General features: G+C 72.3%; 108 protein-coding genes, 4 tRNA genes and 2 pseudogenes (1 of these 114 cut by a window edge). 45 read left to right on the top strand and 69 right to left on the bottom strand.

Translation table 11 applies throughout. The features are described from left to right. Nucleotides 1–174 carry the 5' portion of a class I SAM-dependent DNA methyltransferase gene (locus tag ACQXVK_RS07560; protein WP_430853179.1) on the bottom strand. 456 nt of this gene lie to the left of the window's left edge, so only the first 174 of its 630 coding nucleotides appear in the window; it begins with the start codon at nt 172–174; its stop codon lies beyond the left edge, outside the window. A 44-nt stretch (nt 175–218) separates the two neighbouring features. Here ACQXVK_RS07560 and ACQXVK_RS07555 point away from each other — a divergent pair, with 44 nt between their 5' ends. The 3 genes from ACQXVK_RS07555 (at nt 219) to ACQXVK_RS07545 (ending at nt 2,999) form a co-directional block, all read left to right on the top strand. Next, the gene (locus tag ACQXVK_RS07555; RefSeq protein WP_430853178.1) at nt 219–899 is read left to right on the top strand and encodes an HAD family hydrolase; all 681 of its coding nucleotides are present in this window, start codon (nt 219–221) and stop codon (nt 897–899) included. A 48-nt stretch (nt 900–947) separates the two neighbouring features. Further along, on the top strand, nt 948–1,772 hold the full coding sequence (locus ACQXVK_RS07550) for an ornithine carbamoyltransferase (protein WP_430853177.1): 825 nt from the start codon (nt 948–950) through the stop codon (nt 1,770–1,772). Between the two features lie 90 nt (nt 1,773–1,862). Next, the gene (locus ACQXVK_RS07545; protein WP_430853176.1) at nt 1,863–2,999 is read left to right on the top strand and encodes an MFS transporter; all 1,137 of its coding nucleotides are present in this window, start codon (nt 1,863–1,865) and stop codon (nt 2,997–2,999) included. A gap of 258 nt (nt 3,000–3,257) precedes the next feature. Here the strand turns inward: ACQXVK_RS07545 and ACQXVK_RS07540 are convergent, their stop codons facing one another. Beyond that, nucleotides 3,258–3,764: a DUF4396 domain-containing protein gene (locus ACQXVK_RS07540; protein ID WP_430853175.1), complete on the bottom strand. Its 507-nt coding sequence runs from the start codon at nt 3,762–3,764 to the stop codon at nt 3,258–3,260. Nucleotides 3,765–3,973: 209 nt separating this feature from the next. Here ACQXVK_RS07540 and ACQXVK_RS07535 point away from each other — a divergent pair, with 209 nt between their 5' ends. Next, nucleotides 3,974–4,492, top strand: coding sequence for a VanZ family protein (locus ACQXVK_RS07535; protein ID WP_430853174.1), 519 nt, complete (start codon nt 3,974–3,976; stop codon nt 4,490–4,492). Between the two features lie 246 nt (nt 4,493–4,738). Here ACQXVK_RS07535 and ACQXVK_RS07530 read toward each other — a convergent pair whose 3' ends face one another. The 5 genes and pseudogenes from ACQXVK_RS07530 to ACQXVK_RS07510 form a co-directional block, all read right to left on the bottom strand. Further along, entirely contained in the window at nt 4,739–5,026 is a 288-nt protein-coding gene (locus ACQXVK_RS07530; RefSeq protein ID WP_416394149.1) for an antibiotic biosynthesis monooxygenase family protein, read from the bottom strand. A gap of 105 nt (nt 5,027–5,131) precedes the next feature. Then, a pseudogene (locus ACQXVK_RS07525) lies at nt 5,132–5,914 on the bottom strand (cation diffusion facilitator family transporter); the annotation flags it as partial. Nucleotides 5,915–6,081: 167 nt separating this feature from the next. After that, nucleotides 6,082–6,444: an ArsR/SmtB family transcription factor gene (locus ACQXVK_RS07520; RefSeq protein ID WP_402262766.1), complete on the bottom strand. Its 363-nt coding sequence runs from the start codon at nt 6,442–6,444 to the stop codon at nt 6,082–6,084. Between the two features lie 77 nt (nt 6,445–6,521). Next, nucleotides 6,522–7,637 (bottom strand): sensor histidine kinase, encoded by a 1,116-nt coding sequence (locus tag ACQXVK_RS07515; RefSeq protein WP_430853433.1) that lies wholly within the window; start codon nt 7,635–7,637, stop codon nt 6,522–6,524. Next, complete coding sequence (locus tag ACQXVK_RS07510; RefSeq protein WP_031261092.1) at nt 7,637–8,302, bottom strand: response regulator transcription factor; 666 nt, start codon at nt 8,300–8,302, stop codon at nt 7,637–7,639. Before ACQXVK_RS07510 ends, ACQXVK_RS07515 begins: the two co-directional genes overlap by 1 nt. A 109-nt stretch (nt 8,303–8,411) precedes the next feature. Here ACQXVK_RS07510 and ACQXVK_RS07505 point away from each other — a divergent pair. Next, nucleotides 8,412–9,410 (top strand): annotated as a pseudogene (locus ACQXVK_RS07505) (acyltransferase family protein); the annotation flags it as partial. Between the two features lie 69 nt (nt 9,411–9,479). On the opposite strand, the gene ACQXVK_RS07500 reads toward ACQXVK_RS07505, so the two are convergent. Next, entirely contained in the window at nt 9,480–10,232 is a 753-nt protein-coding gene (locus ACQXVK_RS07500; RefSeq protein ID WP_430853432.1) for a helix-turn-helix transcriptional regulator, read from the bottom strand. 202 nt (nt 10,233–10,434) lie between these two features. Between ACQXVK_RS07500 and ACQXVK_RS07495 the strand changes: the two genes are divergently transcribed. Then, nucleotides 10,435–11,217, top strand: a complete 783-nt coding sequence (locus tag ACQXVK_RS07495; RefSeq protein WP_430853173.1) for an MBL fold metallo-hydrolase — start codon at nt 10,435–10,437, stop codon at nt 11,215–11,217. Nucleotides 11,218–11,382: 165 nt separating this feature from the next. Here the strand turns inward: ACQXVK_RS07495 and ACQXVK_RS07490 are convergent. From ACQXVK_RS07490 to ACQXVK_RS07480, 3 genes are all read right to left on the bottom strand, one after another. Then, a tRNA-Val gene (locus ACQXVK_RS07490) sits at nt 11,383–11,457 on the bottom strand. Nucleotides 11,458–11,472: 15 nt separating this feature from the next. Beyond that, nucleotides 11,473–11,546 (bottom strand) — tRNA-Cys (locus ACQXVK_RS07485). Nucleotides 11,547–11,628: 82 nt separating this feature from the next. Next, nucleotides 11,629–11,700: transfer RNA gene (locus tag ACQXVK_RS07480), tRNA-Gly, on the bottom strand. A gap of 204 nt (nt 11,701–11,904) precedes the next feature. Between ACQXVK_RS07480 and ACQXVK_RS07475 the strand changes: the two genes are divergently transcribed. From ACQXVK_RS07475 to ACQXVK_RS07450, 6 genes are all read left to right on the top strand, one after another. After that, nucleotides 11,905–11,977: transfer RNA gene (locus tag ACQXVK_RS07475), tRNA-Val, on the top strand. 123 nt (nt 11,978–12,100) lie between these two features. Further along, on the top strand, nt 12,101–13,663 hold the full coding sequence (locus tag ACQXVK_RS07470; RefSeq protein WP_430853172.1) for a DUF3375 domain-containing protein: 1,563 nt from the start codon (nt 12,101–12,103) through the stop codon (nt 13,661–13,663). Continuing rightward, nucleotides 13,660–14,454 carry a DUF4194 domain-containing protein gene (locus ACQXVK_RS07465; RefSeq protein ID WP_022905539.1) on the top strand — a complete coding sequence of 265 codons (795 nt, stop codon included), beginning with the start codon at nt 13,660–13,662 and terminating at the stop codon, nt 14,452–14,454. Before ACQXVK_RS07470 ends, ACQXVK_RS07465 begins: the two co-directional genes overlap by 4 nt. Next, nucleotides 14,451–17,831 (top strand): ATP-binding protein, encoded by a 3,381-nt coding sequence (locus tag ACQXVK_RS07460; RefSeq protein ID WP_430853171.1) that lies wholly within the window; start codon nt 14,451–14,453, stop codon nt 17,829–17,831. The genes ACQXVK_RS07465 and ACQXVK_RS07460 overlap by 4 nt, the downstream gene beginning before the upstream one ends. 292 nt (nt 17,832–18,123) lie before the next feature. Next, a complete protein-coding gene (locus ACQXVK_RS07455) occupies nt 18,124–19,029 on the top strand; it encodes a glycoside hydrolase family 16 protein (RefSeq protein ID WP_430853170.1) in 906 nt (301 codons plus the stop codon). A gap of 112 nt (nt 19,030–19,141) precedes the next feature. Further along, nucleotides 19,142–19,432: a hypothetical protein gene (locus ACQXVK_RS07450; protein ID WP_430853169.1), complete on the top strand. Its 291-nt coding sequence runs from the start codon at nt 19,142–19,144 to the stop codon at nt 19,430–19,432. Between the two features lie 146 nt (nt 19,433–19,578). On the opposite strand, the gene ACQXVK_RS07445 is transcribed toward ACQXVK_RS07450, so the two are convergent. After that, nucleotides 19,579–21,033: a peptide MFS transporter gene (locus ACQXVK_RS07445; protein WP_430853168.1), complete on the bottom strand. Its 1,455-nt coding sequence runs from the start codon at nt 21,031–21,033 to the stop codon at nt 19,579–19,581. Between the two features lie 214 nt (nt 21,034–21,247). Between ACQXVK_RS07445 and ACQXVK_RS07440 the strand changes: the two genes are divergently transcribed. After that, complete coding sequence (locus ACQXVK_RS07440; RefSeq protein ID WP_430853167.1) at nt 21,248–23,338, top strand: acyl-CoA dehydrogenase; 2,091 nt, start codon at nt 21,248–21,250, stop codon at nt 23,336–23,338. 180 nt (nt 23,339–23,518) lie between these two features. Here the strand turns inward: ACQXVK_RS07440 and csrA are convergent, their stop codons facing one another. The 13 genes from csrA to ACQXVK_RS07375 all read right to left on the bottom strand — a co-directional run bounded on the left by csrA (nt 23,519) and on the right by ACQXVK_RS07375 (nt 34,127). Continuing rightward, nucleotides 23,519–23,779 (bottom strand): carbon storage regulator CsrA, encoded by a 261-nt coding sequence (gene csrA, locus ACQXVK_RS07435; protein ID WP_430853166.1) that lies wholly within the window; start codon nt 23,777–23,779, stop codon nt 23,519–23,521. Nucleotides 23,780–23,783: 4 nt separating this feature from the next. Continuing rightward, nucleotides 23,784–24,746 carry a hypothetical protein gene (locus tag ACQXVK_RS07430; protein WP_430853165.1) on the bottom strand — a complete coding sequence of 321 codons (963 nt, stop codon included), beginning with the start codon at nt 24,744–24,746 and terminating at the stop codon, nt 23,784–23,786. After that, on the bottom strand, nt 24,721–26,775 hold the full coding sequence (locus tag ACQXVK_RS07425) for a flagellar biosynthesis protein FlhA (protein ID WP_430853164.1): 2,055 nt from the start codon (nt 26,773–26,775) through the stop codon (nt 24,721–24,723). The genes ACQXVK_RS07430 and ACQXVK_RS07425 overlap by 26 nt, the downstream gene beginning before the upstream one ends. Next, entirely contained in the window at nt 26,772–27,983 is a 1,212-nt protein-coding gene (locus ACQXVK_RS07420; protein ID WP_430853163.1) for an EscU/YscU/HrcU family type III secretion system export apparatus switch protein, read from the bottom strand. The genes ACQXVK_RS07425 and ACQXVK_RS07420 overlap by 4 nt, the downstream gene beginning before the upstream one ends. Before the next feature lie 4 nt (nt 27,984–27,987). Further along, a complete protein-coding gene (locus ACQXVK_RS07415; RefSeq protein ID WP_430853162.1) occupies nt 27,988–28,746 on the bottom strand; it encodes a flagellar biosynthetic protein FliR in 759 nt (252 codons plus the stop codon). Next, the gene (gene fliQ / locus ACQXVK_RS07410) at nt 28,746–29,021 is read right to left on the bottom strand and encodes a flagellar biosynthesis protein FliQ (RefSeq protein ID WP_022907977.1); all 276 of its coding nucleotides are present in this window, start codon (nt 29,019–29,021) and stop codon (nt 28,746–28,748) included. The genes ACQXVK_RS07415 and fliQ overlap by 1 nt, the downstream gene beginning before the upstream one ends. Then, entirely contained in the window at nt 29,021–29,842 is an 822-nt protein-coding gene (gene fliP / locus ACQXVK_RS07405) for a flagellar type III secretion system pore protein FliP (RefSeq protein WP_022907978.1), read from the bottom strand. Before fliP ends, fliQ begins: the two co-directional genes overlap by 1 nt. Next, the gene (locus tag ACQXVK_RS07400) at nt 29,839–30,369 is read right to left on the bottom strand and encodes a FliO/MopB family protein (RefSeq protein ID WP_430853161.1); all 531 of its coding nucleotides are present in this window, start codon (nt 30,367–30,369) and stop codon (nt 29,839–29,841) included. Before ACQXVK_RS07400 ends, fliP begins: the two co-directional genes overlap by 4 nt. An 8-nt stretch (nt 30,370–30,377) precedes the next feature. Then, a complete protein-coding gene (gene fliN / locus ACQXVK_RS07395) occupies nt 30,378–31,094 on the bottom strand; it encodes a flagellar motor switch protein FliN (RefSeq protein WP_402262726.1) in 717 nt (238 codons plus the stop codon). Then, nucleotides 31,091–31,969 (bottom strand): flagellar motor switch protein FliM, encoded by an 879-nt coding sequence (locus ACQXVK_RS07390; protein ID WP_022907981.1) that lies wholly within the window; start codon nt 31,967–31,969, stop codon nt 31,091–31,093. Before ACQXVK_RS07390 ends, fliN begins: the two co-directional genes overlap by 4 nt. 88 nt (nt 31,970–32,057) lie before the next feature. After that, the gene (locus ACQXVK_RS07385) at nt 32,058–32,987 is read right to left on the bottom strand and encodes an OmpA/MotB family protein (protein ID WP_022907982.1); all 930 of its coding nucleotides are present in this window, start codon (nt 32,985–32,987) and stop codon (nt 32,058–32,060) included. 2 nt (nt 32,988–32,989) lie between these two features. Next, nucleotides 32,990–33,820 carry a motility protein A gene (locus ACQXVK_RS07380; protein ID WP_402262722.1) on the bottom strand — a complete coding sequence of 277 codons (831 nt, stop codon included), beginning with the start codon at nt 33,818–33,820 and terminating at the stop codon, nt 32,990–32,992. Nucleotide 33,821: 1 nt separating this feature from the next. Next, a complete protein-coding gene (locus tag ACQXVK_RS07375) occupies nt 33,822–34,127 on the bottom strand; it encodes a flagellar FlbD family protein (RefSeq protein WP_402262719.1) in 306 nt (101 codons plus the stop codon). Nucleotides 34,128–34,363: 236 nt separating this feature from the next. On the opposite strand from ACQXVK_RS07375, the gene ACQXVK_RS07370 reads away from it, so the two are divergent. The 5 genes from ACQXVK_RS07370 to ACQXVK_RS07350 all read left to right on the top strand — a co-directional run bounded on the left by ACQXVK_RS07370 (nt 34,364) and on the right by ACQXVK_RS07350 (nt 38,997). Next, the gene (locus ACQXVK_RS07370) at nt 34,364–35,221 is read left to right on the top strand and encodes a DUF4397 domain-containing protein (RefSeq protein ID WP_430853160.1); all 858 of its coding nucleotides are present in this window, start codon (nt 34,364–34,366) and stop codon (nt 35,219–35,221) included. 50 nt (nt 35,222–35,271) lie between these two features. Then, entirely contained in the window at nt 35,272–35,877 is a 606-nt protein-coding gene (locus tag ACQXVK_RS07365; RefSeq protein WP_430853159.1) for a sortase domain-containing protein, read from the top strand. Nucleotides 35,878–35,930: 53 nt separating this feature from the next. Next, entirely contained in the window at nt 35,931–36,476 is a 546-nt protein-coding gene (locus tag ACQXVK_RS07360; protein WP_416394168.1) for an RNA polymerase sigma factor, read from the top strand. After that, nucleotides 36,473–37,294 carry an anti-sigma factor gene (locus tag ACQXVK_RS07355; RefSeq protein ID WP_430853158.1) on the top strand — a complete coding sequence of 274 codons (822 nt, stop codon included), beginning with the start codon at nt 36,473–36,475 and terminating at the stop codon, nt 37,292–37,294. Before ACQXVK_RS07360 ends, ACQXVK_RS07355 begins: the two co-directional genes overlap by 4 nt. Before the next feature lie 134 nt (nt 37,295–37,428). Continuing rightward, the gene (locus ACQXVK_RS07350) at nt 37,429–38,997 is read left to right on the top strand and encodes a helix-turn-helix domain-containing protein (RefSeq protein WP_402262706.1); all 1,569 of its coding nucleotides are present in this window, start codon (nt 37,429–37,431) and stop codon (nt 38,995–38,997) included. A gap of 83 nt (nt 38,998–39,080) precedes the next feature. On the opposite strand, the gene ACQXVK_RS07345 is transcribed toward ACQXVK_RS07350, so the two are convergent. Together ACQXVK_RS07345 and ACQXVK_RS07340 are read right to left on the bottom strand one after the other, a co-directional pair. Next, nucleotides 39,081–39,842: an SDR family oxidoreductase gene (locus tag ACQXVK_RS07345; protein ID WP_430853157.1), complete on the bottom strand. Its 762-nt coding sequence runs from the start codon at nt 39,840–39,842 to the stop codon at nt 39,081–39,083. A 40-nt stretch (nt 39,843–39,882) separates the two neighbouring features. Then, nucleotides 39,883–41,307 (bottom strand): hypothetical protein, encoded by a 1,425-nt coding sequence (locus ACQXVK_RS07340; protein ID WP_430853156.1) that lies wholly within the window; start codon nt 41,305–41,307, stop codon nt 39,883–39,885. A 103-nt stretch (nt 41,308–41,410) separates the two neighbouring features. On the opposite strand from ACQXVK_RS07340, the gene ACQXVK_RS07335 reads away from it, so the two are divergent. From ACQXVK_RS07335 to ACQXVK_RS07325, 3 genes are all read left to right on the top strand, one after another. Next, a complete protein-coding gene (locus ACQXVK_RS07335; RefSeq protein WP_430853155.1) occupies nt 41,411–42,991 on the top strand; it encodes a Na+/H+ antiporter in 1,581 nt (526 codons plus the stop codon). Nucleotides 42,992–43,059: 68 nt separating this feature from the next. Next, complete coding sequence (locus ACQXVK_RS07330; RefSeq protein WP_430853154.1) at nt 43,060–43,677, top strand: DedA family protein; 618 nt, start codon at nt 43,060–43,062, stop codon at nt 43,675–43,677. A gap of 35 nt (nt 43,678–43,712) precedes the next feature. Further along, nucleotides 43,713–44,540 (top strand): COG4705 family protein, encoded by an 828-nt coding sequence (locus ACQXVK_RS07325; RefSeq protein WP_022905524.1) that lies wholly within the window; start codon nt 43,713–43,715, stop codon nt 44,538–44,540. Here ACQXVK_RS07325 and ACQXVK_RS07320 read toward each other — a convergent pair. Beyond that, nucleotides 44,485–45,507 (bottom strand): sensor histidine kinase, encoded by a 1,023-nt coding sequence (locus ACQXVK_RS07320; RefSeq protein ID WP_430853153.1) that lies wholly within the window; start codon nt 45,505–45,507, stop codon nt 44,485–44,487. The genes ACQXVK_RS07325 and ACQXVK_RS07320 overlap by 56 nt on opposite strands. After that, nucleotides 45,504–46,166, bottom strand: a complete 663-nt coding sequence (locus tag ACQXVK_RS07315; RefSeq protein ID WP_022905526.1) for a response regulator transcription factor — start codon at nt 46,164–46,166, stop codon at nt 45,504–45,506. Before ACQXVK_RS07315 ends, ACQXVK_RS07320 begins: the two co-directional genes overlap by 4 nt. A 70-nt stretch (nt 46,167–46,236) precedes the next feature. Between ACQXVK_RS07315 and ACQXVK_RS07310 the strand changes: the two genes are divergently transcribed. Both ACQXVK_RS07310 and ACQXVK_RS07305 read left to right on the top strand, forming a co-directional pair. Continuing rightward, the gene (locus ACQXVK_RS07310; RefSeq protein ID WP_430853152.1) at nt 46,237–46,986 is read left to right on the top strand and encodes an ABC transporter permease; all 750 of its coding nucleotides are present in this window, start codon (nt 46,237–46,239) and stop codon (nt 46,984–46,986) included. Between the two features lie 47 nt (nt 46,987–47,033). Continuing rightward, nucleotides 47,034–47,795: a COG4705 family protein gene (locus ACQXVK_RS07305; RefSeq protein ID WP_430853151.1), complete on the top strand. Its 762-nt coding sequence runs from the start codon at nt 47,034–47,036 to the stop codon at nt 47,793–47,795. Between the two features lie 93 nt (nt 47,796–47,888). Here ACQXVK_RS07305 and ACQXVK_RS07300 read toward each other — a convergent pair whose 3' ends face one another. The 3 genes from ACQXVK_RS07300 to ACQXVK_RS07290 all read right to left on the bottom strand — a co-directional run bounded on the left by ACQXVK_RS07300 (nt 47,889) and on the right by ACQXVK_RS07290 (nt 50,929). Continuing rightward, nucleotides 47,889–48,428 (bottom strand): DoxX family protein, encoded by a 540-nt coding sequence (locus ACQXVK_RS07300; RefSeq protein ID WP_430853150.1) that lies wholly within the window; start codon nt 48,426–48,428, stop codon nt 47,889–47,891. A 115-nt stretch (nt 48,429–48,543) separates the two neighbouring features. Next, a complete protein-coding gene (gene aqpZ / locus ACQXVK_RS07295) occupies nt 48,544–49,317 on the bottom strand; it encodes an aquaporin Z (protein ID WP_402262685.1) in 774 nt (257 codons plus the stop codon). 1,378 nt (nt 49,318–50,695) lie between these two features. Then, entirely contained in the window at nt 50,696–50,929 is a 234-nt protein-coding gene (locus ACQXVK_RS07290; protein WP_022905533.1) for a hypothetical protein, read from the bottom strand. Between the two features lie 143 nt (nt 50,930–51,072). Here ACQXVK_RS07290 and ACQXVK_RS07285 point away from each other — a divergent pair, with 143 nt between their 5' ends. From ACQXVK_RS07285 to ACQXVK_RS07275, 3 genes are read left to right on the top strand one after another with little or no spacing between them, the layout of a single operon-like run. Then, nucleotides 51,073–51,630 (top strand): RNA polymerase sigma factor, encoded by a 558-nt coding sequence (locus tag ACQXVK_RS07285; RefSeq protein ID WP_031261095.1) that lies wholly within the window; start codon nt 51,073–51,075, stop codon nt 51,628–51,630. After that, on the top strand, nt 51,627–52,208 hold the full coding sequence (locus ACQXVK_RS07280; RefSeq protein WP_031261097.1) for an Asp23/Gls24 family envelope stress response protein: 582 nt from the start codon (nt 51,627–51,629) through the stop codon (nt 52,206–52,208). Before ACQXVK_RS07285 ends, ACQXVK_RS07280 begins: the two co-directional genes overlap by 4 nt. 9 nt (nt 52,209–52,217) lie before the next feature. Next, complete coding sequence (locus tag ACQXVK_RS07275; RefSeq protein WP_402262678.1) at nt 52,218–52,607, top strand: hypothetical protein; 390 nt, start codon at nt 52,218–52,220, stop codon at nt 52,605–52,607. 109 nt (nt 52,608–52,716) lie between these two features. Here ACQXVK_RS07275 and katG read toward each other — a convergent pair whose 3' ends face one another. The 7 genes from katG to ACQXVK_RS07240 all read right to left on the bottom strand — a co-directional run bounded on the left by katG (nt 52,717) and on the right by ACQXVK_RS07240 (nt 60,980). Beyond that, nucleotides 52,717–55,008 carry a catalase/peroxidase HPI gene (gene katG / locus ACQXVK_RS07270; RefSeq protein ID WP_430853149.1) on the bottom strand — a complete coding sequence of 764 codons (2,292 nt, stop codon included), beginning with the start codon at nt 55,006–55,008 and terminating at the stop codon, nt 52,717–52,719. A 131-nt stretch (nt 55,009–55,139) separates the two neighbouring features. Continuing rightward, on the bottom strand, nt 55,140–55,988 hold the full coding sequence (locus ACQXVK_RS07265; protein ID WP_430853148.1) for an FAD:protein FMN transferase: 849 nt from the start codon (nt 55,986–55,988) through the stop codon (nt 55,140–55,142). After that, nucleotides 55,985–56,560, bottom strand: a complete 576-nt coding sequence (locus tag ACQXVK_RS07260) for an FMN-binding protein (RefSeq protein ID WP_430853147.1) — start codon at nt 56,558–56,560, stop codon at nt 55,985–55,987. The genes ACQXVK_RS07265 and ACQXVK_RS07260 overlap by 4 nt, the downstream gene beginning before the upstream one ends. Beyond that, nucleotides 56,557–58,023 carry a ferredoxin reductase family protein gene (locus tag ACQXVK_RS07255; protein ID WP_430853146.1) on the bottom strand — a complete coding sequence of 489 codons (1,467 nt, stop codon included), beginning with the start codon at nt 58,021–58,023 and terminating at the stop codon, nt 56,557–56,559. Before ACQXVK_RS07255 ends, ACQXVK_RS07260 begins: the two co-directional genes overlap by 4 nt. 191 nt (nt 58,024–58,214) lie before the next feature. Then, complete coding sequence (locus ACQXVK_RS07250) at nt 58,215–59,579, bottom strand: sensor histidine kinase (RefSeq protein ID WP_430853145.1); 1,365 nt, start codon at nt 59,577–59,579, stop codon at nt 58,215–58,217. After that, complete coding sequence (locus tag ACQXVK_RS07245; RefSeq protein WP_430853144.1) at nt 59,576–60,259, bottom strand: response regulator transcription factor; 684 nt, start codon at nt 60,257–60,259, stop codon at nt 59,576–59,578. Before ACQXVK_RS07245 ends, ACQXVK_RS07250 begins: the two co-directional genes overlap by 4 nt. A gap of 1 nt (nt 60,260) precedes the next feature. Then, nucleotides 60,261–60,980 (bottom strand): VIT1/CCC1 transporter family protein, encoded by a 720-nt coding sequence (locus ACQXVK_RS07240; protein ID WP_402262658.1) that lies wholly within the window; start codon nt 60,978–60,980, stop codon nt 60,261–60,263. 157 nt (nt 60,981–61,137) lie between these two features. Between ACQXVK_RS07240 and ACQXVK_RS07235 the strand changes: the two genes are divergently transcribed. Both ACQXVK_RS07235 and ACQXVK_RS07230 read left to right on the top strand, forming a co-directional pair. Further along, nucleotides 61,138–61,602 carry a DUF2231 domain-containing protein gene (locus tag ACQXVK_RS07235; RefSeq protein ID WP_430853143.1) on the top strand — a complete coding sequence of 155 codons (465 nt, stop codon included), beginning with the start codon at nt 61,138–61,140 and terminating at the stop codon, nt 61,600–61,602. Between the two features lie 202 nt (nt 61,603–61,804). Next, the gene (locus tag ACQXVK_RS07230; RefSeq protein WP_430853142.1) at nt 61,805–63,838 is read left to right on the top strand and encodes a GMC oxidoreductase; all 2,034 of its coding nucleotides are present in this window, start codon (nt 61,805–61,807) and stop codon (nt 63,836–63,838) included. A 280-nt stretch (nt 63,839–64,118) separates the two neighbouring features. Here the strand turns inward: ACQXVK_RS07230 and ACQXVK_RS07225 are convergent, their stop codons facing one another. From ACQXVK_RS07225 to ACQXVK_RS07145, 17 genes are all read right to left on the bottom strand, one after another. After that, nucleotides 64,119–65,294 (bottom strand): flagellar hook protein FlgE, encoded by a 1,176-nt coding sequence (locus ACQXVK_RS07225; protein WP_402262607.1) that lies wholly within the window; start codon nt 65,292–65,294, stop codon nt 64,119–64,121. A gap of 49 nt (nt 65,295–65,343) precedes the next feature. Then, complete coding sequence (locus ACQXVK_RS07220) at nt 65,344–65,778, bottom strand: flagellar hook assembly protein FlgD (RefSeq protein WP_430853141.1); 435 nt, start codon at nt 65,776–65,778, stop codon at nt 65,344–65,346. Between the two features lie 40 nt (nt 65,779–65,818). Beyond that, on the bottom strand, nt 65,819–67,423 hold the full coding sequence (locus tag ACQXVK_RS07215) for a flagellar hook-length control protein FliK (RefSeq protein WP_430853140.1): 1,605 nt from the start codon (nt 67,421–67,423) through the stop codon (nt 65,819–65,821). Next, nucleotides 67,420–68,130: a C40 family peptidase gene (locus ACQXVK_RS07210; RefSeq protein ID WP_430853139.1), complete on the bottom strand. Its 711-nt coding sequence runs from the start codon at nt 68,128–68,130 to the stop codon at nt 67,420–67,422. The genes ACQXVK_RS07215 and ACQXVK_RS07210 overlap by 4 nt, the downstream gene beginning before the upstream one ends. After that, nucleotides 68,127–68,558, bottom strand: a complete 432-nt coding sequence (locus tag ACQXVK_RS07205; protein ID WP_402262594.1) for a flagellar FliJ family protein — start codon at nt 68,556–68,558, stop codon at nt 68,127–68,129. The genes ACQXVK_RS07210 and ACQXVK_RS07205 overlap by 4 nt, the downstream gene beginning before the upstream one ends. Further along, nucleotides 68,558–69,910 carry a FliI/YscN family ATPase gene (locus tag ACQXVK_RS07200; protein WP_430853138.1) on the bottom strand — a complete coding sequence of 451 codons (1,353 nt, stop codon included), beginning with the start codon at nt 69,908–69,910 and terminating at the stop codon, nt 68,558–68,560. Before ACQXVK_RS07200 ends, ACQXVK_RS07205 begins: the two co-directional genes overlap by 1 nt. Beyond that, entirely contained in the window at nt 69,907–70,548 is a 642-nt protein-coding gene (locus ACQXVK_RS07195) for a hypothetical protein (protein WP_430853137.1), read from the bottom strand. Before ACQXVK_RS07195 ends, ACQXVK_RS07200 begins: the two co-directional genes overlap by 4 nt. Continuing rightward, nucleotides 70,541–71,590: a flagellar motor switch protein FliG gene (gene fliG / locus ACQXVK_RS07190; protein ID WP_416395084.1), complete on the bottom strand. Its 1,050-nt coding sequence runs from the start codon at nt 71,588–71,590 to the stop codon at nt 70,541–70,543. Before fliG ends, ACQXVK_RS07195 begins: the two co-directional genes overlap by 8 nt. Beyond that, nucleotides 71,587–73,248, bottom strand: a complete 1,662-nt coding sequence (gene fliF / locus ACQXVK_RS07185; RefSeq protein ID WP_416395086.1) for a flagellar basal-body MS-ring/collar protein FliF — start codon at nt 73,246–73,248, stop codon at nt 71,587–71,589. Before fliF ends, fliG begins: the two co-directional genes overlap by 4 nt. Beyond that, nucleotides 73,248–73,601: a flagellar hook-basal body complex protein FliE gene (gene fliE / locus ACQXVK_RS07180; RefSeq protein ID WP_430853136.1), complete on the bottom strand. Its 354-nt coding sequence runs from the start codon at nt 73,599–73,601 to the stop codon at nt 73,248–73,250. The genes fliF and fliE overlap by 1 nt, the downstream gene beginning before the upstream one ends. Continuing rightward, nucleotides 73,601–73,996: a flagellar basal body rod protein FlgC gene (locus ACQXVK_RS07175; protein ID WP_022907321.1), complete on the bottom strand. Its 396-nt coding sequence runs from the start codon at nt 73,994–73,996 to the stop codon at nt 73,601–73,603. Before ACQXVK_RS07175 ends, fliE begins: the two co-directional genes overlap by 1 nt. After that, nucleotides 73,993–74,337, bottom strand: coding sequence for a flagellar basal body rod protein FlgB (locus ACQXVK_RS07170; RefSeq protein ID WP_022907320.1), 345 nt, complete (start codon nt 74,335–74,337; stop codon nt 73,993–73,995). The genes ACQXVK_RS07175 and ACQXVK_RS07170 overlap by 4 nt, the downstream gene beginning before the upstream one ends. 590 nt (nt 74,338–74,927) lie before the next feature. Beyond that, a complete protein-coding gene (locus tag ACQXVK_RS07165) occupies nt 74,928–75,212 on the bottom strand; it encodes a hypothetical protein (RefSeq protein WP_430853135.1) in 285 nt (94 codons plus the stop codon). Beyond that, a complete protein-coding gene (fliS, locus tag ACQXVK_RS07160; RefSeq protein WP_430853134.1) occupies nt 75,202–75,678 on the bottom strand; it encodes a flagellar export chaperone FliS in 477 nt (158 codons plus the stop codon). Before fliS ends, ACQXVK_RS07165 begins: the two co-directional genes overlap by 11 nt. 10 nt (nt 75,679–75,688) lie before the next feature. Continuing rightward, nucleotides 75,689–77,086 (bottom strand): flagellar filament capping protein FliD, encoded by a 1,398-nt coding sequence (gene fliD / locus ACQXVK_RS07155; RefSeq protein ID WP_430853133.1) that lies wholly within the window; start codon nt 77,084–77,086, stop codon nt 75,689–75,691. A 90-nt stretch (nt 77,087–77,176) separates the two neighbouring features. Beyond that, the gene (locus ACQXVK_RS07150; protein ID WP_402262565.1) at nt 77,177–78,016 is read right to left on the bottom strand and encodes a flagellin; all 840 of its coding nucleotides are present in this window, start codon (nt 78,014–78,016) and stop codon (nt 77,177–77,179) included. 129 nt (nt 78,017–78,145) lie between these two features. Beyond that, a complete protein-coding gene (locus ACQXVK_RS07145; RefSeq protein ID WP_430853132.1) occupies nt 78,146–78,973 on the bottom strand; it encodes a sigma-70 family RNA polymerase sigma factor in 828 nt (275 codons plus the stop codon). 420 nt (nt 78,974–79,393) lie between these two features. Between ACQXVK_RS07145 and ACQXVK_RS07140 the strand changes: the two genes are divergently transcribed. From ACQXVK_RS07140 to ACQXVK_RS07120, 5 genes are all read left to right on the top strand, one after another. Next, nucleotides 79,394–79,879: a flagellar protein FlgN gene (locus ACQXVK_RS07140; protein ID WP_430853131.1), complete on the top strand. Its 486-nt coding sequence runs from the start codon at nt 79,394–79,396 to the stop codon at nt 79,877–79,879. 4 nt (nt 79,880–79,883) lie between these two features. Next, complete coding sequence (gene flgK / locus ACQXVK_RS07135) at nt 79,884–81,305, top strand: flagellar hook-associated protein FlgK (protein ID WP_430853130.1); 1,422 nt, start codon at nt 79,884–79,886, stop codon at nt 81,303–81,305. 2 nt (nt 81,306–81,307) lie between these two features. Further along, on the top strand, nt 81,308–82,189 hold the full coding sequence (flgL, locus tag ACQXVK_RS07130) for a flagellar hook-associated protein FlgL (protein WP_022908040.1): 882 nt from the start codon (nt 81,308–81,310) through the stop codon (nt 82,187–82,189). Further along, nucleotides 82,186–82,566, top strand: a complete 381-nt coding sequence (gene fliW, locus ACQXVK_RS07125; protein WP_022908041.1) for a flagellar assembly protein FliW — start codon at nt 82,186–82,188, stop codon at nt 82,564–82,566. The genes flgL and fliW overlap by 4 nt, the downstream gene beginning before the upstream one ends. Nucleotides 82,567–83,222: 656 nt before the next feature. Beyond that, nucleotides 83,223–83,780 carry a hypothetical protein gene (locus ACQXVK_RS07120; protein ID WP_402262550.1) on the top strand — a complete coding sequence of 186 codons (558 nt, stop codon included), beginning with the start codon at nt 83,223–83,225 and terminating at the stop codon, nt 83,778–83,780. A gap of 28 nt (nt 83,781–83,808) precedes the next feature. On the opposite strand, the gene ACQXVK_RS07115 is transcribed toward ACQXVK_RS07120, so the two are convergent. Further along, a complete protein-coding gene (locus ACQXVK_RS07115) occupies nt 83,809–84,420 on the bottom strand; it encodes a hypothetical protein (RefSeq protein ID WP_430853129.1) in 612 nt (203 codons plus the stop codon). Between the two features lie 39 nt (nt 84,421–84,459). Here ACQXVK_RS07115 and ACQXVK_RS07110 point away from each other — a divergent pair, with 39 nt between their 5' ends. After that, nucleotides 84,460–85,398 carry a hypothetical protein gene (locus tag ACQXVK_RS07110; protein ID WP_430853128.1) on the top strand — a complete coding sequence of 313 codons (939 nt, stop codon included), beginning with the start codon at nt 84,460–84,462 and terminating at the stop codon, nt 85,396–85,398. Between the two features lie 169 nt (nt 85,399–85,567). On the opposite strand, the gene ACQXVK_RS07105 is transcribed toward ACQXVK_RS07110, so the two are convergent. Beyond that, nucleotides 85,568–86,536 (bottom strand): beta-ketoacyl-ACP synthase 3, encoded by a 969-nt coding sequence (locus tag ACQXVK_RS07105; protein ID WP_430853127.1) that lies wholly within the window; start codon nt 86,534–86,536, stop codon nt 85,568–85,570. 120 nt (nt 86,537–86,656) lie between these two features. Between ACQXVK_RS07105 and ACQXVK_RS07100 the strand changes: the two genes are divergently transcribed. Then, nucleotides 86,657–87,628 (top strand): aldo/keto reductase, encoded by a 972-nt coding sequence (locus ACQXVK_RS07100; protein ID WP_022908046.1) that lies wholly within the window; start codon nt 86,657–86,659, stop codon nt 87,626–87,628. Between the two features lie 126 nt (nt 87,629–87,754). Here the strand turns inward: ACQXVK_RS07100 and ACQXVK_RS07095 are convergent, their stop codons facing one another. The 3 genes from ACQXVK_RS07095 to zapE form a co-directional block, all read right to left on the bottom strand. Beyond that, nucleotides 87,755–88,411 (bottom strand): tyrosine-protein phosphatase, encoded by a 657-nt coding sequence (locus tag ACQXVK_RS07095; RefSeq protein ID WP_430853126.1) that lies wholly within the window; start codon nt 88,409–88,411, stop codon nt 87,755–87,757. Between the two features lie 387 nt (nt 88,412–88,798). Next, nucleotides 88,799–90,073, bottom strand: coding sequence for an ammonium transporter (locus ACQXVK_RS07090; protein ID WP_022908048.1), 1,275 nt, complete (start codon nt 90,071–90,073; stop codon nt 88,799–88,801). A gap of 271 nt (nt 90,074–90,344) precedes the next feature. Then, nucleotides 90,345–91,307, bottom strand: a complete 963-nt coding sequence (zapE, locus tag ACQXVK_RS07085; protein WP_430853431.1) for a cell division protein ZapE — start codon at nt 91,305–91,307, stop codon at nt 90,345–90,347. Between the two features lie 199 nt (nt 91,308–91,506). Between zapE and ACQXVK_RS07080 the strand changes: the two genes are divergently transcribed. Together ACQXVK_RS07080 and ACQXVK_RS07075 are read left to right on the top strand one after the other, a co-directional pair. Then, nucleotides 91,507–92,412 carry a sulfurtransferase gene (locus ACQXVK_RS07080; RefSeq protein ID WP_430853125.1) on the top strand — a complete coding sequence of 302 codons (906 nt, stop codon included), beginning with the start codon at nt 91,507–91,509 and terminating at the stop codon, nt 92,410–92,412. Next, nucleotides 92,409–92,861: a SufE family protein gene (locus ACQXVK_RS07075; protein ID WP_022908051.1), complete on the top strand. Its 453-nt coding sequence runs from the start codon at nt 92,409–92,411 to the stop codon at nt 92,859–92,861. The genes ACQXVK_RS07080 and ACQXVK_RS07075 overlap by 4 nt, the downstream gene beginning before the upstream one ends. 22 nt (nt 92,862–92,883) lie before the next feature. Here the strand turns inward: ACQXVK_RS07075 and ACQXVK_RS07070 are convergent, their stop codons facing one another. Further along, complete coding sequence (locus tag ACQXVK_RS07070) at nt 92,884–94,107, bottom strand: alpha/beta hydrolase family protein (RefSeq protein ID WP_430853124.1); 1,224 nt, start codon at nt 94,105–94,107, stop codon at nt 92,884–92,886. Between the two features lie 23 nt (nt 94,108–94,130). On the opposite strand from ACQXVK_RS07070, the gene ACQXVK_RS07065 reads away from it, so the two are divergent. The 5 genes from ACQXVK_RS07065 (at nt 94,131) to ACQXVK_RS07045 (ending at nt 100,036) form a co-directional block, all read left to right on the top strand. Then, on the top strand, nt 94,131–94,715 hold the full coding sequence (locus tag ACQXVK_RS07065; protein ID WP_022908053.1) for a DUF3000 domain-containing protein: 585 nt from the start codon (nt 94,131–94,133) through the stop codon (nt 94,713–94,715). Next, nucleotides 94,708–96,111, top strand: a complete 1,404-nt coding sequence (locus ACQXVK_RS07060) for an HRDC domain-containing protein (RefSeq protein WP_430853123.1) — start codon at nt 94,708–94,710, stop codon at nt 96,109–96,111. The genes ACQXVK_RS07065 and ACQXVK_RS07060 overlap by 8 nt, the downstream gene beginning before the upstream one ends. A 126-nt stretch (nt 96,112–96,237) precedes the next feature. After that, the gene (locus tag ACQXVK_RS07055; RefSeq protein ID WP_430853122.1) at nt 96,238–97,449 is read left to right on the top strand and encodes a thiolase family protein; all 1,212 of its coding nucleotides are present in this window, start codon (nt 96,238–96,240) and stop codon (nt 97,447–97,449) included. A gap of 2 nt (nt 97,450–97,451) precedes the next feature. Next, nucleotides 97,452–99,590 (top strand): 3-hydroxyacyl-CoA dehydrogenase NAD-binding domain-containing protein, encoded by a 2,139-nt coding sequence (locus tag ACQXVK_RS07050; protein ID WP_430853121.1) that lies wholly within the window; start codon nt 97,452–97,454, stop codon nt 99,588–99,590. Nucleotides 99,591–99,682: 92 nt separating this feature from the next. Beyond that, the gene (locus ACQXVK_RS07045; protein ID WP_430853120.1) at nt 99,683–100,036 is read left to right on the top strand and encodes a hypothetical protein; all 354 of its coding nucleotides are present in this window, start codon (nt 99,683–99,685) and stop codon (nt 100,034–100,036) included. A 132-nt stretch (nt 100,037–100,168) separates the two neighbouring features. Here ACQXVK_RS07045 and dxs read toward each other — a convergent pair whose 3' ends face one another. From dxs to dut, 5 genes are all read right to left on the bottom strand, one after another. After that, on the bottom strand, nt 100,169–102,115 hold the full coding sequence (gene dxs / locus ACQXVK_RS07040; RefSeq protein WP_430853119.1) for a 1-deoxy-D-xylulose-5-phosphate synthase: 1,947 nt from the start codon (nt 102,113–102,115) through the stop codon (nt 100,169–100,171). A gap of 109 nt (nt 102,116–102,224) precedes the next feature. Continuing rightward, nucleotides 102,225–105,041, bottom strand: a complete 2,817-nt coding sequence (gene acnA / locus ACQXVK_RS07035) for an aconitate hydratase AcnA (RefSeq protein WP_402262519.1) — start codon at nt 105,039–105,041, stop codon at nt 102,225–102,227. 129 nt (nt 105,042–105,170) lie between these two features. After that, the gene (locus ACQXVK_RS07030) at nt 105,171–105,923 is read right to left on the bottom strand and encodes a DUF3159 domain-containing protein (protein WP_022908063.1); all 753 of its coding nucleotides are present in this window, start codon (nt 105,921–105,923) and stop codon (nt 105,171–105,173) included. A 31-nt stretch (nt 105,924–105,954) separates the two neighbouring features. Continuing rightward, the gene (locus tag ACQXVK_RS07025; RefSeq protein WP_022908064.1) at nt 105,955–106,677 is read right to left on the bottom strand and encodes a DUF3710 domain-containing protein; all 723 of its coding nucleotides are present in this window, start codon (nt 106,675–106,677) and stop codon (nt 105,955–105,957) included. Next, the gene (dut, locus tag ACQXVK_RS07020; protein WP_022908065.1) at nt 106,674–107,165 is read right to left on the bottom strand and encodes a dUTP diphosphatase; all 492 of its coding nucleotides are present in this window, start codon (nt 107,163–107,165) and stop codon (nt 106,674–106,676) included. The genes ACQXVK_RS07025 and dut overlap by 4 nt, the downstream gene beginning before the upstream one ends. A 65-nt stretch (nt 107,166–107,230) precedes the next feature. Between dut and ACQXVK_RS07015 the strand changes: the two genes are divergently transcribed. Further along, the gene (locus ACQXVK_RS07015) at nt 107,231–107,662 is read left to right on the top strand and encodes a DUF3093 domain-containing protein (RefSeq protein WP_022908066.1); all 432 of its coding nucleotides are present in this window, start codon (nt 107,231–107,233) and stop codon (nt 107,660–107,662) included. Between the two features lie 304 nt (nt 107,663–107,966). On the opposite strand, the gene ACQXVK_RS07010 is transcribed toward ACQXVK_RS07015, so the two are convergent. After that, entirely contained in the window at nt 107,967–108,266 is a 300-nt protein-coding gene (locus ACQXVK_RS07010; protein WP_031263038.1) for a DUF4193 domain-containing protein, read from the bottom strand. 265 nt (nt 108,267–108,531) lie between these two features. Here ACQXVK_RS07010 and sepH point away from each other — a divergent pair, with 265 nt between their 5' ends. Beyond that, nucleotides 108,532–109,557, top strand: a complete 1,026-nt coding sequence (gene sepH, locus ACQXVK_RS07005; protein WP_402262510.1) for a septation protein SepH — start codon at nt 108,532–108,534, stop codon at nt 109,555–109,557. A 47-nt stretch (nt 109,558–109,604) separates the two neighbouring features. Here sepH and ACQXVK_RS07000 read toward each other — a convergent pair whose 3' ends face one another. Next, complete coding sequence (locus ACQXVK_RS07000; protein ID WP_430853118.1) at nt 109,605–110,756, bottom strand: alkaline phosphatase family protein; 1,152 nt, start codon at nt 110,754–110,756, stop codon at nt 109,605–109,607. A gap of 26 nt (nt 110,757–110,782) precedes the next feature. Here ACQXVK_RS07000 and ACQXVK_RS06995 point away from each other — a divergent pair, with 26 nt between their 5' ends. After that, nucleotides 110,783–113,269, top strand: a complete 2,487-nt coding sequence (locus ACQXVK_RS06995) for a DNA gyrase/topoisomerase IV subunit A (RefSeq protein ID WP_430853117.1) — start codon at nt 110,783–110,785, stop codon at nt 113,267–113,269. The last annotated feature ends 120 nt before the right edge of the window (nt 113,270–113,389 follow it).

Here is a 113,389-nt window from a genome sequence, read left to right as displayed (position 1 = left end):
ACTCCAGTGCCCGGGCCCGCACCCGGCGTCGAGCACGGGGCCGTCGACGGTCGCGGCCCACGCCCGCACGAGCGCTTCGTCGGACGGGTGCACGGACGCCATCGAGCCGAGGAGCTCCGCGTACTCCGCAGCGCGACGCCCGTAGGCCGCCGTCACGTCGTCCGTCCTGTCCATCCCGGCCATCGTACGGTCGGCCGGAGCCGCCGTACCCTTGCCACGTGCGCGCGCCCCGAGCGGTCGGCTTCGACCTCGACGACACCCTCTTCGACCATCGTGGCGCCGCGCGGGCCGGTGCCGCCGCGTTCCTCGCCGGACTCGGCGTCACCGTCACCCCGTCCGTCCTCGACGCGTGGTCGGACGCGGAGGACACGCAGTTCGAGCGCTGGCGCTCCGGCGAGATCGGCTTCCAGGAGCAGCGGCGCGAACGGCTCCGGACCGTCCTGCCCCCGCTCGGGATCGCGCTGCCCCGGGACGACCGTGGGGTCGACATCGTGTTCGAGCAGTACCTCGGCGCCTACCGAGCCGCCTGGCGGGCCTTCCCGGACGTCCTGCCGCTCCTCGGGGAGCTCCGCTCCCGGGGGCACCGTCTCGGCCTCCTGACGAACGGCACCACCGCCCAGCAGTCCGAGAAGCTGCGGGTGACGGGTCTCGACACCGCCTTCGACGTGGTGTGCACCTCGGAGCGCATCGGTGTCCAGAAGCCCGACGCGCGCGCCTTCCACGTGCTCGCCGACGAACTGGGCGTTCCCGCGACGGCGTGCCTCTTCGTCGGCGACGACCCCGTGCGGGACGTCGCCGGGGCCCGGTCGGTGGGGATGCGCGCGGTCCTCGTCGACCGACGGACCGGTGATCCGAGTGGTCTCCGCGCCCGGGTGCTGACGGCACTCGGCGAGGCCTGAACGGCAGCACCGACCCGCTCCGACCCGACCGTTCCCTACGCTGGTGGGATGCGCTCCCTCACCCGGCTCGACGACTGGACGGTGGACGACGTCGCCGAGGTCTTCGCCCTCGCGGACGCCTACCGCGACGGCCGGGGACCGACGACCGACGGTTCGGCCGTGATGTTCTTCCCCGCGACGAGCCTGCGCACCCGGGTGACCTTCGAGCGGGGTGCCGCGGCGATGGGCCTCCAGCCGATCGTCTTCCCGGACACGACGCTCGACAAGCCCGAGGCCCTGGCCGACGTCGCCGGCTACCTGGCCTCGTGGGCGGACGTCCTCGTCGTCCGCCACCACGACCTCGCCGTGGTCGAGGGCCTGGCCGACGCCGGCGTGCTCCCCGTGGTGAACGCCATGACCGACGAGAACCACCCGTGCGAGGTCCTGTCGGACCTGTACGCGCTCCGGAGCTCGGGCGCGGACCTCGGCACCCTGCGCTTCCTGTTCGTGGGAGCGGACGGGAACATCTCCAGGGCCTGGCAGGAGGCCGCACGCGTGCTGCGGCTCGACCTCGTGCAGTGCTGTCCGGACGGCCTCGCGACCCCCGGAGCGGTGTGGACCGACGACCTCGCGACCGCGATCCGGACGGCGGACGTCGTGCTCACGGACGGCCCCGGGCGGCATGCCGAGGCACTCGAAGCCTTCCGGATCACGGCGGCCCTCCTCGACACCGCGCCGGCCGGCGTCCGCCTCGCACCGTGCCCGCCGTTCGTCCGCGGTCGCGAGGTCAGCGACGACGCGGTGGCGTACCCGGCGTTCGTCGGGCACGCCTTCAAGGCGTCCCTGCTCCCGGTGCAGCAGGCCGTCATGGCGCACTGCACCGGACTCGGCTGACCCGACCGACGGGCGTCACCCGCGCCTCCGGGCCCCGTCCACCGAGCGCGCCCGGTTGCCCGCGCGACAGCGGTCTGCGAGCGTTGGCGCATGGGCGACGACGTTACCACGCTGCGCCGCGTCCCTGGGTTCCGCCCCTACTGGACCGCCGCGACCGTGTCGGCGTTCGGATCGGCCGTCAGCGCGGTCGCGATCCCGGTTCTCGTGGTGACGGTCCTCGACGCCACGCCCGTCGAGGTCGGCCTGGTGAACGCTGCCCAGTTCGTCCCCTACGCGCTCTTCGGCCTGCTCATCGGCGCGTCCGTCGACCGTGTCCCGCGGAAGCCGCTGCTCGTCTGGGCGAGCATCCTCCGCGGCGTCTGCCTCGGGACGATCCCGCTCCTCTGGTGGGCGGGGCTCCTCGACCTCTGGGTGACGGCTGCGGTGCTGTTCCTCTTCGGTGTCGCGTCCGTCGCGGGGTTCGCCGCCACCCAGTCACTGCTCCCCCGGATCGTGCCGCGCCCGCTCCTCACGGCGGCGAACGCGCGCGTGGACCAGAGCGACGCAGCGGCCCAGACGGTGGGTCCGGCGCTCGGCGGCGTACTCGTCAGCATCGTGACCGCACCGGTCGCGATCGCCCTCGACGCGATCAGCTACCTCGTCGACGCCGTCCTCGTCGCCCGGATCCGGGTCGTCGAGGAGATCGCGGTCAGGCGGCCGGGTTCGAAGCTGCGGAGTGACATCGCCGACGGCCTGCGCTGGACCTACGGCCACGCGACGCTCGCCCCGCTGGCGCTCTCCACACACCTCTGGTTCCTCGCCAACGCCGCCGCGCTCACCGTCTTCGCGACCTTCGCGCTGCGCACCCTGGCCCTGCCCGCGGCCGTGTACGGCGGCATCATCGCCGTCGGCGGCGTCGCGACGCTCCTCGGCGCCACCGCGGCGCCCTGGCTCGGGACCCGCTTCGGTGCCGTACGGACGATCATCGCCGCACGAGCCGCCTACCCGGTGGCCTGGGCCGCGGTCACCCTCGCGGCCGTGGCTGCGACGACGGGCCCGGCGACCGTCGCGGTCCTGTTCGTCGCCTTCGTGGTGCACGGCGCGGCCGCGGGGTGCGAGAACGCGAACGAGATGAGCCTCCGCCAGAGCGTCACGCCGGATGCGCTCCTCGGTCGCACGAACGGCACGGTGCGGAGTGCGAACCGGACCTCGCGGCCGTCGGAGCGATCGGCGGCGGTGCCGTCATGACCGTCGCCGGAGACGGCGTCGCCCTGGCCGCGGTGACCGTCGTCTTCGTCGCCGCCGTCCTCGTCGCGGCGTGCTCGCCCCTGCGGACGGCCGGCGCCCGGTAGCGGATCCCGCTCCGCGGGGCCGGCGGACGGTCATCGCGTGTGGCGCGAGCGGCCGTCGGACGGGAGGCACGGTGCCAGCTGGCACCGCGCCTCCCGTCCTCCGTAGGTCCGGTCCGACGGCCGACCCACGACCGTCAGCGTGGGCGCCGGCTGCTCAGTGGTGGGCGTGGACGACGGCGTGGCCGTGCCCGCGGCTCATCATCCAGCGGTTGACCGGCGTCGTCACGACGAAGGCGAGCGCGAGGGAGAGTGCCAGTGCACCCCAGAAGAGCCACTGGTCGAGCTGTGCGTCCATGGCGCCCGGGATCGCGACGACGACGGTGTTGTCGATGACCTCCATGACGGCGATGGAGACGGTGTCCGCAGCGAGCGCGACCGTGAACGCGGCCGCCAGGGTCAAGCCGGACCGGATGACGCCGCGCATCGTGAGGGCGTAGCCGAAGACGAAGGCGAGGGCGATCGACAGGACGATCGTGCCCGCGTTGTTGAAGCCGGCGGCGGTGCCGATGACCATGCCGAGGACCTCGCCGATCGCGCAGCCGGTGAGGCAGTGCAGCGTCGCCTGTGCCGCCATCGCCCAGGTGGTCGAACCGGGTCGGGATGCCCTGCCGTGGCCGGCCCGCTCGTGCTCGCTCGTCCGGTGGTGCTCGTGCGTGTCCATGCTGCTCCGATCTGACGTGGCTGGCGCCGACGACCCTCGTACACCCCCCGGGGGTACCATGTGGTGCAACGCAAGCGTGCCCTCGGTGTTCCCGATCCGGACACGATCCACACATCGGACCGTCCTGTCCGGCCGCGACCCACGAACGGATCGGACCGCGTGGGATGCGTACGGCGCTCGACATCGCGCGGAGGTGCGAGGATCACTCCGTGATCACGACCTTCCTCGTCAACCACGCGGCCGCCGTGCGTGTCCTCTTCTGGGTGGCTCTGATCGCGTTCGCGGCCCTCGGCTGGTTCGTGTACCGCCGCGGAACACGGTGGCTGCTCACCACGCTCACCGTCGTCAGCGTCGTCGGAGCGGTGGCACTCACGATGACGCCCGACGGCACCGGCGGGAACGGAACCTTCTGCACTGTGCAGTTCTCGGTCCCGTTCCGAGGGATCGACACGCTCGCGAACGTGGCACTCCTGTTCCCCGTGACGCTCTTCGCCGGGCTGCGCACCACTCGTCCGGTCTGGGCGGTGGCCGCGGCGTCGGGGTTCTCCGCTGCCGTCGAACTGCTGCAGGCGCTCGTCCCGTCCCTCGGGAGAGCGTGCGACACCAACGACTGGTTCATGAACACCGTCGGGGCAGTGCTCGCCGGGCTGGTCGCACTCGGCATCATCGCGATCGATCGCCGGGCACCGCGCGGACCCGAGCAGTCGCCGCGGCAGTCGGTCCCCTGACCGCCTCGCTCGCGCGACCGCGAGCAGGGTGCATCGAAGCTGTGCCCGGACCACGGGGCCGGGTCTGGCGAACGCCGGAAGGTGCCCGGTGCGCACGTGCTCGACGCCGCACGCGAGACGATCCGTGGCGACGCGCCACTGTCGACGACGGGATCGGTCCACCCCCACCCGAGCAGGCTCTCGAGCGGGACACCGAGGAGCACTGCGCACGCGAGGATCGACCGTCACCCGTGCACCGAGCTCGGATCAGAGGATGACGGTCTCGAACTCGAGGAGCTCGGCACCGGTCGCGACGGGGCTGCTCCCGCCGTGGTGCGCGCCCGCCTGACCGGTGCGCCACGCCTGGTAGGAGTCCTCGTCCGTCCAGGTCGAGACGACGAAGTACCGCGTGCCACCGGCGGTGGGCCGGAGGAGCTCGAAGCGCTCGAAGCCGGGCTGCTGCTCGACGTCGTGGGCCCGTCCGACGAAGCGGGCTTCGAGGTCGGCGCCCCTGCCCTCGGGGACGGTGATGGCGTTGATCTTCACGACGGACATGGCGGGTTCCTCTCGATGGTGGTCAGTGCTCGTGCGGGTGGACGACGGGGTGACGGTGAAGGCATCGACGTTGCCCATCGCCTCGTGCACGTGCTCCGCGGCGTGCTCGGCGATGTGCTCGGCGTCGTGCAGCGAGGCGGCGGCGACCTCGACGGTGGCGGAACCGGTCAGCCGGTGCCCGACCCACCGGAGCCGGAGATCGCGCACCACCTCGACCCCGCTCGTGTGCTCGAGCGCCTGCTCGGCGCGGGTGACGAGAGTCGGGTCGATCGCGTCCATGAGCCGGGCGCCGACGGACCGAACGGTCCCCCACAGCAGGACCATGATCGACACCGAGATGAGCAGCCCGATGATCGGGTCCGCGATCGGGAAGCCGAGCATCACGCCGACGGCACCGAGGACGACCGACAGGGACGTGAACCCGTCGAGGCGAGCGTGCACGCCGTCCGCGACCAGTGCGGCGGAGCCGATCCGCTGGCCGACGCGGATGCGGTAGATCGCGACCGCCTCGTTCCCGGAGAAGCCGATCAGGCCGGCGGCGACGAGCAGCCAGGGGTTCTCGATCGGTCGAGGGGTGATGAACCGGTCGATGGCCTGCCACCCGGCGACGACGGCCGACAGCGCGACGACGAACACGATGAACATGCCCGCGAGGTCCTCCGCCCGGCCGTACCCGTACGTGTAGCGGCGGTTTGCCACGCGACGACCGAGGATGAACGCGATCCACAGCGGCACGGCGGTCAGGGCGTCCGCGAAGTTGTGGACGGTGTCCGCGAGCAGCGCGATGGACCCCGTGAACGCGACGATCACCGCCTGCAGGACCGTGGTGCCCAACAGGATGAACAGGCTGGTCTTCAGCGCGCGGACGCCGGCGGTGCTGGCCTCCATCGCGTCGTCGATCGAGTCCGCTGCGTCGTGCGTGTGCGGCACGAACAGGTCGTACAGGAACCCCTGCACACCACCGTGCGGATGCGAGTGCCCGTGCGCACCGTGATCGTGCTGATGGCCGTGGTCGCCGTGGTCGTGGTGATCGCTGTGCGTGTGGGTGTGTGCCGTCACGTGGACTCCTGCCCCCGATGGTGGTGCGGCGCCTGGCCGACGACGTGCTCCGCCTGCTTCACCGCGTCGATCACCAGCTCCGACGCGTGCTCGTCCGTCAACCGGTAGAACACCGTGGTGCCCTCGCGACGGGTCGACACCATCCGTGCCAGGCGGAGCTTCGCCAGGTGCTGGGACACCCCGGCCGGGCTCTTGTCGACGACATCGGCGATGTGGTTGACGCTCATCTCCTCGGCGTTCCGCAGCGCGAGGATGATCTTCACCCGGGTGGCGTCCGCGAGCATCGCGAACACCTCGACCGCGAGTTCGACGTACTCGGACTCCGGGCTGAGTCCGCAGGGCTGCTTGTCTACGTGCACACGCAGATACTACACAAGGCCACGGCCGTCGTCACCGACCGGGCCGACCCCGCTCGGTGACCCGCCGGACGGCCCGATCAGGGCGACCCGGTCGAGGTGGACCGCACCTGGGCGAGCAGGCCACCAGCGGGACGGGCGGCCAGCACCAGCTCGGCGCCGTGCACGCGGGCGATCGTCGTGACGATCGCGAGTCCCAGACCGGCGCCCTCGGCATCGGTGCGCACCCGGGTGACCCGTCGGCGGAACGGCTCCGCCAGCAGCGCGACGTCGGCATCGTCGATCGCATCGCCCTCGTTCTCCACCGCGAGGAGCGGGCCCGCGGCGTCCGGCGTCCCCGACACCCGCACCGTCGACCCGGGCGTCGCGTACCGGACGGCGTTGTCGACGAGGTTGCGCACGAGCTGCCCGAAGAGCACCCGGCCGCCGTCGACCTCGAGCGCCGGGTCGACGACGTTCAACAAGGCGACACGGCGAGCCCGCATCGGCACCTGCAGGCCCTCGACGGCGTCGTCGACCAGTGCGTGCACCGTGAACCGCTCCGGGTCGGCCGGACGGTCGGCGCGCGCCAGGGTCAGCAGGGCCGCCGTCGTCTCGTTCATCCGGTCGTTGGTCGCGACGATCCGGGAGAGCGCCCGCTGGATGACCGGGTCGTCGGTCTGGCGCTGGGCGAGCTGCGCGATCGCACGGACGGTGGCGAGTGGGTTCCGGAGCTCGTGGGAGGCGTTCGCGGCGAAGCGGCTCCGTGCTGCGACGCCGGCTTCGAGCCGGTCGAGGAGCGCGTTGAGCGCGATCGCCACGGCTCGGGTCTCGTCCTGCGCGGCCGCGACGGGGACCCGCGCCCGCAGGTCGTCGACGTCGAGTCCGTCGGCGGTGGCGATCACGTCGTGGAGCGGCCGCACCGTGCGCCGGGCGATGAGCCAGCTCACGACGCCACCCAGGACGGTCAACGGCACGAGGACGACGACGGAGCAGAACCAGAACAGCGTGAGGACGTCCTGCCGCCCGTGCACCGTGAAGACGTCGTGCGTCGTGCCGTAGGGGAACGGCCCCGCGGTGATCGTGAACCCGGGAATGATCGTGAGGATCCAGACGACGACGAGGAGCACCGCGATCCCGCCCACCAGGACCGCCGCGGTGCCGAGCAGCGTCATCCGGAACCGGATCCCGCTCGGTCGCCGCAGCCGCTCCCGCATCACGACGTGACCCGAGCGATCCGGTACCCGACCCCTGGGACCGTCTCGATCCGGTCGGCTCCGACCTTCTTGCGGAGTGTCGACACGGTCACCCGCACGGCGTTGGTGAACGGATCGGCGTGCTCGTCCCAGGCCTTCTCGAGCAGTCGCTCGGCGCTGACCACGCCGCCGCCCGCGCGCATGAGGACCTCGAGGACGGCGAACTCCTTGCGGGACAGGTGCAGGACACGGCCGTCGCGGAAGACCTCGCGGTGGAACGGGTCCAGCGTGAGGCCGGCGCGGTGCAGGGTCGGCGGGACGACCGCGGAGGGTCGGCGGTGCAGCGCCGTGACGCGGGCGGTGAGTTCCGCCAGGTCGAACGGTTTCCCGAGGTAGTCGTCCGCGCCGACGGCGAGCCCGGACACCCGGTCCCCGACCGTGGTCGCCGCGGTGAGCATGAGGACGCGCGGCGGCTCCGGCATCGCGACCAGCGCGCGGCACACGTCGTCACCGTGCACGAGGGGCAGGTCACGATCGAGCACGACGACGTCGTACGCGTGCACGTCGACGGCCTCCAGCGCCGCGGCACCGTCACGGACCAGGTCGACGCTGAGCCCGACCAGCTGCAGTCCGGTCTGCACGGCGTCCCCGAGGAACGGCTCGTCCTCGACCACCAACACGCGCACCATGTCAGAACCCTTCGTCGTGTCGGAGCAGGATACGGGCGCCGGGGTAAGGCGAACGTAAGGGGTCGGACGGACGCGCTCGCAACACCGGCTCCGGTGGACTCGCGGCATGTCCGTCACCCTCACACCGCGCGCGCTGCCCTCCCTGACCGGGTTGCGGTGGTGCGCAGCCCTCGCCGTCTGGGCCTACCACCTGCGGAACGTCGGCTTCTTCTCCGGCCGGTCCGAGGAGCTCCTCTCCCGCGTCGTCGGCGGTGGCGACACCGGGGTGTCGCTCTTCTTCGTCCTGTCCGGGTTCGTGCTGGCCTGGTCCCACCGCGACGAGACGAGCCCACAACGGTTCTGGTGGGCGCGCATCGCTCGGATCGCCCCACTGCACCTCACCGCGCTCGCCCTCGCGGTCGCCGTGGTGGCCCCCGCCGTCCCGGAGATCGTGAGTCCGTCGCGGGGCTCGGTCGTCGCGAACGCCCTGCTCATCAGCGCGTGGCGGCCCGACTGGTGGCAGGCCGGGAACCCGGTGAGCTGGTCCCTGGTCTGCGAAGCCGCGTTCTACGCCACCTTCCCGCTGCTCACCCTGGTCCTCCGGCGCGTGTCGACGACGGCGCTGGCGGTCGTCGCGGTCGCGGCGGTCGTGGCCACCTTCGCTGAGCCGTTGCTCGGCCTGCACGCGGTCCAGGCCGTGCTCCCGATCCCGGTCGACGCGGGGCACTCGCCGATCGCACGGTTCCCGGAGTTCCTCCTCGGCGTCGCGGTCGCACGACTGATGCGGACCGGAGCGTGGCGTGGCGCACCGCTCGCGCTGGCGGTCCCGCTCGCGGCCGTCGGGTACGCGGCTACGACCGCCGAACCCTCGAGCCCGTGGCACCTCAGCGGCTTCACGGTCGTCGGGTACGGGCTGCTCGTGACGGCGCTGGCCCGCATCGACCTGTCGGGCCGCCGGAGTCCGCTCGCCAGCGCGCCGATGCGCTGGTTCGGGGAGCTCTCGTTCGCCTTCTACCTCGTGCACCTGCTCGTGTTGCAGTGGCTCCCGACCGTCCTCCCCGCCGACCCCAGCGGCCGCGCGGCGGTGCTGCACGCGCTGCTCGCCCTCGTGGTCGCGACGGCGCTCGCCGCAGGGCTCCACCACGGAGTGGAGCTCCCCGCCCGGGCAGTGCTCCTCGGGAGACACCAGCGCCGGTCAGCGCCGTACGGGCGGCCGACGGTCCGTCCGGAACCGCGTCGCGCTGATCCCGGTCGTCCGCTGGAAGAACCGGCTGAAGTTCGTCGCTTCGGTGAACCCGAGACGCTCCGCGATCCGCGCGACCGGGAGGTCGGTGTACCCGAGCAGGCGCTGCGCCTCGAGCGCGATCCGCCGGTCGATCAGCTGCTTCGGACTCGTGCCGTTCGCCTGGGCCACGGCGCGGGAGATCGTCCGGATGCTGTGCCCGAGGACCTGCGCGTACTCGGCGACGGTGTGCAGCTCGGTGAACCGCCGTTCCACCTCCCTGCGGAACCGGGCCGCGACCGGGTCCTCCACCCCGTCGTCGGCGGCCGCTGCCGCGCCGCGCTCGAGCAGGACGAGGACCGCACGGAGCAGCAGCTGCAGCACCATCCGGGACGGGACCTCGCGGTCGTGCTCGCGCGCGAGCTCGCCGGCGACCGCACGGATCGCGGCGGCGGCTTCCGGGTCCGCGACGGACACCGGCTGGCGCACGCCGATCGCGTCGGCGGCCGGCAGGCTCGCCAGGAACTCGTCGGCGACGAGCAGGTGGAGTCCGTCGAGGTCGCCGTCCTCGAACCGCTGCACCTGCCCAGGTCGCACCCACAGCACCCGGTCACGATCGAGCGGGAAGTCCTCGAAGTCGACCTCTCGCCGGCCGGCGCCCTCGGCGACGACCGTGAGGACGTGGAAGTCGACCCGGTGCTGCCGTCCGTCGGCGCCGAAGCGCATGCGACGCCGCAGGGAGCGGATCCCGACGACCTCGATGCCCGGCACGACGGTCGTCCCGAACGCCAGCTGCTGCATCTGCCCCACACCGACCACCTGTCCCGGATTGATCCGAACGAGTCCACCAGTGCCCTCGATGCCGGAACTCCGTGAGGAGAGTATCGATCCGTGGCCGCGAGCAGCAAGCGGCCGGAGAGAAGGAATCATGAACGGAACCGTCACCGTCCTGGACAAGGGCGAGGTCCGCATCCACAGCTACATGGCGCCCGAGAAGAGCGTCAACGTCACGTCGCAGATCATCGAGACCCCGGAGCGGCTGATCGTCGTGGACGGGCAGTTCCTCGCACCGTTCGCCGACGAGGCCGCCGAGTACGCCCGGTCACTCGGGAAGCCGATCGACCGACTGGTCATCACCCACGGACACCCGGACCACTACGCGGCGGCGGCCCGGTGGGGTGCCCCGCTCGTGTCGCTGCCCGAGGTCCGCGACGCGATCCTCGCCCGCGGCGACGTCCACCTGCCGACCGGCGGCCTGGTCCCGGTGGCCGACGTCACGCCGGACGGGTCCGTGCGGGTCGGCGAGGAGGTCGTCGACGGTGTCCTCCTGACCTTCGAGCACGTCGTCGGCGGCGAGGCGCACGACCAGCTCCTGATCGCGCTGCCCGACCACGGCGTCCTGATCGCCCAGGACCTCGTCTACCACGACGTGCACCTGTACTTCGGCGAGCGGGACATCGACGGGTGGCAGCGAGCCGTGTCGCTCCTCGCGCAGGCGGAGGGGTACGACACGGTCCTCGCCGGTCACGGGCTGCCCACCACCCCGGCGGTCTTCGGCGAACTGGAGCGCTACCTCGCCGACGCCGCGGAGCTGCTCGGTGACGACGGCGCGGCCTACAAGGCGGCCATCACGAAGCGCTACCCGGAGTACGGCGGACAGTTCGTCATCGACATCGCCAACCGGTCCCTGTTCCCCGGGGCAGCAGGCTGATCCACGAGCTGACCACCGGACGGGAGGCGCGGTGCGGGCCCGCACCGCGCCTCCCGTCCGCTCGGTGGTCACCCCACCGCGGCAGCGCGAATCGGGCGCGCGGCGCCTGGATCCTCGCGGTGCCCAGAAACCACGAAAGCCCCCGGTTTCCCGGGGGCTCTCTGCTGGTGGGCGATACTGGGATCGAACCAGTGACCTCTTCCGTGTCAGGGAAGCGCGCTACCGCTGCGCCAATCGCCCAGAGGAGTGTGGAACTGGAGGTGGGGACGGGATTCGAACCCGCGTGGACGGCTTTGCAGGCCGCTGCCTAGCCTCTCGGCCACCCCACCATCGAGGTTCACGTCTCCGTGAGTACCCGAACGGTGGGATACCCTCTGGTGAGTCGTGGTCTTCCGGAGAAGACCACACTCGAGCGGATGACGAGATTCGAACTCGCGACCCTCACCTTGGCAAGGTGATGCGCTACCACTGCGCCACATCCGCATTTGTCCGACCCGCTGTCGCGGCGACGACGTAAACTCTATACGAACCCGAGGGCATCCACCAAAATCCTCCTCGTTCACCGGGCGTGTCCCCCGTGTTCATGCGGATCGGGCCGGGTCGAGCCCCGACGCCACACCCGGGACGCGCGCCGTGTTCGGTGCACGCCCCGGCATCCGCTACTATCGACTGGCACGCACAGTGCAGGGGCGATTGGCGCAGTTGGTAGCGCGCTTCGTTCACACCGAAGAGGTCATCAGTTCGAGTCTGGTATCGCCCACCCACCCGCAAGAGCCCGACGCAGCAGCGTCGGGCTCTTCGCATCTCCCCCGCCGACGACCCGCGGACCACGCGACGGGGACGACACCGCAGACCACGCAGCAGAGCAAGGACGAAGGGGCGCATGACCGACGTCGACCTCGAGTTCGCCCGGGTCCGGGCGGTCCTCGACCGTCCGACCCTGCGGCTGATGTCCCGCCCGACGAGCGCCGTCGTGCTCGCGGTCTTCCGGACCGTGTTCGACCGCGACGTGCAGTACGTCCCCGCGGACCGCATGCACCTGCAGGTCGAGGAGCACGTCGCGCGCCTGCAGGCCGCTGGCGCGCGCACGCCCGCGAACGAGGCCCGCTCGGTAGCCCCGGATGCGGGCATGGTGTCCGAGCAGGGCGAACCGGACGCCCGACCGAACGGCCGCGCGCTCTGCCGTGAGTGGGTGGCCGCGCAGTGGCTCGTCCGGTCGAACTCCCCCGACGGCGACGAGCAGTACTCCCTGACGAGCCACGCGCTCGAGGCCCTGTCCCTCGTCGACGCCCTCTCGTCCGACCGCGCACTCATCAGCGAGAGCCGGCTCGCGATGATCGTCGACGCCGTGCACCGTTGGGCGGCCCGCGCCGAGCCGGACCCCGCGGTCCAGGTCCGCCGGATCGACGCGCAGATCGCCGAGCTGCAGGCCGAGCGCGACCGGCTCGAGCACGGCGAGGTCGACACCGTGGACGACACCCGGATGCGCGACGGCTACACGAACATCTCCGACCTGATCCGGCAGCTGCCGAGCGACTTCAAGCGCGTCGAGGAAGCGGTGGCGGCGATGCACCGGTCGATCGTCGAGGACTTCCGGCAAGAGGTCCGGCCGATCGGCGAGATCCTCGACGACTACCTCGCGCGGACGGACAACCTCATGGAGGCAACGCCCGAGGGCCGCGCGTTCGAGGGTGCCTTCGAGCTGCTCCGCGACGACGCGCTGCTGCTCCGGCTCCGCGACGACATCCAGACGATCCTCGCCCACCCGTTCGCGGACGGTCTCGGGGCGGCGGAGCGCCGGGCGTTCCGGAACACGGTGGTCATCCTCCGGCAGGGCATCGAGGACGTCCTCGCCCAGCGCCGGCAGCTCACGGCCACGCTGCGCGACCAGATCGTGGCGCACGACGTCGCCCGCGACCGCGAGCTCGACGCCGTCCTCCGCTCGGTCGAGCGCGGCCTGGCGACGTGGATGGACCAGGGATCGGCACGTGACCGCCTGCCGCTCGGCCTGCTGCCGGCGACGGCCGAGGTCGGCACGCTTCGCGAACGGTTCTACGACCCGGACGCCGAGTCGGTCCCACCCGCGATCGAGGAGCCGGACGACGACGTCTTCGAGGAGCTCGACGTCGAGACCCTGCGCCGACACGGTGGCCCCTTGCTCACCGAGCTGCGCGCGGCGCTCCGCTCGGCCTCGGCCGACTCCAGCGTGGACGCCTTCCACGGGCTGCCGCCGGAACAGCGGCGCCCGGTCGAGCTCTTCGGCCTCGCCCACCTGCTCACCGGCCACGACGACTTCGAGTCCGCAGCGCACCTCGCCGAGCACCGGACGGTCCGCCCGGACGGCCGCTCGGTCACCTTCCACATGCCGACGGCAGCGCTCACCGACGAGCGGCGCGGCCCGGACCCGGACACGACGAACGACGAACACGCACAGGAGGCGCGGTGAGCGACACGACACCGGCACCCGTCGACGAGACGGTCCCCTACGACGACCCCGCAGCCGTCCAGCAGGACGACGAACGGGACGAGACGAGCTTCGCCCTCTTCGAGGGCGACGAGGGCCGTCTCGACGACCGGCAGCGCCGCGCCCTCGTGGCGCTGCTCCGCAGCCCCTACGTGAGTGCACGCACCCACACCGACGAGTGGCGCGCGGTGCTCGACGCGGAGCACCAGCTCCGGTCGCGGCTCAACGACCTGTTCCTCGAACTGCACGTGGACCGCGACCGCGAGGTGGCGTGGAAGCGCCAGGCCCGCTCCGAGAGCCAGCGCCGCGGGTTCCCGACGCTGCTCCGCGACGTCCCGTACACGCGCGAGGAGACGATCGTCCTCGTCTACCTGCGGATGCGGCTGCGCGCCGACACCCGTCCCGGTCCGGACCAGGTCGTCGTCGACCGCTCCGAGATCCTCGGCCACGTCGCCGGGTTCCGTCCCGCGACGGCGACCGACCGCACCCGTGACGAGGGCCGCGTGGCGAAGGCCGTCGAACGCCTCGTGACCGCCCGGATCCTGCTCAAGACCAGCGACCCGGACCGGTTCCGGATCGCCAGCGTGGTCGAGGTGCTGCTCCCGCTGGAGCGGCTGCGCGACCTGGACACGTGGTTGGCGAACACGGCGCTCCGGACCACCACCGCGCACGCCGACGCGACCACCCCGGACGGCGAGCCGACCGACGGGGACGACCCGTCCCTCCCGGCAGACGAGACCGACACCGACGACGAAGGCGAGACGGACGCATGACCGACACCGCGACCGACTCCTTCGGCATCCCCGCCCTGTTCGACACGGTCGCGCAGTGGCGCGCCGAGTCCATGCAGGTCGTGAACTGGGGCGGGTTCCACGGCCACCGCCAGGTCGAGCTCTCCGGCACCGCCACGCTCATCTCGGGCGCGTCCGGCACCGGCAAGTCGACGCTGATGGACGCGTACCTCGCCGTCATGATGCCGTCGGACGTGCCGTTCAACGGCGCGTCGAACGACGCGACCACCGGGCGCGCGCGGAGCGCCGACCAGCGCAACCTGCTCACGTACCTGCGGGGCAAGGTGGACACCCGTCGCGACCCCGAGTCCGGGAGCCTGCGCGACGTCAACCTGCGCGGTGACGACCAGACCACCTGGGGCGCCGTCGCGGTGACGTTCCGGAACGACGACGAGCGGCGGTTCACGGTGCTGCGCACGTACATCGTGCCGAAGCGTGCGCGCGGGGTCGGCGACATCCAGATGACCATGGCGACGGTCGACGACACGTTCGACCTGCGCCGGCTCGAGGAGTTCGTCCCGTCGCGGTTCCACCACCTCGAGCTGACCGGACGCGTGCCGGGGCTCGTCATCCGCGACACCTACCAGGAGCTCGCGTACACGCTGCAGACCCGGCTCGGGATCGGCGACTCCGGCGGTGGCAACCGGGCGATGCGCCTGCTCGCACGGATCCAGGCCGGCCAGCACCTGCCGACCGTCGACGCGCTCTACAAGTCGCTCGTGCTCGAGACCCCGGGCACGTACGAGGCGGCCGACCGTGCCCTCGCCCACTTCTCCGCCCTCGACGAGGCGTACGAGGCGATGGACACCGAGGAGCGCAAGGTCCGCATCCTCTCCCCCATAACGGAGCTGCACGCCGAGATCGCCCGGTCGAAGGCGGCGGCCGAGGCCCTGGACGGCATCGCACCCGGCGCCGAGGTCTCGCCCTTCGCGCACTGGACGGCGTCGCGCAAGCGGTCGCTGCTCGACGCCGAGGTCGACCGCAACGGGCGGGAGCGCACGGCGGCGCGCGCCGAGGTCGCCGCCGCCGAGGCCCGGCACGCCGCGGTCGAGATCGAACTCCGCGACGCCGAGGCCCGGCTCCGCGACCAGGGCGGCAACGCCCTCGCGCAGCTCGAGGACCGCATCGACCGCCGGACCCGCGAGCGGGACGCCGTCGTCCGGTCCCGGGCGACGTTCGACGAGCGGACCGCCGTGCTCGGCACGACGGTCGACTCGGAACGGGCCTTCACCGCTGCCCAGCGGACCGCCCACGACTTCCTCGGGACCTACGCCGCCGAGCGCTCGGACCTCGACGACCGTCGCGACGCCCTGACGCGCGAGGAGTACCCGCTCCTCGACCGCGAGCGGACCCTACGGCAGGAGCGCCAGTCGCTCGAGCACCGTCAGGGCGCGATGCCGCTCCCGATGCACGAGGCTCGGCTGGCCATGGCCCGCGCGGCCGGCATCGACCCGTCCGAGTTGCCCTTCGTCGCCGAACTCCTCGACGTGCTCCCCGGCGAGGAGCGCTGGCGCACCGCGATCGAGTCCGTCCTGGCGCCCGTCGCCCGGACGCTGCTCGTCGACCAGGACCGCCTCGCCGACTTCAGCGAGGCGATCGACGCACTCCGCCTGCCCGTGCGCGTGCAGTTCGAGGGCGTGCCGACCGGGCCGCACATCGACGTCGACGGCGACCCGTCCATGGTGTCCGGCAAGCTCGCCATCAAGCCCTCGCCGTTCAGCACCCGGGTGCGGGAGCGGATCGAGTCCGACCGCACCGACGCCCGGTGCGTCGCCGATGCCTCGGAACTCGGCGGTGGCGGCCGTCGTGTGACCGAGTCCGGCCAGCTCCGTGACGGTCGGCGTGGCGCACACGGCGACCGGCGCCAGGCGAACGTCATCGGCTTCACGAACGAGGCCAGGGTCGCCTCGGTCGAGCAGGAACTCGCCGCGATCGCCCAGGACCTCGCCACGCTCGAGGCCCGCCGCACCGACGTCGCGCAGGACATCACCGCCCTGGACGTCCTGCGCCAGGCGCACCAGCACGTCGTGGACGTCACGTGGGAGGCGATCGACGTCGCCGGCCTCGAGGACTCGCTCGCCCGGCTCGACCAGGAACGCCAGGCGCTCCTCGCCGCCGACGACGGCCTCCGCACCCTGCGCACGGCCGTCGGTCGGCTCCGCGCCGCCCTCGACGAGGCGTCGGACCGTCGCGCCGCCGCCCGCCAGTCGGTCGCCCGGCTCGAGGAGCGGCACGCCGTGCTCGTGGACGGTCAGGACGCCGCGGCCGAGATCCTGTCGCGCTTCGAGGACACCCCGCAGTCGCTGCCCGACGTCGAACAGGCCCGACTGCTCGAGGAGACGTTCGCCGAGGTCGGTGCACCGGACGGGGTCGACGGCTTCGACGACGCCACCCGCCGCCTGAAGCGCCGCCTCGAGGAACGGCTGTCACAGGCGCTCGACGGTGCGGCCTCGGCCTCGACGGCGTTGACGCTGACGTTCCAGCGCTACCAGGACGCCTGGCCGGACCCCAACCTCGGGACGGGCGTCGCGTCCTACCCCGACTACCGGGCCATCCTCGACCAGATCGTCGCGACCGGGCTGCACTCCCGGCGCAGCGAGTGGCGTCGACGGCTGTCGCAGTGGAGCGGCGAGGACCTCGTCCCCCTCGCCGGCGCCTTCGACCGTGCCGTCGTCGAGATCGAGGAGCGACTCGAGCCCGTCAACGAGATCCTGCGCGAGCTGCCGTTCGGTGCCAACCGCGACCGGCTCAAGATCCAGATCCGCCGGGTCACCCGAGAAGAGGTGACGGCCTTCCGCCGCGAACTCCGGGCGCTGTCGGCGTCGGTCGACACCGAGTTGACCGACGACGTGCTGGAGACCCGGTTCCGCCGGCTCCGGCGCTTCATGGCCGTCATCCGTCCGGACCCGTCCGTCCCGCGCGGTGGCCGGACCACCCAGCGCGACGCCGTGCTCGACGTCCGCCGGCACATGGAGATCACGGCCGTCCGGTACGACACGTCCGGCGACGACCTCGGCGTGTACTCGTCGCTCGGGGACAAGTCGGGCGGTGAGACGCAGGAGCTCGTGGCGTTCATCGTCGGCGCGGCACTCCGGTACCAGCTCGGCGACGAGACCCGACCGCGGCCCCGGTTCGCGCCGGTGTTCCTCGACGAGGCGTTCATCAAGGCCGACTCGGAGTTCGCCGGCCGGGCCGTCACCGCGTGGCTGCGCCTCGGGTTCCAGCTCGTCGTCAGTGCGCCGCTCGACAAGGTGACCGCCCTCGAGCCCTCGATGGAGCGGCTCCTGTCGATGCGGAAGCACCCGGACACCGGGCACTCCTCGATCACCGAGATCGCCCGCGTGGCGTCGGACGCCTAGGCGCGTCCGTCCCGCCCGCGGGCCGGGGTCGCGGGCCGCGGGGTTCGCGGGCCGCCGAGGTCGCGGGGTTCGCGGTCCGCCGAGGTCGCGGGCTGCCGAGGTCGCACGAACTGCCGCCCGCGCCGGCCCCGGCGGCACCTCGTGCGACCGTGACGGTGGGCGCGCGGCATGTCGTGCGACCGGGTCGGACCTCGCCACCACCCCCGGACTGGGGTCCCGCCAGCAGCAGGATGGCGGACATCCCTTGACTACGATCGCCAGGAGCTCCACCGACTCCAGCAAGGACCGTACCGTGACCATTCGCACACGCACCGCAGGCGCGATCGTCACCGGGCTCCTCGTCGTGGGCACGCTCGCTGCGTGTGTCCCGTCCTCGACGGCGCCGGGGTCGACAACGGCGTCGGCCACCGCAACTGCGACCCCGCCGGCCACGCCCACGTCGACGCCGACGCCGACGCCCACCCCGACGCCGACGCCCACCCCGGACACGACCCCGCTCCCCGTCGGCGACGTCACCTCGAACGGCCGGACGTGGCACCAGACGTACGCCGAGGACTTCACGAAGCCCGCCGCGCTCGGCCAGGTCGCCGCCGTCTACCCCGGCATGGGCTTCTACGACGGATTCCAGGACACCAGCGGACTCGGGACGTACGCCCCCACCAAGGTGCTCTCCGTCGCGGACGGCAACCTCGACTTCGACTTCCACGCCGAGGACGGCCGACCCCTCGTCGCGGCCGTCATGCCGGACGGGTACGCCCCGCACACCACCGTCCGCGTGAGCATCCGCTACAAGACCTCGGTCACGGCCGGGTACAAGTTCGTCGGCATGCTGTGGCCGTCCTCCGACCAGTGGAACGACGGCGAGATCGACTGGCCCGAGTCACTCACGCTCGGGGCATCGCCGCGCCCCGCGTCCGCGATCCCGGGCACGTACGCGAACCGTCACGTGCGGTACGACCGCTCCGTGCAGGTGCACGCGAAGACGGACACCACCGAGTACCACGTCGCCACGACCGAGTGGGACCACGGCATCGTCCGGTTCTACTGGGACGGCGAGCTCGTCTCCTCCACCACCACGGCCGTGCCGACCACGCCGATGCGGGTCACCCTGCAGGGCGAGACGTGGACCGATCACGGCTCCGTCCCGACGGGTGCGGCCGGCACGGTCTCCGTCGACTGGATCTCGATCTGGGACTGACCCGGCGCGGGCGTCACACGACCGCTCGGCACGGCCGTCACACGACCGCTCGGCGCGGCCAGCACCCGACCACGGGGAGCGGGCGGCGGGAGCGGCGCGGTACGGTGGGCGCGTGTTCGGACGCCGCTCCCCCAACCCCCGCCCCGACGACCAGCCGGGTCTCGGCATCGGCGCCCTCGTTCGGGTCGTCGACACCGACCACGGCGGCGAGCAGTGGGCCGACGAGCCGATCGGCGTCGTCGTGGCCCCCGGTGGCAGCCAGATCGGCGGGACGCAGCGCACGTGGACCGTCGCGTTCGAGGAGCCCGTCTACACGAAGGACGGCCGCGGCCCGTTCGAGCGCGCGACCGTCCTGAGTCGTCAGCTGGTGCCTGTCGAGCCGGCACCGGACACCGAGGGCTAGTACTCCTCGTTGCCGCTCTTCATCATGGCCGCGAAGGCCATGCAGGTCCCGACGCCGCCGAGCACGCCGATGCCGATGATGATGCCTGCGATGAGTTCGAGCATTGGTGACTCCTTGGTTCCGGGGCCGGTCTGGCTGCCCTCAGGTTAGCGGATGCCGCGCATGAGCTTCAGCACCGGCTTGACGAGCACGAGCAGGACGACCCCGACCGCGACGGCGACGAGGCCGAGGACCGCGAAGTACGGCGCCTCGTCCTTCGGGTCGTAGTACTGCGACAGCACGCCCGTGACGGCGGTGCCGAGCGACACCGACAGGAAGAACAGCGCCACCATCTGCGTTTGGAACTTCGGCGGTGCGAGCTTGGTGGCCACGGACTGCCCGACCGGGGACAGCAGGAGCTCGGCGATCGTGAAGACGAGCAGGATCCCGACGAGGGCGACCAGCGGCGTGCCGTTCTGCCCGGTGCCGACGAACGGCAGGAAGAGCAGGAACGCGATGCCCATGATGCCGGTGCCGAGGGCGAACTTCGTCGGGGTGGAGGGCTGCCGGCCGCCGAGCTTCGTCCAGATCGCGGCGAACACGCCCGACAGCACGATGATGAAGACCGGGTTGATCGACTGCACCCACGAGACGGGCATCTCCCAGCCGAACAGCGACCGGTCGAGGCGTTCGTCGGAGTACACGGTCACGACGGTGAACTGCTGCTGGTAGAGCGACCAGAACACCGCGCTGCCGATGAAGAGCGGGATGAAGGCGAGGACGCGCGACCGCTCCTTCGCGGTGATCCCGCTGGAGAGGATGACGACGAAGTACCCGATGGTCGCGACGATGACGATGGCGACGACCACGGTCGGCAGGTTGTCGACGTTGAGCAGCCCGGTCAGCACGGCCGCGACGATCACCACGAGCGCCACGACGACGAGCACGCCGACGAGCGGGAGCCGACGGCGGTCGACGGGGTTCGTGACGTGGCGCACCGCGTCCGGCAGCTTGCGGCGTCGGATCGCGTACTGCACGAGCCCGGCCGCCATGCCCACGGCGGCGAGACCGAAGCCGTAGTGGAACCCGAGGGAGCTCTGCAGCAGACCGGTCAGGAGCGGCCCGAAGAACGCGCCGAGGTTGACGCCGAGGTAGTAGAGCGAGAAGCCGGCGTCCCGACGGGGGTCGTCACGGCTGTACAGGCCGCCGACGATGGTGGTCGCCGTCGCCTTGAGACCGCCGGAGCCGAGGGCGATGAGCACGAGGCCGACGCCGACGCCCGCCACCCCCGGGAGGAGCGCGAGGGCGATGTGTCCGAGCATCACGACGATCGCGCTGCCGAAGAGCGTCCGGTCCGCGCCGAGCAGCCGGTCGGCGATCCACGCGCCGATGATCGTGAACAGGTACACCGCGCCGCCGTAGGCGCCCATGATGCCGGTGGCGACGCCCTTGTCGATGCCCAGCCCGCCCTGCGAGAGCGTGTAGTACATGTAGATGAGGACGATGCCCTGCATCCCGTAGAACGAGAAGCGCTCCCAGAGCTCGACGGCGAACGGCGTCGACAACTCGAACGGTTGCCCGAAGAACGTCCGCTGGCGTGCGGGTGTGGTGGTACCTGACATGCCGGACAGTCTGCCCTCGGCGGGACCGTCGCGCACAATCGTCTAGCCCTGCTCAGGAATTCACCGGCCGGTGGTTTGGAGGGTTCCCACCACCGCACCCGACACGAGCGGCCCGCTCGTTGTGCTGCCCTGACGGCGTTCACCCGACTCGCGGGTCGGCTCAATAGCGTGGGTTCTGCAACACGGGACAGAGCAGTTCAGGAGGGCTCCGACCATGGTCGACACCGCACCCGTCCACAGCACGAACACGCCGAAGGCCGACGCCACGGGCGACCCCGCAGCGGGCACCCCCGTCGGCGGGACGGACACCGACGTCCGGATCGACGTGGACCTCCTCGGCGAGCACCTGCTCGGTCGCTGGGCCGAGGACCGCCGCATCTCGCGTCGCCTCGCACTCGACCCCGCGATGCACAAGGTCGAGGGCATGCCCTACGCCGACGCCCGCGCCCGGACGCTCGACCAGCTCCGGATCCTCGTCGACGCGGGTGCGATCCAGCGCCCCTACCCCGAGGAGTTCGGCGGCTCGAGCAACCACGGCGGGAACCTCGCAGCGTTCGAGGAGCTCACGACGGCGGATCCCTCGATGCAGATCAAGGCCGGTGTGCAGTGGGGGCTGTTCGGCTCCGCGGTCCACCACCTCGGGACCGAGCGGAACCACCGCGAGTTCCTGCCCGGCATCGTCTCGTTCGAGGTGCCCGGGTGCTTCGCGATGACCGAGACCGGACACGGGTCGGACGTCCAGAGCATCGCCACGCGCGCCACGTACGACCCGGACACCGAGGAGTTCGAGATCCACACGCCGTTCCGCGGTGCGTGGAAGGACTACATCGGCAACGCCGCCCTGCACGGCAAGGCGGCGGTCGTCTTCGCGAAGCTCGTGACGAAGGGCGTCGACCACGGCGTCCACGCGTTCTACGTGCCGCTCCGTGACGCCGACGGCGCGTTCCTGCCCGGCGTCGGCGGCGAGGACGACGGCTACAAGGGCGGCCTGAACGGCATCGACAACGGCCGCCTGCACTTCGACCACGTCCGGGTCCCCCGGACGAACCTGCTCAACCGCTACGGCGACGTCGCCGCGGACGGCACCTACTCCTCGCCGATCGCCTCCCCCGGTCGCCGGTTCTTCACCATGCTCGGCACCCTCGTGCAGGGCCGCGTGTCGCTCGACGGCGCCGCGGTGGTCGCGCAGAAGATCGGCCTGCAGATCGCGCTGACCTACGCGGCCGAGCGGCGCCAGTTCCCCACGGGTGACGGCACCGAGGGCGTCCTGCTCGACTACGGCCGGCACCAGCGTCGGCTGATCCCGCGCCTCGCGACGGTGTTCGCGCAGTCGTTCGCGCACGAGAAGCTCCTGCGGACGTTCGACGACGTGTTCAGCGGGCGCGAGGACACCCCGCAGCGCCGCGAGGACCTCGAGACCCAGGCGGCGGCCTTCAAGTCGATGTCGACGTGGTCGGCGCTCGACACGCTCCAGGAGTGCCGCGAGGCCTGCGGCGGCGCCGGGTTCCTCGCCGAGAACCGTCTGACCGGGCTGCGCGCCGACCTCGACGTGTACGTGACGTTCGAGGGCGACAACACCGTCCTGCTCCAGCTCGTCGGCAAGCGCCTGCTCACCGACTTCCGCGCGAAGGCCCCGAAGGACGCGGCCTCCACGGCGAAGTTCGTCGCGGCCCAGGCGGCCACGAAGCTCGCCGACGCCACGGGCATCCGGCGTCTCGGCCAGACCGTCGCCGACCGCGGCTCCCTCGCCGCCTCCGTCACCGACCTGCAGGACGCGTCGACCCAGCGGGACCTGCTCGCGGGACGCGTCGACACGATGGTCACGGAGATCGGCATGCGGCTGGCGTCGGCGGGCAAGGACCGCGCACGCGCAGCACGACTGTTGAACCGGTCCCAGCACGAGCTGATCGAGGCCGCGAAGGCGCACGCCGAGCTCATGCAGTGGGAGGCGTTCACCGAGGCCATCGACGAGGTCCCGCCCGGCGACACCCGCCGCGTGCTGGTCTGGCTCCGCGACCTGTTCGCGCTCGGGCTGCTCGAACAGCACCTCGACTGGTACCTCATGCACGGCCGGATCACGGCGCAGCGCGCGCGGGCGGTGTCGGCGTACATCGACCGGCTCGTGGCCCGGGTCCGACCGGTCATCCCGCAGCTGCTCGACTCGTTCGGCTACGAGCCCGGTCACGTCCGCGCGCCGATCGCCCTCGGCGCCGAGCAGGCCCGCCAGGACGAGGCGCGCGCGTGGTTCGCCGCAGAGGCCGCAGCGGGTCGCCTGCCCGAGCCGGAGAAGAAGCCCCGGCCCTAGTCCTCGCCGAGCATCGGGCACGACCGCGCCCCGTGTCGAACACTGCGCCCCGGATGGTCGGGGCGCACTGTTCGACACGGGGCGCGTTTCGAGAGCGCGAGCACGCGCACGCAAGCGACCGCGAGAGCCGGCGCGCAAGCGACCACGCGAGCAGCGCGCAGGCGCGCCTCGGGCCCCGCGTCAGGCGTCGCCGGTGGCGCCGCGGTCGCCGAGCGCCCGGCGGAGCCGCGCCTCGGCGTCGTCCCCGGGTCCGGCCGCAGCGGCGGCCGCCTCGGCGTTCGCCTCGGTCACCGCACGGACGACCTCTTCGCGCTGGATCTTCACCCCGCGCGGCGCGTCGATGCCGATGCGCACGCCGTCCCCGCGGCTGTCGAGCACCGTGATGACGATGTCGTCACCGACGAGGATCCGCTCGCCGACCTTCCGCGTGAGTACCAGCACCCGTTCAGCCTAGCGACACGACGGGGACTCCCAGCAGGTCGACCGACTCCGGCGTGGCGGTCTCCCCCGCGCCGATCGCGACGACCCCCGCGACGGGTGCCCGCTCGGCGACGGTGGCGAGCATGCGTGCCGCGTCCTCGGGCTTCCGTCCGACGTCCACGACGACCCAGACCTGGTCGGGTGCGAGCCCGTCGGTGGTCCGGACGTCGTCCCACGCAGCGACCGCGAGCAGCGCGGAGCCGTCGCGCACGCCCTCGGCGCGGGCGAGGATCCCGCTCCGGCGGTCGGCGGCGTCGGTCGGGCGCAGTGCGTACCGTGCCGCGAACAGCCCGGCGGCCGCGTCCACGTCGTTCGGCCGTCCGACGAGGAGCACGAGGTCGCCGTCGGCGGACCGCACCGACGGCACGGGCCGGACGATCGCCCGGGCGGCGACCGCCTGCTCGGCGACCACCTCGTCGAGGAGCCGCGCCGCGCCTCCCGTCCCGACGGCGGGCCGGCGCGGCAGGGCCGACGCGACCGGCAGGCCGGTGTCGTCCTGGAGGCGCGACCCACCCGGCTCGCCGATCCCCGCCTCCGGCAGTCCACGCGTCGGGCGCGCAGCGCTCCCCGTGATCCCGTCGGCGACGAAACCGTCGAGCACCGACGCGAACGCGTCGGCGCGCGTCGATGCGGTCCCGTCGTGCCCGGCGATGCGCGCCTCGGCGGCCTCGGCGTCGGCCAGGAGCGCGGCGATCCCCACCCGCTGCACCGGCGAGTCGCTGATGGCGACGCGCGCGGTCGGGACGTCCTCGGGGGCGAGGACCTCGACGGTCGCCTCGACGTGCGCCTTGCGGAAGAGGCCGCCGATGCCGGGGGTCGTCACGCGCTCGGCGGCGACGATGCGCGCCGCCGGACCGAACTCCGCGCGGACGGCGTCACGGAGCTGGTCGAGCGTGGCGCCGTTACGCTGCAATCGGGTCGGCGGCACGGACCACTCCCACGGTCTCGATGGTGGAGCCCGCGGCGGTGGCCTCCTGGTAGGAGAGCACCGGCAGGCCGTTCGACTGGGCCGAGACCATGCGGTGCACGGCCGGTCGGAGCTGCGGGGCGCAGACCAGGACGGCGGACAGCCCCTGGTCCTCCACCGAGCGCACGGCGTCGCGCAGCGACCCCAGGACCTGCTCGATGCGGTGCGCGTCGAGGACGATCTGGGTCCCGTGCTCGGACGGTCGGAGCCCCTCGAGCATCGACTGCTCGAGCAGCGGGTCGATCATGATCACCCGGAGCGTGCCGGCGTCGAGGTAGCGGGCGGGGAGCGCCGGGCCGAGCGATGCGCGGGCGGCCTCCACCAGCCCCTCGAGGTCGGTCGACACCTTGGCGCGGAGCGTGAGTCCCTCGCAGATCCGGCCGAGGTCGTTGATCGGGACCCGCTCGACGAGGAGTCCCTGCAGCACCCGCTGGAGCTCGGCGAGCGAGAGCATCCCCGGGACGAGCTCCTCGACGGCCGCGGGGTTGACCTGCTTGACCCCCTCGGTGAGGACCTTGACGTCCTCGCGGGTGAGGAGCCTCGCGGCGTTGTCGCCGATGATCGCCTGCAGGTGGGTGACGAGCACGGAGACGCGGTCGATCACGGTCGCGCCGGTCATCTCGGCGGCGTGCCGGAGCTCGGCCGGCACCCACTTGCCGGCGAGCCCGAAGACCGGTTCGACGGTGGTCTCACCGGGGAGTCCCTCGAGGTGGTCCCCCAGGGCGAGCACGCTGCGCGACGGAGCGGTCCCCCGGCCGGCCTCGACGCCCGCGATCCGGATGGCGTACGTCGACGGCGGGAGCTCGATGCTGTCGCGGGTGCGGACCGGCGGCACGACGATCCCCATGTCGATCGCGATCTTCCGGCGGAGTGCCCGCACCCGGCCGAGCAGGTCGTCGGAGGCGCCGGAGACCATGTCGACCAGGTCGGGGGCGAGCAGGATCTCGAGGGCGTGCACGCGCATCTGCTCGATGAGGTCCTCGGGGGTGTCGGCGTTCGGCGCGGCGGACGCGGCTGCCTCCTGCTGGGCGAGCGCCGCCGCCTCGCGCTTCGCGGTCTGCCCGAGGCGCCACGCGACGACGAGCAGGGTCGCGCCGATGACGAGGAACGGGACGATCGGCATGCCCGGGATGAACCCCATCGCGATCGCGGCGACGCCCGCGATCGCGAGGGCGTTCCGCGACTGGGTGAGCTGCGTCGTCGCGGACGCGCCGATCTCGGTCTCCGCACCGGAGCGGGTGACGATCATGCCCGTCGACACCGCCATGAGCAGCGCGGGGATCTGCGTGACGAGCCCGTCGCCGATGGTCAGGATGCCGTACTTCGACAGGGCGTCGGTGATCGACAGCCCGTTCTGCACCATGCCGATCGCGATGCCGCCGACGAGGTTGATGACGATGATCAGGATGCCGGCGATCGCGTCACCCTTGACGAACTTCGACGCACCGTCCATCGCGCCGTAGAAGTCGGCCTCGGCGGAGACCGCGGCACGGCGCTCCTTGGCCTGGGCGTCGGTGATGAGCCCGGCGTTGAGGTCCGCGTCGATCGCCATCTGCTTGCCGGGCATCGCGTCGAGGGTGAACCGGGCCCCGACCTCGGCGACGCGTTCGGCACCCTTCGTCACGACGACGAACTGGATGACGACGAGGATCAGGAAGATCACCGCGCCGATGATGATCGACCCGGAGACGGCGACGTGGCCGAACGCCTGGATGACGTCGCCGGCGAACCCCTCGCCGAGCACGAGGCGGGTCGACGCGACGTTGAGGCCGAGCCGGAACAGCGTCGCGACGAGCAGCAGCGACGGGAACACCGAGAAGTCGAGCGGCTTCTTCACGAACAGCGTCGTGAGCAGGATCACCAGCGCCAGCAGGATGTTGCAGATGATGAGGAAGTCGAGCAGGAACGACGGCACCGGCAGGATCAGCAGCAGGATGATGCCGACGATGAAGACCGGGACGGCGAGCTTCGGCAGGTCCGTGCGGTTCATGCGGGGACTCCCTCGGTGGCGGTGGTGGTGGCGGACGGGACGGGATCGGGTCGTGGCGTGCGGAGCTTCCGGGGCCGGAGGTCGCCGCCGATGGTGGCCGGGTCGATGACCGTCGCGACCTCGTCCGGGGTGGTCGGCCGCGGCGGGGCGTGGGTGCCGGCCGCCGCTCCCCTGGCCTTCAGGGCCATGACGAACGACAGGACGCGGGCGACCGGCGTGTAGAGGTCGACCGGCACCTCCTGCCCGAGCTCGCACGCGGCGTGCAGCGCCCTGGTGAGCGGCACGTCCTGCACGATCGGCACCCGGGCCTCGAGCGCCTTGTCGCGGATCATCGCGGCGACCGGTCCGGCGCCCTTCGCGACGACGCGCGGCGCGGACCTGCCCGGCTCGTACGACAGTGCGACGGCGTAGTGCGTCGGGTTGGTCATGACGACGTCCGCCGTGCCGATCGCCTGCACCATCCGGTTCCGGCTCATCGCGAGCTGGCGTGACCGACGCTGCGACTTCACGAGCGGGTCGCCCTCGGCGTGCTTGTTCTCGTCCTTGACCTCGCGCTTGGTCATCATCGTGCGCTTGCGGTTGCGGCGGATCACGACGAAGACGTCGAGCGCGGCGAGGACCAGCCCGGCGACGATCGCGGCCCGCAGCAGCGTGCCCGTGCCGGCGGCCGCGGCGTCCAGCACCGCGGACAGCGGGAGCGATCCGCTCGTCATGAGGACCGGGACGAGCGCCTGCACGGCCGTCCAGAGGACGAGGCCCACGACCGCCGTCTTGAGGAGCGCCTTGCACCCGTTCCAGAGCGCCTGGGTGCCGAACACCCGCTTCAGGCCCTGGATCGGGTCGAAGTGCTCGGGCTGCGGCGTCAGCTTCCGGATGTGCACGCCGCCCTGCGCGACGGCCGCGGCGAGCACGGCGACGGCGACGACGGCGAGCATCGGGCCGAGGGTTCCGCCGAGCGAGGCGAGGGCCTCGTGGAAGACGGCGTTCATCGTGCCGATGGTGGGGTCGGCGATGACGCGCTGCACGGACCGGAGCTGCGACGAGCCCGCGGCGGCGGCGTTGCCGATCGCGGACGGCATCATGAGCGCCGCGACGGCGATGCCGATCCACGCGCCGAGGTCCTGCGAGCGACCGATCTGGCCCTTCTGGTGGACCTCGCGCATGCGCTTCTGGGTGGCCTGTTCGGACCGTTCCCCGCTGTCGGACACGTCGTCACCCCCGTCCGGTGATCGCGGCGACCGCGTCGCCGGTGAGCGACGACACGACGGACGGCAGGGCCATGAAGAGCGCCCCGGCGAAGACGACGGTCAGGCCGATCTTGATCGGGAAGCCCATCTGGAAGGCGTTGAGCGCCGGGGCCACACGGGTGAGCAGCCCGAGCCCGACGTCGGCGAGGAACAGCACGACCACGAGCGGGCCGGCGATCTGCAGCGACGACAGGAACATCTGGGTCAGGGCGGTGAGGAGCACGGACGCCAGGCCACCGAGGTCGAACGTGCCGGTCAGCGGCACCGCGTCGAAGGACCGCACGAGCCCGGCGACGATGAGCTGGTACCCGCCGGAGGCGAACAGGAGCGCCAGCGCCGCCATCTGGAACAGCCGCGTGAACTGTGCGCCGTTCACCTGGGACTGCGGGTCGTACGCCTGCGCGAGCGTGAACCCGCCGAACAGGTCGACGAGCGCGCCGGCCGACTGCACCGCGGCGAACACGAGGAACACCAGGAAGCCGAGGGCCAGCCCGACGAGCAGCTGGGTGAGGAGCGCGAGCAGGAACGGCCCGGTCGCGAGCGACTCGTAGCCGACCGCGACCCGCGGGGCGACGCCGATGGCCAGCCCGATGCCGAGGATCACCTTCACCGTCGCCGGGAACGCACGGTACGAGAACGGCGGGGCGATCACGAAGAAGGCGACGAGGCGCACGCCGGCGAGCATGGTCGCCTCGAGGCGGTCGGCATCGATCGACAGCTCCATCAGCCGGACCCCAGGAGCTTGGGGATCATGTCGAAGGCGGCGTGGGTGAACCCGACCATCTCCGAGATCATCCAGTTGCCGCAGACGACCAGCGCGATCGCGACGGCGACGGCCTTCGGCACGAAGGAGAGCGTGACCTCCTGGATCTGCGTGACGGACTGGAACAGGGAGATCGCGAAGCCCACGACGAGCGAGGTCACGAGCACGGGCGCGGCGAGCTTCGCCGACACCAGGAGCGCCTGCAGCGTGAGGTCGATGACGGCCTGCTGGTCCATCAGTGCACCACCTGGTAGCTCTCGATGAGGGACTTGATGATGAGCCCCCACCCGTCGACGAGGACGAACAGCAGGATCTTGAACGGGAGCGAGATCATGACCGGCGGGAGCATCATCATGCCCATCGACATGAGCGCCGCCGAGACGACGAGGTCGATCACCAGGAACGGGATGAAGATGACGAACCCGATGATGAAGGCGCTGCGGAGCTCGGAGATCACGAACGCGGGGATCACCGTCGTCATCGGGACGTCGGCCATCGACTTCGGGTTGTCCTGCCCGGCGGCACGGGTGATGAGCGCCACGTCCTCCTCGCGCGTCTGGTGCAGCATGAAGGTCCGGAGCGGCTTCGTCCCGATCTCGACGGCCTGGGCGAAGTCGAGGTGCCCGGCGAGGTAGGGCTGCAGGGCGTCGTCGTTGATGTGGCCGAGCACGGGCGCCATGACGAACAGCGACAGGAACAGCGCGAGGCCGGCGAGCACCTGGTTCGGCGGGATGGACTGCAGCGCCAGGGCGTTCCGGGTCATCGCGAGCACGACGAAGATCTTCGTGAACGACGTCATCATGAGCATCAGGGCGGGCGCGACGCTCAGCAGCGTGATCCCGATCAGCGTGACGACGGCGGACGACGGGGTGCCGTCCGGTCCGTTCACGCTGACGCTGAAGTCACCGGTCGCGGGCGCCGTGGGCGTGGCGGGAGCGGTCGGCTGGACGACGCCGGCCGCGTGGGCGCCGGTGGCGGTGAGCATGAGGAAGCCGGCCACGACCGTCACCCCCAGCAGCAGGAGGGCGATCAGACGTCCGGTCCGCGCCGCGGTCACCCGGCCCGCCGGTTCCGGAGCGCCGAGGCGGCCTGCCGCCAGGTGTCGGCGGACAGGATCGACCCCTGCAGCTGCTGGGCGGTCGGCAGTGCGGCACGCTGCGGGCGACGGTTGCGGGGGCGCATGGGCAGCGGCTGCGCCGCGTCGGACGGGAGGGACGGGTCGGCTGCCGTCTGCTGCGCGAGTTCCTGACCGAACCGCTCGGCCGACGGGGTCGGACGCACGGGCAGCGTCACGGGTCCGGTCACGATGGTGAGTTCCGGCGCGGGCGCCTGCCCGCTGGTGAGCAGTGCGACGCCGTGCTCGGAGACACCGAGCACGAGGCGCTCGCCCTCGACGTCGACCACGACGACGCTCGCCTTGCCGCCGATGCTCTGACGCCCGACGACCTCGACCGAGGCCGAGCGGCGCCCGCGGGTGGCTGAACCGGAGAGCTTCTTGCGGCTGACCCGCTGCAGCACCCACATGAGCGCGAGCACGACGCCGAGCGAGAGCGCGACGCGGAGGACGATGACGGCGGTGTCCACGTCGGGGCTCAGACGCTCTCGGCGACGTCGAGGATCTTGGTGATCCGGACCGCGTAGTCCTGGTCGACGACGACGACCTCGCCGTGCGCGATGAGCCGGCCGTTCAGCAGCACGTCGGCGGGGGCGCCGGCGCTGCGGTCGAGCTCGACGACCGCGCCGGGCTCCATGCCGAGCACGTCGCGGACGGACATCCGGGTGCGGCCGATCTCGACCGTCAGGGTCATCTCGACGTTGTTGATCCGGCCGAGGTTCCCGGCGGGCATGCCGAGCACCGGCGCCTGGACGGCGGACGCCGACACGGTGCCGTTCTCGCGGACGCGCAGGGCGAACCAGCCGCCGGGGACGCCACCGGCGGTCAGCTCGAAGACGACCGTGTCCGGGTCGGCGAGGAGCGCAGAGGCCGACTCGCGCCGCGCGTCGCCGAGGACGCCGACGCCGAGGACACCGGCGGCGGCCTCGAGCGACGGCCGCAGCACGTCGGTGACGTCGACGATCCCGTGGTCGGTGCCACCGGCGGCGACGACGGCCTCGAGGTCGGTGAGCACGAGGACGAGGTCGGCCGACAGGCCGCCGACGAAGGACGCGACCACGGCGTCACCGGCCGCTTCGAGGGCGACGGGTGTCGCGCCTCCTGGCTGGGCCACCGCGGTCAGCGGCGCGGCCGTCGGGAGCTGCGCGGCGAGTGCCTCGGCCGCCTGCGTGTGGAGGGTGGTCGTGACGGTCATGCGGGCTGCTCCGATGTGGTGGTGACGACGATGCCGGCGAGGCGCGAGCCGTTCGCGCCGACGGCGGCGGTGCCGACGGGCTCGCCGTCGACCGCGATGGTGAGGGGACGGTGCTGCGGGTGCGGCAGCGGCAGGACGTCGCCGACGGCCAGGCGGAGGACCTGCGACGGCAGGACCGTGGCGGGCGCGAACCGCAGGCTGACGCCCACCGGGACGGAGGCGAGCTGCGCGTCGACGAGGGCGCGGGCGTCGGCTGGTGAGACGTGCGTGGCGGTCTCGCCGAGCTGCGGCAGCACCGCGTCGGCCGGCAGCGCGAGGGTGCCGGGGGCGACGCGCTCCCCGACGCGGATCGTGAACGAGGCGACGATCATGAGGTCGCCCTTCTGGGCGGCCTGGGCGAACTGCGAGTTGAACTGGAACCCGCCCGCGGTGACGTCGTGGGCGAGCAGCCCGCCGAACGAGTAGCGGAGGTCGTCGAGGGCGTCCTCGACGATCTTGCGGACGAGCGCCTGCTCGATCGGGGTGAACGTCCGGTCCGGTGTCGGCAGCGGCTTCGAGGCGCCGAGCGCGTGCGAGACCCAGGTGAGGGCGGCGTCGAGGGGCACCTGCAGGACGCCCTTCGGCACCACGTCCGCGATCGGCAGCAGGACCATGCCCGTGAGCGCGGGCAGGGACGCGGCGTACTCGTCGTACGTCGTCATCTGGACCTGCTCGCAGGTGACCTGGCTCACCGCGCGGACCTTCGCCGTCAGCTGGGTGCCCCACTGGCGCGCGAAGGTCTCGAAGGCGAGCTCGAGGACCCGGGCGTGCTCGCGGGCGAGCGTCGACGGGCGCGCGAAGTCGTACACCTCGGGCGCTGGCAGGGTCTCGGTCACGGGTGCGTCTATCGGTCCGCTGTGCCGGACCCGTCAGTGCTGTGCCGCGGCTGTGCCTCCTTCTGGGGGCGGGCGGGCGGTCGTTCGCTCAGCCGGTCCGTGCTCCGTCCTGCGCCTTCGCCAGGGCCGGCATCAGGGCACTGACGTCCTGGTCCTGGTTCGAGAGCACCACGATGTCGACCCGCCGGTTCAGCGTGAGGTCGGCGTCCGTCCCGCCCTTCGCCAGCGGACGACTCGACCCGAACCCGACGCTCTGGACGTGGTCGGCCGGCATCCCGCCGCGTTCCACCAGGTCACGGAGCACCCCGGTCGCGCGGGCGGCACTGAGTTCCCAGTTCGTCGCGTACGGTGCCGTCGAGTTCCGCTGGTCGGCGTGCCCCTCGACGCTGACGTCGTGGCCGCTCGTCTTCAGCACCGGGGCGATCGCGTCCATGATCCGCTTCGCCTGGTCGGACAGGTCGGCGCTGTTCGTGGTGAAGTACGTCTCGCTGCCGACGAGCCGCACGGTGAGGCCGCGCGCGTCGACCGTGAACTGCACGTTCGACGTCTGCCCGGCCTTCGCGAGGTTCGCCTTGATGGCCTGCTCGATCGCCTGCAGGTCGTCGAGCTCCTGCTGCGCCGCCTGGACGTCCGCCTTCGTCGCGGTCTTCGGGACGACGGTGGACGCCGGGTCGACGTTCGTGTCCTTCGTGCCGGACGACGCGGTCGAGTGGTCCGCCTGCGACTTGTCGACGGAGTAGCCGGAGCCGTCCTTCACCTCGTCCTTCGTCACGACGGTCCCGGACGCGGTGTCGATCTTCTGCGACTTGACCTCGCCGAAGCCCGTGGCGAGCGAGTTCTTCAGCTGGATGTACTTCTGCTGGTCGACCGTCGACATCGCGAAGAGCACGAGGAACATGCACATCAGCACGGTGATCATGTCCATGTAGGACGCCATCCAGCGCTCGTCGGGGTGCTCGGCCTCGTCGTGGGACTTCTTCGAGCGGCCGCGACCGCGCCCCCGGGGGTTCGCGCTCACGGTCAGGCCGCCAGCTGCTGGTCGTCGGCGCCCGCGTCGCTGCCCTTGCCGGACTTCCCCTTGCCGCCCTTGGCCTCGCCACCGCGTGCGGCCGGCGGGACCATCGCGGTCAGACGTTCCCCGAGCAGGCGCGGCTGGCTGCCCGCCTGCACGGCGAGGAGGCCCTCCATGAGCAGCGTCTGGCGGTCGGCCTCGAGCTGCGCGAGCTTGCGGAGCTTGCCGCCGATCGGCAGCCACAGGAAGTTCGCCGTCAGCAGGCCCCAGAGCGTCGCGACGAACGCACTCGCGATGAGGGGACCGAGCTCGTCGGGCTTGCCGAGGTTCGCGAGCACGTGGGTGAGCGACACGACCGTGCCGATGATCCCGACGGTGGGGGCGAACCCGCCGAGCCCCATGAAGAACGAGCTGGCCGACCGGACCGGTGCGGCGTTCGACTCGATCTCGTCCTCGAGCAGGATCCGCAGCTCGTCGCCGTCGGTGCCGTCCGCGATGTTCTGCAGCGCCTTCTTCATGAAGGGGTCGTCGTGCTTGTCGGCCTCCTGCTCGAGCGCGAGCAGGCCGTTCGCGCGGGCGGTCTCCGCCAACCCGACGACGTCGTCGATGACCGACTGCGGCGGGGTGACCTTGCCCGTGAACGCCTTCGGGACGGCCTTGAAGCTCGCGATGGCGTCCTTGAGCGTCGTGCTGGCGATGCCACAGCCGATCGTCGCGCCGAAGACGAGCAGCATCGGCGCGGGCAGGAACAGGCCGGCCAGCTCGACGTGCTCCATCTCGACCATGCCGAACAGGGCGCCGAAGGCGAGGAGGATGCCGATGATCGTCGCGATGTCCACGTCAACGACCCCCGTCCTGCGAGCGGGGTGCCCGGTCGGACGACACGGGGTGGATCGGGGCGACCGCGGCCAGCGTCGGCTGGGGGCCGGTGGCGTCGTGGGCGGCGGTGTCGGTGCCGTACGCCATGCCGACGATGCGCGCCCGGTACGCGGCGATGAGGTCGATGACGTCGGCCATCGACTCGCGGACGATGTACTTGGCGCCGTCCACCATGATGAGCGTCGTGTCCGGCGTCTCCTGGATGCGCTCCACGAGATCGGGGTTGACAGCGAATCCGCTGCCGTTCAGTCGTGTGACGACGATCATGGCCCGTCCTGGTTCTCGATCGTCCCGCCGCCGTCCGTGGGGCGGGATGCTGCCCGTCCGTGGGCTGCACCGAGGACTATCGGCCCACACGTGTCGTGCGTTAGCGGCGTGTACCCCGCTCCAGGAAGGTCTCAGCAACCGGGTGCATCCACGACGGGGGTCCCGGCGGTAGTGCCCGTACGACGTCGACGACGACGTCGCCCGTACCGGCCCACCGGGCCAGAAGGAGACCTTCGATGCGCAAGACACTCGCCACCGGCCTGACCGCCGGGGTCCTGTTCGCAGCAGCAGCCGCGGTGATGCCCGCGACCGCGGCGACCGCCGCGTCCGGGGACGCCACCCTGTCCGTCCTGCACGCCGTGCCGGCCGTCACGGTCGACGTGTACCTCGACGGCAAGCGCGCCCTCGACGACTTCAAGCCGGGCACCCTCGCCGGACCGATGATGGTGCCGGCCGGTGCCCACAGCATCGCGATCACGGCGTCCGACGCGACCGACGCGTCGAAGCCGATCATCGGACCGGTCGACGTCACGCTGCAGGCCGGTGGGAACTACACCGCCGTCGCCCACGACAAGACGGACGGCTCCCCCACGGCGACCCTGTTCACCAACGACACCTCGGCCACCCCGGCCGGGCAGGGACGCCTGATCGTCCGGCACGTCGCCGCCGCCCCGGCGGTGGACGTCCTGGCCGGCGGCAAGGCCGTCGTCAGCAACCTGTCGAACCCGGACGAGCAGGCGCTCGAGCTCCCCGCCGGAACCGTCTCGGCCTCGGTCGCGGCCACCGGCACGACCGACCCGGTGATCGGCCCGGCCGACGTCGCGGTCACCGCCGGCGCCGACACGATCGTGTACGCCTGGGGCAGCCTGGACGACAAGACCCTGGCGCTCGCCACGCAGACGATCTCGAACCTCGGTGGCACGCCGAACGGGGTCCCCGCGGGCAACGCCGGTCTCGTGGCCACGAACCGGGTCGACAGCGCACCGCTCATCGGCGGTGCCGCGGCCCTCGCGGCGGCCGTCGCCGTCGGTGCCGTCGTCCTCCGTCGCCGCCAGCAGGCGACGGCGGACCGCCGAGCGGACTCGGGACGCTGAACACCGCCCGAACGGCACGGACCACCGCGGCGACGCTCGTCGTCGCCGCGGTGGCCACGGCCCTCCTGACCGGGTGCTCGTCGGCCGGGTCCCCCTCCCCCGGCGGGCACCCCTCGCTCGTCCCCGCGGCACCCACGCCGGTGCCGTCCGCCTTCTCGACGGCGGTCCCGCAGCAGGCGGCCACTCTGCCGCCCGTCACGACCGCGGCTGCCCCGGACCGCATCACGGTCGACTGGGCGGGTGTCACCGCCCCGGTCCGTCCCGAGGGCGTCGACGAGCAGGGCGCCATGGCCCTGCCACCGGACCCGGCCACGGCCGGCTGGTACCGGTACGGCGCGGCCCCGTCCTCGACGGCGGGGGCCGTGGTGATCGCGGCCCACGTCGACGCGGTCGGGTACGGCGTCGGACCGTTCGCCCACCTGCGCGACGTCCCCGACGGCACGACCGTCACCCTCACCGACACGGACGGCGCCGACACGCGGTGGCGCATCACCTCCGTCGACCTGCTCGAGAAGCGCGGCCTGCCGTGGGCGTCGGTGTTCCGGACGGACGGACCGCGCCAGCTCGTGCTCGTCACCTGCGGCGGGGAGTTCGACACCACCACCCACCACTACGAGAGCAACCTCGTCATCACCGCCACACCGATCGGGTCCTGACCCGTACGATCGGAGTGCGCGGTCGACGACGACCGCACCAGCGACAGGAAGACGTGACGGCCATCCTCCCGGACGACAGCGAGCTCTCCGACGCCTTCAGTGCCGGGGGCGAACCCGCTCTGCGCGCCGCCTACGAGCGCTGGTCGCCACTCGTCCACTCCCTCGCCCTCCGGGCGCTCGCCGACCCGAGCGCGGCCGAGGACGTCACCCAGCAGGTCTTCGTCAAGGCCTGGCGGCACAGTGCGCGGTACGACCCCACGAGGGCCCCGCTCGGCGCCTGGCTCGTCGGCATCACCCGGAACTGCATCACCGACGCCCTGAACGACCGGCAGCGGCACGCCAGCGCCGCCGACCCCGTCGTCGTCGAGGAGACCACCGCCGCCCCCGAACCCGCGTTCGACCTGGCCGAACGCGCGCTCGTCGCCGGCGAGCTCGACCGGCTCGACGAGGTCCCACGGAAGGTCATGCGGTTGGCGTTCTGGGAGGACCTCAGCCATCGTGAGATCGCGGAACGGCTGGACCTGCCCCTCGGCACGGTGAAGAGCCACATCCATCGGAGTCTGGCTCGGCTCCGAACACGTTTGGAGGTGATCGAATGAAGCACGTCGACGACGAGACGCTGGCGATGCTCGCGGTCACCGACACGGTCGCCGACGACGACGTCGCGGCGCACCTGGCCGCATGCGCCGTCTGCCGCGACGCGGTCGCGGAGTTCCAGCGCGTGGCCGCGGTCACGCGGTCGAGCGCGGACCTCGAGCTGGTGGCCCCGCCGGAGCGCGTCTGGGACCGCATCCAGGCCGCGGTCCGCGCCGAGCAGGACGCCGACCGGGAGGCGCGGGCCGACCCCGCCCCGTCGGTCCCCCACGCCGTCGCCCCGGCTCCGGCACCGCGGCCGGCCGGTCCGGCCGACCGACCCGCTGGCGGCCCGCGTGCGGGCCGCGGGACCGCGGTCCGTCGTCGCCGACGCACGATCGCCGGGGTCGTCGCGGCGGGCGTCGGTGTCCTCGCACTCCTCGTGGGCATCGGCGTCGTCACCGGCGTCGTGCCGGGGGCCGGCAGCGGCGAGACCGTCGTCGCGACCACGGACCTCAGTGCGCTCCCGAGCTGGTCCGGCGCCCGCGGCAAAGCGGAGCTCGAGCGCGACCGCGACGGGCGGCTGACCCTCGTCGTCGACGTGCACGGTGACGGCGACCGGAACGGGGACGCCGGGGGCCTCCGCGAGGTCTGGATGATGCAGACCGACCTCAAGGGCCTGGTGAGCGTCGGGTACCTCGACGGGGACCGTGGGCGGTTCCGGGTGCCGGCCGGCATGGACCTCGCGCGCTACCCGGTCGTCGACGTGTCGGCGGAGCCCGACGACGGCAAGCCCGCGCACTCCGGCGACTCGATCGTCCGGGGCACCTTCACGTCCCCGTAGGCTCGCGTGGAGCGTCGACCCTTGGACAACGGTCGGCACCTAAAGTCTCACAGACGGTGTATTCGTGCTGCGCCCTGGAGATTCCTGGGTGTTGCCCCCCGGGTTTTATCTCATGAGCGTGTTACCTTGGCGCCATGTCCGACACCACCACCGTCGTCACGCCGACCCCCGCGGGGACCCCGGCACCGCTCCGCGAGGTCGGCGCCCTGATCCGGGGCGCACGCAAGGGCCGCAGCATGACCCAGGCCCAGCTCGCCGAACGCGTCGGCACCAGCCAGAGCGCGATCAACCGCATCGAGCAGGGTGGGCAGAACCTGTCCCTCGAGATGCTCACCCGCATCAGCGACGCCCTCGACCAGCAGATCGTCTCCATCGGCGGTGCCCCGCAGCGTGCGCACCTCCGCGTGCAGGGCGGTCGGAAGCTCAGCGGGTCGATCGCGGTGAACTCGAGCAAGAACGCCGCCGTCGCCCTGCTCTGCGCCTCGCTGCTGAACCGCGGTGTGACCCGCCTGCACAAGGTCGCACGCATCGTCGAGGTCGACCGCATCATCGACGTGCTCCGCAGCCTCGGCGCCAGCGTCACGTGGTCCGAGGACGGCGAGACCCTCGAGATCGTCGCCCCGTCCGACCTGCACCTCGACGCCATCGACGCCGACGCCGCCCGCCGGACCCGGAGCGTCCTGATGTTCCTCGGCCCGCTCAGCGGCCGCTACGAGTCCTTCCGGCTCCCCTACGCGGGCGGCTGTGACCTCGGGACCCGCACGGTCGAGCCGCACCTCATCGCGCTCCGTCCCTTCGGCGTCGACGTCGAGGCGACCTCCGGCTGGTACGAGGTCGGCGTCGCGAGCCAGCACGTCCCCACGAAGTCCGTCGTGCTCACCGAACGCGGCGACACCGTCACCGAGAACGCGATCCTCGCCGCGGCCGCCCGCGACGGCGAGACCGTCATCCGGAACGCCAGCCCGAACTACATGGTGCAGGACCTCTGCTTCTTCCTCGAGCTCCTCGGCGTCCGCATCGAGGGCATCGGCACGACGACCCTCCGCATCACCGGCAAGAGCCGCATCGACGAGGTCGTGGACTACTGGCCGAGCGAGGACCCGGTCGAGGCGATGAGCCTGCTGACCGCTGGCATCGTCACCGACTCCACGCTCACCGTCACGCGAGCCCCGATCGAGTTCCTCGAGATCGAGCTCGCGACCCTGGCCGAGATGGGCCTGCGCTTCGACGTCTCGCCGGAGTACCCCGCCGCGAACGGCCGCACCCGCCTGGTCGACATCACGGTGCACCCGTCCGAGCTGCACGCGCCGATCGACAAGATCCACGCGATGCCGTTCCCCGGCCTGAACATCGACAACCTGCCGTTCTTCGTCGTCATCGCCGCGATGGCCGAGGGCACGACGCTCGTGCACGACTGGGTCTACGAGGGGCGTGCGATCCACCTGCTCGACCTCACCCGCCTCGGCGCGAGCGTGACCCTGCGCGACCCGCACCGTCTCGACGTGACCGGGCCGACGCACTTCTCCGGCGCCGAGGTCAGCTGCCCGCCGGCGCTGCGCCCCGCGGTGGTCATCCTGCTCGCGATGCTCGCCGCCAAGGGCGAGAGCGTCCTGCGCAACGTGGGCATCATCGCCCGCGGCTACGAGCAGCTGCAGGAGCGGCTCAACTCGCTGGGCGCCTCCATCGAGACGTTCCACGACTGATCGACGCGGGCTGCGGTCACTGACGTGACCGGATGACGAGCTGGAGGCGCGGGGCGGATCCGTCCCGCGCCTCCAGTCCGTCGTCAGCCGCGACCGACGAACGGCATGGCGGTCGGCATCACCGTCAGGTTCGGCACGTTCGTGCCGGCCGGCATGCCGGCCATGTACGCGACCGCACGGCCGGTCTCGGCGATGTCCATCGTCGGTTCGGGGCGCGTCGAGCCGTCCGCCTGGAGCGTGCCGTCCGCGGCGCCGGACCCCATCGTGGTGGCGGCGTTGCCGATGTCGATCTGTCCGCAGGCGATGCCGAAGGGGCGCCCGTCGAGCTGGAGCTGCTTCGTGAGTCCGGCCACCGCGTGCTTGGCGACCGTGTAGGGCGCGGACAGCGGACGCGGTGCGTGCGCGGAGATCGAGCCGTTGTTGATGATGCGGCCACCCTGCGGTGTCTGGGTCCGCATGATCCGGAAGGCCTCGCGGGCGCAGAGGAACGAGCCGGTGAGCGTCACCGACAGCACCGCGTTCCAGGTGTCGAGCGTGAGCTCGTCGAACTGGGTCGCCGGTGCGCCGGTGCCGGCGTTGTTGAAGAGCAGGTCGAGTCGACCGAAGCGCTGCACGGTCTCGTCGAAGAGGCGCCGGACGTCCGCCTCGGTTGAGACGTCGGCGACGATCGGGACGATGCGGGGAGACTGCGCTGCGACCTCGTCGAGCGGCTCGGCGCGCCGACCGGCGACCACGACCGTCCACCCGTCGGCCGCCAGTGCCAGGGCGGCGGAGCGGCCGATGCCGCTCCCGCCCCCGGTGACGATCGCGGTGCGCTCCTGGTGGTCGGTGGTGTCGTCGCTCATGCCCGCACGCTACCGCGGATGGGCCCGTCGACGGCAGGCGTCAGATGTCGAGGACGCCGTCGACCGCGGTGCTGCGGGGCGGGATGTGGCCGGTCGCGATCTCTTCCTCGAGGTACACCGTCACGTAGCCGTGGTCGACGGGACGACCGGTGTCGTCGAACACCCGGTAGCGGCGGCGGAGTCGGAGGAAGGGGACCGCCGTGTGCTCGAACGACACCACGACCTCGGTCGCGGGCCAGTCGCCCTCGACCTCGACGAGGACTTCTCGGTAGTCGCTCCGGGCGCGTCGTGGTCCGTCGACGCCGCGTGACCAGACGATCACCGGATCGGCGAGGTGTGCGAACTCCTCCACGAGCCGGGCGACGCTGCGTGCACGGCCCACGGTGTCCGCGTCCCACCGGGGCCACCGCGTGCCGTCGACGCCCGTGAGGTCGATGCGCTCGATCCACGGGGCGCGACGGGCCTCGCGCTCCTCGACCGACCGCTCCCACTCGGCGTCCGTGGCCTCGGCGTCCCACTCGACCGGATCCTCGACCGGGACCGAGTCGAGGGCGTCGGTGTCGATCGTGACCGGCAGGCCGCCGGACACGTCGACGACGACCTCGCGCGGCCGGTAGACGACGTCCCGGGCGCCGGACGCACGGGGTACGAGGTCCGGACCCGTTCGGTGGAACCGCAGGGTCATCCGGTCACCCTCGACCCTCACGTCCTCGACGAGGTGGTCGACAGCGATGGTCGTGCGGGTGCCGTCCGGCGCGACTCGGACGAGCTCGGTGGGCGGCGTCGGCGACGGCGGGCCCGGCGGTTCCGCTGCGTCGGCGGCGCCGTCACCGTCGGCGGAGTCGTCCTCCGTGTCGCCGAAGCCGATGGACCACTGGTACGCGGTCATGACCCTCGTCCCGTCGTCGTCCGGGTCGTGGTCGGCACCCGCCTCGAGGTCGTCGTCGGGCCAGGGTGCGTCGTCCGCGTCGTCTTCGTCGTCGTCAGGCTCGGTCCAGGCCGCTGGGTCGGGCCAGAACGGGTCGGCCTCTGCCCACTGGAGATCGGAATCGACCAACGCCGCGAGGTCCTCGTCGTCGTCGATCGTCGTGCCAGCCATCCACGTCGATGCATCACGGGGATCGGCGAGCCAGAGGCCTCCGGCTTCCGCTGCGACGACTCTCCGGTCCCCGAGGTCGACGGCGGCGCCGACGCGGTCCGGGTCGAGGTGCACCGCGGTCCGGGTGACCTCGTCGATGCCGTCCGAGGAGTAGACGACCCACACGCCCTCGCCCGTGGGCCAGGCCGCGGCCTCCTCGACGGCCCGGGCGGGCAGCGGAGCGGTCGGCCAGGTCAGCCACCGCACGACCGTTCCCTCCTCGACGACGGCAGCCACGGGACGGTGCAGGTCCGGAACGACCAGCCGGTGCCCGATGGACACGACGTCGAGCGGGAGCAGGTGGTCGGGGTCTTGCGCGTCGGTCACGTGCGTGACGCTACCGGTCACGGGTGGCCGACGGCACCGTCAGCCGCGAGCGGGTTGACTGGGGTGTCGGCCGCATCCGGTCCGACCCCACGAGGAGGAATGCGTGCTCGGACCTGAACTGGTGGTCGTGCTCGGCCTCGCCATCGCGCTGACGGCGGGCATCGCCGACCGCATCCGGGTCGCTCCGCCGGTCCTGCTGCTCGTCTCCGGCGCGCTGCTCGCCCTCGTCCCGGAGTTCGCCGGCGTGCAGCTCCCCGCCGACGCCGTGCTGCTGCTGTTCCTGCCGGCGCTGCTCTACTGGGAGAGCCTGACGACGTCGCTGCGCGAGATCCGCAAGAACCTCCGAGGCATCGTCCTGATGGGCACGCTGCTCGTCGTGGTGACCGCCGGCGCGGTCGCCGTGCTGCTCCACCTGCTCGGCCTGCCGTGGGGGCCCGCCTGGGTGCTCGGCGCCGCCGTCGCACCGACCGACGCCACCGCGGTCGGGGTGCTCACGAAGATGCTCCCGCGACGGAACGTCACGGTGCTGCGTGCCGAGAGCCTCGTGAACGACGGCACCACCCTCGTGGTCTACGGCATCGCGGTCGCGGTGACGGTCGGCACCGAGGAGCTGACCTTCTGGGGTGTCTCCGGCATGCTCGCACTGTCGTACCTCGGCGGCGTCGCCGCGGGTCTGATGGCGGCGTGGCTCGGCACCCAGGTGCTCCGCCGGGTCGACACCGTCGTGCTCGAGAACCTCGTGACGCTGCTCGTGCCCTTCGTCGCGTTCCTCGGCGCCGAGGCGATCGGTGCGTCCGGCGTGCTGGCCGTCGTCGCGGCGGGGATCGTCGTCAGCCAGGTCGGCCCGAAGCTCGACCGTGCCGAGACCCGCCAGCAGGTCCGGGCGTTCTGGTCGTTCCTGACCTTCCTCCTGAACGGCGCGCTCTTCGTCCTCGTGGGCATCGAGGCGATGGTGGCGGCGCGCGCGCTCGACCCGGCCGAACTGCTCCGTGCCACCGGGGTGATCGCCGCGGTGTCGGTGGTCCTCGTGCTCGTGCGGTTCGCCTTCCTCAACGCCGCCGGCGGCACGGTCTGGCTCGTCACCCGACGCTCGGGCGGTGCACCGCGCGAGGGACACCGCGACCGGCTCGTCAGCGGCTTCGCCGGGTTCCGCGGAGCCGTGTCACTCGCGATGGCCGTCGCCGTGCCCCGGACGCTCGAGTCCGGTGGCGCGTTCCCCGACCGGGACCTCATCGTCTTCGTCACCGCCGGGGTGGTCGTCGTCACGATCGTCGGGCAGGCCCTCGTCCTGCCGGCGGTGCTCCGCCGGGCGGCCCTGCCCGAGGACGAGTCAGTGGGCGAGGAGCGTCGGACGGCGGAGCGGACCGCGATCGAGGAGGCCCTCGACGCGCTCCCCCGCCTTGCCCGTGCCACCGGCGCGGACCGGGCCACCGTGGAACGGGTGCGGAAGGACTACGAGGCCCACCTCGACGTCATCCAGGCGCGCGAGGAGTCGGACGACGACCACCCGGCGCTGCAGCGGCACGACACCGCCGTCGCCCTCGAGCTCGAACTCGTCCGGCACAAGGCCGCCACGCTCCTGCGGATGCGGGACGCCGACGAGATCGACGACCTCGTGCTCCGCCAGGTCCGCTCGGGGTACGACGCGGAAGAGGCCCGGCTGAACGGCGCGTCGTCGGGCTGACCCCCGTCCTCTTCCGACGATCTGCGATTCTTGGACGATCCTGATCCCCGGCGCCCGAGGCTGTCGCCATGCACCTCCTCGACGCCGCCTCCCTCCTGCACGCCTTCGGCTCCTGGGTCCTGCTCGGCATCGGCGTGGTCGTGTTCATCGAGTCCGGCGTGCTCTTCCCGTTCCTCCCCGGTGACTCCCTGATCGTCACCGCGGCGATCCTCTCGGGCGGACTCGGCATCACGGCGTGGCAGATCGTCGTCGTCGGGGTGGTCGCGGCGTTCCTCGGCGACCAGGTCGGGTTCTGGATCGGGCGCGGTGCCGGACGCCGGCTGTTCCGAGACGACGCCCGCGTGCTGAAGACCTCGCGGTTGCACGAGGCGGAGTCGTTCTTCGCGCGCTACGGCGCCCTCTCGCTCGTGCTCGGTCGGTTCGTCCCGGTCGTCCGCACGTACGTCCCCCTCGCCGCCGGCACCGCCGACGTGCGCTGGCGCCGCTTCACGCTGTGGAACGCGCTCGGTGGCACGGTGTGGGTCGTCCTCATGACCCTGGTCGGCGTCCTGCTCGGCGGCATCCCGTTCGTGGCGCACAACATCGACGTCCTCGCGCTCGTCATCGTCGTCGTCTCGGTCCTGCCCGTCGTCATCGGCGCGGTCCGCGCGCGGCGCGGCCGCCGGAGCCGTTCCACCACCAGCTGAGCGCCTCGTCCCCCACCCGATCGCGAAGGATCCCCATGCCACGCTCGACCCCCGCCCACGTCGCCACCGTCCGCAACAAGGTCCCGGACCCGACGGCGTCGTTCTGGATCGTCAAGGTCCTCGCGACGACCGTCGGTGAGACGGCCGCCGACCTGATGAGCGAGACGCTCGGACTCGGCCTCCCCCTGACCACGGTCGTGATGGGCGCCGTGCTGGTGCTGTTCCTCGTCCTGCAGTTCCGCGCACGTTCCTACCGTCCGTCGGTCTACTGGGTCACCGTCGTCCTCATCAGCATCGTGGGCACGTGCATCACGGACAACCTCACGGACGGGCTCGGCGTCCCGCTGTGGCTGAGCACGACGGTGTTCGGGGTCGGCCTCGTCGTGGTGTTCCTCGCCTGGCACCGGGTGGAGGGCACGCTGTCCATCCACCGGATCGACACGGTGCGCCGCGAGGCCTTCTACTGGCTCGCGATCCTGTTCACCTTTGCCCTCGGCACCGCCGCGGGCGACCTCATCGGGGAACAGACCGGTATCGGGTACTTCCCGGCACTGCTGCTCTTCGCCGGCGGCATCGCCTTGGTCGCCCTGCTCCGCTTCGGGCTCCGGGTCGACGGGGTCGCGTGCTTCTGGGCAGCGTACGTGCTCACCCGGCCGCTCGGCGCTTCGCTGGGAGACCTGCTCTCGCAGCCGACGTCCGATGGCGGACTGGGCATCGGCACGATCACCACGAGCACGGTGTTCCTCGCCGCGATCCTCGTGGTCGTCGGGGCGACGTCCGTGCGGCTCCGGCGGTCCTCCGCTGCGCTCACCGACGGGTCGGTCGAGGCGGTTCGGCTCCGCCGGTCACCCGCGGCAGACTGAGCACGAACATGGTCCCGCCCGGGCCGGTGGCGCCGACACGGACCGATCCCCCGGCCCGGACGGCGATCTCGCGGACCAGGGCCAGGCCGATCCCGTAGCTCGTCCGACGCTCGGCGGGACCCGCCGCGGGCGTCCCGTGCGCGAAGCGGTCGAAGACCCGGTCCGGGTCGATCCCGGTGATGCCGTCGCCACGGTCCCGCACCGCGATCTCGACGGTCCGTGGCGTCGCCGTGACCCGGACCTCGACGTCGGAACCCGCCGGAGCGTGCCCCACCGCGTTGTCGAGGAGTGCGACGAGAGCTCGGCGGAGCGGCGTCGCGGACATCCGGACCGCCACGTCGACGTCGCCTCCGCCGTCTCCGCGGTGCACGATGCGCACGGCACGCTGCTCGGCGACCACCTGCAGGTCGGCGACCGCACCGTCGACCTCGGCGGACACCGGCGTCGCCGCCGATCCGTCGTCGCCGTCCATCGTCGCGGCCCGCAGCAGGTCGTCCACCACCGCCGCGAGCGACCGCGTGTCCTCGCGGAGGGCGTCGACGATGGGCGTGCGGTCGTCGTCGGCGGACATCCTGCGCTGCAGCTGCTGCACCCGCGCACTCATCACGGTGAGCGGCGTGCGCAGCTCGTGGCTCGCATCGGCGACGAAGGTCCGCTGCAGCCGCAGCGCCTCCCCCAGCGGCACGACCGCACGTCGGGCGACGAACCACGTCGCGAGTCCCGCGAGCAGCACCGCACCGGCGCCGATCACGGCCAGGGCACCGAGCAACGCGTCGCGGTCGACGAAGATCCGCGTGGTGTCCGCCGCGTGCTGCTCGTGCACCTCGGTCGGCGTGGACTGCCAGAGCACGTACGCGAACACGAGGCCGACGATCACCACGACCAGCCCGGCCGACACGAGGGCGACCTGCACACCGATCCGCACCGCCGACCGCCGGACCGCCACGTCGTCCGCGTCACGGGTCACGGTGAACCGATCCGGTAGCCGGTCCCGCGGATCGTCGTGATGAGCTCACGGTCGGTCTTCCGCCGGATGTAGTGCACGTACGTGTCGACCGTGCCCTCGACCTCGCTGTCGCCGAACACGGTCGACAGGATGTGCGCCCGGCTGAACGCCGTCGTCGGTGCCCGGGCCAGGAGCTCCAGCAGGGCGTTCTCACGATCCGTCAACTGGATCCGCCCGGAGTACGGCGAGTACACGGTCGCGGTGTCCGGGTAGAAGGTCCACGCACCGATCGGCAGCGGGTCCCCCTCCGACCGGAAGTCCCGCGTCAGGGCTCGCAACCGCGCGGCGAGCTCCTCGAACTCGAACGGTTTCACCAGGTAGTCGTTCGCTCCGGCGTCGAGCCCGGAGACCCGGTCGCCGAGCGCGCCGAGGGCCGTGAGCATGAGCACCGGGGTCGCGTCGCGTCGACGTCGCAGTCGGGCCACGACCTCGGCACCGTCGATCCCGGGCAGCCGTCGGTCGACGACCATCACCGCGTACATCCGGTCCGCCGCCGCGTCCAGCGCATCCTCGCCGCTCGTCACGAGCGTCACGTCCCAGTCCTCGCCGAGCACGTCCGCCACGAGGGGCCCGAGTCGCGGGTCGTCCTCGACGAGCAGCAACCGGTCCGTCCTCGTCACCGTGCCTCCTCCGGCGCGTCGCGGGTGGCACCGTCCGTCCAGCCTGGCACAGCCGTGGCAGGCTCGACCCGTGAACGAGCCGAGCAGCATCCTGTGGACGCTCGTCGGTGTCGTCGTCCTGGTTTCCCTGGCCACCCTCGTGCTCCTGCTCACGCGCGCTCCGTCGCCGTGGGCGCCGGCGCTCGCGGTCGTGCGCGGCACGGTGCAACTGGCGCTGATCAGCCTGGTCCTCAGCGGCGTGATCCGTGACCCGCTCTGGATCGCCGCGGCGCTCGTGGTGATGTTCGGCGTGGCCACGACGACGGCGGCGCGACGGCTCGGCACGCTGCGGACCCGGCTCCTCCCCGTCGCCCTGGCGATGTCGGCGGGGATCGTCGGTGCGCTCGCGGTCGTGTTCGCCACCGGTGCGATCGCCTTCACACCGCGGTACGTGCTCGCGATCGGGGGCATCGTCATCGGGAACGCCATGACGAGCGCCACGCTCTCCGGGCGACGGTTCGTCGAGCTCGTCGACGACCGGTGGGACGACGTCGAGGGCTGGCTCGCCCTCGGTGCCACCCCGCGGCAGTCGACCGCCGAGCTCGTCCGCCGGGCGGTCCACGCCGCGATGGTGCCGAGCACCGACCAGACGCGCACCACCGGACTGGTCACCCTGCCCGGCGCCTTCGTCGGTGCGATCTTCGGCGGGGTCTCCCCGATCGAGGCCGGACGCTTCCAGATCGTCGTCCTCGCCGCGATCATCGCGGCCGGTGCGGTCGTCGCGACGACGCTGACCCACACCCTGGCGCCGGTCCGGACCCGGCCCCCGCAGCCCGCCTGACAGCGTTTCTCAGAGGATCCTCCGAACGGGCACGCGACCGTCGACGGGTGCGCGCGAACAAGGTCCCGGCCCCCTCCACGTCCTTCTGGTCCGTCAAGGTGCTGACCACGGGCTTCGGCGAGGCCCTGTCCGACTTCCTGGTGCGGCGGTTCGACCCCGTCCCGACGGTGCTGGTCACCGCGGTCGTCTTCGCGGTCGTGCTCGCCGTGCAGCTGACGAGCGTGCGGTCCTCGCCGTGGCGGTACTGGGGTGCCGTGGTGATGGTCGCGGTGTTCGGGACGATGGCCGCCGACGCGGCGCACGTCGCCATCGGCGTGCCGTACTGGGCGTCGACGCTGGTGTTCGCTCTCGCGCTCGTCGTCGTGTTCGTCGGCTGGCGACACACGGCGGGCAGCCTCGACGTGCACCACGTCGACACGCTGCGCCGCGAGCTCTGGTACTGGGCCGCCGTGGCCGTGACCTTCGCGCTCGGCACCGCCGTCGGGGACCTCGTCGCGTCGTCCGCCGGACTCGGGTTCCTCGCCGGCGGCCTGCTCTTCCTGGCTGGGATCGCCGGCGTCGTCGTGGCGCGCGGGCTCCGCATCCTCGGGCCCGTCGCCGCGTTCTGGGCCGCGTACGTGCTCACCCGTCCGCTCGGCGCGTCGTTCGCCGACTGGGTCGCGGTGGCGCCCTCGCGCGGCGGCCTCGGCGCCGGGACCGGACTCGTCTCGGCGGTCCTCGCGATCGTCATCCTGGCGGCCGTGTCCGCACTCGCCTCCGGTCAGCGCCGGGAGATCCGGCCCGGCGGGAAGGCCGCCGTCAGGTCCTGACCCGTCCCGCTGCGCCAGCGGGGCACGCGACGATCGGGACGACCGACGGGAGGCGCGGTGCGGGCCGGCACCGCGCCTCCCGTCCGGCAGGCCCTACGACTCGTCGGTCGCCGCCGGTTCCGACGCGAGCGCCTTCCGACGCTGCGTGACCTGCACCGCGATGGCGACCGGGACCGCGGCGAGGGCGACCGCCCGCAGCCACGGCCGGTCGAACACGTGCCGCGTCGCGTGGTCGAGCGACACCGGGCCGGGACCACCGAGTGCGAACATCGCGGCGGAGAAGCCGAGGAACGCCGGGAACTCGAAGCCGCCGTCCGCGTTGAAGAAGCCGTTGGGCGTGTGGACGCTCGACGCGACACCCATCGTGGTCGCGGCGCCGGCGCCGGCGATCGGGGTGGCGAGACCGAGGGCGAGTGCGGCGCCGGAACCCGCCTCGCCGAGGCCGGCGAGGACGGCGTTGCGGCGACCGGGCCGGAAGCCCATCTGGTGCATGCCTTGGGCGGTGCCCTCGATGCCGCCGCCGCCGAAGGCGCCGAACAGCTTCTGGGAGCCGTGTGAGACGAGGACGGCGCCGAGGGCGATCCGCAGCAGGGTCCTGGCGGTGACGGAGGCGGTGGTGGTGCGCGAGCTCATGCGATCTCCCTGACGTCGGTGTGCGATCGACCGTCGCGGTCGACCACGGTCCAGCAGACGGGACGCCCCGCCGGCCCGAGGTGGACCAGCGGGGCGTCCCGCGGTGTTCGAGGGGTCAGCTGGTGATCCGGCGCCGGCCGCCGACCCGGACGATCACCCCGGCGACGACCGCGCCCACGATCGGGGCGACGATGAACACCCAGAGCTGGGACAGCGGGGTCGCTCCGCCGTAGACGGCAGCGGCGATCGAGCGGGCCGGGTTCACGGACGTGTTGCTGACCGGGATGCTCACGAGGTGGATCAGGGTGAGCGTGAGCCCGATGCCGAGCGGGGCGACCGCCTGGTACTCCCGCTTGGCCGTGATCGACAGGATGACCGCGATGAAGACCCCCGTCAGCACGGCCTCGGTGAGGAAGACCGACCCGAGCCCGTACCCGCCGGGGCTCGCCGAACCGTAGCCGTTCGAGGCGAACCCGCCGTCCCGCGCGGCCTGGAACGCGCCGGACTTGCCCGAGAGCACGGCGGCGAGGATGCTCGTCGCGACGAGCCCGCCGACGACCTGGGACACGATGTAGCCGGCGACGTGCCGCGCGTCGGTGCGTCCGGCGGCGAGCAGCCCGAGGGTGACGGCCGGGTTGAAGTGGCCGCCGGAGATGTGCCCGACGGCGGAGATCCCCGCGACGAGCGTCAGCCCGAACGCCAGGGCGACGCCGAGGTAGCCGACGCCCTGCTGGTTGTCCGTGGCGCTCGGGACGTTCGCGGCGAACAGCGCGGTCCCGACACCGCCGAGGACGAGCAGGAAGGTGCCGAAGAACTCGGACGCGTACCGGGCGAGCGGCGACCAGGTCACGGCGTCCTCACGGCGCTGCTCGGAGGTCGATCCGCTCACCGGTTCGTTGCGTCCGCGGTTTCGGTCGCGGTCGGGTCGGCGCTGAGCCATGAGGGTCTCCTTCGGGTTCGTCTGTCGTCGTGGGTGCACGCGGGGCGTGTCGGTGGACGCCGCTCCCTGCGGCGCGGCCGGGACGGACGCCGCCGGTGGGGTGGACCCAGGATCGGGCCGTTCCGGCGGTCGCCGTCCGCGGATGGGACGGGGCACACCAGACGGTGGTCACGCCGGCGGCGGACTTTCCAGACACGTCCCAGGAAGCCCCGCGACGGCCGGGTTCCTGTCCCCCGGTGCCCGTCCCGCGGCCGTCCGGCGCGCAAAGCGGCCCCGGCGTCGCGCCCGCTGTCCTGTTCCCGCGCGGGTCCGGCCTGCCCCGCCCGGACCCGTACCGTGCCGCGGTCTGCGTGTCGCGGGCCGCGTGCGCGCCGGCGGTTCGCACCGTGCGGGCTCGTTCACCGGGTGCGGGGCTGCCCGCTCGGTGCGGGCTTGTAGCGGAACACCCAGCGGGCAAGCTCGCACGGGGTGACGGACGCTGCACCACGCGGCGCCACGCACCGTCGGTTCGCACGGTGCGAGCTAGTTCACTTGGTGCGGGGCTGCCCGCTCGGTGCGGGCATGTCCACCGGGTGCGGAGGTGCCCGCTCGGTGCGGGCTTGTAGCGGGGCACCCAGCGGGCAAGCTCGCACGGGGTGACGGACGTCGCACCGTGCGGCGCCGCGCACCGGCGGTTCGCACGGTGCGAGCTAGTTCACTTGGTGCGGGGCTGCCCGCTCGGTGCGGGCATGTCCACCGGGTGCGGAGGTGCCCGCTCGGTGCGGGCTTGTAGCGGGGCACCCGGCGGGCAAGCTCGCACGGGGTGACGGACGTCGCACCGTGCGGCGCGGTGTGCCGGCGGTTCGCACCGTGCGGGCTTGTTCACCGGATGCGGGGCTGCCCGCTCGGTGCGGGGTTGTAGCGGGGCACGGGGCGGGCAAGCTCGCACGGGGTGACGGAGGTCGCACCGTGCGGCGCTGTGCGCCGTCGGTTCGCACGGTGCGAGCTTGTCCACCGGGTGCGGCGCTGCCCGCTCGGTGCGGGGTCGTAGCGGCGCACCCAGCGGGCAAGCTCGCACGGAGTGACGGACGTCGCACCGTGCGGCGCGGTGTGCCGGCGGTTCGCACCGTGCGGGCTTGTTCACCGGATGCGGGGCTGCCCGCTCGGTGCGGGGTTGTAGCGAGGCACGGGGCGGGCAAGCTCGCACGGGGTGACGGACGTCGCACCGTGCGGCGCTGCGTCCAGACCCGACGCCCGCCGCCCGCCACCCGACGCCCGACGCCCGCCACCCGCCGCCCGCCACGCGCCACCCGCCACCCGCACGACCAGCGGTCCGGGGCCCGCCGCGCTACAGGTCCTTGAGCCGCCGACCCGTCGCGCCGTCGCTCCACCGCGCGGCCGATCCCCCGTCGAGGGACTCGTGGTGCCCGCCGTGTCCGTGGGCGAGCCCGCAGCGCCAGCGGTCGAAGACGCTCAGGCAGAGGTCGCGGGGCAGTCGGTCCGCGCCGACGCCCGACGGCGCCGCGGAGCGGACCGGATCGGTGGCGTCGGGCACGGGGGTGGTGTTGGTGTCGTCGATCATTCCGTCATGTGGACGTCGTGGGGACCGGATCCGTCACGGATCCGTCGCCGTCCGGTGCACCCGGGCGTGTCCCCGCCGCCCGGTGCAGTGTGGAACGGGACGGCCGTCGGACGGCGGCCGTCGGCGACGATCGGAAGGCGGGGATGGACCACGACGATCCCCTCCTGCGTGCGGAGGACCCCACCCTGGTGGTCCGCGCCGCCGACGGCGACGTCCGCTCGTTCGAGGTGCTCGCGCGTCGACACGGGCCGGTGATGCGCGTGTACGCCGAGCAGATGCTCGGCTCGAACGTCGAGTCGGACGACGTCGTGCAGGAGTCGTTCCTGACCGGGTGGCGTCGACTCTCCGACCTCAACGACCCCGCGCGGTTCCGTCCGTGGATGATGCAGATCGTCACCCGGAAGGCGCTCGACCGGCTCCGTCGGCGCCGCCACCACGACGACGTCGACGGCGCACAGCACCCGACGGACGCCACCAGGCAGCCGGAGCGTATCGTCGAGACGCGGATGCAGCTCGACGCGATGTGGACCGCGTTGGACCGCCTCCCCGCAGACCAGCGGCGGTGCTGGCTCCTCCGCGAGACCGCCGGCTACAGCTACCAGCAGATCGCCGACGAACTCGAACTGCCGGTGTCGACGGTGCGTGGGCTGCTCGCCCGTGCCCGTCGGTTCCTGACCGTGGAGATGGAGGCATGGCGATGAGCGACATCGACGATGTCCCCGTTCCCGAGGACGACCTCGACGGTCACACGATGGAGGAGCTCGCCGACTACCTCGACCGTGGTCGGACCCCACGCGACCCCGCCATCGAGGCGTCTGCGTCCTGCCGGCTCGCGCTGTCGAACATGGCACGCCTGCGGGAGCTCTCGCTCGGTGCCCTGCAGCGCCGGGCGGACGCCGAGCCGGACCGCGAGACCGACTGGATCGACCGTCTGCTCGCGACGATCCGCTCCGAGGTCCGACCGGGACGTGACGTCCCGGTCCCCCACCCCGACCCGAGACTCCGACTCGCGATGACCGAGGCCGCCGTGCGTGGCCTGGTCCGTCGCGCCGGCGACACGATGGGCGGCGTCGTGATGGGCAGCTGCACGCTCGACGGCGAGCTCGGCGACCCCGGAGCCCCGGTGCACGTGCGGGTCACCGCCGGACTGGTCTACGGGGCGCCGGCGGCCGAGACCGCCGACCGGCTCCGGGACAGGATCGCGGCGGCCCTCGCACGGCACACCGCCATGACCGTGGCGTCCATCGACGTCGTGTTCGACGACGTCCACCTGCCCTAGGCACACGACGTGAGCGACGAAGCCCTGTCCCGAGCCCTCACCGACCGGATCCGGAGCGTCCCGGGCGTCACGGGGGTCTACCCGAGCCGGCCACTCGTGCACGCCGCCGCCGAGGCCGTCGCGTCCACCTTCTCGCTGCAGGAACCCGACGTCCTGGTGGACGTGCAGCGCGAGGGCACGACGCTGCGGGTGCACGCGGGCATCGCCGTCGACGACACCCGCCCCGCGACCGAGACGGTACGCGAGGTGGGCGAGCGCGTCCGCGACCTCGTCGACGAGCGGACCGGTGGGCCGGCCGACCTCGTCGAGGTGACGATCCGGCTCGTCGAGGACATCGGGGCGCCCACCGACGACGCCACGGGACCCGACCCGGGCGAGCGCGTGCCGACGGCCGGGTGACGGGGTCGGCGCGCGGTCGCGGACGTGACCAGATGACGGACGGGAGGCGCGGTGCGGGCCCGCACCGCGCCTCCCGTCCGCCTCGTGGTCCGGACGCGACCCGCCGGTCTCAGGCCGCCATCGGCCCGTACCGGCGGTGCCCCTTCACGTCGTAGCGGTCGAGCATCATGAGCTTGTCCCACGCGGCCACGAAGTCGCGGACGAAGCGTTCCTGTCCGTCACGACCCGCGTACGCATCGACGACCGACCGGAGCTGCGCGTTCGACCCGAACACGAGGTCGTGCCGGGACGCCGTCCAACGCTGCTCGCCGGTCGCCTGGACGGTGCCGGCGAACACCGTCTCGGTGTCATCGGTCTTCGTCCAGACGAGATCGGTGTCGGTCAGGTTGACGAACCAGTCGGTCGAGAGCGTGCCGACGCGGTGCGTCAGGACGCCGACGTCGGAGCCATCCCAGTTCGTGCCGAGCACCCGCAGGCCGCCGGTCAGGACGGTCCACTCCGGTGCGGTCAGCGTCAGCAGGTTCGCCCGGTCGAGGAACACCTGCTCGAGCGCGACGCCGGGGGCGAACTGCTCGAACCGCTCGGACCGGAAGTTCCGGAAGCCGTCCGCGATCGGCCGGAGCCACTCGAACATCTCGATGTCGGTGAGCTCCTGCGTGGTGTCCACCCGACCCGGCGTGAACGGCACGGTGACCTCGACGCCGGCGGCGCGGGCGGCGTCCTCGACCCCGACGCACCCGGCGAGCACGACGAGGTCCGCGAGGGACACGGCGGGGTGCTGTGCGCGGATGCGCTGCAGCGCCTCCACCACGGGCACCGTGCGGCCGTTGACCGCCCAGTCCTTCTGCGGGGACAGGGCGATCCGGCCGCCGTTCGCGCCGCCGCGCTTGTCGCTGTCGCGGTAGGTCGACGCCGCCGAGTAGGCGGTGAACACGAGGTCGGACGCGTCGATCCCCGCGTCGCGGACGGCAGCCTTGAGCGTCGCCACGTCGGCGTCGGTCAGGGGTGCGCCCTCCGCGTCGGGGAGCGGGTCCTGCCAGAGCAGCTCGTCCTCGATCGTCACCTCGGGGCCGAGGTAGCGGTGCTTCGGCCCCATGTCGCGGTGCGTCAGCTTGTACCAGGCCTTCGAGAACGCGGTCGTGAAGAGGTCGAAGTCGGCGAGGAAGCGCTCACAGACCTTCCGGTACTCCGGGTCGACCTTGAGGGCGATGTCCGAGGTCATCATCATGAGCGGGTGCTCCTGCCCGGCGACGTGCGCGTCGGGCGTCTTCGGCGCGTCGGGGTCCTTCGGCGTCCACTGCAGGGCGCCGGCCGGGCTCCGGGTCTGCTCCCACTCGTGGCCGAACAGGTTCTCCAGGTAGCTGTTGTCCCAGCGCGTCGGGTCCTGCGTCCAGCTGCCCTCGATGCCGTTCGTCGACGTGAACTCGGCGTTGCCGGTCCCGCGCGGGTTGTGCCAGCCGAGGCCCATCGACTCGATGGGCGCGAGCTCGGGCGACGGGCCGATCTCGGTCGCCGGGACCTGCCCGTGGCTCTTGCCGAACGCGTGGCCGCCCGCGATGAGCGCCACGGTCTCCTCGTCGTTCATCGCCATGCGGGTGAAGGTGGTGCGGATGTCGCGTGCGGACCCGAGCGGGTCGCCGTTCGCGTACGGGCCCTCGGGGTTCACGTAGATGAGCGCCTGGTGCGAGGCCGCGAGCGGGCTCTGCAGGTCGTAGTCGGCGTCGCCGTTCTCGCCGTGCCACCGCTCGTCGCGCGAGACCATCTCGTCCATGCTGTGCACGTCGTGCGGGTTCCACACCTCGGGGCCCCACCACGTGCCGTCGTCCGGCTCCCAGGCGTCGAGCCGGCCGCCGCCGAAGCCGTACGTCGGCAGGCCCATGAGCTCGAGCGAGCAGTTGCCGGTCAGGACCATGAGGTCGGCCCAGGACAGCGCGTTGCCGTACTTGTGCTTGATCGGCTGCAGCAGGCGTCGGGACTTGTCGGTGTTGCCGTTGTCCCACCAGCTCCCGATCGGCGCGAACCGCTGCATCGCGGTCCCGGCGCCACCACGACCGTCGGCGATCCGGTACGTGCCGGCTGCGTGCCAGGCCATCCGGATCATCTGCGGGCCGTAGTTGCCGTAGTCGGCCGGCCACCAGTCGACGCTCGTCGTGAGCAGCGATTTGATGTCGCGCTTCAGCTCCTCGAGGTCGATCGTGGCGAACGCCGCCGCGTAGTCGAAGTCGGCCCCCAGCGGGTCGGCGTCGACGCCGTTCCGGTGCAGCAGCTCGACGCGGAGCCGCTGGGGGTACCAGTGCTCGAGCGTCGGCGCCTGGCCGAAGGCCCCACCGAGGTGGTCGCCGCCGGCCGGCAGGGATCCCCCCATGTGGTACGTGCAGGTGTCGGTTCCGTCAGTGCTCACTGCTGCTCCTCATCGCGCGGTGGACGCACCGGCCCCCGTCGGCGGTGCGTGCCCGCCACGATGCGCTCGCCGCCTGGGAGATGCCGAACCGGGGTGCGCTTCGCGATTCGAATCCTCGAACGAACCGCCCGTCACGGCGCGGTGGTGGTCGGCTCGGTGCCGGTCGGCGCGGTGGCGGTCGGCTCGGTGCTGGTCGGCGCGGTGGCGGTCGGCTCGGTGCTGGTCGGCGTCGTGGCGGTGGGCTGCTCCGCGCCGTGGACCGCACGCCGGGCGCCCGGTGTGGCCCAGACCCGACCGTCGGCGCCGAACGCCAGCACGTCGACGCCGCCGTCGCTCGTCACCCGGCGGAGGTCGTCCTCGTCCCCCGCGACGATCGCGGTCGCGAGGACGTCCGCGGTGACGATGTCGTCGGCGACGACGGTCGCCTGGACGAACGTCGTGGCGGTCCGACGCCAGATGTGCTCGCCGCGCTCGGCGGTCCCCGAGGTCGCCACGGCCCGACGGGGTGCGTCGAGCCGGACGACGCCGACGACGGTGTCCCGGTGCGCCGGGTCGACGACGCCGACGCTCCAGGGCTCGTCGCCCCGGTGGTGACCGCGGACGAGCACGTCGCCGCCGGCACTGATCATCCAGTCGGCACAGCCGGCTGCGTCGAGGACGTCCCCGGCGCCGCGGATCGCGAGGGCCTTGACGACCCCGGACAGGTCGATGACGCCGTCCGGTCGGTGCGGGGTGAACGCTCCCCCGGTCCGCTCCCGCCACTCGAGCGCGAGGGCGTAGACGTCCCGCACCTCGGCGGGTGCGTCGGCGAGGCGGAGCGACCCCGCCGCGATCCGACTGAGCACCGACGATGGGTCGTAGAGGCTGTACCGGTGGTCGTGGCCGGCGAACACCGCACGGACCTCGGACGCGGCCTCCGGGGTGGCGCCGCGCAGGCTCACGACCGTCCCCATCGTCTCGAAGGTGGTGACGCCGGTCACAGCCCGGCCTTGTCGATCGCGGACTGGAGCGACGTCGTGTAGCCCTCACTGGTGAAGGTCGCACCGCTGACGGACTGGATCTTCGCGGACTGCGCCTGCAGCGCCTCCTGGCGGAGGATCGGGGCGGCCTGCGCGCTGATCTGCACGGAGCGACCGCCCTGGTCGGTCAGCTGCAGCGCGGTGACGTCGGTGATCTTCCCGTTCGCGACGGTGATCTGCACCTGCACGGGACCGTACTGCGTCTGGGTCGTGTCGCCGGCGAAGGTCCCGGAGGCGGAGGAGCCGCCCGAGGTGCCGGTGCCCGAGGTGCCGGAGCCGGAGGTGCCGGAGCCGGAGGTGCCGGAGCCGGAGGTGCCGGTCCCGGAGGTGCCGGAGCCGGAGGTGCCGGTCCCGGTGCTGCTCCCGCCGCTCGCCCCGCCGGTGGTGGCGGAGCCGCTCGTGCCGGTGCCGGTGCCGGCCGTCGTGCTCTGCTGTACCGGGGCGGTGACCGCGGGCTGGCCGCCGAGCTGCCAGCCGATGACGAGGACGGCGACGGACGACACGACCCCGCCGGCGACGACGCGGGCCCTCACGACTCGAACCGTTCGTGGTGGATCTGGTGCTCCGGGACGCCGGCGAGCCGTGCCTCGCGGACGACGAGGTCGGACCAGGCGCGCGGGCCGCACACGTACAGGTCGGAGTCGAGCAGGTCCGGGAAGACGGACCGGAGCGAGACCCCGCGGCGCACGTCCTCCTCGGTCATCCAGCTCTCGCGGGAGTGCGCCCGGCGGCCGACCATCGTGTACAGCCGGCTGCCCGTCGCAGCGGCGAGGTCGGCGGTCTCCCGCCAGAGGTACTGCTGGTCGGCGTCCGTCCCGCGCAGCAGCACGGTGGCCTCGCCCGGGCGGAGGTCGGTGTCCTCGAGCAGCGACCGCACGGGGGTGATCCCGATGCCCGACGCGACGAGCGCCAGGTACGGGGCCGTGCGCGCCCGGCTCGTGAACAGCCCGTACGGCCCCTCGAGGGAGACGAACGCCCCCGGGGTGATCCGGCCGAGCCGTGCGGAGCCGGCACCGAGGTCGCGCACGGTGATCCGGGCGCGGTCACGACCGGGGACCGCGGAGAACGACACCGGGTGGGCGTGCCACCAGGTCCGGGCGGTCCAGAACCGCCAGACCCCGTACTGGCCGCCCTCGGCGCCGAGTCGGTCGAGGTCACGGCCCGCGAGGTGGATCGACACGACCCCCGGCGCGATGGCCTCGACCCCGACCACGCGGATGCGGTGGCGGAACGTCACGACGACCGGAAGGGCGAACCGGTATACGGCGATCAGTCCGAGCGCCACGATGTACAGCGCGATCCAGTAGACGCGCTGCCACGTGCCCTGGGCGAGGACGCTGCCGACGCTGAGCATGTGCGGCAGCGCGACGAGCACCGCCGCGTAGCTGAGCAGGTGGATGACGTGCCAGGCCTCGTAGGGCAGGCGACGTCGGACGGCGACGAGGGACGAGACGACCACGGCGACGAACAGTCCGAGTCCCAGGTAGGCCAGGGGCATGTCGGGCGTGGAGAAGAGCGCGATCGTCTCGGCGATCGGTCCGGTGCCCGCCGAGGCGCCGTACCCGAGCGTCAGGAACGCACCGTGCGCGAGCAGCAGGTACAGCACGGGCTTCCCGAGCGACCGGTGGACCGCGATCGCGTTGTCCTGCCCGAAGGTCCGGTCGATGAGCGGGACCCGCGCGGCGAGGACGAGCATCACGAGCACGAGGTCGGTCGCGACCAGACCGGCGACGATCCCGGCGTCGGTGAGCCACCCGCCGATGCCGACGACCGTGTGGGATCCGGGCGACACGAGCCAGAGCAGGACGGCCACCGCGGCGGACACCCAGGCGAGGATCCCGAGCATGTCGGTCAGCGCGCCCCGGCGACGTCCGGCGCGGCGACGGCGACGTGCCGCGACCGCGAGCGGCTCGGCCGGCGGCACGGTGCCACGTCGGCAGCCGCCTCCGGAGGGACCGGGGGCGGGGCGGGCGGTGGGGCGAGCGGTGTCGATCATCGTCTCGGTCCTCTCCAGCAGGTGTTCGGGTGCTCCACAGCATCGGCAGCGGGACTGTGGAGGAACCCGGAACGGACCGTCCGCTTCGTTCGAGACTTCGAGTGATCCGGCACGGCCGCCGGGCGGCGGGGCTCGGATGCCCGTCGGGGGGCACGGTCGTCCGTCGGCCGCGCACCGCGGCGACGACCGGCTCAGACCGCGGGGACGCTGACCGTGGCGACGGCACCGCCGTGCGCGCCGTTCCGGAGCGACGCCGACCCGCCTGCGCGCTCGGCGATCCCGCGGACGAGCGCGAGTCCGAGCCCGCTGCCGCCGAGCACCGCGCGCCGGGCGCTGTCCGCCCGGGCGAACCGCTCGAACGCCTGGGGCAGGAAGTCCTCGGGCACCCCGCGGCCGTCGTCGACGACGGTCAGCTCGAGGGTCCGCGCGGCGTCCTGGGTGAGGGTCACGCGGATCACGCCGCCCTCCTCCCCCGCTGCGACGGCGTTCGCGACGAGGTTGTCGACGATCCGGGCGAACGCGGCCGTCTCGAGGGCGTACCGCTCGTCGGGCGCGTCGAGCGTCACCTGGAAGTCGATGTCGCGGTCGACGGCACCCCCGAGGGCACGGACACGGTCGATCGCTCCCATGAGTTCGGTCACGAGCGCGGACCCCGGTGTCGAGGGTGCCGGTCCGGCCTCGTCCAGTCGGCTCAGCCCGAGCATCGTGTTCGCGAGCGCGACCAGCCGCGCGGCGTCCCCCTCGGCCTGGCGCAGCTCGCGCTCGAGCGCCTCGGCGTCCCCGGCGGACCGGTGCGCCAGCTCGAGCCGGGCGGTGAGGGCCGCGAGCGGTGTCCGGAGCTCGTGACTGGCATCGGACACCATGCGGCGTTCCCGCTCGGCGTGTTCGCGCTGGCGGTCGATGAACGCGTTGAGGGTCCGTGCGAGCGCGGCGAGCTCGTCGTCCGAGGTCCCGACGGGCAGGTGCCCGGCCGCGGCGCCGGCGCTCAGCTCCTCGGCCGTCCGACGCATCCGGCCGACCGGCCGGAGCGCCAGGGTCGAGAGCAGCCAGGCGGTCGCGGCGAAGGCGAGGAGCGCCAGGACGGTCCCGACGGCGAGGGAGCGGTCGACGCGTTCCACGGTCTCGTGCCCGGCGCGGCCGTCGTGCGCGGCCCAGACGACCGAGGTCCCGGCGTCGCTCCGGACCGGGATCCCCACGACCGTGACCGACCGGTGTCCGGTGTGCAGGCGGAGCGTGACGTCGTCGTCGGGCGCTGCGGTCGGCAGCGACCGTCGGACGTCCCGCGGGAGCGAGTCGACCACCCATCGACCCGACGCGTCCCGGATCCCCACCATCACGTCCTCGGCGGGTCGGTCCGGGGGCTCGCCGGGGTTGTTCCGCAGGTCGGAGACGAACGGTGCGGCGTCGCCGGCGGCGAGGGACTCGTCGGTCGCCAGCGTCGCCCGCTCGATCTGGACGTGCAGCACCACCGCGACGCCGGACAACACGACCGCGCCGACCAGCAGGCTGCCGAGCGTGATGCGGGCCCGGATCGAGAGGCGACGGAGGGCCCTCATGCGGCCGGCACGACCTCGAGCGCGTACCCGACCCCACGCACGGTCCGGATCACCACGTCGGCGTCCGCCGCCTGCAGCTTCTTCCGGACGTAGCTGACGTACTGGTCGACGATCGTCGGGTCGAAGTGCTCGGCGCTCCCCCAGACCTCCTCGAGCACCTCGGCCCGGGTGCGCGGCGCCGGGGCACCCTGGATGAGGAACCGCAGCAACGAGAACTCCTTGACGCTGAGCGGCAGGTCCCGACCCCGCACCGACGCCCGGACCGCGACGGTGTCGAGCCGCACGCCCCCGGCCTCGACCACGGTCGCCGAGCCGGCTGCCCGTCGTCGCAGGTGCGCCCGGATCCGTGCGTTTAGCTCGGCGATCGCGAACGGCTTGGTGAGGTAGTCGTCGGCGCCGGAGTCGAGTCCGAACACGCGGTCGTCCACCGCGTCGCGGGCGGTCACGAGGACGACCGGGAAGTCCTGGCCCATCTCGCGGAGCCGCCGGCACACCTCGAACCCGGTCATCTCGGGGAGCATGACGTCGATCGCGGCGGCGTCGAACGACTGCCCGCGCGCCTGGACGAGCGCGGCGACGCCGTCCGACACCACGGTGACCTCGTGCCCCTCGCCGACGAGCCCGCGTTCGACGAGCGCGCCCATCTCCGGGTCGTCCTCGACCACCAGGATCCTCGCCACGTCACACCACCCCGCTCGTGCCGAGGAGGGATCCGATGACGAACGTCGCCGCGAGGGCAAGTGCACCACCGACGACCACGCGGACGGTGGCGCGCGGCATCGAGCCTCCCCCGATCCTCGCACCCGTCGCACCCGTGAGTGCCAGGGCGAGCAGGACGACGACGAACGTCACCGGGACCCGGACGGACTCGGGTGGCAGCAGGATCGCGAGCAGCGGCAGCACCGCGCCGATCGAGAACGCGGCCGCTGACGCGAACGCCGCGTGCCACGGGCTCACCACCTCGTCCTCGTCGATCCCGAGTTCGGTCGTCAGGTGCGCCCGCAGGGCGTCCCGGTCCGTCAGCTCGGCGGCGACGGCCTCGGCGGTCTCGCGCCGGAGTCCACGGGCCTCCCACAGCTGCGTGAGTTCCTCGAGCTCGGCTCCCGGGTCCTCGCGCAGCTCCCGCCGTTCCTGTTCGATGAGTGCCCGTTGGCTGTCCTTCTGACTGCTCACCGAGACGTACTCGCCGAGCGCCATCGAGACCGCGCCGCCCACGAGCGCAGCGATCCCGGCGGTCGCGATCGCCGGGACCGAGGTCGACGCGCCCGCGACCCCGACGACGATCGACGCCGTGGAGACGATGCCGTCGTTCGCGCCGAGCACCCCGGCGCGGAGCCAGTTCAGTCGTGCCGCGAGGTCGCCGGTGTGCGCCTCACCGGCGTGCGGTCCAGGAGTGGTCATGCGCCCAGCGAACCAGGTCCGCGCGCAGCGTTCGTGTGAGGTTTCGAGTGATCCCGGGACGCGCCACGCGGACGACGACCGTGACGCGGTGCGCGGCGTCCTGTTGTCTGAGCGCACCGCGCCGTCTCGAGGACGGCGCACGACGTGAAAGGCCGTCATGGACTGGCAGTTCGGCGGGATCCCGCTCCACCCCCTCTTCGTCCACCTCACCTCGGTCGCGGTCCCGGTCGCGGCCCTCACGGCGATCGCGGTGGCGGTCTGGCCCGCGGCCAGGCGGTGGCTCGCGGTCGGTGCACCGATCATCGGGCTCGTCGCGCTCGTGTCCGTCCCGCTCGCGACGTCGTCGGGCGAGTGGCTGGAGCACCACGAGAAGGAGACGGCGCTGCTCGAACGGCACACCGAGCTCGCCGACGGCATGCTGCCGTGGTCGATCGCCGTCTTCGCGCTCCTCGTGCTCTGGTGGGGCTGGCACCGCTTCGGCGCAGCCCGCGTGGACAGCCGCGGTGTCGTGCGCGCCGTCGCCGTGATCGGCCCGGTGCTGCTCGTCGCGGTCGCCTTCGTCTCGATCGTCGAGGTCGTGATCATCGGGCACGCCGGCGCCGAGTCGGTCTGGAAGGGCTGAGCGCGGTCCCCGTGACGCCGCCCGGCCGGGACGGCGCCCAGCGACCGGACACGCACCGGCGGTGGACGGGAGGCGCGGGGCGGGCCCGCACCGCGCCTCCCGTCCACCCTGTGGTCGCGTCGTGACCCACCGTCGCGGACGCACGTGCGCGGACGAGCGTTACGGTGTGGACGGCGACGGTGCCGACGACGGGGAGCAGCACATGACGGATCACGACGACGCGACCCCGCAGGCGTTCCTCCGCCGGCACCGAGCACGGTTGGCGTCCCTCGTCGACCGGGTCGTGCCCGGGGACGCGTACCCGTCGGCGTCCGAGGCCGGCGCACTGGAGTTCCTCCGGACGGTCCTCGAGGAGCGTCCGGACTGGCTCGACCGCGTCCGCGCGGTCGTCGCCGGCGCCGACCACGACGAGGACCCGGACTGGGTCTGGTTCGCGGGGATCGTCTCCGCCGGCTACTACGCCGACGCGGCGAACGGCGGCAACGCGGACGAACGCTCGTGGGAGATGGTCGGCTGGCGTCCCGGGCCACCCGACGGGTGGAGCGTCCCGGTGCCGGTCCCGACCGCCGAGCCCGTGATCGTGCGACCGGCGGCGCTCGCCGCGCGGTACGACGCGATCGTCGTCGGATCGGGTGCCGGCGGTGGCGTCGCGGCGTGCGGCCTCGCCGAGTCCGGTCGACGGGTCCTCGTCGTCGAGGCCGGCTCCTGGCCGGGGACCGCCGAGCTCACCGGGGACCACCTCCGGAACCCACGGTCGAACTGGGGTCTCGCGCCGCGGTCCGGCCCCGTGGACCTCGGCAACCCCCGGGTCGTCGCGGCGCGGGACGGCGACCGCGTGGTCCGGCCGTCCGACGGCGACTGGCACGCCAACGCCGTCACGGCCGGGGGCGGCACACGGGTCTACGGCGCTCAGGCCTGGCGGTTCGCACCGGGCGACTTCACGATGGCCACCGACCACGGCGTCCCCGAGGGCAGTGCGCTCCGGGACTGGCCGATCGGCTACGACGACCTCGCGCCGTGGTACGAGCGCGCGGAGTGGGAGCTCGGCGTGAGCGGCGGCGACGACGGCACGTGGGCCGGTCCCCGCGCCCGGCCGCTGCCCATGCCGGCGATCCCGGCGGGTCCGAGGCGGCAGCTACTCGCGGACGCCGCTCGTTCGCTCGGTTGGTCGACGGTGCACGTCCCGCTGCTCGTCAACTCCGTCCCGTACCTCGGGCGCGGGGCCTGCGAGCAGTGCGGCACCTGCGTCGGGTTCGCCTGCCCCGTGGACGCGAAGAACGGCATCCAGAACACGATGCTCCCCCGCGCGTTCGCCACCGGCAACGCCGCGATCGTGCTCGACACCCGGGTCGCCCGGATCCGGACGGACCGGTCCGGTCGGGTCGTCGGGGTCGCCCTCGTCGGGACTGCCGACGGTGTCGACTGGCACGCCGACGTCGACGCGGCCGAGGTCGTCGTGGCAGCGGGTGCGGTCGAGTCGGCCCGGTTGCTGCTCAACAGTCGGAGCGACCGGGAGCCGGACGGGCTCGGCAACGGTGCCGACCAGGTGGGCCGGTACCTGCAGGGCCACCGGTACGGCGGCGCGATGGGCATGTTCGACGACGTCGTCGAGGACGGCCTCGGCCCGGGACCCTCCATCGCCACGACCGACTTCCGGCACGGCGTCCCCGGGCAGATCGGCGGCGGGATCATCGCGGACGAGTTCGTCGCCACGCCCTCGAACACCTTCGCCTACCTGACCGGCCTCGGACTCGTCCCCCGCACCGGGCTCGCCGGCAAGCACGCGATGCGCGACCTCGCCCGGCGCAGCACCCGCCTGATGGGTCCGATCCAGGAGGTCACGTCCGCCGACTCGCGGGTGCGCGTCGACCCGGTCGTCACCGATCGCTGGGGTGTGCCCGTCGCACGGTTCAGCGGCGGACCGCATCCCGAGGACACCCGCGCCCGCGACCACACGAGCGCGCGGAGCGGCGACTGGCTCCGGGCCGCGGGCGCCACCCGGGTCGCCGAGATGCGCGGCGTACTCACCGGCACGAGCGGCGGTCAGCACCAGGCCGGCACCCTCCGGATGGGCGACGACCCGCGCACCTCGGCCGTCGATCCGTTCGGCCGGGTCTGGGGCCACGACAACCTGCGCGTGGCCGACGGGTCGGTGCACGTCACGAACGGCGGGGTGAACCCGGTGCTCACGATCGTCGCGACCGCCATGCGGACGATCGACGCGATGGTGCGGTGACCCGCCGACGGACGGGAGGCACGGTGCGGGCCCGCCCCGCGCCTCCCGTCCGTCGCGTGGTCGCGTCGCGACCCCCGCCGCACCCGCCCCGCCCGACTCGCCCCGCCGCACCGGACCCGTCTCGCCGCACCCGCCGCACCCCACTCGCCCCGCCGCACCGGACCCGTCCCGCCGCACGACGAACGGCACCGCGAACCACGGATGCCCGTGGTTCGCGGTGCCTTCGGTTGTGCGAACGCAGTCCGCGCCGCGAACGCGCCGCAACGCAGCCACAGCGCGCCTAGCGCTTCAGGTTCGTCAGCTCCTGCAGCACCTCGTCCGAGGTCGTGATGATGCGCGCGTTCGCCTGGAACCCGCGCTGCGCCACGATGAGGTTCGTGAACTCCTGCGAGAGGTCGACGTTCGACATCTCGAGCGTCCCCGACGCGAGCTGCCCGACGCCGGGCGACCCCGGGGCGCCGACCGAGGCGTTGCCGGAGTTCGCGGTGGCCCGGTAGCCCGAGGCCCCGGTCTTCTCGAGGCCCGCCGGGTTCGCGAACGTCGCGAGGGCGATCCGGCCGATGGCGAGCGACGCGCCGTTCGAGAACGTCCCGACGACCGTGCCGTCCTTCGAGATGGAGTAGCCCTGGAGCGAGCCGGCCTCGTGGCCGTTCTGCGACGAGATCGACGCGGTGTTCAGCGACGCGAAGCCCGTGAGCTGCCGCATGTCGACCGCGATGCCCCCGACGGCGAGCGTGCCACCGGCCGTGAGCTTGCCGTCGGCGCCGAAGGTGAGCGACGTCGTCGCCTGCGTGCCCTGTCCGTCGGTCGCGGTGACGTCCCACCCGGCGGCGGTGCGCTCGTACGCGATCGACATGGTGTGCTTCGCGCCCGAGGCGTCGTAGACGGTGGCGTCGCGAGTGAGGACCTGGCCGACCGCGGTCTCGGACGGCAGGTTGCCGGTCACCCCGGCGGTGGAGGTGCGGACGGCGGGGGCGGCGGCGTCGAGCGGCAGGACGATGTCGGACAGCGCGCCGTTCTCGTTGACGACGCCGTTCGTGGCCGGGTACCCCTGCACGATCTTGCCGTCGGCGGTGACGAGCCGACCGTCGGCGTCGAAGTCGAACGCGCCGGCACGGCTGTACACGGTGTCGTTGCCGAGGCGCGTGACGAAGAAGCCGTCGCCGGAGATCATCAGGTCGGTGGCCTTGCCGGTCGCCTGGGCGGAGCCCTGCGCGAAGTTCGTGGAGACGCCGGCGACCTGGACGCCGAGGCCGATCTGGGCCGGGTTCGTGCCGCCGATGCCGGTTTGCGGCCCACCGGCACCCTGGGTCATCTGCGACAGGGTGTCCTGGAAGACCGTCGACGACGACTTGAAGCCGACCGTGTTGACGTTGGCGATGTTGTTGCCCGTGACGTCCAGCATCTGCTGGTGCGAACGGAGGCCGGAGATCCCGGAGTAGAGCGAGCGGAGCATGGTGCGTCCTTTCGTGGAGGTACCGAAGAAGAAGAGAAGGGAGCGGGGGTCAGGAGGTCGTCTTGATACCGGAGATCACGTCGAGGTTGACCTCCTTCCCGTTCACCGTCACGGTCGGCACACTCTGGGCGTAGGAGACCGCGGTCGCCGTCCCCGTGATCGTCGTGCCGGACGTGGCGTCGGTGTAGCTGACCTGCTTCCCGACGAGGTTGGCGGCGGCGATCCGCATCTGCAGCGAGAAGTTCTCGTTCGCCGTCGTGGTCTGGTTGGTGATCTGCTCCATCATCGCGAGCTGCGTCTGCTGGCTGATCATCTGGTTCGTGTCCATCGGCGAGGACGGGTCCTGGTTCTGCAGCTGCGTGACCAGGAGCTTCATGAACACCTCGGAGTCCATCGTCTGCGAGCGCGAGCCGGACTGGTTGGCGGCGAGGGCCGCGGCCTGCGCGGCCTGGTCCACGGTGCCGGTGATGCCGTCGATCGGCATGGTGGTTCCCTTCGGTTCTGCCGGTGCTGGAGGTCGTCGCTCAGGCGAGGACGTCGAGTCCGACGCTGCGGACGGTGGGCGTGTGGGCGGTGCCGGGTGCGCGCGGGGTGGGTCGCGCCTCCTGGCCGGGGTCGAGGCGGGGGCCCGCCTGGGTGGGCCGGTCGTCCTGCCCGGACCGTGCGTCCGGGTGGTTCTGCGAGGACAGGTCGAGCGTCGTCGACAGGGCGGACCCGGCGGCGTCGCGGCGGAGGTCCGGCAGCACCTGTCGCACGGCGTCCCGACCGGCGTCCGACGCCGCGAACAGCTCGACGTGCATGCCGTGCGCGGTCACGTGCGCTCGGACGGTGACGGGGCCGAGCGCGTCGGGGGTCACCTGGACGGTCACGACGTGCTCCCCCGGCCCGGCCTGCGCGAGCGCGAACACCGGACGGCTCAGCTGCTGCTGGAGCGGCACCGGCGCGTTCGCGGTCGCGGAGCCGGCCGTAGCGGCCGCCGGTGCGACCGACGCGGTGGTCGAGGCGGCCGGGACCGCGAAGGCGCCCTCACCGCCACGGGGTGCGGTGACGGACTGGAGGCGCGGATCACCCTGGTCGCGCGTCCCACCGTCAGACCCGTGGCCGCTCCGGGCATCGCCGCCCGCGGTGCCGACGGTCGGGACGGCCGTCGCCGTGGCGACGACGGGCTGGGTCGGTGCGGCGGTGTCGGTGGCACCCGGGGTCGCCTGGACCACCGGGGCGACCGGGGTGGTCGGGGTCGTCGAGGTCGGGGACACCGACGCCGAGGTCGTTGCGCTCGGGGTGGTCGGGGTCGCGGGGCCGCCGGTCGTCGACGGGGCCGGTGCCGCGGCGGGCAGGGCGCTCGCCGGGCCCGCGACCGGAGGCGGCATCACGGGTGCGGCGGTCGCGGCGACGACGGTCGCGGGTGCGGCGCTCGTCGCGGGTGCGGCGGTCGTCACGGGTGCGGGGGCCGTCGCGGGAGCGGCGGTCGTCGCGGGTGCGGGGGCCGTCGCCACGGGGGTCGCGTCGGTCTGGTTCAGGGCCGCGGCTGCCCCGCCGGTGGTGGCGGGCGGGACGGTCGGGATCGATGCCGGCGAGGCGTCGCTCGTCGCAGGCGTGGCAGTCGCACGGAGGCGCGCGCCCGACTGGGTCGCGGTCCCCGCGAGCGGCGACGCGTCGCCGGCCGGAGCGACCGCGGTGGCCGGTGCCGGCGGCGTCGGGGAGTTCGCGTCCGGGACGACGGCGGAGGCCCCGAGCGCCTCGGCACCGGCGAGCGGGGCCGCCGCGGCGGACGCCACGAGTGCGGCCACCGTCGCAGCGGGGTCGGCGGTCGGCGTCACGTCCGCACCACCGGTCGTCCCGCCCGCGGCCGGACGGGTCGCGGCGTCGTCGGTCGGGGTGTCGTCCGTCGGTCGTCGTCCGGCCGGCGAGGTCGTGGGACGCGTGTCCCGGTCCGTCCCGTGCGGTGCCGGACGGCGTGCGTCGGACGGAGCCGTGCGGCGGTCGCTGTCCGGGGCGGTGCCGGCTGCCGCGGACCCGGCTGCGGCCAGCGCGGCTCCGAACGAGTCGGCGGACGCCGGGGTCGGTGCCGACGACCCGGCGCGAGCGGGTGCCGGGGCGGCCGGCTGCGTGCTGATCGTGAGGCTCATGCTGCGCTCCCGGACTGCATCAGGGAGAGCAGCGCCGCCGTCTGCAGGTCCGTCCCACCCGACGCCGCGGACGTCGCGGACGTCGCGGTCGTGGCGGACGCCTGGGCGGGCACGATGCGTCGGATCGTGGCGATGTCCGAGTCCTTGTACCAGTTGTCGACGATCCGGACGTCCTTGCCCGGTCGCGGCGCGTGCAGCACCTTGCCGTCGCCGACGTAGATGACGACGTGGCCCTCGCCCTTCGGGACGATCAGGTCGCCGGGCTGGGCGTCCTTGAGCGACCCCACCTCGACGCCCATCTTCGCCTGGTCCGGCACGACACGGGGCATGGTCACCCCGAGGTCCTTGAACACCGTCTGCACGAGCCCCGAGCAGTCCATGCCGCTCGTCGTGGTGCCGCCGAAGACGTACGGCACGCCGAGGTACTTCTTCGCGTCCGCCACCACGTCGGCACCGGTCGCGCCGCTGCCCGTCGCGATGGTCCCCGTGCCGGCGTCGACCGACGTCGCGGGAGCGGTCGACGCCGACGCCGCGGTCGCCGCGGTGCCGGTCGTCCCGGTCGCGGTCGCCATCGCGTCGGCGAAGGCGCTGGAGGTGTCGGCACCCGCGGTCTGCGAGGTCGCCGCCGCTGCGGTCGTCCCGGTGCGCAGGGCATCGATCTGGGTCCGGATCACGGAGATCCGCGAGAGCACGGCGTCCACGCTCATCGGGCACCACCTTCCGTGCGGCTGCGTGCCGCGATCTCGTCGAGGGCGTTCTGTTCGGTGCGGAGCTCGTCGGCGACCTGCTGCTGGTCGTGCTGGACCTCGAGCTTCTCGAGCCCGAGGGCCGAGCGGCGTGCGGCGGTGTAGTCGTCCTGCGCCCGGTCGGCGTCGGCGCGGCGGTTCCGGACCACGGCGTCGAGCTCCTCGAGCATCCCCCGGGTGGCGGCACGGGCCGCGGCGACGGCGCTGAGGGTCGCGGCGTCCTGCACGTGCTGCGTCCCCTCGGTGTCGGCGAGGTTCCGGCGCGCGGCGATCCGGGCGTCGGCGGCGTCTCGTACCCGCTCGTTCGCGGTGGCGAGGGCCGCGGCGGCACGGTCCTGTTCGGCGTGCCGGAGGCGCAGGAGCCCGGCGAGCGGGAAGCGGCGGGCCATCAGGCACGACCTCCGACGCCGAGGGTGGCGACCAGCTGGTCGAGCAAGCGCCACGACGAGGACGCCGTGGCGCGCTCGTCCATGCCCTGCCGCAGGAAGCCGTCGATCGCGTCCTGGTGGTCGACGGCGGCGTCGACGAGCGGGTTCGTGCCGCGCTGGTACGCACCGACGTCGAGGAGGTCCTGCGCCGCCTTCCGGGCGGCCATCACCGTGCGGAGGGCCGTCGCGGTGCCGCGCTGTCCGGGCGTGGTCACCTTCGAGGCCACGCGGGACACCGAGCCGAGCGCGTCGACCGACGGGAAGTGGCCGGTGATCGCGAGCTTCCGGTCGAGCACGACGTGCCCGTCGAGGATGCTCCGGGCGGCGTCGGCGATCGGTTCGTTGTGGTCGTCGCCGTCGACGAGCACCGTGTAGAGGCCCGTGACGCTGCCGACCCGGTCGGTCCCGGCCCGTTCGAGCAGCCCGGCGAGCACCGAGAACGTCGACGGCGGGTACCCCCGGGTGGCCGGCGGCTCCCCGACGGACAGCCCGATCTCGCGCTGCGCCATCGCCACGCGGGTGAGCGAGTCCATCATCAGCACGACGTCCTGGCCGGCGTCGCGGAACGACTCGGCGATGCGGGTGGCGACGAACGCGGCCCGCAGCCGCATGAGCGCCGGCTCGTCCGAGGTGGACACAACGACGATCGAGCGGGCGAGGCCCTCGGGGCCGAGGTCGTCCTCGAGGAACTCCCGGACCTCGCGTCCACGCTCACCGACGAGCGCGATGACGTTGACGGCGGCGTCGCTCCCCCGGGCGATCATCGACAGCAGCGAGGACTTGCCGACGCCGGAGCCCGCGAACAGGCCCATGCGCTGCCCGCGTCCGACCGTGGTGAGGGTGTCGAGCACGCGGACGCCGAGCTGCATCGGGGTGTCGATGCGCGTGCGGGCCATCGCGTTCGGCGTCTCGTGGTCGAGCGGCACCCACGCGACCGGCTCGCCGCCGACCCCGACGAGCGGACCACGGTCGTCGATCGGGCGTCCGAGCCCGTCGAGCACGCGCCCGAACAGTCCCGTGCCGGTCGGCACGAGCACCGGTCGACCGGTGGGCCGGGCGGGCGTGCCGGCGGTGACACCGGTGAGGCGTCCGAGCGGCATGCAGCGGACGCCGGAGGGGTCGGTCGCCACGACCTCGACGAGGGTCTGCTGTGCACCCTCGGCGCCGACCGAGACGACCTCACCGACGTGCGCGTCGAGTCCGGCGATCGTGAGGCCGAGGCCGACGGCGCTCGTGACGACCCCGACGCGCTGCGGAGCGGCCTGCCGGAGTGCCTCGTCGAGCCCGCGGGGGCGCAGGAGCGTCGCGGTCACGGTGCCACCCCCAGCGCCGTGCGGGCGCGGTCGAGCGCCGTGGCGATCCGCGCGTCGAGCAACCCGTCCGGCAGGTCGACGACGGCGTCGCCGTCGACGAGCGACGGGTCGGCGACGACCGGGACCGGCAGGTCCAGGTCGGCGACGCGCGCGGCGTCCGCGACGCTCAGACGGACGGCCACGGCGACCGTGCGGTCGACGGACGCGAGCGCCCGCTCGACGGTCGCCTGTGCACCGGGGACGACCCGCGCCTCCCGTCCGTCACCGGCGGCGTCCGCGGTTCGGGAGGCGCGGACGGCGTACCCGACGACGGCTTCGGCCAGGTCGACGGCGGCGACCGCGACCGACTGCTCGGCCTGGTCGAGGACCGGCGCGACGTGCGACAGCATCGCGTTCGTCGCGGCGTCGAGGACCGCGATGCGGCGCGCGGTGTCTGCCTGCATCGAGGCGGTGCGGGCCGCGTGCTCGGACTCGAGCCGGGCGCGCAACGCCGCCGTCTCGGCCTGTGCCTGTCGGAGCCCGGCTGCGTACCCGGCCGCGTGGCCGCGCACGTCGGCGCTCGACGCGCGCGCGCTCGCGCTCGCGGCGGAGTCCCCGATCACCGGGAACGCGACGCGCTGGACGATCGACTCAGTCAACGAGCTCGTCCTCCTCGGCGCGGTGGACCGTGATGACGCCCTGCGCCTCGAGTTCGCGGACGGACCGCACGACCTCGGCGCGGGCCTCCTCGACCTGCGAGACCCGGACGGGGCCCATGGCCTGCAGCTCGTCGTCGAGCAGCTCGCGGTTGCGCTCGGAGACGTTCGCGCGGATCGTCTCGACGACCGGCGCGGCGGCACCCTTCATCGCGGTCGCGAGGAGCTTCGAGTCGATGCCGCGGAGCACCTGTTGGATGTCGCGGGACTCGAGCTTGACGATGTCCTCGAAGGTGAGCATCCGGGAGCGGATGTCCTCGGCGAGCTCCGGGTCGCGCGCCTCGAGCCCGTCGAGGACGGCCTTCTCGGTGGCGACGTCCGAGCGGTTGATGATGTCGACGAGCGGGGCGATGCCGCCGACGACCTCGACGCTCTCACGCGGGGACACCACGGCGCCGGCGCGCTGCCGGAGGACGCCGGCGACGATCCCGACGGCCTCCGGGGTCGCACTCCCCATGGTCGCGAACGCCTGGGCGACGTCGGTGCGGGCGCGCTCGTCCACCCCGGCGAGCACGGCGCTGGCCTGCGCGGGCTTCAGGTGCGCGAGGACGAGGGCGATGGTCTGCGGGAGCTCCCCCTCGAGGAGCGTGACGACCTGCCCGGGCTCGGCGTCGTCGAGGAAGTCGAAGGACTGCCCCGCGAGGTTCGAGGCGAGCCGGTCCATGACCCCGGCGGCGCGCTCGGCACCGAACGACGCCTCGAGGAGCCCGAGGGCGGTCTCCTTGCCGCCGCGCTTCTGCGTGCGGCCGCTCAGCGTCATCCGGTGGAACTCGGTGAGGGTGCGGTCGACGACGGTGTCCTCGACGCGGCGCATCCGGACGATCTCGGCGGAGATCTCCTCGGCCTCGATCTCGGTGAACTGCTTCATCACCTCGGCCGCGCGCTCGGTCTCCATCTGCATGAGGATGAGCGCGACCTTCTGCGCGCCGGTCAGGGCACGGTCGCCCGCGCCGGTCCCGCCGGCGCTCGGCACGAGCGCGCTCACACCGGTGCCCGGTCGTCGAGGAGTCCGCGGAGGAGCTCGGCCGTGCGCTTCGGGTCCCGCTCGGCGAGGGCGGAGATGTCCTGTCGACGCCGTTCGGCGCTGATCTCCTCGGTGGTGAGGACCTCGGTGGGCGAGTCGTCGTGCGGGATGGTCGGCAGCGCGACGGTCGGGGCGTCCCCGGCCTGCAGGGGGCTTCTGTCCGCGCCGTCCACGGCGAGCGGGAGCTGGAAGGTCTCACCCGAGAACGCGTCGAGCTCGCCGAGGTCGACCGCCTCGCGCTCCTGCTTCCGGCTGCGGCGCGCGAGGAAGACGATGATCGCGACGAGGGCGAGGAGCGCCCCCACGACGATGCCGGCGGTGCGGATCGACGACCACAGGGCCTCCTGCTGGTCGGCCTGCTGCTGGGCCTCGAGCGCCTTCGTCGCCTTGTCGGCGGCGCTGGTGTCGAAGTCCATCATCGCCACGCGGACCTGGTCGCCGCGGGTCTGGTCGACGCCGGCGGCCGCGGCCACGAGGTCGTTGATGCTCTGCAGGTTCGCGTTCTGCACGGCGTTCGCCTTCGAGTTCAGGGCGACCGAGATCGTCTGCCGCGAGAGGCCGCCGGCCGGCAGCTGCGTCGTCTCGGTGGTGTGGTCGACGGCGTTGTTCTTCGTCGCCGACTCGTTCGTGTACCCGTCCGTGCCGGAGCTCGCCGTGCCGTTCGGCACCGCGATGTTGTCCGGACCGAGCACGCCCGTCGCCCCCGAGGACGCGCCTGACCCCGAGCCGTACTGCTCGGTCGAGGACGACTCGTTCAGGGCCACCGGGCCGGTCGTCGGCGTCGTGTACGACTCCGAGGTCCGCGTGCCGGAGTTCTGGTTCATGGTCGCGGACACCACGACGCTGGCGTTCCCGGCGCCGAGGGTCGTGTCGAGCAGGTCCTGGATCTTCTTGCTCGTCGCGGCGTCGTAGTCGGCCGCCTGGTCGGCCCCGCTGCCGGTCGCGCCGGTGCCGACGGCGGAGAGCGTCTGGCCCTTCGCGTCGACGACCGAGACGTCGGTCGGCTGCATGCCCTCGACGGCGGCGCTCGTGAGGTGCACGATCGCCTGGACCTGGTCGGTGGACAGCTCGGCGCCGTTCTTCGTGGCGATGAACACCGACGCGGTCGGGTCCTTCTCCTCGGACACGAACACGGTCTTCTCCGGGATCGCGAGCTGCACCGTCGCGGTCTGGACGCCGTCCATCGCGCCGATGGTCTTCGCGAGCTCGCCCTCCATCGCACGCTTGTAGGTGACGTCCTGCTGGAACTCGGAGCTCGTCACGCCCATCTTGTCGAGCAGCGAGTAGCCGCCCTCGTTCGACGCCGGCAGCCCGTTCGACGCGGCCTTGAGGCGCTCGGAGTACACCGAGCCCTGCGGGACGAGGATCGTCGCGCCGCCGTCGGTGAGCTGGAACGGCACACCGTCGGTGGTGAGCTGGTCGGTGACGCTCGCCGCGTCGGCCGCCGCCAGGCCGGTGAACAGCGGCGCGTAGGACGCCTTGCCGAGCCAGCTCGCGAGCGCGATGCCGCCGAGCACGAGCGCGGCGATGACGAGGATCGCGATGGTCCGCTGGGCGGCGCTGAAGCCCTTGACGTAGGCGGCGAGACGTCCGAAGAGGTCCTTGACGGCGACGGGCATCAGGCCTGCATCCTCATGATCTCGTTGAAGGCGTCGACGCCCTTGTTCCGGACGGCGGAGACGAGCTCGAGCGTGACCTGGGCGCGGGTGGCGGCGATCGTCGCGTCGTGGATGTCGTCGAGGTTGCCGGTGACGGCCTTCAGGGCGAGGGTCTTCGAGTCGCTCTGCAGCTGCTGCAGGCCGTCGACGGCGTTGCCGAGGCTGGCGGCGAACCCGCTGCCGTCGGACGTCGCGCCGGTGGCCGCGACTCCGCTGGTCGTGCTCGTGCCGACGTCGCTGGACGTGCCGCTCAGGCTCGTCATCGCGTTCGTCATCGCGTTGGTGGTCACACCGTTCACGGCGTCGATGGGCATCAGTTCTTCCCGATCTGCAGGGCCGCCTCGTAGGCGGTCTTCGCGCGGTCGACCACGGCGGCGTTCGCCTGGTAGCCCCGCTGGGCCATGATGAGGTCCGCCATCTGCGTGCCGAGGTCGATGTCCGGCATGCGGACGTAGCCCTCCGCGTTCGCGAGCGGGTTGTCCGGGTCGTAGGTCACCCGGCCGGCGGCACTGCCGAACGCGGCGCCCTTGACGTAGGCGCCGGAGACGCCGTTGCCCTCCTGGACCTCGACGTAGCGGGCCTGGAAGGCGGTGTCGTCCATCGACTTCACGGTGTTGACGTTCGCGATGTTGTCGGACACGGCGTCGAGCCACTTGCGGTGCACGGTCATGCCGGTGCTCGCGATGCCGATCGCGTCGAACGTGGTCACGAGGTGGTCCGCATCGCTGCACGGACGCTGGTGAGCTCGGAGTTCATCGCCTGCGTCGCGAACTGGTACCGCAGCACGGTGTCGATGTTCGAGAGCGTCTCCTCGTCGAGGTTGACGTTGTTCCCGTTCGTGTTGGTCGGCTCGAGGCTCCGCGCGACGGTCGGCGTGGTGGCGCCGTTCCCGTCGACGATCGACTTCGCGAGGGCGTCCTCGAACTGGACCTTCTCGGCGTGGTAGTTCGGCGTGTTGATGTTCGCGATGTTGTTCGCGATCACCTTCTGCCGCATCGACAGGCCGTCGAGCGCACTCTGCAGTGCGACGCTCGTCACGGAATCGAACACGGTGGACCGTCCCCTCGGTGTGCGCGCCACCCCCTGGTGACGTCGCGCGATGGCGGTGGCCGATCCGTGGCCGAACTGGTGAGCGATCCGTGCTCACCGGGCGCTGTCGGCCGGGCCGTGGGGCGCGTTAGGGGTCGCCCCGAACGGGGGGCGGGTGGGGGGGCGGGCGGGCGAGCCGACTCGTTACGACAACGCCGATGTCGTACGACACCGACCGTGTCGCCGGTTGCGCACGCGCACTGTTGCCCGCGCCTCCGAGCGACAACCCCGATGTCGTACGACGTCGGTCATGTCGCCGGTTGCATGCGCGCACTGTTGCCCGCGCCCGAACTTGCAGGCGCGCCCGAACGACACAGCCGTCGTCGTACGACACCGACAACGTCACCCGTTGCACACGCCCGAACTTGCACGCGCGCCCGAACGACACAGCCGTCGTCGTACGACACCGACAACGTCACCCGTTGCACACGCCCGAACTTGCACACGCCCGAACTTGCACGCGCGCACGAACGACACAGCCGACGTCGTACGACGTCGATGTTGTCGTTCTGGGTCGGACGGCCCCGACCGCGCGTCCGGCCCCCGCGGCCTCAGGCCGAGGCGTCGAGGTACACCGAGCTCCGCGGCTCCCGCGTCGCGTCCACCGCACGGAGCGCGCCGAGGTGGTCGAGCGTCGCCCGGCGATCCCCCTCGAGCGTCGCGATCCGGTCGCGCTGCTCGGCGAGCAGCCGGGAGGCGCGCCCCACCAGCTCCCGCGGCACCGGTCCAAGCGCGGTCGGCTCGGACCACCGCACGTCGCCGTCCGCCGTCAGGTCGGCTTCGAGTGCGTCGAGCACGGCCTCCCAGGCGGCACGGCGTTCCGCGTCAGGCGACACCGAGCGCTCCACCGGTCGGCTGCCGCACCGCGGTGGCTGCCGGGATCGCCGCAGCCGCCTCGTGCCACGACTGCCGCAGCGGCTCGAGGATCCGGATGCAGTCGCGGGTGGCCTGGACGTCCCGGTGCACGTTCGCGGTGATGAGCGACGTCGACGCGTAGTTGTAGATCGCGAGCAGTCCCTCGCCGCCATCCCACACGTCGATCTTCAGCGTCGATGACAGCTCGCCGACGATGGCCTGCGCGTGCAGGAGCTGCTCGCGGGCGGCCTCCCAGTCGGCGGTCGTCTGTGCGGCCTCGGCGCGGTGCAGGTCGAGCAGCAGCCGGTCGTAGAGCATCGTGACGAGCTGCGCCGGCGTCGCCGACAGGACGGCCTCGTTCGTGTACTGCGCACGGCGCTGGTCCGTGACGGTGCGGGGCTGGGCCGCCTGCCGGAAGGCGGCGGACTGGAGGTCGAAGGCGTTCATGGGGTTCCTGTCAGCTCGTCGTCGACGCCAACTGGCTCGCCAGCCAGCTCGACTGGGACTGGAGCTTGCTGAGGCTGGTCTCGAGGCTCGCGTACATCGTCTGCAGCGCTGCGCGACGCGAGGTGAGCCGGTCGGTCCAGCTGTCGATCTGGGTGTTGAGGTCCTTCGCGACGGCCTGTTGCCCGGTGATCGCGGTGGTGATGGACCCGTCGTACTTGTCGGACGCCGAGGTGGCCGCCGCGCCGACGTTCGCCGCGACGCCGGTCAGCATCGCCTGCGTGCCCTCCGGATCGGTCGCGAGGGCCTTCTGGAAGGCGTCGGCGTCGAAGGTGAAGTCGCCGTCCTTCGTGATCGAGATCCCGATCGACGACGGTGACTTCCCACCGACCGGCGCGGACATGGTGCTGGCGAGCCGCTGGACGACGTCGCGGGTGGTGCCGTCGCCGGAGAGCACCCCCGCGGTGGTCGAGGTGGTGCCGGTCGTGGCACTGGTCGTGCTCGTGACCGCGGTGTTCGAGCGGTAGTAGGCGGCAACGGCGTTCATCGCGTCGACGAGCCCGGACGCGACGGCCTGGGCCTTGGTCGTGTCCTGCGCGACCGTCAGCGTCACCGGGTCGGTCGTGGGCTGGGTCACGGTGACACTGACCCCGGGGACGAGGTCGGTGAACGTGTTCGTCGTGCTCGTCACCGTCTGCGCCGCCGCGGTGCCGGCCCACAGGGTCACACTGGCGTCCTTCGCCTGCGTGACCACGGCGGCACCCGTCTGGGTGAGGACGTTCGTCGCGGTGCCGGCGGTGACCTCGTCGGCGGTGCCGCGGTACACCTCGAAGGCGCCGGCTGCACCGGACTTCGACGAGGTGAGCTGCAGGCGGTAGAGCTTCGTGCCGTCCGTGTCGGTGCCGGCCGCGACCCGGGTCGCCGTGACGCCCGCACCGGACTTGTTGATCGCGGACACGGTGTCGTCGAGGGAGCCCGACGCCGGCGTGACCGTCGTCTTCGTGCCGTCGGACCCGACGAGCGTGATCGGCTCGGCGGCTGACGACCAGGTGGCCATCGCGGCGGTCACGCCCACCTGGGCGGACGCGGTCGACCCGACGGTGAAGCTGAGCGACCCCGCGGCGGCGTTCGCACCGGTGACGGCGGTGACCCCGGCGGAGGAGCTCGTCGCCGTGAACAGGTCGAGCGAGGTGGCCTTGGCCGCGTCCTTCGCCTTGGTCGCGAGGGTCTGCACCAACCCGTTGATCGTCTGCAGTGACGAGATGAACGAGTTCGTGGACGTGAGCTTGTTCTTGAGGAGCGTCTGCGGGACGCCCTCGACGCTCATCAGGGAGTTGATGAGGTCGGTGGTCTTCAGGCCGCTGACGAGGCCGTCGATCGCGAGGCTGCTGGCCGATGAGACGGACGACATCGATGGCTCCTGCCGCTACGGGGTGGAAGGGTGCGGACGACGCCGCCGCCCGGGGTACCTGAACGATCCCGGACGACGGCGTCAGCGCTGCTAGCGCAGGAGCGAGAGCACACCCTGCGTGCTCTGGTTCGCCTGCGCGAGCATCGACGTGCCGGCCTGGCTGAGGATGTTGTCGCGCGTGTACTTGACCATCTCCTCCGCCATGTCGACGTCGGTGATGCGCGAACCGGCAGCGGTGAGGTTCTCCTTGGCCACGTTCGTCACGTTGATGGCGTGGTCGAAGCGGTTCTGGATGGCACCGATGTTCGAACGTGCCGTCGACACGTTCTTGATCTGCGCGTCGATCGTGGTGATCGCGCTCTGCGCGCCGGTGGCGGTCGTGAAGTCGAGACCGGTGACGGCGGTCGCCACGGTCGAGACGTTCGCGCCCGACAGGTCGACGTCGATCTGGCTCGCTGCGTCACCGTTGGCGCCGACCTGGAACTTCAGGACGCCTGCGGTGCCGGCGGAGCCGTCGAGCAGGTTGATGCCGTTGAAGTTGGTCGACTGGGAGATGCGGGTGAGCTCCTTGGACAGCTCGGTGACCTCGGTGGAGATCGCCGTGCGGGAGTCCGCGTTGTTCGAGTCGTTGCCGGCCTGCACGGCCAGGTCGCGCATGCGCTGGAGGATCGAGTGGGTCTCGGTGAGGCCACCTTCAGCGGTCTGCACGACGGAGATGCCGTCCTGCGCGTTGCGGGCGGCGACCGTGAGGCCACCGACCTGGGACTTCAGCCCCTCGGAGATCGACAGACCGGCCGCGTCGTCGGCAGCACGGTTGATGCGGAGGCCGCTCGAGAGCTTCTCGAGGGACTTCGACAGGTCGTTCTGCGTCGAGTTCAGGTTCCGGTACGTGTTGAGTGCCGAGAGGTTGGTGTTGATGGACATACCCATGGTGGTTTCCTCCGTGAAATCTGGGTCGTACGTCTGCCCGTCCGTGGGCTGACATGGATGACTCTCGGCCGGTCGGCCGGAGCCGTTAGGGAATCGGCGGAATTCGTCGGACGACGAGTTCGCCGACGGCTAGCTGACCGCGACGACGGGGGCGGCCGGGGCGGCCGTGGCGTCGTGCACCGCCCGCGCCACCCCCGCTGCGGCGTTCGTGGCGACCCGCGCCAGGTAGGCGCTCCGCCGGGCGGCGGTGGTCTTCGAGGCCGGCGGCGCGACGACACCCTCGTCCCCGTAGTGCGCGGCGAGTCCGTCGCGGAGCAGGCGCATCGCCTCGGAGCGCTGCTGCGACACGGCGGAGTGGGTGATGCCGAGCTCGGCGGCGACCTCGGTGACCGACCGGTCGCCGAAGTACACGTTCTCGACGACGAAGCGCATCCGCTCGGGCAGCGCCTCGACGGCGGCGCGGAGGTAGCGGCGCTTCTCGGCCTCGAGCAGGTCCTCACCCGGCAGCGGCAGGTCGGCGGCGAGGGTGTCGTGCACGGTCTCGTCGATCGGCGACACGGTCCGAGCCGCGTCGCTCATCGCGTCCGCGGCGGTCTGGCGGTCGACGCCCATCGCGTCCGCGATCTCCTGCACACCGACGCTCCGGCCGAGCCGGGCCGACAGCGCCTCCTGCGTGGCGAGGGTCTCGCGGATCCGCTTCCGGGTGCCGCGCGACGCCCAGTCGGCGGAGCGCATGTCGTCCGCGATGGCACCGGTGATGCGGGTGCGGGCGTAGGCGCCGAACGGGACGCCGAGGTCGGGGTCGAAGGACTCGGCCGCGGCGACGAGGGCCAGCGACCCGACGGCGGCGAGGTCGTCGGGGTCGAGGTGCGTGGCACGCGCCCGGACGTCGGCGACGATGTAGCCCACGAGCGGGAGGTGCTCCACGATCATCGCGTTGCGGTCGTTCCGATCCATGCTGATCCCCTGGTCGCCTGACATGCGTGACCCGTCCGTGGGCGCGGCGCACGCCGGCCTCGGATGGCCGGTGTGTACGCCGAAGACCCACCCGGGTCCCTCCGGGTGGTGCACCTCCCGCGTCCCTGCGACGCGGTGCGGGGTGTCCCCCGCGGTGCGCTTCGAATGTATCGGCTGGCAAAGCCCTGAGTGGGTGCACAACCGTCCCCAGTGCGGGGGTGAGAGGGTGTTTTCCCGGTCGGCATTTGGGGGGACCCCGGCCTGGGAACGCCCGTTCTTGTCCCCCGATGGGGTGCTTGCCAGGAGGCGCGGCTCGTGTCCGGCACACGCAGTCACCAGGTCGGTGCTTACGCCCGGCACCCGCGACCCGATAGGTCCCGGTGTCCGCAGGATGACCGACACACCCACCGGGAGGAGCTGATGAGCGTGAACGAACTGTCCGCCGTGCTCTGGCGCGAACGCGAACTGCTCGAGCTGCTCACCTTCAAGCTCGAGGAGGAGCAGCTGCTCCTCGCCGCCGGGCGCTCCCGCTGGGTCTCGCACGCCAGCCGTGAGGTCGAGCAGGTCCTCGAGCGCCTCCGCAGCACCGGTCTCGAGCGCGCCGCGTCGAGCGCCGAGGTCGCCGAGGAGTGGGGCGTCCCCGCTGACGCACCCCTCCGCGAGGTCGTCGCCGCCGCGCCGAACGGCCCGTGGGGCGAGATCCTCGCCGCGCACCTCACCGCGATGGTCGAGCTCACCACCCAGATCGGGGCGCTCCGCGACGAGAACGACCGGTTCCTCCGCATCGCCGCCCAGGCCACCGAGGAGACCCTCGCCGGGTCCGTCACCGGAGCCGCCACCTACGACGCCTCCGGAGCATCGGGCTCCGGGTCGGACGGCGCACGACTCTTCGAGGGGACCCTGTAGCACCGTGGTCAGCACCTTCGGATCCCTCGCCACCGCGTACTCCGGCCTCGCCGCCGCCCGCGCCGGCATCGACGTCACCGGGCAGAACATCGCCAACGCCGGCACCGCCGGGTACACCCGGCAGCGCGTCTCGCAGTCGTCGATCCCCGCCGCCCAGACCGGCTTCATGCGCGGGACCGCAGCGCTCGCGGGCCAGGGCGTGTCCGTCGACGGCATCGCCCGCCTGGCGTCCCTGACGCTCGACGCCGGGGTGCGGGTCGCCGCCGGGTCGTCCGCCTACGCCGACGCCCGCGCCACGGCGCTCGGCGCGCTCGAGGACGGACTGCACGAGCCCGGCGACGACGGCCTCTCGGCGAAGCTCGACGCCTTCTGGTCGTCGTGGGGCGACCTCTCCAGCCACCCGGACGACTCCGGTGCCGCCAGTGCCGTGATCGGCGCGGCGACGACCGTGGCGAGTGCGCTCGCGAGCGGCTCGAAGGCGATCGACGCGCAGTGGACGACCGTCCGCGGCACGGTCGACGGCCAGGTGCAGCAGCTCAACGACGCCGCGTCGCAGGTCGCCGACCTGAACGGCCGGATCCGGACCGCCCTCGCCTCCGGCGGCAACGCCAACGAGCTGCTCGACCAGCGCGACCAGCTCACCCAGCAGATCGCCTCGCTCGCCGGCGGCACGGTCCGTCAGAACACCGACGGCACGGTCGACGTCCTCATCGGCGGCAACGCGATCGTGCAGGGCACCGACGCCCGATCCGTCGCACTCGGCGGCGGCCAGCGCATGGCGGACGGCGCCGCGGTCACCCTCACCTGGACCTCCGGCTCGGCCGGAGCGGTCGCACTCTCCGGCGGCTCGATCGGCGGCAACCTGTCGCTCCTCGCCCCGGCGACGGCGAACGGCACCGGCGGCGCACTCGCCGAGGCCTCCGCCTCGTACGACCAGGTCGCGACGAAGCTCGCGACCGCCGTCAACGCCGTGCACGCCACCGGCACGACGCCCACCGGCACGACCGGTGCACCGTTCTTCGCGCTCACCGCCGGTGTCCCGGCGGCGCAGGGCCTCGCCGTCGTGCCGACCGACGCCAGCGGTCTGGCGACGCGGAACGCGGCGGGGGAACTCGACGATTCGTTCACCGACGCCCTCTCGCGACTCGGCGCGGCGACCGACGGCGCGGACCGCTCCTGGGCGACCTTCGTGGCGGGCGTGGGCAGCGCCTCCCGGTCGGCCGCGTCGGAATCGACGCTGACGGGTCTGGCGCTCACGAACGCGCGCACCCAGCAGCAGTCGAGTGCCGGCGTGGACCTCGACGAGGAGAACGTCAACCTGCTGAGCTACCAGCACGCGTACCAGGGCGCCGCGCGGGTCCTGACCGCCGTCGACGAGATGCTCGACACCATCATCAACCGCACAGGAATCGTCGGGAGGGGCTGACCGTGATCACCCGTGTGACCACCCAGATGTCGATGGCCTCGGCCAGTGCCCGGCTGCAGGCCGGTGCCGCGAAGGTCGCCCAGCTCACCGAGCAGGCCACCACGCTGAAGAACATCCAGCGACCGTCGGACGACCCGGTCGGAACCGCGTCGTCCATGCAGGTCCGCAAGGAACAGGCCGCCGCGGCCCAGTACACGCGCAACGCGAACGACGCCGCCGGCTGGCTCGCCACGACCGACAGCGCCCTGTCCAGCGTCTACTCGGTGCTCAACAACGTGCGGGACCTCACCGTGCAGGCGGCGAACAGCGGCACGATGAGCGACACCGACCGCGACGCACTGGTGACGCAGTTCCAGTCGCTGAAGTCCGACCTCGAGGCGCGTGCCAACACGACCTACGGCACCCGCTCGGTGTTCGCCGGCTCGTCCACGGCGTCGACCGTGTACGACCCGGCGACCGGGTGGGCCTCCTCCGGGGCCGACGTCACGCGACGCATCGGCGACGGCAGCACCGTGCGGGTCGACACGTCCGGCACCGCGGTGTTCGGCTCCGGCTCCTCCTCCGTCTTCGCGATGATCGACTCGATCGTCGGCGACCTGCAGAACGGTGTGAACGTGAACCCCCGCATCAACGACGTCGACGCGGCGCTCGCCACCGTGCGCGGGGTGCAGGCGGACGTCGGCGTCCGGCACGCCGCGGCCCTCACCGCCCAGGACTCGCTGAAGAGCGCGACCGTGTCGCTCGAGAACCGGCGTGCCGGCATCGAGGACAAGGACCTCGCCAAGGCCGTCCTCGACCTGCAGGTGCAGCAGACCAACTACCAGGCAGCCCTCGCCGTCACCGCGAAGGTCCTGCAGCCGACCCTGATGGACTACCTCCGATGAGCATCGACCTGACCTTCGCCGTCCCGCCGTTCGGCCTCGCACCCGCTCCCGTCTTCACGCTGACGCCGGTGGACGGTGCCGAGGGGCTGTTCACGCTCGTCGGCGACGACGCCCGGCTGTTCGTGCTCGACGCCGCGGTGCACCTGCCGTCGTACGCGCCGGAGCTCACGGACGAGCAGGCGACCGGGCTCGGGCTGACCGCGCCCGAGGACGCGATGCTCCTCGTCGTCGCGAACCCCGGCGGTGGCGACGAGGACGGCGGCACCACGGTGAACCTGCTCGCGCCGATCGTGGTGAACGCCCGGACGTCGGTCGGGGCGCAGCTCATCCTCGAGGACCAGGACCTGCCGCTCCGCGCCGAGCTCGCCCGGCGCTGACGCGCTGCGCGCCGGGCCGCCGTCGGCCGCCCGACGCGAAACGACACGGTCGACGTCGTACGACATCGACCTTGTCGCTCTCCTGCGTACGCAACAGTTGCAGACGCCCACGTGCGACAACATCGGTGTCGTCCGACGTCGACGATGTCGCTCCTTGCACACGCGTCCTTTCCTCCACAGGCCAGGAGGCGCGGCTCACCGTCCACAGATCGGCGCGCGGCACAGCATGGTCGCGTTCAGGACCGCATCGTTGGCGCATGCACGAACGAGTCCTCGCCATCCCCCTCATCCGCACCGCCGGACACCCGAGCGCGGAACGTCGCGCGCTCCAACGGCAGGTCCACCGCGGCGAACTGACCGCTGTCCGCCCGGGCGTGCTCGTCCGACCCGGCGACGTCGCTGGTCTGCGTCCTGAAGAACGACACCTCCTGCTCGTCCGTGCGAGTGCAGGGACCATCCGCCCGCCGGTCGAGATCTCACACCGATCCGCTGCGGCCGTCCACGGGCTTCCGTTCGTCGGCGCGCCCCCGGACAAGATCGAGGTCACCGATCCACGACGATGTCGGAGCGAGACCACTGCGCTCACGCGCGTCCACGGCGCCCCACGACGAGCGCAGACCGACGCACGGTGGCGGGATCTCCCGCCGACATCGTCCGTGGACTTCGAAGGATCGGGCACGACCTCGATGGTCCGGACGCTCGTCGACATCGCGGTCGCACGCCCGCTCGTCGAGAGCCTTCCGATGATCGATGCCGCGCTGCACGACCGGGTCGTGCTCCCGGAGATGCTGCGCGATGAAGCCGCCGGGCGCGGTGAGCGGGGCCAGGACAAGGCAGCGGTGGCGATCGGGATGGGATCCGCGCTGTCCGGGTCGCCCGCCGAGTCCGTCTGCCGGGTCCGCTTCCGACAGCTCGGCGTGCCCGACCCCGTGCAGCAGCACGCCTTCCGACGCCCGGGGGAACGCACCGCGGTCGTCGACTTCTGGTTCCCCGGGCACGGTGTGGTCGTCGAGGTGGACGGCCGGGGGAAGTACGAGGACCCGACGATGCTCGGTGGGCGGACCACGGCCGACGCCCACTGGCAGGAGAAGCAGCGCGAGGACTTCGTGCGGTCGTTCCCCGAGGTCCGCGCCGTCGTCCGGCTGACCTGGGCGGACCTGATGGATCCCGAGCGGGTGCGGACCAAGCTGCGGCGGGCGGGGATCCCGTGCTGATGAGTCGCGTGCGTCCAGGCCGCACGGGTCAGCGCCGAGGCGCGTCCGGGTGGTGGGCGCGCTGGCGTTCGACCCCGGAGACCTCGGTCCGCCCGACGACCACGTCGCCCGCACCCAGACGGACACCGTGGATCCTGCCGGCACCCTTGACCACGGCGCCGCGTCGGTCCGGGTCGGGGTGGTGCCGGTCGGCCCCGCCTCCGAGCACGACGTCGCGGACCGAGACCGTGCCGATCACCTGCGCGCCGGCGCCGATCGTCGCCGGTCCCTCGACGAGACAGCCGCCGGACAACCGGGCTCCCGGCTCGATGACCACGTCGGCGGCGTCGGTCGCCACGACGGTGACCGAGCCGGGGCCGAGCTCCGCGGGACCGATCTCGACGTCCGCGCCGTCGGCGACCACGGTCACCGGGCCCGGTCCGAGGCGGGCGCCGGACCGCACGACCACGGTCCCGGTGCCACGACCCTCGAGGACCGTGCCGGGGTACAGGACCACCCCCGGTTCGATGCGGACGGACCGACCGATGAGCACCGACGAGGGGTCGAGGACGAGCACGTCGGGCGCGAGGGCCGCGACGTCGTCGGGCGTCAGGAAGCCGGCAGCCAGGCGCGCGTCGTCCAGTGGTCGTGCAGAGGTCATCCGACGAGCCTCCCATGCGTCCGGCGTACCGTCGTCTCCATGGCCCGAGAGCAGAAGGACCAGGCGATCGTGCCCTTGCCGGCATCGCCTGTGGCCTCCACCCCCAACGACCCGAACGCGCGCACCCCCGAGCAGCAGTCCCCCACGGGCTGGGTGAAGATGCTCGACCGGGTGCTCAGCGTGCAGCGCCCCGTCGTGGTGGCGCACGTGCGTGCCCTGCGCCGTCGGCACCCTCGGTCGTCGCCTGCCGAGATCATCCAGATCCTCGAACGGGAGTACCTCGCGGCGGTGACCACGGGCGGCGCCGCCGTCGGCGCGAGCGCGGTGATCCCCGGCGTCGGCATGGCGGCGGCACTCGGGCTGAGCGGCGTCGAGACGGTCGGCTTCCTCGAGACCACGGCGCTCTTCGCGCAGTCCGTGACCGAGGTGCACGGGATCGCCCTCGACGACCCAGAACGCGCACGCATGCTCGTGATGGCGATGATCCTCGGCGCACCCGGGACGCAGCTCATCAACCAGCTCGCCGGACAGATCGCCGGTGGACAGGTGCGGACGGCGTTCTGGGGCGAGATGGTGACGTCGTCGCTCCCGAAGCAGGTCGTGAACGGCATCGGTGGGCAGGTCCGCGACCAGTTCATCAAGCGGTTCGCTGCACGGCAGGGCACCACGATCGTCGGGCGGGCACTCCCGTTCGGCATCGGTGCGGCGGTCGGCGGCCTCGGCAACCACGCGCTCGGACGCAAGGTGATCCAGGCCTCGCGGACCGGGTTCGGTGTACCCCCCGCGCACTTCCCCATCGTCCTCGAGCCGAAGCCGACGAAGGAACCCAAGCAGGCGAAGGAACCGAAGCCGACGAAGGAACCCAAGCAGGCGAAGGAACCCAAGCAGGCGAAGGCCCCGAAGGAGCGGCGGGCGATCGGCCGCCGAAAGGGCCGCGAGGACCTCTGGGCCGACACCCCGGACCGCGCCAGCGACTGACCGCCGGACCGCACCGGCGATCGACCGCACCAGCGACCGACCGCAGACCCGCGCCCGCGCCTGACCGCACGACCCGCTGACGGGAGGCGCGGTGCAGGCTGGCACCGCGCCTCCCGTCCGTCATCGGCCCGGCCGCGACCGATCCGCCCGCGTCGGCCGCATCCCCGCCTCAGCGCCCGCGCACCGGCGTCGTCACGACCTGCCCGGCGTGCGCGAACCCGCCGCCGAACCCGAACAGCAGCGCCGGCACCCCCTCGGGGAGGTCCCCCCGCGCCCACGCCTTCGACAGCCCGAGCGGCACGCTCGCCGCCGAGGTGTTGCCGGACTCGACGACGTCCCGGACGACGAACTTCGACTCCCCGCCGAGGGCGTGCACGAGCGGCTCGATGATCCGCAGGTTCGCCTGGTGGAACGCGAACACGCCGATGTCGTCCATCGTCAGGCCCGCGGCGGCCACCGCGGCCCGGGCGTGGTCGGCGGCCTCGGTGATCGCCCAGCGGTAGATCGAGCGACCCTCCTGGGTGAAGCGCTCGGGGTCGCCGGAGACCAGGACGGCCTCCTGGAGGTGCGGCACGCTCCCCCACGAGACCGGACCGATCTGCGCCTCGTCGGACACGCCGAGCACGGCCGCCCCGGCCCCGTCGCCGACGAGCACGCACGTCGAACGGTCGGTCCAGTCGACGATGCCGGACAGCACCTCGGAGCCGACCACGACCGCGATGTCGGTCGACCCGACCCGGATCGCCTGGTCGGCCAGCGCGACGCCGTACTCGAAGCCGCTGCACGCGGTGTTGATGTCGATGGGCGCCACGGCCGGCGAGAGACCGAGTGCCGCGGCGACGCGTCCGGCCGTGTACGGCGCCCGGTCGCGGTGGGTGGTGGAGGCGACGATGACGAGTCCGACCCGTGCGGGGTCGACGCCGGCGTCCGCGACGGCGTTCCGCGCCGCCTCGATCGCCATGGACGTCACGGTGTCCGAGGGGCCCGCGATGTGCCGGGTCTCGATCCCGGTCCGGGTGCGGATCCACTCGTCGTTCGTGTCGACCATCGTCGAGAGCTCGTCGTTGGTCAGGATGCGCGATGGCTGGTGGTGGCCGAACCCGAGGATCCGGCTGCCACGGAGTGCTGGGGTGTTCACGATCGGCACGCTACTCCCCCGACCGACGGCCGCATGCCCGCCGCGGCATGCACGGGACCGCCGGGAGGCCGGTACTCCCAGGGCCTGCCACACCCGCCGTCGATCGCGTAGACCGGGGGCATGGACTACACACACCTCGGCCGTACAGGGTTGTCGGTCTCACGAGCGGTGCTCGGGACCATGAACTTCGGCCCGGAGACCAGCGAGGACGACTCGCACGCCATCATGGACCGGGCCCACGAGCTCGGCGTCAACTTCTTCGACACCGCGAACGGCTACGGCGGCTCGGTGGGCAAGGGCGCCACCGAGGAGATCATCGGCCGATGGTTCGCCAAGGGCGGCGGCCGTCGCGAGAAGACCGTCCTCGCGACGAAGGTCTACGGCGACATGATCGACTGGCCGAACGGCGGGAAGCTCAGCGCGTACAACATCCGCCAGGCCCTCGACGCGAGCCTGCAGCGCCTCCAGACGGACCACATCGACCTGTACCAGTTCCACCACGTCGACCGCGCGACGCCGTGGGACGAGATCTGGCAGGCGATCGACGTCGCCGTGCAGCAGGGCAAGGTGCTCTACGTCGGCTCGTCCAACTTCGCCGGGTGGCACATCGCCCAGGCGCAGGAGGCCGCCCAGCGCCGGAACACCCTCGGACTCGTCAGCGAGCAGTCGATCTACAACCTCGTGGTGCGCGACATCGAGCGCGAGGTCCTGCCGGCGGCGCGCGAGTACGGCCTCGGCGTCATCCCGTGGTCGCCGCTGCAGGGCGGTCTGCTCGGCGGCGTGATCGAGAAGACCGAGAACGGCTCCCGCCGACTCTCCGGCCGCAGTGCCGAGTACGTCGAGGGCCACCGCGACCAGCTCACCGCCTACGAGTCCTTCGCCAAGGAGCTCGGGCACACCCCGGGCGAGCTCGCCCTCGCGTGGCTGCTGCACCAGCCCGGTGTCACCGCGCCGATCACCGGCCCTCGCACCATGGAGCAGTGGGAGTCCGCGGTCCGCGCCGTCGACATCCGCCTCGACCAGCGTGCCCTCGACCGGCTCGACGAGATCTTCCCGGGGCACAAGACCTCGCCGGAGGACTACGCCTGGTGACGCGCTGACACCACCACGTCGCTGACGCGACCCCTGACGGGAGGCGCGGTGCGGGTCCGACCCGCACCGCGCCTCCCGTCATCCGCACGTCCAGAGCCGGACCCGAGTGGCGCGCGCAACCACCGGTCAGAGCGTGGCGATCTCCTCGTCCCGCAGCCCGATGCCGCGGAGGTACCCGTCCACCGAGCCCCAGCGCTCCTCGAGGCGCGCGATCACCGTCGTCATGATCTCGGGTACGCAGCGGTGGCCGATGGCCGTTGCCTCGGGGTCGGTGCTCGCGGCGCGCTCCGCCGCGAACCGGTCGACCAGGCCGGCAGCGCTGGCCGCGTAGTCCTCGCCGACGACGTCCGTCCCCGCGCCCCAGTGCCGGGCGAGCAGCGCGCTCACGATCCCCGTGCGGTCCTTCCCGGCGGCACAGCACACGAGCACGTCGCCGTCCGTGGCGGCGATCGTCCGGAGCGCGGCGGCGATGCCCGACCGGTGCCGGTCGAGCCAGTCGGTGTACTGGTCCTCGAGCTGGACGGCCTCGGCGGCGGACTCGATCGCCGAGGCTGGGTCGAAGAGCGGCACCGACCGGTACACGGGGGTCGCGGCGAGCGGGTGCGGGACCGCCTCCCGCTCGTCGTCTCGGCGCAGGTCGATCACCGCGGCGAGGCCCGTCGGGTAGGCCTCGGGTTCGACCGGCTCGGTGTTCGACCGGTACACCGTGCGCCGGCGGCCGTCCTGGAGCCCGGGGCCCCCGACCTCGCGGAGGTTGGTCAGCGTGTTCGACGTCGTCGTCATGCCCCCACTCTGCCGGACGCGGAGCCTGGGCGGGCGGTACTGCCCCGCCGTGCGTCGACGCGAAGCGACATCGTCGACGTCGTACGACATCGGGGTTGTCGTTCCTTGCACACGCCAACTGTTGCGCACGCGGCCCGACGACATCGTCGACGTCGTACGACATCGGGGTTGTCGTTCGTTGCACACGCCAGCCGTTGCGCACGCGGCCAGACGACATCGTCGACGTCGTACGACAACGACCATGTCGTTCCGAATCCGCCCACGCCCATCCCCCGCGTCCCCCGCGCACCCCGCGCCCCGCCCCGCCCCCACGCGCGCCACCCCGCACACGACGACGGGCCCCGCGCTGCTGCCTGCGCGGGGCCCGTCGTGCGGGTGTGCCTGGTGCTACCGGACGGAGACCGGGGTCTCGTCGCGCTCCTCGTAGAGGACGTAGCCCTCTTCGCCGTGGACCGCGGTGTCGATGCCGGCGACCTCGTCCTCGGTCTTCACGCGGAAGCCCATGGTCTTCTCGATGATCCAGCCGATCACGAAGGCGAGGACGAAGGAGTAGACCCCGACGGCACCGGCGGCAGCGGCCTGCTTGCCGAGCTGCGCGAACGAGCCCGAGTAGATCAGACCGGTGTCGTTGGCGAAGAAGCCGAGGTACAGCGTGCCGAAGATGCCGCCGACCAGGTGGACGCCGACCACGTCGAGCGAGTCGTCGAAGCCGAGGCGGTACTTCCAGTCGATCGCGAAGCAGCAGACGATGCCCGCGAGGAAGCCGAGCAGGATGCCCCAGCCCGGGGTGAGCGCGGCGCACGCCGGGGTGATGGCGACGAGACCGGTGACGGCACCCGATGCGGCACCGACCGAGGTGGCCTTGCCGTCCTTGAGCTTCTCGACGAGCAGCCAGCCGAGGATCGCGGCGGCCGGTGCGGCGAGGGTGTTGACCCAGGCGATCGCGGCGATGCCGTCGGCGGCACCCTCGGACCCGGCGTTGAAGCCGAACCAGCCGAACCACAGGATCGCGGCACCGAGGAGGACGAAGGGCGGGTTGTGCGGCTTGTGCGCACCCTTGGCGAAGCCGACGCGCTTGCCGAGGACGAGCGCCAGAGCGAGGCCCGCGGCACCGGCGTTGATGTGCACCGCGGTGCCACCGGCGAAGTCGATGACGCCCCAGACCGGCGCCCAGCCCGAGGTGAGGTTGAAGACCCACGAGGCGACCGGGAAGTAGACGACCGTGACCCAGACGCCGGCGAAGACCATCCACGCGCCGAACTTGGCACGGTCGGCGATCGCACCGGAGATGAGGGCGACCGTGATGATCGCGAAGGTCGCCTGGAAGCCGACGAACGCCATCGTCGGGTAGGCGACGTCGTCGGCGCTGGACCGCGCCTGCTCGAACGCCTGGCCGAGGCCGATCAGGTTCCAGTCGATGCTGAAGAACCCGACGACGCCGGAGACGGCCGTGTGGTCACCGGTGTTCGCGAAGGCGATCGCGTAGCCGTACAGGACCCAGAGCACCGCCACGAGGGCGATCGCCCCGAAGGACATCATCATCATGCTGATGACGGACTTGGCCTTCACCAGACCGCCGTAGAAGAACGCCAGGCCCGGTGTCATGAACAGCACGAGTGCCGCCATGATCAGCAGGAAGCCGGTTTGGCCCTGATCAAGCATTGTTCACCTCTCGATTGCACCAGCGGCTCTTGGTCCGCGTCGGGTGTCACCGAGTCTGGCGAGGCGACGTTTCGCGCTGGAGCACGAAGTGTTTCGTGGGTGTAACGCGATCGCCCCCCGTGTAAACGTCGTGTTTCGTCCCCCGATCAGTCCCCTGGACGGGGGCCACGAGTTCCCCCGGTCCGTCCGGACGGTGTCCGACAGCCGTCGCGCATCCGGGTCGGGAGGCGCGGTTCGGCGGGACAGCGGGCCGTCGCGCCCGGCAGGCGCGTCAGTCGACGGCGCGGGTGAGCGCCACGACGCGGCTCGCCGCCCGCAGGTACTTCTTGCGGTAGCCGCCGTCGAGCATGGTGTCCGGGTACACCCGGTCGAGCGGGGTGCCGGACGCGACGATCCGGACCTGCGCGTCGTACAGCCGGTCGACGAGCGCGACCCAGCGGAGCGCGTCGGTCTGGTCGGTGAACGGCTGGACGTCGGTGAGGCCGACGGCGTCGAGGTCGTCGACCATCGCGACGTACTTCGACGGGTGGACCGATGCGAGGTGCGCGACCACGGCGCGGAAGTCGTCGAGCGTGACGTGCCCGCTCGGCAGTGCCTCGGCGACGTCGGCGACCACCCCGGCCGACTCGTCCACCGCGCGCCGGCGGAAGTCGAGGCCGTCGATGCGCATGGTGTCGAACCGGTCCGACATCGCCTGGATCTCGCGCAGGAAGTCCTGCGCCGCGAAGCGTCCCTCGCCGAGCGCCCCCGGCGGCGTGTTCGACGTGGCGGCGAAGCGGGTGCCGGTCTCGCTCAGCTCCTTGATGAGCCGCGTCATCACCATCGTGTCACCGGGGTCGTCGAGCTCGAACTCGTCGATGCACACCAGTGCCGTGCCCCGGAGCAGGTCGACGGTCCCCTGGAACCCGAGGGCGCCGACGAGCGCGGTGTACTCGATGAAGGTGCCGAACGTCTTCCGGCCGGTGGCGGCGTGGTAGGCGGCGGCGAGCAGGTGGGTCTTCCCGACGCCGAACCCGCCGTCGAGGTAGACGCCGGACTTCGCGGTCGTGTCCGACGACGGCGCGCGGCGCCGCCCGAACAGTCCCCGTCGCGGCGCTGCCCCGCCGCCGCCGGCCGTCACGAACGCCTCGACCGCGTCCCGGACCGACGCCTGCGACGGGTAGTCCGCGTCCGGCCGGTACGAGGCGAACGACGCGTCCCGGAACTGGGGCGGCGGGACGAGTGCCGCAGCCATCTGCTGCGGGGTCACCTGCGGGTCGCGGTCGACGAGGTGTTCGGGCAAGGAGTGGCCTTCCGGGAAGCATGTCGTGCGGTGTCACGTTGCAGGAGGCGAACGGCACGTCCGCGTACCGTTGCCAGCAGGCACCGACGACCGATCCTAGTCCGGTGTCGCCTCGCTCGATCCGTCGACAGCCCCCAGGAGGGACCCCACCATGACCGCACCGGTCGACCCGTCCGAGAAGTTCACCGCCTACGCCCACCCGGAGCGGCTCGTCTCCACCGAGTGGCTGCAGGAACAGCTGGACGCTGTCACCCCCGACCTGGTCGTGGTCGAGTCCGACGAGGACGTCCTGCTCTACGAGACCGGGCACGTCCCCGGTGCGGTGAAGATCGACTGGCACACCGACCTCAACGACCCGGTGCTCCGCGACTACATCGACGGCGAGGCGTTCGCCCGCCTGCTCGGCAGCAAGGGCATCGGCCGCGAGACCACCGTCGTGGTCTACGGCGACAAGAACAACTGGTGGGCCGCGTACGCGCTCTGGGTCTTCTCGCTGTTCGGCCACGAGGACGTTCGCCTGCTCGACGGCGGCCGGGCGAAGTGGATCGCCGAGGACCGTGCGCTCACGACCGACCAGACCGTCGTGACGCCGGTCGAGTACCCCGTCGTCGAACGGGTCGACACCGAGATCCGCGCCTACAAGGACGACGTGCTCGCCCACCTCGGCAAGCCGCTGATCGACGTCCGCAGCGCGCCGGAGTACTCGGGCGAGCGCACCACGGCGCCGGACTACCCGGAAGAGGGCGCGCTCCGCGCCGGGCACGTCCCCACGGCCGTGAACATCCCGTGGGCCACCGCCGCCGCGCCGGACGGCACCTTCAAGAGCCGCGACGAGCTCGACGCGATCTACCGCGACGGCGCCGGCATCGGCGACGCCGACGAGGTCATCGCCTACTGCCGGATCGGTGAGCGCTCGAGCCACACCTGGTTCGTCCTGCAGCACCTGCTCGGCTACGAGAACGTCCGCAACTACGACGGCTCGTGGACCGAGTGGGGCAGCGCCGTCCGCGTCCCGATCGCCGTCGGCACCGAACCGGGTACCATCGCCGACCGATGACCGACGCACTCCCCCAGTCCCTCGCCGAGATCCGCGACGACTTCCTCGAACTCTCCCAGCAGGACCGCCTGCAGCTGCTCCTCGAGTTCTCGAACGAGCTCCCGGCGCTGCCCGAGCGCCTGCAGGGACACGAGGACGAGCTCGAACGCGTCGAGGAGTGCCAGTCCCCCGTCTTCATCACGGTCACCGTGGGCGAGGACGGCGACGCGCCCGGCATCGTCCGGATGCACGCCACAGCCCCGCGCGAGGCACCGACCACGCGCGGCTTCGCCTCGATCCTCGCGCAGGGGCTGTCCGGGCTGACGGCGGAGCAGGTGCTCGCCGTGCCGGCGGACTACCCGCTGACGATCGGGCTGAGCGAGGCGGTCAGCCCGCTGCGGATCCGCGGCATGGTCGGGATGCTCGGCCGGGTGCAGCGGCAGGTGCAGGCGCAGGCTGCGGTCTCCTAGACCCGTCCGTCCGTGGATGCGTCTACCGCGCGCTGGCCGCGCCGTCGCGCTGGACCACCTCGGTCAGCCACGCGAGGATCCGGGCGTCGAACCAGTCGGCGTCGTGGTTCCAGAGCTTCGTGTGCCGGGCGGTGGTCTGGACCTCGAGCCGCACGATGTCCGGACGCGCCTCGGCGAGGGCGTGCGACGCGGACGACGGCACGAACCCGTCGTCGTCGCTGTGCATGAGCAGGATCGGGACGTGCAGTTCGTCTGCACGCGCGACCATGTCGAGCTGCCGCAGGTCGACCGGCTGCGCGAGGCCGGTCAGGCGGTGCAGGACCGGCGTTCGGAGGAGCCGCTCGGCGACCTTCCGGACCGGCCGCGGCAGGCGGAGCAGCTGGCTCTGCGCCTTGAGCACCGCGTGCCAGTCGACGACCGGCGACTCGAGCACGACGCCGTCGACGAGGTCCGCGAACGCCGATCGCACCAGCGTCTGCAGCACGACCGCGCCGCCCATCGACCAGCCCATCAGGACCACGCTCGTCGCGCCGCGCCCGGACAGCCAGCGGAGGACCGCGTCGATGTCCTCCCACTCGGTGCTGCCGAGCCCGTAGCGGCCGTCGACGCTGCGGGGGGCGACGCCGTCGTTCCGCCAGCTCGCCAGCACCACGGAGTACCCCGCCGCCCGGAAGACCGGCACCGCGCGGATCGTCTCGGCGCGGGTCACGCCACGGCCGTGCACGAGGACGGCCCAGGGCGCGTCGGGGTCGTCGGCGCGGATCACCCAGGCCGGCGCGGGACCGTTCGGGGTCGGGACGTCGACGTCCTCGACCGGGACGTCGAGCTCGCCGGGCGTCAGGTAGAACCAGCCGCCCCAGCGCCCACGACGGGCGGCCGTGGGGTCACCGGCGTCGATCGCGATGATGCGGCGGGTGACGGTCGTGTCGGTCGTGCCGAGGACCTCGCCGACGCGCATGTGCCCGGTGCCGCCGCCGAACCAGAGGCTGTAGCGGCCCTGCAGTTCGGTGTCGGCGGTGCGCTCGAGCGTCACGGTCCGGCTGACGGTGTCCACGGCGTGGATCGGGACGCGCTCGGTGCGCTTGCGGTCCGGCGTGACGACCATGCGGGCGATGCCGGCGACGAACCCGCCGACCACCGCGGTGCCGACGACGGCCGCCGCGACCCCCGCACCCACGGCGACGAGACCGGCCGACCGAGCGGCCCCCTGGACGACGTCCTCGGCGGGTCGCGCTGATCGGGACATGGTCCGGAGCCTAGTCTGCATTCGTGTCCGAAACCCGAGAGCCCGACGCCTTCGCCCGGCTCCGTGCGTTCGTGGCGTCCGGCGGCGCGCGTGCCGAGACGACCGTCACCGAGATCCCCTCTCCGTCGCGCATCGCGCCCTTCTCGATCGCCCTCGCGGCGGACGTCTCGGGTGCGACGCACGGCATCGACTCCGACCTCGGCACCGGCCGGTTCATCGCGCTCCACGACCCCGACGAGCCGGAGGGCTGGGGCGGGGCGTTCCGGATCGTGACGTTCGCCCAGGCACCGCTCGAACCCGAGATCGGCGTCGACGAGTTCGTCGCCGACGTGACGTGGAGCTGGCTGGTGGACGCACTCGCGGCGCACGGTGCGACCTACGACCACGCGTCGGGCACGGCGACCAAGATCATCTCCCGCGGCTACGGCGACCTCGCGGCGCAGGGCGACGGGGCGCAGCTCGAGCTGCGTGCCTCGTGGACCCCGCGCGGCGACGACCTCACCGCGCACGTCGAGGCCTGGGAGGAGATCGTGGCGATGCTCGCCGGTCTGCCCCCGGCGTCGGACGGCGTGACCCTGTTGGCCCCGAGGAGGCTCGCACGTGACTGACCCTGCATCTCCGGGCGGTCCGGTGTCACCGACCGCTGCGTCCCCGGCCGCGTCGTCGGCGGGCGCGTCGTCCCCGGCCGCGTCGTCGGCGGGCGCGTCGTCCCCGGCCGCGTCGTCGGCGGGCGCGTCGTCCCCGGCCGCGTCGTCGCCGGCCGCGTCGTCGGCGGGCGCTGCGTCGCCGGCGTTCGAGGCGTCGCACGACGCGGTCCACGTGATCGCGACGCGCGAGGAGTACCTCGACGCGGTGGCCGCCATCGCCGCGGGACACGGTCCCGTCGCGGTCGACGCCGAACGCGCGAGCGGCTACCGGTACTCCCAGCGGGCGTACCTCATCCAGGTGTTCCGCCGCGGTGCCGGCGCGTTCCTGTTCGACCCGATCCCGATCGGCGACTTCTCCGAGCTGCAGGACGCCATCGTCGACGAGGAGTGGCTCTTCCACGCCGCCTCGCAGGACCTCCCCTGCCTGCAGGAGGTCGGTCTCGTCCCGACCCGGATCTTCGACACCGAGCTCGGCGCCCGCATCGCCGGGTTCCCGCGGGTCGGCCTCGGCGCCGTCGTGGAGCAGCTGCTCGGCATCACGCTCGCGAAGGCCCACTCGGCCGCCGACTGGTCGACCCGGCCGCTGCCGCAGTCGTGGCTCGTCTACGCGGCCCTCGACGTCGAGCTGCTCCCCGACCTCCGGGACGCCCTCGCGGCGACGCTCGAGGAGGCCGGCAAGTCCCGCATCGCCGAGGAGGAGTTCGCCGCCGTCCTGACGCGCGCGCCGAAGCCGCCGAAGGCCGAGCCGTGGCGCCGCCTGTCCGGCATGCACGCCCTGCGCGGTACCAGGGCCCTCGCGATCGCCCGGGCCCTGTGGACGGCACGAGACGCCTACGCCCGCGAGACCGACATCGCCCCCGGGCGCACCATCCCGGACTCCGCGATCGTGGCCGCCGCCGCCGCGAACCCGGCCTCGAAGGGCGAACTGAGCGGAGTCAAGGCCTTCACGGGTCGCGCGTCCCGCTCGGAGCTCGACCGGTGGTGGGCCGCCGTCGAGGACGGCCGGACGACCGAGGACCTCCCGAGGCTCCGCGGCACCGGCGAGGCCACACTGCCGCCGCCCCGCGCCTGGGCCGACCGCAACCCGGCCGCCGACCGCCGCTACAAGGCCGCCCGTGCCGCGGTGGTGCAGCGCGCCGAGGAGCTCGACCTGCCCGTCGAGAACCTCCTCACGCCGGACACCCTGCGCACCGTGTCGTGGGAGCCGCCCGCCCCGATCGCCACCGAGACGGTCGGTGCCGTGCTCGCCGCGCACGACGCGCGCCCCTGGCAGGTCGAGGAGACGGCGTCGATCATCGCGCACGCCTTTGTCGCTGCTGCACAGGAGCCTGCTGCTGAGAGCAACACCGAGTCGTAGGAACGGCCCAACGGGCATGCGTCCGCCCAGGCTCGGGGCATAGCGTCGCAGGTGCACGCCGGGTCGGACCCGGCCGGGCGGGGCGGGACGCGCCCGGCCTGATCAACGAGGATCTGGAGGCCCAGATTGCCAAAGGCAGCAGACGTCGTCTTCGTCGACGGAGTTCGGACACCGTTCGGACGAGCCGGGGAGAAGGGGGTGTTCTGGAAGACCCGCGCCGACGACCTCGCGGTGCACGCGATGCGCGGACTCCTCGACCGGAACGCCTCGCTGGACGGGGCCGCGGTGGACGACGTCGCCGTGGCCGCCACCACGCAGCAGGGCGACCAGGGGCTCACCCTGGGCCGGACCGTGGGGATGCTCGCGGGGCTCCCGAAGACCGTCCCCGGGTACGCGATCGACCGCATGTGCGCCGGTGCCATGACGAGCGTCACGACGCTCGCCGGCGCCATCGCGTTCGGCGCTGCGGACGTCGCCATCGCCGGCGGTGTCGAGCACATGGGGCGCCACCCGATGGGGTTCAACTCCGACCCGAACCCGCGCTTCGTCGCGGAACGCATGGTCAACGGCGACGCCCTGGTGATGGGCAAGACCGCCGAGCGCCTGCACGACCGCTTCCCGGCGATCACCAAGGACCGCACGGACGCCTTCGCCGTCCAGTCCCAGCAGCGCTACGCCGCCGCCTGGGCCGCGGGCAAGCTGCAGCCGGACCTCGTCCCCATCGAGGTGAACACGGGTGCGGGCTGGGACATCGTCTCGAGCGACGAGCCGCCCCGCCCCGGCACCACGCTCGAGGCCCTCGCCGCCCTGAAGACGCCGTTCCGGCCGCACGGACGGGTCACCGCGGGCAACGCGGCGGGACTCAACGACGGCGCCACGATGAGCCTCATCGCGTCGGCCGACGCGGCGAAGCAGCACGGCCTGCCCACCAAGATGCGCATGGTCTCGTTCGCGTTCGCCGGAGTCGACCCCGAGGTGATGGGCATCGGCCCGGTCCCCGCGACCGACAAGGCCCTGTCGAAGGCCGGCCTGTCCATCGACGACATCGGGCTGTTCGAGATCAACGAGGCCTTCGCGGTCCAGGTGCTCGCGTTCCTCGACAACTACGGCATCGCCCAGGACTCGACGAACGTGAACGCGTGGGGCGGCGCGATCGCCGTCGGACACCCGCTCGCGTCGAGCGGCGTCCGCCTGATGACCCAGCTGGCGGCGCAGTTCGCCGAGCGACCCGACGTCCGGTACGGCATCACGACGATGTGCATCGGCCTCGGACAGGGCGGCACCGTGATCTGGGAGAACCCGAACTTCAGCAAGTCCGCGGCACGGAAGGCGGCCTGAGCATGACCATCGTCGACAACGACCGACTCCTGGCCCTCAGCGAGGACGAGGTCGTCACGCACTCGTACCTGAAGCACGTCCCGCTGCCGTCCGGCGGCACGCTCGCGCTCATCACGCTCGACAACGGCAAGGACTACAAGCGTCCGTCGACGCTCGGGCCGCGCACCCTGTACGAGCTGTCCGGGGTGCTCGACACGCTCCGCACCGAGGCGTCGGCCGGCACGGTCCAGGCCGTGGCGATCACCGGCAAGGAGTACTGCTTCGCCGCCGGCGCCGACCTGTCCCAGGCGGCCTCGGTGCCGTCGCGCGAGGTCGCCCACGACCTCGCGGCCCTCGGGCACGCCACGCTCCGGAAGCTCTCGGACCTCGGCGTGCCGTCGTTCGCGTTCATCAACGGGATCGCGCTCGGCGGCGGTCTCGAGATCGGGCTGCACTGCACCTACCGGGTGTTCTCCTCGGCCGCGCAGGGCATCGGGCTGCCCGAGGTCTTCCTCGGCATCATCCCGGGCTGGGGCGGTGCGACCCTGCTCCCCCGCCTGATCGGACCCGAGAAGGCGCTCCGCGTCATCGTCGAGAACCCGCTCAAGAACAACCGCCTGATGGACGGGCCGGCTGCGGTCGAACTCGGCATCGGCGACGCGCTCATCCCATCGGTCACGTTCCTGCCGTCCGCGGTCGCGTGGGCCGACGGCGTCGTGTCCGGTCGCACGAAGGTCGTGCGGAAGAACGAGCCGGGCATGCTCGAGAAGGCCGCGTGGGGCACCGTCGTCAAGGTCGCCCGGTCGCAGGTCGCGTCGAAGATCGGCACCGTGCCGAAGTCACCGTTCCGCGCCCTCGACCTCGTGGCCGCGGCGAAGTCCGGATCGCTCGACGACCGGTTCGCCGACGAGGACGACGCCCTCGCCGACCTCATCTCCGGCGACCAGTTCGCCGCGTCGATGTACGCGTTCGACCTCGTGCAGAAGCGCGCGAAGAAGCCGGTGGGCGCCCCGACGGACGTCTCGCCGCGCCCGGTCACGAAGGTCGGTGTCCTCGGCGCCGGACTCATGGCGTCGCAGTTCGCGCTGCTGTTCGCCCGTCGCCTCGGCGTCCCCGTCGTGATCACCGACGTCGACCAGGCGCGCGTCGACGCCGGCGTGGCCCGGATCCGCGGCGAGGTCGACACGCTGCTCGACAAGGGCCGGGTCTCCCCCGACGACGCGAACCGCATCAAGGCACTCGTGTCCGGGTCGGTCTCGTACGACGCCTTCGCCGACGCCGACTGGGTCATCGAGGCCGTCTTCGAGGAGATGGGCGTCAAGCAGGAGGTCTTCCGGAAGATCGAGCAGGTCGTCTCGCCCGACGCGATCCTCGCGACGAACACGTCCTCGCTCTCGGTCTCCGAGATGGGCTCCGTGCTGTCCGACCCGTCCCGGCTGGTCGGCTTCCACTTCTTCAACCCGGTGGCCGTGATGCCGCTGCTCGAGGTCGTCCGAACCGAGGCCACGTCCGACGAGACGCTGGCCACGGCCCTCGCGGTCGCGAAGACCCTCAAGAAGACCGCGATCATCACGGCCGACCAGCCCGGCTTCGTCGTGAACCGGGTGCTCGCCCGGGTCCTCGGCGAGGCGATGCGCGGTGTCGAGGAGGGCACCTCGTTCGAGGTCGTCGCCCAGGGTGCCGCGCCGCTCGGCCTGCCGATGTCGCCGTTCGAGCTGCTCGAACTCGTCGGGCTGCCGGTCGGTGCGCACGTGCTCGACTCGCACCACGCCGCCTGGCCGGAGCGCTTCTACCCCGGTGACGGGCTGAAGAAGATCGCGGAGTTCGGGCACATCCTCACCCGCGACAAGAAGGGCTCCGCGACCGGGTACGACCCAGCGGCCGTGAAGCTCGTCGCACCGTCGAAGCGGGACGCCCACCCGGTGGACGCGGCCGAGATGCAGCGGCGCTTCGAGGACGCCCTCGCCGACGAGCTGCACCGCATGCTCGAGGACGAGGTCGTCCAGCACGTCGAGGAGATCGACCTCGGGCTCATCCTCGGCGCGGGGTACCCGTTCCAGGCCGGTGGCATCAGCCCCTACCTCGACCGCTCCGGCGCGTCCGAGCGGGTCTTCGGCGGCGCCTTCCACGAGCCGCTGATCGTCGGGCCCGCGTCGCGCTGAGCCCGGCGTCGAACCACCGAACCGACGTCGAACCAGGCCGAGCGCCCGGTTCGACGTCGGTTTCGTGGTTCCACCCGGCGTAGCGTGCAGGCATGGGACAGGAGTGGTGGGCACCGCGCACGTCCGGGCACCCCAGCGTCGTCTTGCCGGTACCGCTCGCCGACGTCCCGGAACTCCTCGACCGCGCCGTGCACGCCGTCCCGGGCGCCGCGGCGATGGAGGTCCGACCGGACGGGGCCGTCATCGGCCGCCGGACCTCGTTCGCGCTCCGCGCCGAGAACATCGTCATGACGTTCTCGCGCGAGGGACCGTCGTCCTCGCGCGTGGAGATCATCCGCGAGGGTCGCGACGGCCTGTCCTACGGCCAGGTCCTCTGGGTGACGCCGATGGCCCGCGCGATCCTGCGCGAGCTCGTGGCCGCGGCCGCCGGGCCGCCCGCGCGCTGACCCCGCCGGGCCGCCGTGCTTCGGATCGAACCACGAATGCGACATCGAACTCGTCGATCCGCCCGGTTCGATGTCGCATTCGTGGTTCCACCCGCCGCGCCGTGCATCGCGCGCCCGCACCGCCGGCGCCGCTCAGCGGTCGGCGGACTCCCGGGAGCGCGACTCCGAGCGCGCCGGCTTCGCCTGCGGCAGCTTCGTCCCGACGACCTGGTCGATGACGTCGCGGGCGATCGCCTGCGCCGTGAGTCCCACGTCCTCGAGGATCTGCGACCGCGACGCGTGGTCGATGAACTCGTCGGGCAACCCGAGCTCGTTCACCCCGGTGTCGACCCCCGCGGCCCGGAGGTCCTGGCGCAGGCGCGTGCCGACCCCGCCGACCCGCACCCCGTCCTCGATCGTGATCACGAGCCGGTGCTCGCGCGAGAGGTCGATGAGCGACGCCGGGATCGGCACCACCCACCGCGGGTCGACGACCGTGACCCCGATGCCCTGGGACTCGAGCAGCGCCGCGGCGTCGAGCGCCACCGGCACCATCGACCCGACCGCGACGAACAGCACGTCGGGTTCCTGGTCGGACGACAGCGACCGCAGCAGGTCCACCCCGTCGTCGAACCGGCGGATCGCGGGGATGTCCGGCCCGACCTGGCCCTTCGACCAGCGGAGCACGGTGGGCGCGTCGTCGACGGCGACGGCCTCGCGGAACTCCTCGCGCAGGGTCGCGGCGTCCCGGGGCGCGGCGATCCGGATGCCGGGGACCACCTGCAGCAGCGCGAGGTCCCACATGCCGTGGTGCGAGGGACCGTCCGGCCCCGTGATGCCCGCACGGTCGAGGACGAAGGTCACCCCGGCACGGTGCAGCGCAACGTCCATGAGCACCTGGTCGAACGCCCGGTTGAGGAACGTGGCGTACAGCGCGACGACGGGGTGCAGACCACCGAACGCGAGTCCGGCCGCGGTCGTCACGGCGTGCTGCTCGGCGATGCCGACGTCGATCACCCGCGAGGGGTGCTGCTCCTGGAAGAGGTGCAGCCCGGTGGGGCGCAGCATCGCCGCGGTGATCGCCACGATCTTCTCGTCCGACGCGCCGACCTCGGCCAGGGTCGACGCGAACACCGACGTCCACGAGGGCCCCGACGAGACGTCGAGCGACTCCCCCGTCTCCGGGTCGATGTGCCCGACCGCGTGGAACTGGTCGGCCTGGTCGCGCAGGGCCGGCTCGAACCCGTAGCCCTTCTCGGTGATCGCGTGCACGATCGTCGGCGCGCCGTACTCCTTCGCCTGCCGGAGGGCGGCTTCCATCGCGCGCTGGTCGTGCCCGTTCACCGGGCCGATGTACTTGATGTCGAGGTTCGAGTAGAGCGCCTCGTTGTTCGTGAACCGCGAGAGGAACCCGTGCAGCCCGCCACGCATCCCGCGGTAGAGCGCCCGTCCCGGTGCCCCGAACCGTGCGGCGGCGGCCTGCGACTTCTCGAACAGGGCCCGGTACTCGCGACGCGTCCGGACGGAACTGAGGAACCGCGCCATGCCGCCGATGGTCGGCGCGTAGGAGCGCCCGTTGTCGTTGACGACGATGACGAGCCGACGGTCGTTGCCGTCGGAGATGTTGTTGAGGGCTTCCCACGTCATCCCGCCGGTGAGCGCACCGTCGCCGACGACCGCGACCACGGTCCGGTCGGCCTGGCCGGTCTGGACGAAGGCACGGGAGATGCCGTCCGCCCAGGACAGCGACGACGACGCGTGCGAGGACTCCACGATGTCGTGCTCCGACTCGCGCCGCTGCGGGTAGCCGGCCAGTCCGCCCCGCTCGCGCAGCCGCGAGAAGTCCTGCCGCCCGGTGACGAGCTTGTGCACGTAGGACTGGTGGCCGGTGTCGAACACGAACGGGTCGTGCGGCGAGTCGAACACACGGTGCATGGCGAGCGTGAGTTCGACGACACCGAGGTTCGGGCCGAGGTGGCCGCCGGTCTTCGCGACCTCGGCGACGAGGAAGCGTCGGATCTCGGCGGCGAGGTCCGTCATCTGCGCGTCGGAGAGACGCTTCAGGTCGCGCGGCGACGTGATGCTCGAGAGCAGGGTCACGGGCGCTCCTTTCGTGGGGCTGTCGGCCCACTCTATGCGCGTGGGGACGGAACGGACTGGAGGCGCGGTGCCAGCTGGCACCGCGCCTCCAGGCCGTATCCGTGTCGCGTCAGACGAGCGAGCGGAGCACGTACTGCAGGATGCCGCCGTTGCGGTAGTAGTCCGCCTCACCGGGGGTGTCGATGCGGACGACCGCGTCGAACTCGATCGTCTCCTTGCCGGCGGGCGAGTGCTCGCTCGGCGCAGCCGTGACGTGCACCGTCTTGGGCGTGCGGCCCTCGTTCAGCTCGGTCAGGCCGGAGATCGAGACGACCTCGGTGCCGTCGAGCCCGAGGGACTCGACGGACTCGCCGGCCGGGAACTGCAGCGGGACGACGCCCATGCCGATGAGGTTCGAGCGGTGGATGCGCTCGAAGCTCTCGGTGATGACCGCGCGGACGCCGAGCAGGTTCGTGCCCTTCGCCGCCCAGTCGCGGGACGAACCGGAGCCGTACTCCTTGCCGCCGAAGATGACGAGCGGGATGCCCTGCTCCTGGTAGTGCTGCGAGGCGTCGTAGATGAACGACTGCGCACCGTCCGGCGTCGTGAAGTCGCGGGTGTACCCGCCCTCCACGCCGTCGAGGAGCTGGTTGCGGAGGCGGATGTTCGCGAACGTGCCGCGGATCATGACCTCGTGGTTGCCGCGACGCGAGCCGTAGGAGTTGAAGTCCTTGCGGTCGACGCCGTGCTCGGCGAGGTACTTGCCCGCCGGGCTGTCGGCCTTGATCGAGCCGGCCGGCGAGATGTGGTCGGTCGTGACCGAGTCACCGAGCTTCGCGAGCACCCGCGCGCCGGAGATGTCCGACACCGCGTCGGGCTGCATGGTCATGCCCTCGAAGTACGGGGGCTTCCGCACGTAGGTCGACTCGGTGTCCCACTCGAACGTGTCGCCGGTCGGGGTCGGCAGGTTCTTCCAGCGGTCGTCGCCCTCGAACACGGAGCCGTACTCGTGAGTGAACATCTCGGTGTCGATCGACGCGTCGATGACCTGCTGCACCTCGACCGCGTCGGGCCAGATGTCCTGCAGGAAGACGTCCTTGCCGTCCTGGTCCTGCCCGAGGGCGTCCTTGTCGAAGTCGAAGTGCATCGACCCGGCGAGGGCGTACGCGATGACCAGCGGCGGGGACGCCAGGTAGTTCATCTTCACGTCGGGGTTGATGCGCCCCTCGAAGTTGCGGTTGCCGGAGAGCACCGCGGTGACGGCGAGGTCGTTGTCCTGCACGGCCTGCGAGATCTCCTCCGGCAGGGGACCCGAGTTGCCGATGCAGGTGGTGCAGCCGTAGCCGACCGTGTAGAAGCCGAGCTGCTCGAGGTAAGTCGTGAGACCGGCCTTCTCGTAGTAGTCGGTGACGACCTTCGACCCCGGCGCGAGGGTGGTCTTGACCCAGGGCTTCGCGGTGAGGCCCTTCTTCGCGGCGTTCCGGGCGAGGATGCCGGCGGCCATCATGACCGACGGGTTCGAGGTGTTCGTGCACGAGGTGATCGCGGCGATCGCGACCGCACCGTGGTCGATCGTGAACGGGTCGGCACCGTCCATCGCGACCTTCGTCGGCTGCGATGCCGTCGACGGGGCGCTCGAGACGTGCACGTGCTCGTGCAGGTTCGTGTCCTCGTTGGTCGACCCCGCGGCGATCGGGTCGGATGCCGGGAAGGTCTCCTCGACCGCGTCGTCGAGGTCGGTCTGCTCACTCGGCGACGTGTAGTTGCCGAGGTCGACCTCGAACTGCGTCTTCGCCTTCGACAGCTCGATGCGGTCCTGCGGACGCTTCGGGCCGGAGATCGACGGGACGACCGTCGACAGGTCGAGCTCCATGTACTCGGAGTAGTTCGGCTCGACGGACGGGTCGTGCCAGAGGCCCTGGGTCTTCGCGTACGCCTCGACGAGGGCGATCTGGTCCTCGGAGCGGCCGGTCAGGCGCAGGTAGTCGAGCGTGACGCCGTCGACCGGGAACATCGCCGCCGTGGAGCCGAACTCCGGCGACATGTTGCCGATGGTGGCACGGTTCGCGAGCGGAACCTCGCCGACGCCCTCGCCGTAGAACTCGACGAACTTGCCGACGACGCCGTGCTTGCGGAGCTCCTGCGTGATGGTGAGCACCACGTCGGTCGCGGTCACCCCGGCCGGGATCGATCCGGACAGCTTGAAGCCGACGACCTTCGGGATGAGCATCGACACGGGCTGGCCGAGCATGGCCGCCTCGGCCTCGATGCCACCGACGCCCCAGCCGAGCACGCCCAGGCCGTTCACCATGGTGGTGTGCGAGTCGGTGCCGACGAGGGTGTCCGGGTACGCGTAGGTCTCGCCGTCGAAGTCACGCGTGTAGGTGACCTTCGCCAGGTACTCGATGTTGACCTGGTGCACGATGCCGGTGCCCGGCGGGACGACCTTGAAGTCCTCGAACGCCGTCTGGCCCCAGCGGAGGAACTGGTAGCGCTCCCCGTTGCGCTCGTACTCGAGGTCGGTGTTGCGCTGCAGCGCGTCCTCGCGACCGAAGAGGTCGGCGATGACGGAGTGGTCGATGACCATCTCGGCCGGCGACAGCGGGTTGATCTTGTTCGGGTCCCCGCCGATCTCGGCCATCGCCTCGCGCATGGTGGCGAGATCGACGATGCACGGGACGCCCGTGAAGTCCTGCATGACCACGCGGGCCGGCGAGAACTGGATCTCGGTGTCCGGCTCGGCGTCGGGCTGCCACGACCCGAGCGCGCGGATCTGGTCCTCGGTGACGTTCTTGCCGTCCTCGGTGCGGAGGAGGTTCTCGAGCAGCACCTTCAGGCTGTACGGGAGCTTCTCGTGCCCGGGCACCGTGTCGATCCGGTGGATCGCGTAGTCGACACCCCCAACCGACAGCGTGTCCTTCGAGCCGAAGCTGTTGACTGCAGCCACTGTGCCGCCTCCCTGGTTGATCGGTGTGCCCCCATCCAAGCGGGGCGCGAAGCGTCCCACCAGCAAGGCAAACCTAAACCCGCCAGCCCGGGAAGGGCCGCGGGGAAATGTCTCGATGTCGAGACAACTCTACACCGCGGCGGGGTCGCCCTGACGCCTGAAGACCGTCCGGACGAGCAACCAGGTGACCCAGAGCAGCGCGGCGTAGAGCGGGACGCCCGTGATGAGCTTGATGCCGGCGAGCAGTTCGACCTGCGCGGTCAGGTACAGCGGCACCTCGATGAGGAGCCGGATCGCGAAGAGCCCGACCCAGAGCCAGGTGGCCACCGTGAGCACCCGGCGCTTCGCGGGGTCGCGGCGCCAGTCCTGGTGGCTGCCGTCCTCGTTCGGGGGCAGCAGGAACCCGACGACCACGCCGATGAGCGGCTGCCGGATCGCCAGCGAGACGAGCAGCCCGACGAGCCACACCGCGTTGATGACGATGCCGGGGATGAAGTTGCTCTCGGCCCGGCCGGTGATGAGCGCGAGGCCCGCCGAGATCGCGACGCCGAGGATCCCGGCAAGGCTCATCACGAGGGACTGGCGCTGCAGCAGTCGGAGCACCACGAACACGACGCCGATCGCGACCGGGATCAGGACGCTCGGGACGACCTGCTTCGTGATCGCGTACACGACGAGGAACGCCAGGCCCGGCAGCACGGACTCGACGAGCCCCCGGACGCCACCGATCGCCGCGACGAGGGCGTGCCCGGACGGCGCCTCGCCGGGAGCGACCTTGCCGAGTCCCGTGTTCGCGACGGCGGCGCGCATCTGCTCACTGAACGAGGGCAGCGCGTCGGGCGCGTCCGCGTCGGGACGGGTGGTGTCGTCGTGGTCCGGCACCGTGCCTCCTGGGTCAGATCGCCGACTGCGGTCAGATCGCCGACTGCGTCGATTTCGGCATGTGCAGCGGGATGAGGTCGCGCGGCGGCATCGGCGTGGTCCCGCGGACCACGACGACGCTGCGGAACAGGTCCTCGATCTCGGCCGCGTCGTCGGGCTGCTCGGCGGCCTTGCCGGCGATCACGCCACGCAGGAACCAGCGCGGGCCGTCGACGCCGATGAACCGCGCGGGGCGGGCCCCGTCGGTGACGCCCGTGCCGTCGGAGACGACCGGGACCTGGGCACGGAGCTCGGGGCCGAACGGACCGTCGACCTCGGTCACGACGCCGCCCTGGCGCTCGATCTGGTCCGCGATCTGCCCGCGGATCTCGTGCCACAGGCCCGTGGACCGGGGTGCGGCGAACGGCTGCACCTGCAGTGTGGACTCGTCGTAGTCGAGCCCGACCGCGACGACGCGCTGCGAGCCCTCCTCGACCTCGAGCCGGAGGTGGAGCCCCTCACGCGGCAGGACCTTCACGCCGCCCAGGTCGACGTACGGACGGACCAGGTTCGCCTCGGTCTCGTCGTGCGGGCCGCTCTCAGCACGGTCGTCGGGGGCGGACTTGTCGGTCGGGGCGACCGCGTCGACCTCGTCGAGGTCGGCGTCGGCGTCGGTCGCGATGTCGACCTCCGGCGTCGTGTCGGCCACCTCGACCTCGTCGGCGACGGCGTCCGCCACCTCGACCTCGTCACGCTTGCGTCGGCCGAACTTCATGCGCGCGTTCCTTCCTGAACATCGTCGGCGGTGCCGCTGACGGCACCGCTCCGGTCACCGTAGCCCGACGAACCGAACCCACCCTGGCCGCGGACGCTGTCGGGCAGCTCGTCGACGCGGGTGAACGACACGCGCGGCACCGGCATGACGATCATCTGGGCGATGCGGTCGCCGACGTGCACCTCGTGCGCGGCGGCCTGGTCGGTGTTGAGCAGCGCGACCTTGACCTCGCCGCGGTACCCGGCGTCGACGGTGCCCGGCGCGTTCACGATCGTGATGCCGTGCTTCGCGGCGAGACCGCTGCGCGGCACGACGAAGGCGGCGTAGCCGTCCGGGAGCGCGATGCGGAGGCCCGTGCCCACGAGCCGGCGTTCGCCGGGCTGCAGGACGAACGCCTCGGTCGAGACGAGGTCCGCGCCGGCGTCACCGGGATGGGCGTATCCGGGAGCGTTCTCCCCGGTCCAGAGCACGTCGACTGGTTCGGTCACGTGTCGAGGGTAGTGCAGACCGTGACCGTTCCGTGACCTGGTGTCAGTCGTGGTCGAATGGTGTCGTGACCCTGTACCGCGAACGACTGTGGGCTCCGCCCGTCCTCTACCTGGCGACGGCGCTCGTCATCCCCGCCAGCCTCCTCGTGTTCCTGCCGATCAGCGTGCTCGCGGGCATCCTCGTGGCGATCGGCATGTACCTCGGCGTGCTCGTGCTGCTCTGGGTCCTCGCCCCGACGATCGAGGTCACCGAGACCGAGTTCCGCGCCGGGCGCGCACACCTGCCGCGCGCGCTCGTCGGTGCGGTCGAGGGCTACGAGGGCGCCGAGGCCACCACACAGCGCGGGCCGGCGCTCGACGCGCGCGCCTGGACGCTCTTCCGCGGCTACGTCCGCGGGGTGGTCAAGGTCGAGGTGGAGGACCCGGCGGACCCGACGCCCTACTGGCTCGTCAGCGTCCGCAACCCGTCGGCGGTCGTGGCAGCCCTGCGTTCCTGAGTCCGACCTCGTTCCGGGCGTACCTGCCCGTTCCGGGCGTACCTGCCGATTCCGGGCGTACCTGCCCGTTCCGGGCGTACCTGCCGATTCCGGGCGTACCTGCCCGTTCCGGGCGTACCTGCCCGGAACTTCTGACCAGGTACGCCCGATCCCGCTTCCCATCGCGCGCGGTCTGGGAAGGACCGGCACCACGCGACGGACGGGAGGCGCGGTTCGAGCCCGCCCCGCGCCTCCTGTCCGCCTCGGCGAACGACGACGGCCCGTCACCGCAGCAGGTGACGGGCCGTTCGTGTTCGAGCGTTCCCTAGAGCGCCGCGCACTCCGCGCAGACCGGGCCGAGCTTCGACTCGTGGTCGAGCTGCGAGCGGTGCTTCACGAGGAAGCACTCGACGCAGGTGAACTCGTCGACCTGGGGCGGGAGCACGACGACGTCGAGGTCGACGTCGCTGAGGTCCTGTCCGGCGAGCTCGAAGCTGCCGGGGTTGTCGGAATCATCGTCGACGACCCCCGACATCTTGTCGGGAACGCGCTCCTTGAGGGCCTCGATCGACTCCGAGTCGGAGTTGTCGTCGGTCTTCCGGGGGGCGTCGTAATCGGTGGCCATGCCCATCCATTTCTCGTATCGAGAGGTCGTCGCCGGTGATCGGCGGCGACAGTTTGCACCACGTCTCGCCAGAGCGCAAACCGAGTGTTCCGGCGGGTCGTTCTGGCGCTGCAACCCGTGTACCCGTCCGTCCATTCCCGCTGTCCGGAAACGCTCGCACGGCAGTCCACGGCACGCCCGTGCGCCTCCGCCGGATCGGGTCCGGACGGCTGCATACTCACGGGGTACGAGGCACGACCGTACGCGACGCTCGGAAGGCGGAACCATGCAAGACGTGAGAGTCATCGGGGTGGAGTCCGGCGCACTCCTGCTGGCCACCGACGGCGGGACCGAGTTCCGTCTGCCCGTCACCTCGTCGCTGACCGGTCAGGTCCGGCAGGCGAACCCCGAGTCCGGCCCGCACAAGCGCGTCTCCCCCAAGGACGTGCAGGCCCGGATCCGCGGCGGTGCGGACGCGGCCGAGGTCGCCGCGGCGCTCGACGTCGACGTCGAGTACGTGCGGCGCTTCGAGGGCCCCGTGCTCGCCGAGCGTGCCTTCATCCTCGACGCCGCGCACCGCGTCCCGGTGACGCCGGTGGACGACGAGTCCCCCGACACCTTCGGCGAGGCGATCACCGCCAAGCTCGAGGCCGGCGAGGCGACCGGGATCGCCTGGGGCTCGTGGAAGCACGTCGAGAGCGGCTGGCAGGTGCGCGTGCACTACACCGCCGCCGAGGTCGAGCACGACGCCCAGTGGCGGTTCGACCCGAAGACGTCGACGCTGACGCCGGACAACGGCGACGCCCACCGGCTGTCGCACACCGAGGACGAGGGCATCGCGCCGCGCCTCCGTGCGGTCGAGAACGACCACCAGGACACCGACGGCACGCGGTTCGACTCCGGGGCCTTCCGCGTCGACGAGCCCGACGAGGACGTCACGAACCCCGACGTCCAGGACCGTCCCCTGCGCGCGCCGCTCCCCCGGATCGGTGCCGCCGTCGAGGAACGCGCCCCGGGCAACGAGACCGCCGACCTCCTCGAGGCGCTCCGACGCCGTCGGGGCGAGCGCGAGGCGGCGGCCTTCGGCGAGCAGCCGCAGGACGACGGGCGCCGGACCTCGATCAGCGTCGTCGACATCCCGCTGCAGGGGTTCGAGGACTCGTCCGACACCGCGCCGCAGCCGGACGCCCGACCCGCGTCGGCACCCGAGGCCGAGGGTGGCCGGGTCGACCGCAAGAAGCGGAACCGCCGGTCGATGCCGAGCTGGGATGAGATCGTCTTCGGCACGCGGCCGGACGACGACCCCGCCTGATCGGCACGGAGCCGCCCCGGCTCCGGTGTCGGGTGCGGCCCGCTCCGCTACTGCGCGAACGCCCCGGCGAGCCGCAGCGGCACCATGGTCTCCTCGTCGGTCATCGCCCCGTGCTGGCCGATCATGCGCTTCGGTGACTCGCCGGCACGCAGGGCACGGTCGTCGTTGAACGCCCACGACCCGCGGGCGACGAGCACGACGTCCCCGATGCGCGGCACGACCTCGTCCGACACCGCACCGAACCAGCCGGCGGCGATCGCCTCGTCGCGGCTGGCGACGTACGCCTTCTTGCCGTAGCGCGCACGGAACTGCCCGACGAGCGACCGCACGTCGGTGCCCGGCGCCACCGTGAACTGCCGGCAGCGTGGGTCGCCGGCCACCCCGACGATGTCGGTCAGCAGCAGCGGGTCGATCGCGACGTTCTGGTGCTCGGGGACGTCGAGCACCCCGTGGTCGGCGGTCACGACGATCCCCACGTCGGCCGCGGCGCGCTGCTCGAGCCGGGCGAGCTCACCGTCGAGGAGCTCGAGCGCCGCCGTCCACCGATCCGACTCCCAGCCGTGCTTGTGCCCGATCGAGTCGAGCTCCGGGACGTAGAGGTACACCAGGGACCTCCCCGCGGCGGTCTCGGCGAGGGCCGCGTCGACGCGCTGGGCGATCGAGTCCGCCGGGGCGTAGCGGGCGCCGCCGAGGACGTTCGCCGTCATCCCCGACGAGCGGTACCGTGCCGGGCCGACGACCACGGGGTCGACGCCGAGCGCCGGCGCCTCGGAGAACAGGGTGCTCGCGAGGAACCAGCCGGCCGGCACCTCGTCGTCCCACCCGCTCAGCAGGTTCATCACGCGCTCGGTGTCGGGGTTCCAGCCGCTGTACCCGACCACACCGTGCGTGCCTGGCGACCGACCGGTGGTCAGCGTGCTCAGCGCGGCCGCCGTCGTCGTCGGGAAGCCGCTGCGCAGCCGTTTCTTGCCGGCGGCGAGCCAGCGGGCGTGCCCGGCGCGCGCGGCCAGCGCGCCGGCACCGAGGCCGTCGACCAGCACGACGATCGCGGAACGGGCGGGGCGGAGGGTGATCCGCGCCTCCCGTCCGGTGGCACGCAACCACGCGTCGTCCGCAGCGCCGAGCGCGACGAGGCAACTCGGGAAGACGTCGGCGAGGTTCGCGGTGGCGTCGGGGGCCGTCGGTACGCTTGTTCCCATCTCCCCCAGTCTCGCAGAAGGGTGCCATGGCACGCACGGAAGCAGTCGGCCTGCCCGACGGTGAACGCATCGAGGACGTCGACGTCTCCGAGGAGATGCAGGGCTCCTTCCTCGAGTACGCGTACTCCGTCATCTACTCACGGGCGCTCCCCGACGCACGCGACGGCCTGAAGCCCGTGCAGCGGCGCATCCTCTACCAGATGGCCGAGATGGGACTGCGTCCCGACCGCGGCCACGTGAAGAGCGCCCGCGTCACCGGCGAGGTGATGGGCAAGCTGCACCCGCACGGCGACGGCGCGATCTACGACGCCCTCGTGCGCATGGCGCAGCCGTTCACGATGCGCGTGCCGCTCGTCGACGGCCACGGCAACTTCGGCTCGCTCGACGACGGCCCCGCCGCCGCCCGCTACACCGAGGCCCGGCTGGCCGAACCGTCGATGGCCATGACCGAGGGCCTCGGCGAGGACGTCGTCGACTTCGTCCCGAACTACGACAACCAGATCATGCAGCCCGGCGTGCTGCCGGCGGCGTTCCCGAACCTGCTCGTCAACGGCGCGTCGGGCATCGCGGTCGGCATGGCGACGAACATGGCGCCGCACAACCTCGGCGAGGTCGTCGAGGCGGCGAAGCACCTCCTCATGCACCCGCAGGCCACCCTCGACGAGCTGATGGAGTTCGTCCCCGGTCCCGACCTGCCGTCCGGCGGCACCATCGTCGGACTGTCCGGCGTGCGGGACGCCTACGCCAGCGGCCGCGGCTCGTTCCGGACGCGCGCGAAGGTGAGCGTCGAGAACCTGACGCCGCGCAAGGTCGGGCTCGTCGTCACCGAGCTCCCCTACCTGGTCGGCCCGGAGCGCGTGATCGAGAAGATCAAGGACGGGGTCCAGTCGAAGAAGCTCGTCGGCATCTCCGACGTGAACGACCTGACCGACCGCAACCACGGGCTGCGACTCGTCATCGGCATCAAGAGCGGCTTCAACCCGACCGCCGTGCTCGAGCAGCTGTACAAGCACACCCCGCTCGAGGACGGCTTCGGCATCAACAACGTCGCCCTCGTCGGCGGGTCGCCGCGCACCCTCGGGCTGCGCGAGCTGCTCGACGTGTACGTGCAGCACCGTCTGTCGGTCGTCACCCGCCGGTCCGAGTACCGGCTGGCGCGTCGTCGCGAACGCCTGCACCTCGTCGAGGGCCTGCTCGTCGCGATCCTCGACATCGACGAGGTCATCGAGGTCATCCGCTCCTCGGACGACTCCGAGGCAGCGCGGTCCCGACTGCAGACCGTCTTCGACCTGTCCGAGGTGCAGGCCGAGTACATCCTCGAGCTCCGGCTCCGCCGGCTGACGAAGTTCTCGCGCCTCGAGCTCGAGGGCGAGCGCGACCAGCTGCTCGCCGACATCGCCGCGCTCGAGGAACTCCTGGCCTCCGACGAGCGACTGCGCGCCCAGGTGGCGCTCGAGCTCACCGAGGTGTCGGACCGGTTCGCCACACCGCGCCGGACCCTCCTCACCGAGGCCGACGCCCCGGTCAAGGGTGGGCGCAAGGCCGCGGTCGACCCCGAGTCGCTGCAGATCGCCGACGCCCCGTGCCGCGTGCTGCTCTCGACCACCGGGCGACTCATCCGCGTCGACATCCCGACCTCCGAGCTCGGCATCGTCCGAGTGCCGAAGCGGTCCAAGCACGACGCGGTCCTGTCGTCGGTGGTCAGCTCGGTCCGCGGTCAGGTCGGTGCCCTCACCTCGACCGGCCGCGTGATCCGGCTCTCGCCCGTCGATGTCCCCGCTGTGCCGCCCGCCGCGGTCCGGCTCGACGCCGGGGTCCGGGTGACGGACTTCCTCGGCATCGCCCGCGGCGAGACCGTCGTCGCGCTCGTCGACCTGTCCGGAGCCTCGTCGGACTCCCTCGCGATCGGCACCGTGCAGGGCGTCGTGAAGCGGGTCGTCCCCGGGGCATGGCCGGACAAGCCGGACTTCCCCGCGATCGGTTTGAAGCCGGGCGACGCGGTCGTCGGTGCCGCCCAGGCGCCGGAGTCCGACGACCTCGTGTTCATCACGTCCAACGCGCAGCTCCTGCGGTTCCCGGCCTCGGGCGTCCGCGCGCAGGGGCTCCCCGCCGGTGGGGTCGCCGGCGTCGCACTCGCCGCCGGCGCCTCGGTGATCTGGTTCGGGTCCGTCGCACGCTCCGACGACGCCGTGGTCGCCACCGTCTCGGCGTCCTCCTCGGCGCTGCCCGGCACGGACACCGGGCGCGCGAAGGTCTCGGCCCTGTCGGAGTTCCCGGCGAAGGGCCGTGCGACCCAGGGTGTGCGGGCGCACGCGTTCCTCAAGGGCGAGGACGGGCTGACCGTGGCGTGGGCGGGCATCGCTCCCCCGCACGCCGTCGGGACGGACGGCGCTGCCCGGACCCTGCCGGACTGGCTGTCGAAGCGTGACGGGTCGGGGGCGCCACTCGACGCCGTGATCGGCACGATCGGCGGGAGCGCCGCGGCGCTCGACGGGACCGCCGGCGAGGCGTAGGGCGGCGCGGCGCACGGCGCACGCTCGCCGCGCGCGTGTCGCCCGCGACCTTTCGCGGTGGGCGACAGTTCGCGGGGCTCCGGCCGCGTGAGCTGTCGCCCAGCGCGTGAGCACGCCCGC

It is taken from the genome of Curtobacterium sp. AB451 (assembly GCF_050585845.1).
Lineage (GTDB): Bacteria > Actinomycetota > Actinomycetes > Actinomycetales > Microbacteriaceae > Curtobacterium.
This window is presented reverse-complemented; position numbering and strand designations above follow the sequence as displayed.

Bases quoted from the DNA above. Each gene is read 5' to 3' on its own strand.
- ACQXVK_RS07355 (WP_430853158.1), top strand. From the start codon at position 36,473: ATGAAGCACGTCGACGACGAGACGCTGGCGATGCTCGCGGTCACCGAC.
- ACQXVK_RS07530 (WP_416394149.1), bottom strand. From the start codon at position 5,026: ATGTCCGTCGTGAAGATCAACGCCATCACCGTCCCCGAGGGCAGGGGC.
- ACQXVK_RS07025 (WP_022908064.1), bottom strand. From the start codon at position 106,677: ATGAAGTTCGGCCGACGCAAGCGTGACGAGGTCGAGGTGGCGGACGCC.
- ACQXVK_RS07230 (WP_430853142.1), top strand. From the start codon at position 61,805: ATGACGGATCACGACGACGCGACCCCGCAGGCGTTCCTCCGCCGGCAC.
- ACQXVK_RS07095 (WP_430853126.1), bottom strand. From the start codon at position 88,411: ATGACGACGACGTCGAACACGCTGACCAACCTCCGCGAGGTCGGGGGC.
- ACQXVK_RS07370 (WP_430853160.1), top strand. From the start codon at position 34,364: ATGCGCAAGACACTCGCCACCGGCCTGACCGCCGGGGTCCTGTTCGCA.
- ACQXVK_RS07500 (WP_430853432.1), bottom strand. From the start codon at position 10,232: ATGCGCTTCGGCGCCGACGGACGGCAGCACCGGGTCGACTTCCACGTC.
- ACQXVK_RS07325 (WP_022905524.1), top strand. From the start codon at position 43,713: ATGCCACGCTCGACCCCCGCCCACGTCGCCACCGTCCGCAACAAGGTC.
- ACQXVK_RS07545 (WP_430853176.1), top strand. From the start codon at position 1,863: ATGGGCGACGACGTTACCACGCTGCGCCGCGTCCCTGGGTTCCGCCCC.
- ACQXVK_RS07225 (WP_402262607.1), bottom strand. From the start codon at position 65,294: ATGCTCCGCTCGCTCTACTCCGGGATCTCCGGCCTCCGTTCGCACCAG.
- ACQXVK_RS07050 (WP_430853121.1), top strand. From the start codon at position 97,452: ATGACCATCGTCGACAACGACCGACTCCTGGCCCTCAGCGAGGACGAG.
- ACQXVK_RS07330 (WP_430853154.1), top strand. From the start codon at position 43,060: ATGCACCTCCTCGACGCCGCCTCCCTCCTGCACGCCTTCGGCTCCTGG.
- ACQXVK_RS07290 (WP_022905533.1), bottom strand. From the start codon at position 50,929: ATGATCGACGACACCAACACCACCCCCGTGCCCGACGCCACCGATCCG.
- ACQXVK_RS07345 (WP_430853157.1), bottom strand. From the start codon at position 39,842: ATGAGCGACGACACCACCGACCACCAGGAGCGCACCGCGATCGTCACC.
- fliS (WP_430853134.1), bottom strand. From the start codon at position 75,678: ATGAACGCCTTCGACCTCCAGTCCGCCGCCTTCCGGCAGGCGGCCCAG.
- ACQXVK_RS07205 (WP_402262594.1), bottom strand. From the start codon at position 68,558: ATGGCCCGCCGCTTCCCGCTCGCCGGGCTCCTGCGCCTCCGGCACGCC.
- ACQXVK_RS07250 (WP_430853145.1), bottom strand. From the start codon at position 59,579: ATGAGGGCCCTCCGTCGCCTCTCGATCCGGGCCCGCATCACGCTCGGC.
- fliF (WP_416395086.1), bottom strand. From the start codon at position 73,248: ATGCCCGTCGCCGTCAAGGACCTCTTCGGACGTCTCGCCGCCTACGTC.
- ACQXVK_RS07145 (WP_430853132.1), bottom strand. From the start codon at position 78,973: ATGGATCGGAACGACCGCAACGCGATGATCGTGGAGCACCTCCCGCTC.
- fliW (WP_022908041.1), top strand. From the start codon at position 82,186: ATGAGCATCGACCTGACCTTCGCCGTCCCGCCGTTCGGCCTCGCACCC.
- ACQXVK_RS07540 (WP_430853175.1), bottom strand. From the start codon at position 3,764: ATGGACACGCACGAGCACCACCGGACGAGCGAGCACGAGCGGGCCGGC.
- ACQXVK_RS06995 (WP_430853117.1), top strand. From the start codon at position 110,783: ATGGCACGCACGGAAGCAGTCGGCCTGCCCGACGGTGAACGCATCGAG.
- ACQXVK_RS07445 (WP_430853168.1), bottom strand. From the start codon at position 21,033: ATGTCAGGTACCACCACACCCGCACGCCAGCGGACGTTCTTCGGGCAA.
- ACQXVK_RS07470 (WP_430853172.1), top strand. From the start codon at position 12,101: ATGACCGACGTCGACCTCGAGTTCGCCCGGGTCCGGGCGGTCCTCGAC.
- ACQXVK_RS07220 (WP_430853141.1), bottom strand. From the start codon at position 65,778: ATGCCGATCGACGGCATCACCGGCACCGTGGACCAGGCCGCGCAGGCC.
- ACQXVK_RS07140 (WP_430853131.1), top strand. From the start codon at position 79,394: ATGAGCGTGAACGAACTGTCCGCCGTGCTCTGGCGCGAACGCGAACTG.
- ACQXVK_RS07280 (WP_031261097.1), top strand. From the start codon at position 51,627: ATGAGCGACATCGACGATGTCCCCGTTCCCGAGGACGACCTCGACGGT.
- ACQXVK_RS07300 (WP_430853150.1), bottom strand. From the start codon at position 48,428: ATGAGCTCGCGCACCACCACCGCCTCCGTCACCGCCAGGACCCTGCTG.
- ACQXVK_RS07150 (WP_402262565.1), bottom strand. From the start codon at position 78,016: ATGGGTATGTCCATCAACACCAACCTCTCGGCACTCAACACGTACCGG.
- ACQXVK_RS07240 (WP_402262658.1), bottom strand. From the start codon at position 60,980: ATGACCACTCCTGGACCGCACGCCGGTGAGGCGCACACCGGCGACCTC.
- ACQXVK_RS07515 (WP_430853433.1), bottom strand. From the start codon at position 7,637: ATGCGGGAGCGGCTGCGGCGACCGAGCGGGATCCGGTTCCGGATGACG.
- ACQXVK_RS07415 (WP_430853162.1), bottom strand. From the start codon at position 28,746: ATGGAGCTGTCGATCGATGCCGACCGCCTCGAGGCGACCATGCTCGCC.
- ACQXVK_RS07255 (WP_430853146.1), bottom strand. From the start codon at position 58,023: ATGATCGACACCGCTCGCCCCACCGCCCGCCCCGCCCCCGGTCCCTCC.
- fliE (WP_430853136.1), bottom strand. From the start codon at position 73,601: ATGCCCATCGACGCCGTGAACGGTGTGACCACCAACGCGATGACGAAC.
- ACQXVK_RS07210 (WP_430853139.1), bottom strand. From the start codon at position 68,130: ATGAGCGTGGACGCCGTGCTCTCGCGGATCTCCGTGATCCGGACCCAG.
- zapE (WP_430853431.1), bottom strand. From the start codon at position 91,307: ATGGCTGCGGCACTCGTCCCGCCGCCCCAGTTCCGGGACGCGTCGTTC.
- ACQXVK_RS07350 (WP_402262706.1), top strand. From the start codon at position 37,429: ATGTCCGACACCACCACCGTCGTCACGCCGACCCCCGCGGGGACCCCG.
- ACQXVK_RS07425 (WP_430853164.1), bottom strand. From the start codon at position 26,775: ATGAACCGCACGGACCTGCCGAAGCTCGCCGTCCCGGTCTTCATCGTC.
- ACQXVK_RS07090 (WP_022908048.1), bottom strand. From the start codon at position 90,073: ATGCTTGATCAGGGCCAAACCGGCTTCCTGCTGATCATGGCGGCACTC.
- fliN (WP_402262726.1), bottom strand. From the start codon at position 31,094: ATGACCGTCACGACCACCCTCCACACGCAGGCGGCCGAGGCACTCGCC.
- ACQXVK_RS07045 (WP_430853120.1), top strand. From the start codon at position 99,683: ATGGGACAGGAGTGGTGGGCACCGCGCACGTCCGGGCACCCCAGCGTC.
- ACQXVK_RS07100 (WP_022908046.1), top strand. From the start codon at position 86,657: ATGGACTACACACACCTCGGCCGTACAGGGTTGTCGGTCTCACGAGCG.
- ACQXVK_RS07070 (WP_430853124.1), bottom strand. From the start codon at position 94,107: ATGTCCCGATCAGCGCGACCCGCCGAGGACGTCGTCCAGGGGGCCGCT.
- ACQXVK_RS07440 (WP_430853167.1), top strand. From the start codon at position 21,248: ATGGTCGACACCGCACCCGTCCACAGCACGAACACGCCGAAGGCCGAC.
- fliQ (WP_022907977.1), bottom strand. From the start codon at position 29,021: ATGGACCAGCAGGCCGTCATCGACCTCACGCTGCAGGCGCTCCTGGTG.
- ACQXVK_RS07235 (WP_430853143.1), top strand. From the start codon at position 61,138: ATGGACTGGCAGTTCGGCGGGATCCCGCTCCACCCCCTCTTCGTCCAC.
- ACQXVK_RS07110 (WP_430853128.1), top strand. From the start codon at position 84,460: ATGGCCCGAGAGCAGAAGGACCAGGCGATCGTGCCCTTGCCGGCATCG.
- fliD (WP_430853133.1), bottom strand. From the start codon at position 77,086: ATGTCGTCCGTCTCATCGGCCAGCAGCCTCGCGATCGACGGCCTCGTC.
- ACQXVK_RS07000 (WP_430853118.1), bottom strand. From the start codon at position 110,756: ATGGGAACAAGCGTACCGACGGCCCCCGACGCCACCGCGAACCTCGCC.
- ACQXVK_RS07460 (WP_430853171.1), top strand. From the start codon at position 14,451: ATGACCGACACCGCGACCGACTCCTTCGGCATCCCCGCCCTGTTCGAC.
- ACQXVK_RS07010 (WP_031263038.1), bottom strand. From the start codon at position 108,266: ATGGCCACCGATTACGACGCCCCCCGGAAGACCGACGACAACTCCGAC.
- ACQXVK_RS07495 (WP_430853173.1), top strand. From the start codon at position 10,435: ATGAACGGAACCGTCACCGTCCTGGACAAGGGCGAGGTCCGCATCCAC.
- ACQXVK_RS07550 (WP_430853177.1), top strand. From the start codon at position 948: ATGCGCTCCCTCACCCGGCTCGACGACTGGACGGTGGACGACGTCGCC.
- ACQXVK_RS07375 (WP_402262719.1), bottom strand. From the start codon at position 34,127: ATGATCGTCGTCACACGACTGAACGGCAGCGGATTCGCTGTCAACCCC.
- ACQXVK_RS07215 (WP_430853140.1), bottom strand. From the start codon at position 67,423: ATGAGCCTCACGATCAGCACGCAGCCGGCCGCCCCGGCACCCGCTCGC.
- ACQXVK_RS07075 (WP_022908051.1), top strand. From the start codon at position 92,409: ATGACCGACGCACTCCCCCAGTCCCTCGCCGAGATCCGCGACGACTTC.
- ACQXVK_RS07080 (WP_430853125.1), top strand. From the start codon at position 91,507: ATGACCGCACCGGTCGACCCGTCCGAGAAGTTCACCGCCTACGCCCAC.
- ACQXVK_RS07285 (WP_031261095.1), top strand. From the start codon at position 51,073: ATGGACCACGACGATCCCCTCCTGCGTGCGGAGGACCCCACCCTGGTG.
- ACQXVK_RS07115 (WP_430853129.1), bottom strand. From the start codon at position 84,420: ATGACCTCTGCACGACCACTGGACGACGCGCGCCTGGCTGCCGGCTTC.
- sepH (WP_402262510.1), top strand. From the start codon at position 108,532: ATGCAAGACGTGAGAGTCATCGGGGTGGAGTCCGGCGCACTCCTGCTG.